Below are 102,456 nucleotides of genomic sequence, written 5' to 3' on the forward strand. Positions count from 1 at the left end.
TGGACGTTTTGACAGCGTAAAGCGCTTAACGCAGGCAAACAAAAAGGCCCCAGGCGGTTAAACCTGGGGCCTTTTCTATTTGGCGCATCCGGCGGGATTCGAACCCACGACCCCTGCCTTCGGAGGGCAGTACTCTATCCAGCTGAGCTACGGATGCGTTGCGGGTCGCCATAATACGCATCCCGGCGGCGTGCGTCCATGCCGAGTTAGCCGCGTTGTGGATATCGAACGAAAATACTGATGCTCGGAGTGAATAGCGCAAAAGGACTCAAATAAAGCACAAAAGCGTTAATTTTATCGAACAGGCTATTGCCCTTTTACCTCAGCGGGCCTAGGATTCGTTTGAGATTTCAAACGCTCGTGACTGCTCTGTTGAGCCCGGCGTCTTTACTAGCTGACCTCAGGGTCGAGCCCAAGAACAACAAGCGATTCGACGCCTCCGGCGACGTGAAGGAGACCCTCCATGCAACTCAAGAACCCGCAGCTGTTCCGTCAGCAAGCCTATATCGACGGTCAGTGGCTGGACGCCGACAGTGGCCAGACCATCGCCGTGAATAACCCGGCGACCGGCGAGATCATCGGTAACGTACCGAAGATGGGCCGTGCCGAGACTCGCCGTGCCATTGAGGCTGCTGAGAAGGCTATGCCGGCCTGGAGTGCGCTGACCGCCAAGGAGCGCGCCACCAAGCTGCGCCGTTGGTTCGAGCTGATGATGGAGAATCAGGACGACCTGGGCCGCCTGATGACCATCGAGCAGGGCAAGCCGCTGGCCGAAGCCAAGGGCGAAATTGCCTACGCAGCGTCCTTCCTCGAGTGGTTTGCCGAGGAAGCCAAGCGCGTTTATGGCGACACCATCCCGGGTCACCAGCCGGACAAGCGCATCATCGTGCTCAAGCAGCCGATTGGTGTGACCGCCGCGATTACCCCGTGGAACTTCCCTTCGGCAATGATCACCCGTAAAGCCGGTCCGGCTCTGGCCGCCGGTTGCACCATGGTACTCAAGCCCGCCTCGCAGACCCCGTATTCGGCTCTGGCACTGGCTGCACTTGCAGAGCAGGCCGGGATTCCGGCTGGCGTGTTCAGCGTGGTGACCGGCAGTGCCGGCGAAGTCGGCGGCGAGCTGACCAGCAACCCGATCGTGCGCAAGTTGACCTTCACTGGTTCCACCGAGATCGGTCGCCAACTGATGGCCGAGTGCGCTCAGGACATCAAGAAGGTGTCCCTGGAGCTGGGTGGCAACGCGCCGTTCATTGTTTTCGATGACGCCGATCTGGATGCCGCCGTGGAAGGCGCTCTGATTTCCAAGTACCGCAACAACGGCCAGACCTGTGTCTGCGCCAACCGCCTGTACATTCAGGATGGCGTGTACGACGCCTTTGTCGACAAGCTGAAGGCCGCCGTGGCCAAGCTGAAGATCGGCAACGGTCTGGAAGACGGCACCACCACCGGCCCGTTGATCGACAACAAGGCGGTGGCCAAGGTGCAGGAGCACATTGAAGACGCCATCAGCAAGGGCGCCAAGCTGGTCGCCGGTGGCAAGCCGCATGCGCTGGGTGGCAGCTTCTTCGAACCGACCATTCTGGTTGATGTACCGAACAACGCTGCCGTGGCCAAGGAAGAGACCTTCGGCCCGCTGGCGCCGCTGTTCCGCTTCAAGGACGAGGCAGAAGTGATCGCCATGTCCAACGACACCGAATTCGGTTTGGCCTCCTACTTCTATGCCCGTGACCTGGGCCGTGTGTTCCGCGTGGCGGAAAAGCTGGAGTACGGCATGGTCGGTATCAACACCGGCGTGATTTCCACTGAAGTGGCGCCGTTCGGCGGTGTGAAGGCTTCCGGCCTGGGCCGTGAAGGCTCCAAGTACGGTATCGAAGACTACCTTGAGCTGAAGTACCTCTGCCTCGGCGGTATCTGAGTTAACTGATTTTCCGTGGGTGTCGGGTGGCAGGCAGGAGTCGTAGCCACCCGGCGTCAGCGTTTCCGGTGGTGGCACCGGCGAACCCTGTCGACGGCCCGGCAGACTGAGTGCAGCTCGATCATCGTACGCTGCGCTCCGTCCTGACCCCCGTCATCATCCTTGGACCAAGTCGCTTGATAGTGCGACCGATGAGGACACCATGAGCAAGACCAACGAATCCATCCTGCAACGCCGTGCCGCCGCTGTTCCGCGTGGCGTAGGTCAGATCCACCCGATCGTCGCCGAGCGCGCCGAGAACGCCACCGTGTGGGACGTCGAGGGCCGTGAGTTCATCGACTTCGCCGGCGGTATCGCAGTACTGAACACCGGTCACCTGCACCCGAAAGTGATCGCTGCCGTTCAGGAGCAGCTGACCAAGCTGACCCATACCTGCTTCCAGGTACTGGCCTATGAGCCCTACATCGAGCTGTGCGAAGAAATCGCCAAGCGCGTACCGGGCAACTTCGCCAAGAAGACCCTGCTGGTGACCTCCGGCTCCGAAGCCGTCGAGAACGCTGTGAAGATCGCCCGTGCTGCCACTGGCCGTGCCGGCGTGATCGCCTTCACCGGCGCTTACCACGGCCGCACCATGATGACCCTGAGTCTGACCGGCAAGGTCGTCCCGTACTCCGCAGGCATGGGCCTGATGCCGGGCGGCGTATTCCGCGCACTGGCTCCGTGCGAACTGCATGGCATCAGCGAAGACGATTCGATCGCCAGCATCGAGCGCATCTTCAAGAACGATGCACAGCCGCGTGACATCGCCGCCATTATCATCGAGCCGGTACAGGGCGAAGGTGGTTTCTACGTCAACTCTCCGGCCTTCATGAAGCGTCTGCGCGCCCTGTGCGACGAGCACGGCATCCTGCTGATCGCTGACGAAGTACAGACCGGTGCCGGCCGTACCGGCACCTTCTTCGCCACCGAACAACTGGGCATCGTTCCGGACCTGACCACCTTCGCCAAATCCGTTGGTGGTGGCTTCCCGATCTCCGGCGTGTGCGGCAAGGCCGAAATCATGGATGCCATCGCTCCGGGTGGCCTGGGCGGCACCTATGCCGGCAGCCCCATTGCCTGCGCCGCGGCCCTGGCCGTGATGAAGGTGTTCGACGAAGAGAAACTGCTGGAGCGCAGCCAGGCTGTGGGCGAGAAGCTCAAGGCCGGCCTGCGTGAAATCGCAGCCAAGCACAAGGTTATCGGTGACGTGCGCGGTCTGGGTTCGATGGTCGCCATCGAGCTGTTCGAGAACGGTGACCACGACAAGCCGGCCGCCGAACTGGTTGGCAAGATTGTCGCCCGTGCGCGCGAGAAAGGCCTGATCCTGCTCTCCTGCGGCACCTACTACAACGTCATCCGCTTCCTCATGCCGGTCACCATTCCGGATGCCCAGCTGGAAAAAGGCATTGCCATCGTCGCCGAGTGCTTCGACGAGCTGGCGTAAGCATGCAGTAAATTCGCCTGTGGGCTCACCAGCCAGGCGTCTCCTCTAGGCCCGCGCAAGCGGGCCTTTTTTATGCCTGCAGAAAAGCAGTGGTGCCTTAGAGGCATAACCAGCGACGACAGCGGTTATGGTTTCCTCAAGGTCAGAGTTCCTGCCCGCAACTCCGGTACGCCGTTGAGAGAGGTCTGAAGAGCCATTCAGTCTGAGTGGTTGGCGAGCTCACTGAGCAACTGGTTGACCTGCATACTGCTCTGCTCCATGTCCTGTACTGCGCGCAGGACCTTGTTCCAGTCCTGGCTTTGGGCGGCATGCAGGGCCTCATGGGCGGCATCGTGTACCAGTCGGTGCGGTTGCTCCAGCTGTTGGTAGCTGCGTAGACGGCCATAGAGAGCCTGGGTATCGCTGTTTTTGTACCACTGCCCGAGTCGGCAAGTGTGGTGGTCACTCAGTTGAGTGTTGCTGTCCTGCTGGAACAGGCGCTGATAGACGGACAGCTTGAACAGTAGGTGGTCGAGTTTGACGGCTTCGCAGAAGGAGCCGAGGGCAATACCCTCAATCAGTTGGCTCATGTGCTCGCCGAGCACCACCATTTCATCAAGAGTCTGAGCTGAGCTGGAGACATCGCCGGCCAGGCGCGAGGCTTCCTCGGAGAGGGTGCCGATGGAGCGGCTGGCGGTTTCGGTTTCCTGATTGATCGAGCCGACAAGCTGGCTGATTTCCTGGGTGGCCTGTGAGGTGCGTTGGGCCAGGGCGCGCACCTCGTCGGCAACCACGGCGAAACCGCGACCTTGTTCACCGGCTCGGGCAGCCTCGATGGCAGCGTTAAGAGCCAGCAGGTTGGTCTGGTCGGAAATTGCTTTGATCAGCTCGACGATGCGGCTGATCTCGCTGACCCGCTGACGCAGAAGTTCTACGCTCTGCACGCTGCTGATCCCCTGCTCGGCCATGGTGCTGAGAGAGCTGGAGAAGCCGCCGAGCAGCGCCGAGGTTTGCTCGAAGACACCGCTGTGCTGGCGCAGCTTGTCAACTTCGCCGCGCAGCTGGTCGGCTTGAGTCACAACACCATCACGGGTTTGCGACAGCGAGTCCTCGAACTGATCCAGTTTACTGTGCAATTGACTTTGGTATCGACTCTGTACATTCAGGTCGGTCAATTCTTGTTGATTCGACTGCTGCAGGCTACGCAAGGCCTCAAGCTCTTGCTGCATTGCGCGCTTTTCCTGCTCAAGCTGACTGACTTGTTGTTGCAGTGCTTCACTGCGCAGGCGCCACTTGCGGTCGAACATGGTTTGACTCCGAGAATTCGATAGGCCGTTTCTACTTATCGTCCGTGACCTGTAGAACTGAAGTTTTAGTCTGCCACACGTGCCTGTTCACGGAGGCGCGGCAGATCAATGATTTCTATCCCGCCATAAGCTAGCCGCAGGATACCCTGGGCTTCCAGGTCCTTGAGAATTTGGTTGGTGGTTTGCCGTGAGATCGCCAGCATCAAGGCCAACTGCTCCTGAGCCAGTTGAATGACCCTGCGTGGCTCTGGTTGTTCGCCGTAACCTTCAGCGATCTGCAATAAACGCCTCGCCAGACGAGGGGCTGCAGGGAGCAGGCTCATCTCTTCCAGCGCGACGAAAGCCAGGCGCAGCTTCTGGCTCATCAGCAACGCCAGCTCACGCCAATACTGTGGTTGCTGTTGCAGCAGTGTGAGCAGTGCCGCCTGGGGTACCTGCAGCAGCAGACAGGGGCCTTCGGCATAGGCGTCGTGTGTGCGGGGCAGGCCATCGAACAGAGAGATCTCGCCGAACCAGTAGGGCGCCTCGACCAGGGTCAGCAACGCCTCCTTGCCCTGCCGGCTGACCGCGCCGACGCGCATGCTGCCACTCAGCACGGCATACAGCCCGCAGGGAGGATCGCCACGGCTGAACAGTCGCTGGCCCGCGCTCAGGCGTAAAAGACGGCCTTCGCGGAGGAGCTGTTCCTGCAGGGCGCTGGGTAGCAGGCGGAACCATTGGCCGTTTTCCAGCTGCGCGCGGTAAGGGCTAATCTCAGGGCTGATGGGCATGGCTGTTAAGCATTGTCGGCTAGCTGACAGATGGGTGGTGGGTTGCCCGGCATCATGCCAAGGTCTGCGTGCAAAGGAGACTCATAACTATGAAAACGCTTGTCGATCACCTGAGCCAGTATGCGGAGTATCACCGTGACCGGCGCAATATCGCCACCCACTTCGTGGGTATCCCTCTTATTGTTCTGGCCGTGGCTGAGTTGCTGTCACGGCCTGGCCTGGAAGTGGCGGGGCTATGGCTGTCACCTGCGGCGCTTGTGGCGGCTGCGGCGGCCATTTTCTACCTGCGTCTGGATCTGCGTTACGGCCTGTTGATGAGTGCATTGTTGCTGCTCAGCCTGTGGTTCGGCGCGGCGCTCGCCGTGCAGAGCACGGCAGTGTGGCTGGGTGCGGGTGTGGCGCTGTTCGTGATCGGCTGGATCATCCAGTTTGTCGGTCACTACTACGAGGGGCGCAAGCCGGCTTTTGTCGATGACCTGATGGGACTGGTTGTTGGGCCGCTGTTCGTGGTTGCCGAGCTGGGCTTTATGCTGGGCCTGCGCAAGGATGTCGAGCAGGCAGTCGAAGAGCGTGCCGGGCCGACCTGCATCCGCAACAAGAACGCCATGGCCTGACAGCCTAAATACCCTGACAACGGCGCAAGGCCTGTGGCTTATGCGCCGTTGTTGTTTATGGCTTCCGGCAATGTGGCATCGGACAGGCTGCTGAGTGGTTGCGGCCGATCGATGAAATAGCCCTGGGCGTAGTCGATACCCAGTTCGCGCAGGCAGTCGAGGGCAGCCTGACTCTCGACGAATTCCGCCACGGTGCGCAGGCCCAGTTGACGGGCGATCTGCACCATGGAGCCGACCATGGCCTGATTGATCGGATCGCGTTCGATGCCGCTGATAAAGCTGCCGTCGATCTTCAGCAGATCCAGTGGCAGGCGGCGCAGGTAGGCGTAAGAGGCAAATCCGCTGCCGAAGTCGTCGAGCGCGACCTTCAGCCCCTGGCTGCGCAACTGGCTGATCCAGGCTGCCGAGCTACCCAGCTCGCCCAGGGCGACCATCTCGGTGACTTCGAAGCACAGCTTGTCGGTGGGAAGCTGATGGCCACGCAGCAACTCGTCGATCAACTGGTGAAACTCGGCATCGATCAGCGAGTGGGCGCTGAGGTTGATGTTGATCAGGGTCAGCCGCGCCAGATGCCGAGGGTTGCCGGCCAGCCACTGGCAGACCTGGCGCAGCACCCAGCGGTCAATGGCGGCAAGAAAGCCGTAGCGTTCGGCGGCGCTGAGGAACTGGCCCGGGGCAATCCAGTCGCCGCTGTTTGGGTCGCGGTAGCGCAGCAGCACCTCGTAGTGCAGTCCCGCCTCTCCCTCTTGCAGTGGCAGCACCGTCTGGAAGAACAGCTCGAAATGGTTGTGTTCGATGGCTTCGCGCAGACGGGTGATCCACTGCAGCTGGCGCTGATGTTCTAGCAGCGCGCCGTCAGCCGGGTTGAAGCGGTGGATGCGATTGCGTCCTTGCTGCTTCGCTTGCTGACCGGCGCTATCCGCCCAGTTCAGGGCGGTCTGCCAGTCCTTCACGCCTTCGTCCAGACGCAACAGACCAATGCTCACACAAAGGCGGAACGGTTGCCCCTCCCAGCTGAAGACGAACTGTTCGACGCTCTGGCGGATCTGTTCGGCTACCGCCCAGGCGGCGCCATCGTCGGCCTCGCGCAGCAGGGTGATGAACTCGTCGCCGCCGACGCGGGCGAGGATTGCCTGACCGGGCAGGCGTTTCTGCAGATAGAGCGCGAGCTGGCGCAGTAGCTGGTCACCGGCGTTGTGCCCGCAGAGATCGTTGACTTGTTTGAACTGATCGAGGTCTAGATAGAGCAGGTGGCTGAAGCGCTGACCACGGCCGTTCAGGCAGTCCTCCAGCAGGCGTTCGACTTCGCGGCGGTTGAGCAGGCCAGTCAGTGCATCGTGTGCAGCCAGGCTTTCCAGGCGCTGTTCAAGCGCACGGCGCTCGCTGAGATCAACCAGAATGCCCTCAATGCAGCCCTCGCCAGGATGTTGGTGCAGGGACAGCAGCACCCAGTGTTGCAGACCATCCAGGCCACGCAGTGGGCACTCGCCGCTGGCAGTACCGCCGCTGTCCAGTTGCGCACGCAACTGCTGCCAGTGCTGGGCGCCGATCAGTTGGGGCAGGCCGCTGTTGGCCAGCAGACCGACCTGATATTCGGGCACGCCGCACAGGCGGCGGAAGCTCGGGTTGTTTTCCAGCAGGCGCCCCTCGCGTGTGCAGCGGAAGATGCCCTCGGCGGCACTGCCGAACAGGTTCTGATAGCGCTGCAGGTTCACAATGGCCTGTTCCTGGCTGGCGATCAGTGCCTGGCGCAACTGGTCGAGCTGCTTGCCGTTGAGCATGCCGAACAGCAGTACATTGATCAGCGGCAGGCTGGCGTGCAGCGTGTCGAGAAGCTCGCTGCGTTGGATCACCCCGGCACGGCTGAGTGGCAGGAGGATCATCAGCAGAATGGCGGCGGTCCAGAACAATGCAAACCACCCGGCGAACGGTCGCCCTAGGCGCAGGCCGAGTATGGTGAGGCCGACCTGATAAAGGCCGATACCGAGAAACAGCAGGTTGACCACTTGCGGTGGTCTTGAACTGTTGAGATCGCTGATCAGCCACGCCTGCACCACGAACATGGCCAGGAACAGAGCGTTGCGTAGCCAGCGCAGTGCACGCTGCTGCAGATTGAGGCTGCTAGCGATGAACAGGCAACTGAAGACCAGTGCCAGGCTGCCGCTGAGGTTGGTCTCAATGGGCGTAATCAGGGGTTGGCGTGACCAGAACAGCAGCGTGGTCAGGCCGCCGATCGAGGCCTGATACAGCGCCAGGCACAGCACCATGGCGCAGTAGTAGCCCAGCTGTGGCTGGCGCAGGGCGGCGTACTTGAACAGGTGAAACAACGCCATGATCAGCAGGCCGCCGACAATCAGCGCATTGAAGGCCCAGCGCTCGGCGAGGACTTGATCCTTGAGCGTTGAGGGGATCACCTGCAGTGGCAGGTTCACCGAGGAGCTGCTGCGCAGGCGCAGGATAATGTCCATGGGCTGCCGGCCGCTGGTGGGGAGGGCCAGCATGAATCCTGGAAATGGCGTTTCTCGCAGGACAAAGGGACGAAGGTCACCGGTGGCCCTGTGTAGTGTCAGCATATCCTGGACGTAAACCCAGACTTCCAGCTCGTCGATGAAGAGGTTGTCCAGTTGCAGGTAGTAGCGTGAGCCTGGGCTGCCGTACAGGCGAAAACCGACCCACCAGCTGCTGTCGCTGTAGCCAAGCGCGGCACCGCCGCTGAGTAACTGGCCTTGTTGTGTCAGTAACGGGCGGATGCTGCGGACGTTAAAGTTTGAGTGGCGATCTTCCAGAACCTGTAGCTGGCTGACCGGGTGGCTTTGCAGGTTATCGCTCAGGCGCAGGTCCAGGTTTGGCAAGTCTGCACGGGCAACGCTGACCAGCAGTAGGCCGAGTAGCAGGGTCAGTAGAATGTGTAAGCGCATCAGCATGCGGGCAGCCTGTGCGGGACAACGGAGCCGAATAGGCAATGTGAATCCAGTCTAGTTCGCTACGCTGGCTGTTGCCGTGCGCTGTCGCCGTCTATGCTGCAAACATCCATCATCAACGTTTCCCGACTGAGCAAAGGTTGCCTGCCGTATGCGTCCTGCGTATTCCCGCTATCCCTATGTCTGCCTGATGCATGCGCTGGGCCTGGGGCTGCTCATGGCGGTCTATCAGCACTGGCAGTTGCCGTGGTTTCTGAGTATTCCGGCCTATCTACTGCTGGCGCTGTGGCCTTGGCTGGGACCTTGGCGCCAGCATGAAGAGCAGGAGCCGGCGGTGTCGGTCGAGCCGGTTGGCGAGTCGGCTGATACATGGCGAACGGCCTGGCGTGAGGCGCAGGAGCACGCGCTGCAACCGCTGCATGACGGGATCGGACAGTTGCAGCATATTCAGGAGGCGCAGCAGCAACTGCTGCTGGCGGTGGTCCTGGAGCCATGCCCGGCCATGCCGTCGGTGACCCACGACGGGGACTTGTCGGAGCAACTGCAGAGTGCCCGTGCGCCGCTGACCGAGTTGCAGGCTGGGCAGGAGCAGCGTCAGGTGCTGGTCAGTGGCCTGCAGGCGCGCAGCGGTGAAATCCAGCAGGTGGCGCAGACCATCCAGAGTATTGCCAGCCAGACCAATTTGCTGGCGCTGAATGCCGCGATCGAGGCCGCACGTGCTGGCGATGCCGGCCGAGGTTTTGCTGTCGTCGCCGATGAAGTGCGTAATCTGGCTGCAAGAACTGCTACTGCGACCGAAGATATCAACCGTATGGCTGGAGAAATCCAGCAGCAGACAGCGGCCGCGGCAGCTGGTCTGGAAGGGCAGGCGACCCGTCTTGAGCAAGCACTACAGGGACTGGATGAGGTGGGCCAGCGCTGGCAGGAGTTGCAGCAGCAGGCGCAGAACGATGGGGCCGCTCAAGAAGTGTTCGAACGAGCCTGGAATGACAACCTATCCCGTCAGCAGGAGTTCTTGTTCGCCTTGCAGGAGCCCTGCAGCAACCTGCAGGAGTTGGCCGAGCAGCTGTCCGCCTGCGCACAGCATCTCAGCAGCCTGCCCGAGGGCGCTGCTCATTAGTCCGATGCTTGTTGCTCGGTGCGCAAGTGCATGCGCTGACGCCACTGCTGCAGCTCTCCGGAGGCCTTGAGCTCGCTGTAGGCATGTTCAAGTCGGGCTAGCAGCTCATCAGCGCGTGGGCTGTGACGTGACAGCAGCAAGCTGACTGGCAGGCTATGCAGGGTCAGACCCTGCAGGGCGGGTTGGCCACTGTGCGCCAACGCTTCCTCGACCGGTGGCTGATAGGCCAGCAGATAATCGCTGCGTTCCCGCTGCAGTAGTTCGATGGCTGCCAGGTGACCATGTGCCTTGCTCAGACGCAGCTGCAGACTGGGATCGTCGAGCAGTTGGCGCGCCTCGGGTGCCCAGTAGGTAAAACCATGGATCAGCAGCAGGCGCTTGCCGCGCAGATCTTGCGGTAACTGGGGGGCGGCTTGTCCGGTGCGGAAATAGAGGCGCAGATCAATCCAGCCGATAACTTCTTTACCGGTCAGTACATGGGCGCTGATTGCCGGATTGCCGGTGGCGCCAAGGGTCAGCTCGGTCGTTCCGGTTGCCAGGTTGTGATAGAGACGGGCTGGTGGGTAAGGAGTTAGCTCGACGCTGAGCCCGGCTTGTTCGGCCAGGCGTTTGGCAAATGCGAGCATGCTGCCTTGGGGCTGTTGCTGTGCGTCGAGGTAGGAGAACGGCGGGAATTCGAGAAAGCCGATACGAACTGGGGCTTCGCTACTGGCATGGGATGTGCCCGTTGCCAGCAGGGCTCCCAGGATCATGCTCAACACTATCCGACCGTTGTGCTGCATGGATTGCTCTCCCGTAGCCCGAGGTCAGATTGCTGCTGTGAGTAGCCCCGGGCTTGCCTGTCTGTGGTGTATTGTCAGCTTACGGATACCCCTTCAACTGGCCACTTGTACCTGGTTGCGCCCGCCGTGCTTGGCGGCGTACAGCGCTTGGTCGGCCCTGGTCAGCAACTCACTGGCCGTCAATTCACCATTGCTTTGCGCCACGCCGGCACTGAGCGTGCAACGAAAGTCCCGGGAGCCGTCCTGGAAGGTTAGTTGGGAAAAGTGCTGACGAATCTCGTCAATGATTCTCTGTGCTTGCTCACTGTTGCAGTCAGGCAGTACGGCAAGAAACTCTTCGCCGCCATAGCGTCCCAGGCTGTCGATCTTGCGCAGCCGCTGACGCAGCAGGTTGGCCAGGGCGCGTATGACATTATCGCCGGTAGGGTGGCCATACTTGTCGTTGACCTGCTTGAAGTGGTCGATATCGAGCATCACCAGGCTGGCCGGACGTCTACTGCGAATGGCGCGCGCCACTTCGTAGCTCACTTGCTCCTTGATATCGGCGTGCTTGAGCAGGCCCGTGAGGCTATCGCGGGCCAGGGCGTTGGACAGTTGCCGGGCTCGCTGGGCGCGGGAGAACACGCTGGTGATGAGGGCATTGTCGCTGATCGGCTTGGTTACGAAGTCGTCGCCGGCGCGCAACAACGCCCGCATCTGTCGGCTCAAATCGGTTTCTGCAGACAGGTAGATGATTGGTACACGCAGCCAGTCATCATTGAAGCGAATGATCTGGGCCAGCTCTGGTCCTTCGCAGTCAGGCATCTGCACATCGAGGAGGAGAACCTCAGGTGCGAAACGTGCCATGTATTCGAGAACAGTGCTGGGCTCATGGCAGACCTGTACATGCATGTGGTGCTGGCGCAGGACCAGCGCGTAGCGATTGGCCAGCTCCAGATCGTCGTCGACTATCAGTACCCGATAGGGTTGCCCCTGCTGCAGGCTGAATAGGCGCTGCAGGGCATTTTCCAGCGCGGGCAAATTGAGCGGCTTATGCAGGAAGCCGACGGCGCCGGCACGTACGGCGCGCAATTGGCTGGCGAAGTCGTTGTTGGAGCTGATGACCAGCAACGGCAAGTCATTCGGGCCGGTGCGGTCGGCGAACAGTTCAGTTGCTGCGCTGTGGTCACTGTCGATGATCAGTGCGTCGACATCCTGCAGCGCCAGACGCAGCTCAAGGTCTGCCCGGGCCGCATACCAACGTGCCTGGTAACCGAAGTTCTGTAGCGTCAGCTCAACTGACTGACCCTGGACCGGGTCTTCCGCGAGAATGACGATGCGTTGGTCGAGTGGGGTGCGGCGGTTCTCGTAGGCCAGGGCCAGTGGCTCGCTGTTACCAGCTTGGGCGGAGTCGCCTGCAAGGTGGGGCAGGTCGCACAGATCGGCGATGAAATCAGGCATAAGCGAGCTGTCGCAGCGCCCGGCCGCAAGCCAGTTGTTGCTCAGCTGTTCGAGGCGGCGAGCCTGTTCGCCGAGTTCGGCGAAGCCGAAGGTGCCGGCGCTGCCAGCCAGTTTGTGAAGCTGCTGCCGGATGGCCAGCAACAGTGGAAGTCGTGCTGACTCGTTGTCGGCTTTGTCCAGCGCGTTGGCCTGACGGCTCAGCTCGGGTAGCTCTCGTTGCAGACGTTGTCGGAACTGTTTGGCCAGCAGTTGCAACTGGCGTTGAAGTTCGGCAGCCGGGTCAGCCATGCACGCGGCTCCAGATACTGCGAACCTGGGCTGCCAGGGTCATCGGGTCGAATGGCTTTACGATCACTTCGCGGGCACCAAGCTGACGGTATTGTTCGATTTCCTGTGGTTGCACCTTGGCGGTCATGAAGGCCACGGGCACTTGTTCAATATCCACCAGCGCGCGCAGTTTGCTCAGGGTTGCCGGGCCATCCATGCCGGGCATCATGACGTCGAGCAGGATGAAGTCGGGATTAAAGCCCTGCACCTGATCCAGTGCTTCCTGGCCAGACAGGCAGCTGAGGACTTCGAAGCCGCCAAGCGTCTCCAGTGCCAGCTTGGCTACCGCCTGGATAGAGCGGTCATCCTCGACGTGCAGAATGCGTTTCAACTCGGCCATCACATACCTCAGTTGCTATCCGGCAGTTCCGGATGAATGGTTTCGGCCAGGGGCAGGCTGAACCAGAAGGTGCTGCCCTGGCTGGAGCTGGTAAATCCGATTGTACCGTCCATGCGCTCGATCAGCTCTTTGCTGATCGCCAGGCCCAGCCCTGTGCCTGGGGTGCGGCGGCTGTCACTGGCATCAGCCTGGGCGAACTTATGGAAGATACGTTCCTGAAACTCTGGCGCAATACCAGTCCCTTGATCGATTACGCTGACAACGACCTGGTCGGTGGATTGGGTGACGTCAATGATGACCGTGCTGCCCGGTGCCGTGAACTTGGCTGCATTGGAAAGCAAGTTAGCCAGCACCTGCTGTAACCGTAGCCGGTCTACTCTCACTTGTGCAGTGCAGTCACCTCGTAATTGCAGGGTTACGGCGAAGCGTTCGGCATAGGCCCGGTTACTATCGAGCGCCTCCTCCAGCAGCGGCTTTAGCGGCTGGCGGCGCAGTTCAAAGACCAGCTTGCCGGCATTGAGCTTTTCCATGTCGAGCAGGTCGTTGATCAGCAGTGTCAGACGCTGGCTGTTCTGTTCGGCGATACGCAGCATTTCTTGTAGTGGCTCAGGAACCTCTCCGAGCGCGCCGTTGATGACCAGACCCAGCGCGCCGGCAATGGCGGTCAGTGGTGTACGCAACTCATGGCTGACGGTAGAGACAAACTCTGCCTTGAGGTTCTCGACCCGCTTGCGCTCACTGATGTCGCTCATAAAACCATGCCATTCGACACCCCCGCCTCGCAGGGCCTTGGGCATGGAGCGGGCTTCGACCCACAGTTGACTCTCTGGGGTTGGGCGTACGCGAAACTCTTCGTGCCAGGGGCTCAATTCGTTAGCGGAGCGAGCAATGGATTCGCGTATCCGCGGCAGGTCATCGGGCAGTATTCGGGAGAACAGCAGGTGCGGCTGTTCAGCTGCCTGCTGCGGGCTGATACCGAAAATCGCCCGTATGCCCTCACTGGCGTAGGCAAAGTGGAAGTGTTCAGCATCCCGGCGCACAAACTGGTAAAGCATGCCTGGGAATTGTTCGGCGATGCGCTGCAGGCGTTGCTCCAGCTGCTGGTATTCGCGCATATCCTGCAAGATGGCCAGGTAGCCGATCAGGCGTTGATCGTTATGAATCGGCGAGAGATTCATCAGCACGGGGAACTCACCGCCATCGAGGCCCCGCAAATTCCACTCCTGGTGACTGGCGGTGGCTTTGCTGAGTACGGTGAACGCTGTGTCGGCATTATCCGGGACTGCCAAGTCCTGCCGCACCGCGTGTGCTTGCAGCTCGCGAAGGTCCAGCAAGCTGCATAGCGGCTTGCCCTTCAGGGCGCTGGCGCTTTGCCCGAGGAGCTGCTCAGCCGTGGGGTTGAGGAAGGTCAGTTGCCCTTCGGCATCGGTACATAGCAGTGCGCATCCGGCGCTGTTAAGCAACGCGCGCTGCAAAGCGGCCTCACGGGCATGCAGTATGGCTTGTCGGTGCAGGGCCAACTGGCGGCTGGCGAGGCAGCCGAGGCGCTGCAGGGCTTCGCGCTGAGCCGGGCTGAGCTGGCGCGGCTGGCGATCGATCACGCACAGCGTGCCGATGCGCTGGCCGTCCGGGCTGCTCACCGGCATGCCGGCATAAAACCGGATATGGGGGGCGCCTGTGACCAGTGGGTTGTCGCGAAAGCGCGGGTCATCCAGTGGGTCAGGCACCTCGAAAATCTCGGTGCCGAGTATCGCGTGGGTGCAAAAAGCCTGTTCGCGCGGGGTTTCGCGAGCGTCCAGGCCAACCCTGCTTTTGAACCATTGTCGTTGGTCGTCGACCAGCGACACGAGGGCAATCGGTGTTTCACAGATCAGTGCAGCCAGGCGGGTGAGGTCATCAAAGGCTTCCTCTTCTGGCGTGTCGAGGATCTGCAGATCAAGCAGCGCCTGTAGACGTGCATCCTCGTCTGGCGGTAGCGGATAGCGTCGATCATGCATGATGGATTGCCTCGGTCGCTGCCAGTGGCTGGTAGGTCAGTTCAAACCAGAAGGTGCTGCCCTGTCCGGGGCTGGAGTCGAAGCCGATCCGTCCGTTCATGTGCTCGATAAGCCTCCGGCAGATGGCCAGGCCCAGGCCTGTGCCGCCCTGTTGACGTGTGGTGGAGGCATCGGCTTGGGCGAATTTGCGGAATATCTGTGGTCGGAATGCCTCGCTGATACCTGGGCCCCGGTCTCGCACGCTAACCCTGACAAGCTCGTCCGTTATCTGCCAACTGAGGATCACCTGACTGCCCGCAGGTGAAAACTTGATGGCATTCGACAGCAGATTGGCCAGTACTTGTTGCAGACGCAAAGGATCGACCTTGACGCTGACATCTGTGCTGCTTTGCAGCTGCAGTTCTACCCCCATCGGGGCGGCGTATGACTGCAGGCTACTCAAGGCATCCTCGAGTTGTTTAGCCAGGCTGCAATAGCTCAGTTCAAAGGACATCTTGCCGGCTTCGAGCTTCTCCATGTCGAGCAGGTCGTTGATCAACAGTGTCAGGCGCTGGCTGTTCTGCTCGGCGATGCTGAGCATCTCTCGCATGCTGGCCGGTACTTCGCCAAGCGCACCATTGACTACCAGCCCAAGAGCGCCGGCAATGGCCGTGAGCGGCGTGCGCAGTTCGTGACTGACGGTGGCGACAAACTCTGACTTGAGTCGTTCGATCCGCTTGTGTTCGCGGATGTCCTGACACTGCAGAATCAGGCATGGCTGCTGGCCGTCGACCCAGGCGGCACTGAGCAGGCAGTCGATAGCCTGACCAAAGGCGTCTTTCAGGCGGCACTCCCATTGTTGTGGATGGGTGCGTGCTGCCTGCAGGTTGGCACTGGCCTGCACGCGGGCGTCCTCCACGACCAGAGTGAGCAGATCACCTTGCCGCAGATCGCCGGCGCTGCGTCCAAGCAGGTGGCAGAACTGCTGGTTGACGGCCAGCCAGTGCCCCAGCGGCGTGAGCAGTGCCATGCCCTGAGGCGCGGTGACGAAGGCCTGGGCAAAGCGCTGGCGCGATTCATCCAGGGCCTGACGCGCGCGCAGCTGCAGACGGGCCGAGCGCAGCATGAGCAGCAGCAGTCCCCCGATGAACAGGGTCAGGCTCCAGGCCAAGGCACGCAGCCAGTGCATGCTGAGCGTGTCGGTGGCGGTACTGCGGGCCAGCAGTAACCATCGGCCGCCAGGCACCGGCAACTGCAGTTGGCTCTGAGCTGTGGCACGCCAGGTTGCACTGCCGAGCATGGGGAGGGCACTTTCGTCGTCTGGGCGACTGAACAGGGCTATCTCCAGTTGCATGCCGGTGGCCGTAGTCGGTAGTTCACGCAACAGCGAGGGAATGTCGATCACTGTGCTGATCAGTCCCCAATAGCGCCCGTCGGGCATGAATACCGGCACCCGGTAGGCCAGGCCCTGGCCACCCTGGCGCAGCTGGATGGGGCCATCCAGTACCGGCAGCCCATCATGAATCGCGCGTTGTACCGAGGGCCACTGCTGAGGGTTGTCAGGGTAATACAGGCCCATGGCGCCTTCATTGCCGGCCAGCGGGTAGACGTAGCTGATGCGGTTGTCCGGAGCCAGGGCAATGTTGCGGATATGCCGGCTTTGCCTGATCAGCCCCTCTATCCAAGGCTGTAGTGCTGCCTCGTCGATCACGCCATTGCGACTTTGCAGGTACGCGGCCAGACCCGTCGCCAGATGCAGGGTGCCATTCAGTTCATTGAGCAGGCCCGCGCGCAGTTCGCCGGCCTGGCTGCTGACCTGTTGGCGCTGGGTGACTTCCCGACGCAGTTGCACCTGTTTCAAAACCAGCTCGCTCAGGCCCAGTAACAGCAGAACTAACAGGCTGATCAGGCAAATCGGTAGACGACCGCTGAGCCAGTGCCCGGTCGCGGGCGTAGCATCGTCGACCGGCAGGCTCATATGTCCCCCGATACAGGCAGCTCAATCCAGAAACAGGCGCCCTGGCCAGGGGGCGATACAAACCCGACCTGTCCATCCATGCGTTCCATCAGCTCTTTGGTGATGGCCAGGCCAAGCCCGGTGCCGCCTTGTTGGCGTGTGTCAGAGGCGTCGGCCTGGGAGAACTTGCTGAAAATACGGGCCTGGAATTCGGCTGGAATCCCCGGTCCCTGGTCAATAACGCTGACACGGACAGTCTGTCTGGCTCGGCTCATGCGCAACTCAATCTGACTACCCGCAGGGGAGAATTTGGCCGCATTGGATAGCAGGTTAGCCAGTACTTGCTGCAGTCGCTGACTGTCGGCGCGCACCTGGATCCCTGGCAGAGTTTGGCTGATGCGCCAGCCGACACCGAACTCGTCGGCATAGGGCTGGTTGTGTAGGAGGGCCTCTTCCAACTGCGCCAGCAGGTCCAGCTGGGCGAAGTAGAAAGTCATCTTGCCCGCGACCAATTTCTCCATGTCGAGCAGGTCGTTGATCAGCAGCCCCAGGCGTCGGCTGTTCTGGTGGGCGATCTGCAGCATGCCACTCATGGCCGCCGGCACCTCGCCCAGAGCACCGCCGACGACTAAGCCGAGTGCGCCGGAGATTGAGGTCAGGGGTGTGCGCAGCTCATGGCTGACGGTGGAGACGAATTCGTTCTTCATCTGCTCGATGCGCCGCTGTTCGGTGATGTCGCGTACCACGCCGATAAAGCGCCGGGCACCTTGGTACTGGATCGAGGAAACTGCCAGCTCCAGGTGGAACTTTGTGCCGTCGCGGCGCAGACCGAGCATTTCGCGGCCGCTGACGCCAAGGATGCGGGCGTGGCCAGTGTCGCGGTAGTTGCTGATGTAACCGTCGTGAGCACTGCCATCGGGCTCCGGCATCAGCAGGGAGACGTTGCGTCCGACTACCTCGCTGGCGCTATAGCCGAAGATGCGCTCAGCAGCCTGGTTGAAGGACTCGATGCGGCCGTATTCATCAATAGCAATGATGGCGTCGATGACGTTATCGAGCAGGGTACGCAGATAGGCCTCACGCTCGATGACCATCTGCTCGGCGCGGCGCTGCTCGCTGATATCCCAGATGAAACCGTCGATCCACTGTAGATGGCCATGTTCGTCGTATTCGCCGCGGCCTTTTTCGCTGACCCAGACGATATGCCCGTCGCGGTGGCGTAGGCGGTAGCTGAGCTCGAAGATCGCCTTGTTGGCCAAGTGCAGTTGGGTGCTGTAGGTGATCGCCAGGTCTTCGGGAACAACCACGCTGGCGTAACTGCGCACTCTATTGTCGATGAAATCGCTGGCTGGGTAGCCGGTGATGCGTTCGATCTCATCGCTGATATGGAACATGGTCCATGCCGCGTCGTTGCGACAGCGATAGGCCGCTCCGGGCAGGTTGCTGAGCATGCCGCGAAAGCGTTGCTCGCTGGCCTGCAGTGCCTGACTGAGGCTGACCAGCTCGCTGATGTCGGTGGCAATACCCAGATAGCCATTGAGCTTGGCTTCGGCGTCGTACAGCAGCGACACAGTCAGAAGCACCTGGCGTCGTCTGCCATCCTTGTGCAGGTAGGTCCACTGGCGGGTCTCCGCACCTTCCCGCCGGGCAACTTCAATGAACACGGCAAAGCCTTCGACCGGCTGGCCAAGCGTACTGCTGAGCTCTGCGCCGCGTGCGCGAACCTCGCTGTCCAGGTGGAACAGCGCTGGACTTTGCCGTCCCACCACCTCGTGGGCACGGTAGCCGAGCAAGTGCTCGGCACCGGAGTTGAACAGGGTGATGAGACCATCGGTGTCTGTGGCAATCACCGAGACCTCGGTGCTGCTGTCCAGTACCGTCTGCAGGAACAGCTGGGTCTGACGGTTGTGCTGGTCAGCGCTGACCCGGGCGCTGATGTCCAGATGGGTGCCGTACATCATGAGCGGATCGCCGGCCGCGGTACGGCTGAGCAGGCGGCCGCGTGCTTCGATCCACACCCAGTGACCATCTTTGTGGCGCATGCGAAATTCACAGAGATAGTGGCTGCTTTCACCCTCAAAGTGAGCCTGCAAGGCCTGGTTGGCGCTGGGCAGGTCATCTGGATGTGTCAGTTGTAGCCAGTGCTGGATGCTGTTTGGCTGCAGCTCGTTTGCCGCATATCCGATCAGTCCCAACCAGCGGGCATCGAAGTGGCAGTCACCCGTCTGAACGTTCCACTCCCAGGTGCCGCAGTTCGCACCCTCGAGGATGCTGCGCAGGCGCTGGCGCTCGCGGGTCAGATCGCTCTGTGCCTGCTTGCGAGCGCTGATATCGAGTAGCAGTACGTGCCATAGCAGGCTGCCATCTGGGAGGCGCTGTGGACTGGCTTGGCCTCCCAGCCAAAGCTCGCCGCGTTGCGGGTGTTGGATACGGAACTCGCCAATCCACGGTTTCAATTGTTGCGCGGCCTGGGCCAGGGATGACTCGAAAACCGCCTGATCCTGGCTGGCGATGCGTTGGAACAGGGGACTGGCGTCTTGCCTCAGCTCATCCGGGTCGATCCCTGTCAGGTTCAGTAGTGCATCGCTGGCATATGGCAGCGTGCGCCGACCATCGGTGTGCAACTGCAGCTGCAGGAGAATCCCCGGTACCTGCTCGGTCAGGCGTTGCAGGCGTTGCAGCAGTTCGTCGCGCTGTTGCTCCTGCTGCTCTCGCTCCAGGATGGCGCTGACCCAGCGCGCGAGCAGCCGCATAAACTCAAGATCGGCACTGTCGAAGGCTTGTGTTCGTGCCTCCCGCGCGGAAAAGCTCAGGGTGCCCCAGCGCAAACCCCTTACCCAGACCACGATGCCGATATAAGTCTCCAGGCCGAACTCGACATAGCCAGGGTGGTCAGCATGGGCGGAAGCCCCCATGTGTTCGATTGCCAGTACGTCATCACCTTGTTGGCGAGTTATCTGGCAGTAGGTCAGGTGCAATGGGAAGGATTGCCCGTCGATGCTGGGTTGCTGGTTGCTAAAGTGCTGTTCGACTTGGTAACGGTTGTCTTCGATGCGCGCGATAAGGCCGTTTTCCAGACCAAAGAATTCACTGCCCAGTTGCAGGCCGCGACGCAGCTGAATATCGCTGGCCAGAGTCGAGCGGGCGGCAATCTCGTTGAGCAGCGCCAGAGTATGCTGTTGTTTGAGCTGCAGTTCCTGCTCGCGGGCCAGTTGCTGTTCGCGGTGCAGGGCATCGAGTAGTTGGCCTAGGCAGGCCAGCAGGGGTTGTAGCTGTTCGATGTGCTCACCCTGGTAGCCACCGGACCTGTTGGCCAGGCCGAGCATGCCGGTCATTTTCTGGTCGACGAGCACGGGTAGCCCGAGGAACGCCAGCAAGGGCGGATGACCGGGCGGCGTGCCGCCACTGGCAGGATGCTGGGATGGGTTGTTGCTCAGCAGCGCCTCGCCACTGCGTAGCACCTGGCCGAAGAGGGTGTCGAGGTTGCGGAACTCCATGCCCTTGGGAGCCTGATTGGCATAAAAGTCGCGCGACTCATCGTCCCAGGCGATGTTGCTGATGGCGAAGGTTCGCAGATAGGGCGCACCGTGGTCATCGCTCAGCACTTCGCCGAAGAAGCCAAAACGACTGCCCGTGTAGTCGAGGATCTGTTGCAGCAACTGCTCGAATAGTGCGTGGTGATTCTGGGTGGTGATAAATGCCGACTGCGCCTGCTGTACCAGTTCAAGCAGGCGGCGGCTTTCCTGGCTCTGGCGGTGTTCTTCTCGCAACGCGCGTTGCTGGCGATCAAGGCGCTGCTGGAGTATCCGTAGCAGAGCCAGCAAGAGGAGCTGTACCCCCAGCCAGGCCAAGATCCAGTAAGCCAGACGTTCCTGCCGCTGCTGTTGGTGTTGGTCCAGAAGATCTTCAAGGGGATGAGCAATCGCCAAAACAGATAGGTTGCTGCTGCCATTTGGCTGAATTGGGAGCAGAACCAGATTGCTCTGTTCCCGTGGCAGATCGAGGCGTAAGCGTTGTGCTTGGTCAATCTGAGGTGGCAGCTGGACCTGTTGAAGACGTTCCTGCCAATGGTTGTTGGATGCCCCCAGGGCTTGCCATGGGTGACTCTCTTGCAGCTCAGGGTGTTGCTGGCGTTGTAGCAGCATGACGGGTGCCCCCAGAGCCTGCTCTAGCTCCGTCATGGGTGGGAGCGGTGATCCGGTCAGCTCCAGTACGGCCAGTGGTGGTTTGGTGCGGTCGCTGTTCGGAATGGGTACAAGGGTGTACAGCAAGAGCCCTTGCTCGCTTTGATGCAGGCCACTGCGCGTCTGATGCCGGTTGAATACGTCCATCAAAAGCGCGTTGCGGCTGTCGCCGAGATCTCCATGCGACTGGATTGATTCCTCGCGCAGCAGCGCCGGCCCCGTGCCCGGCAAATGCACCAGCAGCTGGTCAATGCCTAGCCCCTCAAGGAGCCTCACGGAGGGGGCCAGATAGTTATGCAAGTGTTTACGCAGTGCGACTTGCGTTGCGCTCTCGTTGACGGGCTGTTGGCTCAGCAATTGTTGCAAAGACGGTGTTTCTGCCAGTTGCTGCCCAAGCCTTTCTACTTGGTCCCGGCGACTGAGCATGCTGGCTTCGACAAGGCTTTGATCGCGACTCTGCTGCTCGTTAAGTCGTTGTTGCAGCGCCTGTTCATGGCGCTGCAAGGCGAATACGGCCATCAAGCCGAACATCAGAGCCAGCAGGAGGCTGCCCCAGATCAGCAAGGGGTAGGTGAACTGTCTGGGCGTTGCGCTCATATCACCTCGCATACTGCGGCCGCCGTCTAAGCATAGGTTGGCTTTGTCCAAGCTCAAGCCGACGAACTGCGGGCAAAAGGACAGCAAACCATAAGCCAGATCAACAAATCACCATTTTTGTCTAAGCCGGGCGCTGCTTTTGCAGCTCGCCTCCGCGATAATGTGCACACTTGTTCACGTTGTTTTCTCTCTTCCCGAGGTTTCTCCTGCATGTGGTACAACGGTTTGCTCGACCTCTCGGCCTGGCAGCTGGTAGCGGTCACTCTGGTGCTGACGCACATCACCATCGTGAGTGTCACTGTCTATCTGCATCGCTACTCGGCGCACCGCGCGCTGGAGCTGCACCCCGCACTCAAGCACTTCTTCCGTTTCTGGCTGTGGCTGACCACGGCGCAGAACACCAAGGAGTGGACCGCCATCCACCGCAAGCACCACGCCAAGTGCGAAACCGTTGATGATCCGCACAGCCCGGTGATCAAGGGACTGCGTACTGTGCTGCTGACTGGTGCCGAGCTGTACCGGGCCGAGGCGCAGAACGAGGACACCCTGCGTATCTACGGCAAGAACTGCCCGGAAGACTGGATCGAGCGCAACGTCTACTCGCGTTTCCCCGAGGGTGGTGTGGTGCTGATGGCGATCATCGACCTGGCCCTGTTCGGCGTGCTCGGCATGACCGTCTGGGCGGTGCAGATGATGTGGATTCCGGTGTGGGCCGCCGGCGTGATCAACGGGCTGGGCCATGCCGTCGGTTACCGCAACTTCGAGTGCCGTGATGCGGCCACCAACCTGGTGCCCTGGGGCATCCTGATCGGCGGCGAGGAGCTGCACAACAATCACCACACCTACCCCAACAGCGCCAAGCTGTCGGTGAAGAAGTGGGAATTCGACATGGGCTGGGCCTGGATCAAGCTGTTCAGTGCCCTCGGCCTGGCCAAGGTGCAGCGCGTGGCGCCGATTGCCCATCGCGTCGAGGGCAAGGGCAGCCTGGACATGGATACCGCCATGGCCATCCTCAACAACCGTTTCCAGATCATGGCGCAGTACCGCAAGCTGGTCATCGCGCCGCTGGTCAAGCAGGAAGTGGCTAAGGCCGACGCCTCCGTACGCCATCATTTCCGCCGCGCCAAGCGTCTGCTGTCGCGTGAAACCAGCCTGCTCGACGAGAGCCATCAGGCCCGTATCCAGCGCATGCTGGAAGACAGCCAGGCACTCAAGGTGATCTACGAGAAGCGTCTGGCCCTGCAGCAGATCTGGGTCAAGACCAGCAGCAACGGCCACGAAATGCTCGAAGCCATCAAGCAGTGGGTGGCCGAGGCCGAGGCCAGTGGCATCCAGTCGCTGCGTGACTTCGCCGAGCAGCTCAAGACCTACTCGTTGCGTCCGGCCAACGCCTGACACCGCCTGTAAGACAAGAACCCGCTCGCGTTCGCGCCGGCGGGTTTTTTGTTGCCGCTGGTCGGCTTGGCTGTACATATAGCGAATAAACAATATATTTAAATACATATTGTTTTTCGTGAGAGTGTTTGTCGTGACTGATCTTCCCACTGCGCCGGACATTGATCTACTGCGCGCCAATGCCAGTGCCGCCGGCCAGTTGCTCAAGGCGCTGGCCAATCCTGACCGCCTGCTGCTGCTCTGTCAGCTGTCCCAGGGCGAGCGCAATGTCAGCGAGCTGGAGGCGCTGCTCGGCATCCTGCAGCCCACGCTGTCCCAGCAACTGGCGGTGCTGCGCCGCGAGGGGCTGGTGGAAACCCGCCGCGAGGGCAAGCAGATTTTCTACCGTATCAGCAGCCCGGCGGCGCTGGCGGTGATCAACACCCTTTACCAGCAGTTCTGCGGAGGTGGGCAATGAACATCGACTGGTTGCACTTCACACCGTGGTCGGCCCTGGTCGGTGGCGCGCTGATCGGCCTGGCGGCCGGCATTTTCGTCCTGGCCAACGGCCGGGTGGCCGGTATCAGCGGCCTGCTCGGTAGTCTGTTTTCCCGCAGTCGCGAGGGGTTGGGCGAGAAGGCGCTGTTCCTGCTCGGCCTGCTGGTCGCGCCGCTGCTCTGGCAGCTGTTCACCGCGTTGCCGGTCATCGAGTTCCAGGGCGGCTGGTTGAGTATCGCCCTGGCCGGGCTGCTGGTCGGCCTCGGCACCCGATACGGCGCCGGCTGCACCAGCGGCCACGGTGTCTGCGGCCTGTCGCGGCTGTCGCCGCGCTCGCTGGCCGCGACCCTGGCGTTCATGGTCGCGGGTTTTGCCACCGTGTTCGTCATCCGTCATCTGCTGGGAGCCTGAGATGAGCAAGCTGACTGCCTTTCTCGCCGGGCTGATTTTCGGCCTCGGCCTGCTGCTGGCCGGCATGGCCAACCCGGCCAAGGTGCTGGGCTTTCTTGACCTCGCGGGCGCCTGGGACCCGTCGCTGGCGCTGGTGATGGCCGGGGCCATCGCCGTTGCCCTGCTGCCCTTCACCTTGGCCAAAAAGCGCCAGCAGTCGCTGCTGGGCGTGCCCATGCAGTTGCCGAACAAGCGCGAGATCGACCGCCGGCTGATCGGTGGCAGCCTGTTATTCGGTATTGGCTGGGGTATCGCCGGGATCTGCCCCGGGCCGGCAGTAGCCATTCTGCTGACTGGCCACTGGCAGGTGCTGCTATTCGTGATCACCATGCTGCTGGGCATGGCCTTGTTTGAGGCGCTGGAGCACCGGGAGCGTAGGTGATGATCCGACAGGTGAGCGCTTCAGAGGGTGCTCCCACTGCTTCACCAGGCAGTGTTTGATCCTTTAGTCCACTGCTGTGTGACGTTATTGCTCTAGGGTTGCGGTGAACTGGCTGATGGCTTGCACCACCTGGCGGGCGCCATCCTGAATTTCCAAGATGACCTGACCGGCTTCGTTAGCCAGAGTCACGCCTTGCTCTGCCTTTTCTTTGCTGGCTTCCATGCTGTTTACCGCGCCCTGGGCCAGCTCATGGTTGCGTCGAACTACCTCAACGATCTCAACAGTGGCCTGGCTGGTGCGGGCCGCCAGATTGCGTACCTCATCAGCGACCACGGCAAAACCGCGCCCCTGTTCGCCCGCTCGTGCTGCTTCGATAGCGGCATTGAGTGCCAGTAGGTTGGTTTGTTCGGCGATGCCGCGAATGGTCTGCACGATGCTGCTGATCATCTCCGACTGCTGGCTGACCGCGCTGATGCCATCAGCCGCGCGGTTCAGTTCACCAGCAATGCTCTGCATCACTTCGACCGTGCGCTGCACAACCTGAGCACCCTGCTGCGCGGTGCTATCGGTGTGCAAGGAAGTGTCATAGGCCAGTCGTGCAGCCTGGGTTTCCGCTTCCTGCTGGTGCACTTGATCGGTGATGTCGCTGGCGAATTTGACGACTTTGTATAGGCGGCCCTGATTATCGAAGACTGGGTTGTAGGTCGCGCGTAGCCACACCGTGGCGCCGTGCTGCTTTACCCGCTTGAAGCGCCCGGAAAAGAACTCTCCGCGATTCAGGCGCTCCCAGAACTGGCGGTAATCGGTCGACTCGCTTTCGCTACGTTCACAGAACAGACGGTGGTGTTTGCCTCGAATTTCGTCCAGGCGATAGCCCATGACGCTCAGGAAGTTGTCATTGGCGGTGAGCACTTCCCCTTGCAGATTGAACTCGATCACAGCCATGGAGCGATTGATCGCGGTGATCAGGCTATGGTCATCCTGCTCGCGCAGAACTTGCTGGGTGATGTTGGTGGCCATTTTCAGTACCCGCATCACCTTGCCGTTGGTGTCACGAACTGGGTTGTAGCTGGCTTCCAGCCAGACGTGCTGGCCGGCTTTGTTCAAGCGCAGAAAGCGCTCGCGGATAAATTCGCCAGAAGCCAGTCGTTGCCAGAAGCGCTGATAATCGGCGCTGGCAGCATATCCCGGCTCACAGAACAGGCGGTGATGCTGACCGCGGATTTCTTCCAGTCGGTAGCCCATCGTGGCAAGAAAGTTGTCATTGGCGGTGACGATGGTGCCATCAGGCTGAAACTCTATCACGGCCATCGAGCGATCTATTGCTTCACTACGAGCCAGAGCCTCGGCCAGCCGTTGCTGACAGGCGGCCAATTGCTGTTTGAGCTGGGTGTTGAACATGAGGGTCTCGGCGAATGCTGGCAGTTTTCATTTCAGCGTAGTCGTCGAGCTGTCGGCTTGTAGGCTATTTAGTTGAGCGGGCGCCGACGGGCGCCCGACTCATGGGGAACTCAGCGCTGTTGCGGCGCCGGCTGCTGCTGGGTGATGCAGTGAATGTTGCCGCCGCCCAGCAGAATCTCGCGACCGGGCACCATCATCACGCGATGCTCGGGGAAGATGCGCTGCAGAATGGCTTCGGCCTCGGCGTCCTTGGGGTCGCCGAATTTGGGGGCAATGATCCCACCGTTAACGATCAGGAAGTTGACGTAGGAGCCGGCCAGACGGATCGACGGGTCGCGTTCCTGGGTGCCTTCGGCGGCATCGACACCGGCGCACTCTTCCGCGGTGGCGTGGATCGGCCCCGGAATCGGGATCTTGTGTACGACCAGCTGACGACCTCTGGCGTCGCGCGCCGACTCCAGCACGCGCATGGCCGCCTGGCAGCGCGGGTAGTTGGGGTCGTTGACGTCATCGGTCCAGGCCAGCAGCACCTCGCCCGGGCGCACGTAGCAGCAGAAGTTGTCGACGTGACCGTCGGTTTCATCGTTGAACAGGCCGTCCGGCAGCCAGATCACGGTGTCGATGGCCAGGTGCGCGGCGAGAATCGCCTCGATTCCCTCGCGGCACAGATGCGGGTTGCGGTTCTTGTTCAGCAGGCACTCTTCGGTGGTGATCAGCGTGCCTTCGCCGTCGACGTGGATCGAGCCGCCTTCCAGCACGAAGCCTTCGGTGCGGTAACGGTCGCAGTGTTCGATTTCGAGGATCTTGCGGGCCACCTGGTCGTCGCGGTTCCACGGCCAGTACAGGCCGCCGTCGAAGCCGCCCCAGGCGTTGAAGGTCCAGTCTACGCCGCGCACTTCACCGCTGGCGTTGGTGACGAAGGTCGGGCCGGTATCGCGCACCCAGGCGTCGTCGGTGCTGATTTCCACCAGGCGGATATTGGCGACATCTAGACGCGCGCGGGCATTCTCGAACTGGCCGGCAGAAACGCACACGGTCACCGGCTCGAACTGAGCGATGGCGCGGGCCACGGCAGCGAAGGCTTCCTGGGCCGGCTTGCCGCCCAGACGCCAGTTGTCCGGGCGCTCGGGCCACACCATCCAGGTCTGGCTGTGCGGTTCCCATTCGGCGGGCATGCGGAAACCATCAGCGCGTGGGGTAGTGTTCAGGGTGGTCATAGGCTCACCAAAGCGTGGTTCAGGATGGATCGGGTGCGTCGTGTGCAACCCGGCAAGTTTGGGAGGCGGCGATGTTAGAGGCCACGAGTCATTTTGCTGGCTTGCGCTGCAGCGTTGGCATCGCCATCCGAGGAGCAAGTCATCTGGTTCGCGTCCACGGCGAGAGTGCGATACATGGAACACCTCTTCGGAGCTGAAACCGGAGCTGACTGAAGGTAGCAGACATAGCTTGGGCCTGTCGGTCTCCGGGCTGGTTGTCAGACGATGAGCAATTTATAGTCGATAAAAATCGGTATTGGAAGTCTTTTTGTCGATTTATATCGACAAAAATATCAGTATCCAATGGCTCTTGAGTGCTAGACGCAAATTAGGCCGATGTTTGTCGATTTTTTGTTGTCGGATGCTGCGCCTCAGCGAGGCTGCGGCGGCAGGTGCGGGGGGAGGTACAGTGACAGGTAGGCATCGAATACGCGCAGGCCTTCCTCGGCCAGGCGCGGGGTGATCAGGCCGAACTGTTGCACAGAGCGCGCATAGACACGGTCGCCCAGCTCCAGAGCCAAGGCAAATACGTCGATATCTTCCGGCAATGGGGGCAGTTGGAAGTAGTGGGCAAACAGCGCCTGCATCTGTCTGCCGAGTTGGTCGTCATGCTGTCGGTCTGCCTGGGTGACTTCCGCAAGGCCGTGGCTGGCGAGAATCAACTGGCGGGCAGCCGGGTCCTGCTCGTAAACGCGCAGCATGCGCTGTTCGATCAGGCGCGAAAGGTCGCGCCAGCTGCGCAGACTGTTGGCGTCTATGGGTTGCGCCAGGCAATCACGGAAGGCTGCGTGCACGGCGGCAGTGAGGCCCTGCAGTAAGGCCGGCACGCTGGGAAAGAAGTGGTACAGCGAAGAGGGTGGAATGCCAGCGCGCTCGGCCACGCTGTAGATCGACAGGCTGGCCACACCTTCTTCGGCCAGTTGGCTGCGTGCCGCCTCAAGAATCTGCTGAATGCGCGCTTGGCTGCTGGCGCGCGGCTTGCGGGCGATTGCGGGGCGCGACATGACGATCTCCGAGCTTCGAGGTGGCGCTATTGGACGTCATGCCGCTGCCCGCGGCAAGAGGGGGTCACGGTGTACCTTTGAACTCGTCCCACACTTGTTGCTTGACCACTTCCAGTTTGTCCGGCAAAGCCTCTGGGGCAAATAGTCGACGCTTGGTGGTATTCACCTGAGCCAGTTGTTGCTGAAGGTTGGCATCCATGAACTGGATGGCGTCCTTGTTCGGGTTGGGATAGAGAACCTCACCGGAGGTGAGGGCTGCGACCTTGGGTTGCAGCAGGTAGTTGATGAAACGGTGGGCCAGGTCTGCACGCTTGCTGCTGGTCGGGATTGTCATATTGTCGATGAACAGTGCCGACCCTTCGTCCGGAACAATAAAGCTCACAGGCTGGCCTGCGTCGGCGGCTGCCAGTGCGTCGCCTACCCAGGCGAATGCGACACATAGTTTGCCGTTAGCCAGATCGGCGATGTAGCGCTCGCTATCGATGTAACGCAGGTTGGGTCGCAGGCTGGCGAGAGTTTCTCCGGCACGCTTGAGCTGTTTGGGGGAGCTGTGGGCAAGGTTGCGTCCCTGATAGTTGAGCAGAACGGCCAAGGCCTCGTTGCTGGAGTCGATCATGGCGATACCGCAGCTGGCCAGTTTCCCGCTTATGGCCGGATCGAATAAGAGATTCCAGCTGGAGGGGACTGGGCCGCCAAGTGCCGCTTCTGCCTGTGGCACATTTACCGCCAGGCCGACGGTACCCCATAGATAGGGCACGGCATAACGGTTCTGTGGGTCGAAGGCTGCCAGTTTGCTGAGAATGGCTTTGTCCAGGTGCTGGCGGTTGGGGAGCAGGCTAAGGTCCAGGGGTTGCAGGCGACCTGCTCTGATCAGGCTGGGCAGGCTGTCGTGGGAAGGTACGGCGACGTCTATGACTGTTCCGTTTTGCAGCGCTTCTTCAAGTTCTTCAGCGGTGCTGAAGGTGCGGTACTCGACACGGATGCCGGTATCTTTCTCGAACTCCTTGAGTACTTGCGGAGCGATGTAGTCGTTCCAGTTCCAAACCTGTATGACATCTTCGGCGTGGCTCAGGGCCGGGCACAGCAGCAACAAGAGCGGGGCAAGCAAACGGCGCATTTCAGCCTCCAGTGATCGATACGCGGCCATGACGGTCTTACGCCAGGCGCAGCGCTGGACAAAAAGAATGGCAGGGTGGTCTGTCGCCCCCGGCTAACGGCCAGGTGGCTTTCTGAATAACGTGGCGCGACTCAGATTCCTCCGCGGCGAAGGTGCTGAGGCTGGTGCCGTAAGTGACGAGCGAGGCCGCCAGGCGAGTGGGGCATCGCGATCTCCTTGGTGCATGACCGATTTTCGGCCGGCCGTTCTCGCAACCCGCTGATCGGGCAGTGTCTTTATTACTCGGTTAAAGCAACGCCGGCGCGAGGCCGGCGTTGCAGTGACTTACACGGTGTGCAGGTACCAGTTGTATTCGAGGTCGGAGATGGTGGTCTCGAACTCTTGCAGCTCGGCTTCCTTACAGGCGACGAAGATGTCGATGTAGTCCGGGCTGATGTACTGGTTGAGCACTTCGCTTTCGTCCAGCTCGCGCAGGGCGTCGCGCAGGTTGTTCGGCAGGCTTTGCTCCAGCTGCTCGTAGGAGTTGCCTTCAATCGGCTCGCCTGGTTCGATCTTGCTGGTCAGGCCGTGGTGAATGCCGGCGAGGATGGACGACATCATCAGGTAGGGGTTGGCGTCGGCACCGGCTACGCGGTGTTCGATGCGCACGGCGTCAGGACTGCCGTTCGGTACGCGGACGGCAACGGTGCGGTTGTCCACGCCCCAGCTCGGCGCATTGGGCACGTAGAACTGCGCGCCAAAGCGGCGGTAGGAGTTGACGTTGGGGCAGAGGAAGGCCATCGAGGCCGGCATGGTTTCCAGTACGCCGCCGATGGCGTGGCGCAGGCTGGCGCTCTGCAGCGGGTCGTCAGTGGCGAAGATGTTCTTGCCGGTTTTCTTGTCCAGCAGCGAAATATGGACGTGCAGCCCGTTACCCGCTTGGTTGGGGTAGGGCTTGGCCATGAAGGTGGTGTCCATCTCATGGTCGTAGGCGACGTTCTTGATCAGGCGCTTGAGCAGCAGGGCGTAGTCACAGGCCTTGATCGCGTCGTTGACGTGATGCAGGTTGACCTCGAACTGCGCCGGGGCGCTTTCCTTGACGATGGCGTCGGCAGGAATGCCTTGCTCCTTGGCCGCTTCGAGGATGTCCTGCAGGCAGTCGGCGTATTCGTCGAGGTCGTCGATCAGGTAAACCTGAGTCGACTGCGGGCGCTTGCCGGACATCGGCGAACGCGGCGGCTGCGGACGGCCGTTCACGTTTTCCTGGTCGATCAGGTAGAACTCGATTTCGAAGGCGGCGCAGATGGTCAGGCCGAGGTCATCGAACTTCTGCACGATCTGCCGCAGCACTTCGCGCGGATCGGCAAAGAAGGGCTGGCCGTCGAGCTCGTGCATGGTCATCAGCAGCTGCGCGGTCGGGCGTTTCTGCCACGGCTCATTGCACAGAGTGCCAGCGATCGGGAAACAAATGCGGTCGGCGTCGCCGATGTCCAGGCCAAGACCTGTGCTCTCGACGGTAGAACCATTGATATCGAGGGCGAAGATGGATGCGGGTAGGTTGATGCCTTTGGCATAGACCTTGTGCAGGCTAGCGCGCTCAATGCGCTTGCCGCGAACGACGCCGTTCATGTCGGCAATAAGAAGGTCGACGAATTGGACCTCAGGATGTTCCTTAAGGAACTCATTCGCTTCGTTCAGCGTAACGGCACTGGAGGGTACCGACATGATGCAACACCTTTTTTGTTAAAAATTTCAATCATGCAAGCGCATGGGTGTGAGTCAATCTCAAACACTACGGCCTGTCAATAGCCGGTCATTTTGCCCTAAAACGGGGCGGTGGCGCCAGTTTTGGGGCATTTTTACCCTGTGGACAGTCTGCTGCAGGGAGCGTGCACTGGGGTGTTGCAGGAGGCGTGTTCAATTTTTTACAGGGTGGTTGTGTAAAAATTTGAACAGGGTTAATCTCGGGGCAACCCACCAACATCAATAAAACGGGTGTTCCATGGCTCGCCTGCCATTAATAGGTGTGACCGCCTGTACTAGGCAAATTGGTCTGCACCCTTACCATATCGCTGGTGACAAGTATGTCCGTGCCGTCGTTGTCGGCGCGGCTTGCCAGCCGCTGGTGATTCCGGCTCTGGGCGAGTTGCTTGATCAGGACACCCTGCTCGACAGTCTAGACGGCTTGCTCTGTACTGGCTCGCCGTCAAACATCGAACCCCATCATTATTCTGGTACCGCCAGTGACCCGGACTCTCACAGTGATCCGGCGCGCGACAGCACCACGCTGCCTCTGATCCGCAAGGCGATCAGTGCCGGTATTCCGCTGCTGGGCATATGTCGCGGTTTTCAGGAAATCAATGTGGCATTCGGCGGAACTCTGCATCAAAAGGTGCATGAGGTTGTCGGCATGCTTGATCATCGCGAGCCGGCAGAGCAACCGGTAGATGTGCAATACGCTCCCCGTCACGCGCTGCAGGTGCAGCCCGGTGGCGTTCTCGCTGGCCTCGGCTTGCCAGCGCAGATAGAAGTCAATTCGATTCATGGCCAGGGCGTTGCACGTCTGGCGCCGGGCCTTCGTGTGGAAGCTCTGGCGCCTGACGGGTTGGTGGAAGCCTTCTCTGTCGAGGGTGCACAGAGCTTCGCGCTTGGGGTGCAATGGCACCCGGAATGGCAAGTGCAGTCCAACCCGAATTATCTCGCCATCTTCCAGGCCTTTGGTGAGGCTTGCAGGAAGAGGGCGGGGCAACGCTGAGTAGGTGAGCACCCGGCAAGCGGCGAAACTTCCAAGTTTCGCTAGGCTTTAACCGGTCCGCAGTAGCCGCTCTATAAACCCTGAGGTCTTTATGACTACCAAGCTCGACCAGCTCACCAGCTGGCTGAAAGAACGCAAAATCACCGAAGTTGAATGCTTGATCAGCGATTTGACTGGTATCGCGCGCGGCAAGATTGCGCCGACCAACAAATTCCTGGACGAGAAGGGCATGCGCCTCCCCGAGAGTGTGCTGCTGCAAACCGTTACCGGCGACTATGTCGATGACGACATCTATTACGAGCTGCTGGACGAGGCGGACATCGACATGTTCTGCCGCCCCGACCAGAACGCCACCTTTGTGGTGCCCTGGGCGCTTGAGCCGACGGCGATGGTGATCCATGACACCTTCGACAAGCAGGGCAACCCGATCGAACTGTCGCCGCGCAACGTCCTCAAGAAAGTCCTGAAGATGTATGCCGACAAGGGCTGGCAGCCGATCGTGGCGCCGGAAATGGAGTTCTACCTGACCAAACGCTGCGCCGACCCGGACTTCCCGCTGGAAGCCCCGGTAGGCCGTTCCGGTCGGCCGGAAGTGGGTCGTCAGAGCTTCTCCATCGACGCGGCCAACGAGTTCGACCCGCTGTTCGAGGACGTCTACGACTGGTGCGAGGCGCAGAACCTCGACCTCGATACGCTGATTCACGAAGACGGCCCGGCGCAGATGGAAATCAACTTCCGTCACGGCGACGCGCTGCATCTGGCTGACCAGATCACCGTGTTCAAGCGCACCATGCGCGAGGCCGCGCTCAAGCACGACGTGGCGGTGACCTTCATGGCCAAGCCGATCACCGATCAGCCGGGCAGCGCCATGCACATCCACCAGAGCGTGGTGGACATCAAGACCGGCAAGAACCTGTTCTCCAACGCCGACGGCACCATGAGCGAACTGTTCCTGCACCACATCGGCGGCCTGCAGAAGTTCATTCCGGAGCTGCTGCCGCTGTTCGCGCCCAACGTCAACTCGTTCCGCCGCTTCCTGCCCGACACCTCGGCGCCGGTGAACGTCGAGTGGGGCGAGGAGAACCGCACCGTGGGTCTGCGCGTGCCGGAAGCCAGCCCGCAGAACCGTCGGGTGGAGAACCGTCTGGCCGGTGCCGATGCCAACCCCTATCTGGTACTGGCGGCATCCCTGCTGTGCGGCTTCATCGGCATGGTCGAAGGCATCAAGCCTGGCGCGCCGGTGAAGGGTCGTGGTTACGAGCGTCGCAACCTGCGCTTGCCGGTCACCATCGAAAGCGCTCTGGAGCGTATGGAGGCCTGCAAGGAAGGTGAGAAGTACCTTGGCGAGCGTTTCATGCGTGCCTACGTGGCGGTGAAGCGTGCCGAGCATGAAAACTTCAAGCGTGTCATCAGCTCCTGGGAGCGTGAGTTCCTGCTGCTGTCCGTTTGATCCGGTGGCCGGAGCGGGTGATCCCCACTCCGGCCAACCTCTCTTTTGGCGGTGCCGAACCCCCGGCTCGCACGACATAGGTAGTAGTTGAAATGAGTAACGCAGTGAACAACCCGAAAACCCTTGAATGGCAGGAGATGAGCCGCGCCCACCACTTGGCGCCGTTCACTGACTACAAGCAGCTGCATGAAGTTGGGCCGCGCATTATCACCAAGGCAGAAGGTGTTCACCTGTGGGACAGTGAAGGCAACAAGATCCTCGACGGCATGGCTGGTCTGTGGTGTGTGGCCGTTGGTTATGGCCGCGAGGAGCTGGTTGAGGCTGCCAGCAAGCAGATGCGTGAGCTGCCGTTCTACAACACCTTCTTCATGACTGCCCACCCGCCGGTGCTGGAACTGGCCAAGGCCATTTCCGACGTGGCTCCGGAAGGCATGAATCATGTGTTCTTCACTGGCTCCGGCTCCGAAGGCAACGACACCATGCTGCGCATGGTCCGCCACTACTGGGACCTCAAGGGCAAGCCGGAGAAAAAAGTCATTATCAGCCGGATCAACGGCTACCACGGCTCCACCGTTGCGGGCACCAGCCTGGGCGGCATGGCCGGCATGCACAAACAGGGCGACCTGCCGATCCCGGGCATTGTGCACATCCCGCAGCCTTACTGGTTTGGCGAGGGTGGCGATATGACTCCGGACGAGTTCGGCATCTGGGCCGCCGATCAGCTGGAAAACAAAATTCTCGAAGTCGGCGAAGACAAGGTCGCCGCCTTTATCGCCGAGCCGATTCAGGGCGCCGGTGGTGTGATTATTCCGCCGGATACCTACTGGCCGCGCATCCGCGAGATCCTCGCCAAGTACGACATTCTGTTTGTGGCTGACGAAGTGATCTGTGGCTTCGGTCGTACCGGCGAGTGGTTCGGTAGCGATTACTACGGCAACAAGCCGGATCTGATGACTATCGCCAAGGGCCTGACCTCCGGCTACGTGCCGATGGGCGGCCTGATTGTCAGCGACAAGGTGTTCCAGGTGATTAACGAAGGTGGTGACTTTAACCACGGCTTCACCTACTCCGGTCACCCGGTGGCAGCGGCAGTAGGTCTGGAAAACCTGCGTATTCTCAAAGAAGAAAAGATCATTGAACGGGTCAAGAGCGAAACGGCACCGTACTTGCAAGCACGACTGCGTGAACTGGCTGATCACCCGCTGGTGGGTGAAGTTCGTGGCGTGGGCATGCTCGGTGCGATCGAGCTGGTGAAGAACAAGGCAACTCGCGAACGTTACCCGAGCGATATGGCTGCCGGCATGGTTTGCCGTGGCTACTGCTTCAGTAACGGTCTGATCATGCGCGCCGTGGGCGACACCATGATCATTGCTCCGCCTCTGGTCATCACCAAGCAAGAAATCGATGAGTTGGTGGAGAAAGCGCGTATGTGCCTCGACCTGGCTTATCGTGATCTGCAGGGTTGAGCCCTAGGCTAGACCTTGCGAGACTCTGCGCCAGTGCGTTGGCCAGGCTCACCGGGAGGTGCCGCAGTTAGGCTGCGCGCCTTTCCGGATTAATTAAAAAACAATTGGAGCTCTACGCATGAAGAAGATGATTGGCAAGACCGCCCTCGCTCTTTCCGTCGCCGCCTCCCTGGTTGGTGCCGCTCAGGCGGAAGACAAGGTTGTACATGTGTACAACTGGTCGGACTACATCGCTGAGGACACCGTGGCCAACTTCGAGAAGGCCAGCGGTATCAAGGTGGTTTATGACGTCTTCGACTCCAATGAAACCCTCGAAGCCAAGATGCTCACCGGCCAGTCCGGCTATGACGTCGTGGTTCCGTCCAACCAGTTCCTCGCCAAGCAGATCAAGGCCGGCGTGTTTCAGAAGCTGGACAAGTCCAAGCTGCCGAACTGGAAGCACCTTGATCCGAATCTGATGAAGTCGCTGGAAACCGCCGATCCGGGCAATCAGTACGCTTTCCCCTACCTGTGGGGCACCACCGGTATCGGTTACAACCCGGATAAGGTCAAAGCTGCCCTTGGCGTAGACACCATCGACTCCTGGGAAACCGTGTTCAAACCGGAAAACATGGCCAAGCTGAAAGAGTGTGGCGTGTCCATGCTCGATGCGCCCCAGGAAATCATGGCCGCCGCTCTGCACTACCAAGGCCTGAATCCGAACCCGACTAATCCTGCGGATGTGGCCAAGGCTGAAGAAGCACTGATGAAAGTGCGTCCCTACATCACCTACTTCCACAGCTCCAAGTACATCTCCGACCTGGCTAACGGCAACATCTGCGTGGCCGTCGGCTGGTCCGGTGACGTGTTCCAGGCTCAGGCCCGTGCCGAGGAAGCCAAGAACGGCGTGAAAGTCGCCTACACCATTCCGAAAGAAGGCGCTGCCGCGTTCTTCGACATGATGGCGATTCCGGCGGATTCGAAGAACAGCGATGCCGCCCATGCCTTCCTGAACTACATCCTGACTCCGGAAGTGATCGCGCCGGTTTCCAACTACGTGGCCTACCCGAACGGCAACGCCACTGCCACACCGCTGGTGTCGGAAGAAATCCGTACCAACCCGGGTATCTACCCGACTGCCGAAGCCAGCAAGAAGCTTTACACCTTTGCCGAGCAGTCGCCGAAGGTGCAGCGCGCGATGACTCGCAGCTGGACCAAGATCAAGTCCGGCAAGTAACTGTGTGACCCGGTTGTCGGCCTGCTGCGCCGGTCGGCAACCTCCGAATGCATGACCGCGTGGGCTTTGAGCCGGCGTGGTTGGCCAGCAGCGCTGGCCAGGCGGGCATCACCTGCTGTGAGGGCGCAATGCGTCCGCCAGGAACCGCCAGATTTTGATGGAGCAAACCGGCGACACAAGCCTGTCGCCATCCCCGTGTGGGGGAGGGGGGATGTGTCTGGCAGTGTGCCGGACGATTTCCCGAAGGTATCGATGCGGCGGCCTTTCCGGATTGGGGGCCCTGCTGGACAAAACACCTAGGGTCGCGGGCGGCCCTCAACGACAAAAGGCGCGGCCTTTAGGCCTGTGCACAGTGGGAGTGTGGTAATGGCAATAGCCTCCGGTGCTTACAAAAAAGCCCTCACCGGCGACCAGCAGCCTAAAGAGGTGCTGGTAAAAATCGACCGGGTGACCAAGAAGTTCGACGAGACGGCGGCAGTGGATTCGGTATCCCTGACCATCAACAAGGGCGAGATCTTCGCTCTGCTCGGCGGTTCTGGTTCGGGTAAATCGACTCTGTTGCGCATGCTGGCCGGATTCGAGCGGCCAACCGACGGTCGTATCTACCTCGATGGTCAGGACATCACCGATCTCCCGCCCTACGAGCGGCCGATCAACATGATGTTCCAGTCCTACGCGCTGTTCCCGCACATGAGCGTGGAGCAGAACATCGCCTTCGGTCTCAAGCAGGATGGCCTGCCCAAGGACGAGATCGACAAGCGCGTGGCCGAGATGCTCAAGCTGGTGCACATGACCCAGTACGCCCGCCGCAAGCCGCACCAGCTCTCCGGTGGTCAGCGTCAGCGTGTGGCCCTGGCCCGTTCCCTGGCCAAGCGTCCCAAGCTGCTGCTGCTCGACGAGCCGATGGGTGCGCTGGACAAGAAACTGCGTTCGCAGATGCAGCTGGAACTGGTGGAAATCATCGAGCGCGTGGGCGTGACCTGCGTGATGGTGACTCACGACCAGGAAGAGGCCATGACCATGGCCGAGCGTATTGCCATCATGCACCTGGGCTGCATTGAGCAGATCGGCAGCCCGGTGGACATCTACGAAACCCCGATCAATCGCCTGGTCTGCGAGTTCATCGGCAGCGTCAACCTGTTCGAGGGCGAAGTGGTCCAGGACATGGAAGACCACGCGGTGATTGCCTGCCCTCAGCTGGAGCGTCCGATCTATGTCGGCCACGGTGTGAGCACCTCGGTGGAAGACAAGCGCGTAACCTACGCCCTGCGTCCGGAAAAGCTCTGGGTGACCACCGAGCAGCCAACCGACGAAAACAACTGGTCGGTAGGCAAGGTTCAGGACATTGCCTACCTCGGTGGCCATTCGGTGTTCTACATCGAGCTGCCCAGCGGCATGGTGGTACAAGCTGTGATGACCAACGCCGAGCGCCGTGGTACCCGCCCAACCTGGGGTGATCAGGTCTTCGTGCACTGGGAAAACGACAGCGGAGTGGTACTGCGGTCATGAGCAAAAGCACCCTGAAACGCTTCCTGCCGAGGGGGCGGCACTTCGTGATCGGAGTGCCATTCTTCTGGCTGTTCCTGTTCTTCATGCTGCCGTTCTTCATCGTACTGAAGATCAGCTTTGCCGAAGCGGACGTGGCCATCCCGCCCTACACCGAAATCTGGAGCTGGGTGGATAACCAGATCTCGCTGGTGCTCAACCTGGGCAACTATCTGCTGCTGACCGAGGACGACCTGTACGTTTCGGCCTACCTCGGTTCGCTGAAGATGGCGGCAATCAGCACCCTGCTGTGTTTGCTCATCGGCTATCCGATGGCCTATGCCATCGCCCGTGCCGACAAGGAAATGCAGACGGTGTATGTGCTGCTGATCATGATGCCGACCTGGACGGCGATCCTCATCCGCGTTTACGCCTGGATGGGTATCCTCAGTACCAACGGTCTGCTCAACGGCTTCCTGATGCATCTGGGGCTGATCAGCGAGCCGCTGCAGATCCTCAACACCAACGTCGCGGTGTACATCGGTATCGTCTACTCGTACCTGCCGTTCATGGTGCTGCCGCTGTTCGCCAACCTGGTCAAGCACGACCTGACCCTGCTGGAGGCTGCGGCCGACCTGGGTTGCCGCAATATCGCGGCGTTCTGGAAGATCACCGTGCCGCTGTCCAAGAACGGCATCATCGCCGGCAGTATGTTGGTGTTCATTCCGGCGGTGGGTGAGTTCGTGATTCCGGAACTGCTCGGCGGCCCGGAGACCCTGATGATCGGCAAGGTTCTGTGGCAGGAGTTCTTCAACAACCGCGACTGGCCGGTGGCGTCTGCCCTGGCGGTGATCATGCTGGCCATCCTCATGGTGCCGATCATCTGGTTCAACCGTAACCAAGCCAAGGAACTGGAGGGCAAGGTATGAAGCGCTACAGTTTCTCCAATATCATGCTCTGGGCAGGCTTGCTGTTCATCTACCTGCCGATGGTCATCCTGGTTATCTACTCGTTCAACGGCTCCAAGCTGGTGACCGTGTGGGGCGGCTGGTCGGTGAAGTGGTATGCCGGTCTGCTCGACAACAGCCAACTGATGGGCGCTGTGATGCGCTCCATCGAGATTGCTTTCTACACCGCCATCGCGGCAGTGGCGCTGGGCACACTGGCGGCCTTCGTGCTGACCCGTATCCCGCGCTTCAAGGGCCGCACCCTGTTCGGTGGTCTGGTCACCGCGCCGCTGGTAATGCCCGAGGTGATCACCGGTCTGTCGCTGTTGCTGCTGTTCGTGGCCATGGCGCAGATCATCGGCTGGCCAGCCGAGCGTGGTGTGCTGACCATCTGGATCGCCCACACCACTTTCTGCTCGGCCTATGTGGCGGTGGTGGTGAGTTCGCGCCTGCGTGAACTGGACCTGTCCATCGAGGAAGCGGCCATGGACCTCGGCGCCAAGCCGTGGAAGGTGTTCTTCCTGATCACCATCCCGATGATCGCTCCGTCTCTGGCGGCGGGCGGCATGATGTCCTTCGCCCTGTCGCTGGACGACCTGGTGCTGGCCAGCTTCGTTTCGGGCCCGGGTTCGACCACCCTGCCGATGGAAGTGTTCTCTGCCGTGCGTATGGGTGTGAAGCCGGAGATCAACGCGGTGGCCAGCCTGGTGCTGCTGTCGGTGTCGTTGTTCACCTTCTTCGCCTGGTACTTCAGTCGTCGTGCCGAGGAGCGCCGCAAGCGCGCCATCCAGCAGGCCATGGCCGAGGAAGCGGTGTCCTGGCAGCAGAAAGCCGCCTGATCCGCCTCCCGCTCCGATCAACAACCCCGCCTGCTGGCGGGGTTGTTGTTTGTGGGCATTGCATGAGCCCCTGCCTGGCGGCCTACACTGCAGCCAACCGACTCAAGGAATGCGTCTATGGCTGTGCAACCGTCGTCTGCTCCCTCCGCCAAGGGGCTTGGCCTGATCGCCTGTACCGCGCTGGTGGTGGGCAACATGATCGGCTCGGGAATTTTCCTGCTGCCGGCCTCGCTGGCCTCCTTCGGCCCCATTTCTCTGGGGGGCTGGTTGCTGACCTCCTGCGGTGCGCTGGTGCTGGCGATGCTGTTCGGGCGCCTGTCGCAGCTGGTGCACAAGACCGGCGGCCCCTATGCCTACACCGAGGCCGGTTACGGTGAGTTCGCCGGATTTCTGATCGCCTGGGGCTACTGGATTACCCTGTGGACCGGCAACGCGGCAGTGGCCGTGGCGCTGGCCGGTTATGTGGGGTTTCTGGTGCCGGCCATCGGCGAATCCTCCGGGTACAGCCTGCTCACCGCGCTGGCGGCCATCTGGCTGCTGACGCTGATCAATGTGCGCGGGGTGAAGGAGGCCGGTGCCGTGCAGGTGCTGACCACCGTGCTCAAGCTGGTGCCGCTGCTGCTGATCGGCGTGCTGGGCTGGTGGTGGGTGGAGCCGGGCAATTTCGCGGTGATCAACCGCAGCGGCCAGTCCGACCTGGCGGCGATCTCGGCGGCCGCAGCGATCACGCTGTGGGCCTTCCTCGGCCTGGAATCGGCCACCGTGCCGGCCGGTGAAGTGGTCGATCCGGCCCGCACCATTCCGCGGGCGACCCTCTTTGGCGTGCTGCTGGCGGCCAGCGTGTACATGGCGGTGTCGGCGGTGACCATGGGCGTGCTGCCGGCCGAACAACTGAGCGCTTCGAGTGCGCCGCTGGCCGATGTGGCTCGACTGATGTGGGGCGACGTCGGCGGTGTGCTGGTGGCGGTGGGGGCGGTGATCGCTACCTTCGGCACCCTCAACGGCTTCACTCTGCTGACCGGTCAGGTGCCTTACGGTGCAGCGCTGGACCGGGTATTCCCGCACAGTTTGGGCCATCTGTCGCGCTTCGGCACGCCGGCCAATGCACTGGTCTTTTCCAACCTGCTGGCGTCGATTCTGGTGGTGATGAATTTCGCCCACGGTCTGGTGGGCGCCTTCAACGCCATCATCCTGCTGGCGGTGATGGCCAGCCTGGTGCCCTACGCATTCTGCGCGCTGGCCGAGCTGATGATCCGCCTCAAGGGCGAGGACGGCCTGCAGGGCGCGGCGTTGCTCAAGGTCAGCCTGCTCGGCGGACTGGGCTTTCTCTACAGTGGCTGGGCCATCTACGGCGCCGGTGCCGAGACGGTGTATCTCGGCACCCTGCTACTGCTGGCCGGCATCCCGGTGCATGTATGGATCAAGTGGGGCAACGACCGCGCCGACCGCCGCGCTACTCGCCCGTGAGGCTGCCCAGCAGGCGGTAGTAGAAGCCGGCCGCGTTGGCCAGGGTGGTGATGGCCACCCGCTCGTTGTCGCCATGCATGCGCGCCAGATCGCCCGGCTCCATCAGCAGCGGGCTGAAGCGGAAGATGTTGTCCGACAGCCCTTCGTAGCTGCGCGAATCGGTGCCGCCGACCGTGAGGTTGGGCGCCACCAGGGTATTGCCGAAGCTTTGCCGGATGACCTCGGCGAACTGCCGGAAGGCCGCGCCCTGCGCATCCGAAACCTTTGACGCTTCGCGGCCGCCGGGCATTGCCTGCACGGTCACCAGCGGGTCGTTCACGGCCTCGCGCAGGTGGGCGAGAACGCTGTCGATGCTGTCACGCGGGTGCAGGCGCAGGTTGATAATGGCGCGCGCCTCGGACGGCAGCACGTTCTCCTTCACGCCGCTGCGCAGCAGCGTCGGCGCCAGGGTGGTCTGCAGCTGGGCCGCGCCGGCCGGGCTGGCGCTCATCTGCTGCTCCACCAGTGGCGCAAACAGCCACAGGTTGGCGAACACCATCCGATAGCCGAACGACTGGGCGGGGCTGACGCTGTCCAGCAACTGCCGCGTCGGACCCTCCAGGTCGCGGGAAAAGGGCTTGGCGGCGATGCGTTGCAGGGCCTGGCTCAGGCGCCCTACGGCGGTTTCGGCAAAGGGTTGCGGCTGCGAGCTGTGCCCGCCCTGCGCCTTGGCCTTGAGCAGCACGCTCAGATAGCCCTTTTCGGCGATACCGACGACGGCCACATCCTGGCTGACGCCGGGCACCTGGCCGCGCACGATAAAGCCGCCTTCGTCGTTGACCCAGGCCAGTCGCTGGCTTTGTGCCTTGAGCTGAGCCGCCAGGCGGCGGTTGCCCGAGCCGCCGATTTCTTCGTCATGGCCGAAGGCCAGGAGCACGTCGCGTGGCGGCGTGAAACCCTGAGCCAGCAGGGCCTCGCAGGCTTCCAGCATGGCCACCAGCGAGCCCTTGGTGTCGATGGCACCACGGCCCCAGACATAGCCCTCGGCGATGACCCCGGCGAAGGGCGGGTGCGTCCATTGCGCTTCGCTGCCCGGTACCACCGGCACCACGTCCTGGTGGGCCATCAGCAACACGGCCGGCAGCTGGCGGTTCTGCCCCGACCAACGCAGCAGCAGACTCTGGCTGCCGGTCTCTTCCATCTGCAGCTGCTGGCTGACGCGCGGGTAGCGCTCGGCCAGCCACTGACGCAGGCCGGCAAAGGCGGCCTGACTGGCTTCCAGCTGGGCTGCCGGCGCGCCGATCTGGTGGGAGATGGTCGGCAGGCGAATGGCGGCGGCCAGGCTCTCGGCGGCGCGCTGGGCATCGATCGCCGCAGGCAGCTGAACGCTGTCGCGGTTCAACCGGGCTTCCGGCAGCAGTAGGGTGCGGCCGACCAGCACGCAGATGAGGATCAGAAGGGCCGTCAGCAGCATCAGCAACAGGCGTTTCATGGCATTTCTCAGGCGCAGCAGGCGCCCGTGGGCGCCTGCGGTGTTTAACGGGCAGGTTGCAGGGTCAGTTCGCTGCGGCTGTGGCGGGCCACGTCGGCTTCGGCGTTGTGCATCGGCTGGTACTCGCCGCGGGCATAGGCTTCGGCCTGGTCGCGGTTGTGCGCATCGAAGAGCACGCCGCTTTGCCCTACCGGATTGATGCCCAGGCTGCGGCTGGCGTCCGCCAGGTCGATCAAGCGCCGGGTCGAGGGGCCGTAGACCACGCTCCAGGGCGCCGGGCCAACCTTGTGCGAGAGGTTGTTCGGCGTTTCATGGCCGCCCGGTACGGGCAGCGGGCCGACATTGAATACCTTGTCCAGCGGCGGCTGCAGGCCCAGCGGATGGCCGTGGGTGAGGCTGTGGGCCTTGCCCCACTGCCACTGGCTGCGGTCGGTACCCAGCACCGTATCCAGATGCGCGAGGCTGGCCTGCCAGGCGCGCTTGATGATGGCGGGGCGGTCTTCGCGGTCAGTGCTGTTGCGCTGATCCCACCAGGGCGACTGTGCGTCGGCGGCCAGGCGGGGCAGGGCGCTGTCGAGCACGCGGGTGTAGAGCAGGTTGTCGAAGAAGGCATCGCCCAGTTCGTCGAGCATGGCTTCGCGCGCCAGCTGGTAGACCAGCTGGTTGAACAGTGTCGCGGGGCGTGAGTCGAGGTGGTGATCGCCGTCCCAGGCGGCCAGTTCTTCGACCAGCGCCTGTTCGTCCGGCGTGCCGGCGGCAGCGCGCAGGTCGCCCAGCAGCGGCTCCAGCAGGCGTTTGGCATAGCCGCTGCCGTTATCCAGCTGCAGGGCCTGACTGTTGTTCAGGTCCCAACGGACGTTTGGTTTGGCCAACTGGTCGTCAAGCTGACGGGCGCGGTCGGCCAGGTTGTAGTAGCCGGGGATGGCGATACCGCTGGCCGGGGTCGGCTGATGATTGGCCGATACGATGTAGCCGCGTGGCGGATTGAGTTCCTGCGGGTTGGCGCTGAACGGGTAGTAACCCGGCTTGTCGGCCTCGCCGCTGGCGCCGTCGAGGATGAAGTTCGGGTTCACCCCGGCCGGTCGTTGCGGCAGCTTGGCGGCGGCCCACCAGGCGATGTCGCCCGCAGCATTGGCCCAGACCACATTGAGGCCGGGGGCCTCGATCTTCTCGGCGGCAGCGGCGCCTTGGCTGCGGTGTCGGCGCGGTTGAGCTGGTAGAAGGCGTCGAGAATCGGGTTCTCGGTTTCCAGGAAAGCCCACCACAGAGCGATCGGCGTCTGCCCCTTGGGCGTGGGCAGGGCGTCATTGATCAGCGGGCCGTGGGGCGAGCGGCGCAGGGCCAGTTTCACATCGGCCTCGCCCTTGACCTTGATGATCTCCTCGCTGTGTTCGAGGTTCACCCACTGGCCCTGGTACCAGACCTGATCGGGGTTGTCCGGGTTGACCTTCTCGGCAATCAGGTCGAGGTCGTCGTTCTGGAACATGGTGATGCTCCAGGCGAACTGTTCGTTGAAACCCAGTGAGGCCGTGGGGTTGAGGGCCTGGAAGTGGCCATAGAGTTTGAAGTCCGGCGCCTCCAGCTGGGCCTCGTACCACACCGCCGGGTTGGCGAAGCGGATATGCGGGTCACCCGCCAGCAGTGGTTTGCCGCTGGTCGTGCGGCTGCCGGCCACGGCCCAGGCATTGCTGCCCTCGAACTGCGGCAGGCCGGCGGCGCTCAGGGCCTGGTGGCTGAGCTGAGCCAGGCTGTTCAGGTCACGCCAGTCGGCGGTAGCCAGCGGCTGGCTGAGCACGCCCTCGGGGTGCCAGTCGAGGTCGAAGACCTTCAGGTAGTCGGCGCCCAACTGATCGCGGATCTGCGTCAGCACCGGCTCGGTGCGGAAGGCGGCGGCGAAACTGTAGGCCATGTAACCGGCCACGGCCATGGTGTCTTCGGCGGTGAAGGGACGTTTGGGAATGCCGAGGATGTCGAACTCCAGCGGCGCCGGGTGGCTGGCCTGGTACTGGTTGATGCCGTCCAGGTAGGCCTGCAGGGCCTGAACCGGCGGGCTGTTGGGGTCGACCTTGGCCACATAGCGGCGGGCATGCTCACGCAGGCGCAGGGTGCGGAACAGGCGGTCGGTGTCGACCAGCTTGCTGCCCAGTACCTCGGCCAGTTCGCCATTGGCCAGACGGCGGATCATCTCCATCTGGAACAGGCGGTCCTGGGCATGCACGTAACCCAGTGCGCGGTACATGTCGGCCTGATTCTGCGCGCGGATATGCGGCACGCCGCGCTCGTCGTAGCGCACGCTGACCGGCGCCTGCAGCTGGCTGAGCGTTTGCTCGCCCTCGCGTTGGGGTTGCTTGCTCTGCAGATACCAGGCGCCACCGGCGGTGGCGGCGGCAATGGCGATGGCCAGGACGGACAGCGTGCGTTTCATCGGGATGCGCCTTGTCAGTTTTTATTGTGCCGCGATTGTGCGGGTTGGTTGTGGTGCTGGCATTGACATTAAAAACGCAAAAGCAAGATATTTGGTCAATTCACAAGGAAGCCGCCATGCTCGACGACGTTGCCGGCCTGACTCATTCCGGCGTGCTGCGCCGGCTGCTTTACGAGGGGCTGGAAAGCCTCGGTCTGGACCCGGTGCAGATCTACCGGCAGGCCTACCCGCACCTGCCCCTGTCGCCGCCGAACAGTCAGGAGCGGCGTCCGCACGACATGGCGCCGTACTTCTGGCAGGCCCTGCCGGCGCTGAGCGGCGACGCCGATATCGGCCTGCACCTCGGCGAGGTGATGCGCCCGCGCCCGCTGGATGTGGTCAGCTACCTGCAGCAGGCCAGCCGCGACCTGCAGGAAGCGCTGGAGGTGTTCGTGCGTTACCAGCACATCATTTCCGGAGGCTTTGCCGCCGGCCTGCGCGTGGAAGGCGACAGCGCGGTGCTGATCCTCGATCTGGACTACCTCGGTCATGGCTCCCTGCGTCAGCAGATGGAGTGTCTGGCGCTGCTGTTCTGCAAGCACCTGCAGCAGTTGTGCGAGGGGCAGTTCCAGCTCACGGCGGTGACCTTCCGTCATGCCGCGCCGGCCCGCACGGCCGAGCACCGCCGGCTGTTCGGCCTGCTGCCGCAGTTTGCGGCCAGCCACGATGCCCTGTGGTTTCCCGCGGCATTGCTCAGCCGGCCGTCGCGCAATGCCGCGCCGGCAATCTTCGCGGTGCTGCGCGCCCATGCCGATGCGCAGCTGGCCGAGCTGCAGGGCAATACCCTGCGCAACCGCGTGCTGTACTGGCTGGCCTGTCAGCTGGGACAGGGTGAATGCAGCCTGGCCGCCTGTGCTGCGGCGCTGGGGCAGGAGCGCGTGGCCCTGCAGCGCAGCCTGGCGGCTCAGGGGCAGGGTTTCCGTCCGCTGCTCGATGAGGTGCGCCGGCAGCGCGCCCAGCAACTGTTGCTGCAGGGGCTGAGCATTCGCGAGGTGGCGCGCGGCTGCGGCTTCGTCGAGCTGTCGCCGTTCTACCGGGCTTTCCGCCGCTGGTGGGGCTGCACTCCGCAACAGCTAAAGCGCCAGCATGCGGCCGGCTGACGCGTGCCGGCCAATCTGTGGCACCCTGTCGCAGAGCTGTCCTGTCTAAGATCGGTGCGCGCCTTCATCTATTGTTCATAATGTCGCGTTATACCTGCCACGCTGCGCCCATATCGTCTGGGCTCTGGAGTTCGCCGTGAGTTTCACCCCCGCCAACCGCCTGTTTCCTGCCACCCGCCTGCGCCGCAACCGGCGTGATGATTTCTCCCGCCGTCTGGTGCGCGAGAACCGCCTGAGCGTGGATGACCTGATCCTGCCGGTATTCGTTCTCGACGGTGAAAACCGCCGCGAAGCCGTGCCGTCGATGCCGGGCGTGGAGCGTCTGTCCATCGACCTGCTGCTGCAGGAGGCCGAGGAGCTGGTGGCGCTGGGCATTCCGGCGCTGGCGCTGTTTCCGGTGACGCCGCTGGAGAAGAAGTCGCTGGACGCCAGCGAGGCGTGGAATCCGGACGGCATTGCCCAGCGCGCGACCCGTGCGCTGCGTGCCCGTTTCCCCGAGCTGGGCATCATCACCGACGTGGCGCTGGACCCGTTCACCACCCACGGGCAGGACGGCATCATCGACGAGAACGGCTATGTGCTGAATGACGTCACCGTCGATGCGCTGGTCAAGCAGGCGCTGTCCCATGCCGATGCCGGCGCCCAGGTGGTGGCACCCTCGGACATGATGGACGGCCGCGTACAGGCGATCCGCGAGGCGCTGGAGCTGGCCGATCACGTCAACGTGCGCATCATGGCCTACTCGGCCAAGTACGCCAGCGCCTACTACGGCCCGTTCCGCGATGCGGTCGGCTCGGCCGGCAACCTCGGCAAGGGCAACAAGCTCGGTTACCAGATGGACCCGGCCAACGGCAACGAGGCGCTGCACGAAGTGGCCGCCGACCTCTCCGAAGGTGCCGACATGGTCATGGTCAAACCGGGCATGCCCTACCTGGACATTCTCTGGCGGGTCAAAGAGGAATTCCGCGTGCCGACCATGGTCTATCAGGTCAGCGGCGAGTACGCGATGCACATGGCGGCCATCCAGAATGGCTGGCTCAGCGAAGCGGTGATCCTCGAATCGCTGCTGTCTTTCAAGCGCGCGGGTGCCGATGGCATCCTTACCTATTTCGCCAAGCGCGCGGCGCAATTACTGAAAAACGGGTGAGCATCACCCCACGGGAACACCGATGAATACCGAAGGACTCAAGGAAGTGGAACTGTCGACCGCCGAGGTGCAGGAGCCTGTGGCTCTGCCGGAAGCGCCCGTCGTGGAGGCCGTGCCGGAGCCGGTGGCGGCGCCGCTGGTGACCAATCTGGACGACAGCAGCCTGTACATCCACCGCGAGATTTCCCAGCTAAAGTTCAACATCCGCGTGCTGGAGCAGGCGCTGGATGAGTCGCACCCGCTGCTGGAGCGCCTGAAGTTTCTGCTGATCTTCTCCAGCAACCTGGATGAGTTCTTCGAGATTCGCGTGGCCGGGCTGAAGAAGCAGATCACCTTCGCCCGCGAGCAGGCCGGCGCCGATGGCCTGCAGCCGCACCAGGCGCTGGCGCGCATCAGCGAGCTGGTGCATGTGCAGGTAGAGCGCCAGTACGCCATTCTCAACGATGTGCTGCTGCCGGCACTGGCCAAGCACAACGTCAACTTCGTGCGCCGGCGTAACTGGTCGACCAAGATCAAGGCCTGGGTGCGTCGTTACTTCCGTGACGAGATCGCGCCGATCATGACGCCGATCGGCCTCGACCCGACCCACCCGTTCCCGCTGCTGGTGAACAAGAGCCTGAACTTCATCGTCGAGCTGGAGGGCGTGGATGCCTTCGGCCGCGATTCCGGTCTGGCGATTCTCCCGGCGCCGCGTCTTCTGCCGCGGGTGATCCGCATCCCGGAAGAGGTCGGCGGCCCCGGCGACAACTTCGTGTTCCTCTCCTCGATGATCCATGCCCATGCCGATGACCTGTTCCAGGGCATGAAGGTCAAGGGTTGCTACCAGTTCCGCCTGACCCGCAACGCCGACCTGTCGGTTGATGCCGAGGACGTGGAAGACCTGGCGCGCGCGCTGCGCGGCGAGCTGTTCAGCCGTCGTTACGGCGATGCGGTGCGCCTGGAGGTGGTCGACACCTGCCCGAAACACCTGTCGGACTACCTGCTCAAGCAGTTCAACCTGTCTGAGAGCGAACTGTATCAAGTCAACGGGCCGGTCAACCTGACCCGTCTGTTCAGTGTCACCGGCCTGGACAGTCACCCGGAGCTGCAGTTCAAGCCGCTGACACCGGTGATCCCCAAGCTGCTGCAGAACAGCGAGAACATCTTCAGCGTGGTGAGCAAGCAGGACGTGCTCCTGCTGCACCCGTTCGAGTCGTTCACCCCGGTGGTCGACCTGTTGCGCCAGGCGGCCAAAGACCCGCATGTGCTGGCGATCAAGCAGACCCTGTACCGCTCCGGGGCCAACTCGGAAATCGTCGATGCCTTGGTCGAGGCGGCCCGCAACGGCAAGGAAGTCACCGCGGTGATCGAGCTGCGCGCGCGCTTCGACGAGGAGTCCAACCTGGCGCTGGCCAGCCGTCTGCAGGCCGCGGGTGCAGTGGTGATCTATGGCGTGGTTGGCTTCAAGACCCACGCCAAGATGATGCTGATCCTGCGCCGTGAGAACGGCGAGATCACCCGCTATGCGCACCTGGGCACCGGCAACTACCACGCCGGCAACGCCCGCCTGTACACCGACTACAGCCTGCTGACCTCCGATGACGCCCTGTGCGAGGACGTCGCCAAGCTGTTCAGCCAACTGATCGGCATGGGCAAGACCCTGCGCATGAAGAAGCTGCTGCATGCGCCCTTCACCCTGAAGAAGACCCTGCTCGACCTGATTGCCAAGGAAACCGCTGTGGCGGCCGAGGGCCGGCCTGCGCACATCATCGCCAAGTTCAATTCGCTGACTGATCCCAAGATTATCCGCGCACTGTACAAGGCCAGCCAGGCCGGGGTGCGCATCGATCTGGTGGTGCGCGGCATGTGCTGCCTGCGCCCGGGCGTACCGGGGGTGTCGCATAACATCCATGTGCGCTCGATCATCGGCCGCTTCTTGGAGCACACGCGAGTGTTCTACTTCCTCAATGAGGGCGAGGAAAAGATCTACCTGTCGAGTGCCGACTGGATGGAACGCAACCTCGACAAGCGCGTGGAGACCTGCTTCCCGGTGGAAGGCAAGAAACTGCTGACGCGGGTGAAGAAGGAGCTGGAGTCGTACCTGACCGACAACACCCAGGCCTGGGTGTTGCAGAGTGATGGCACCTACCAGCGCTTGCACCCTACCGGCAACCAGCATGCGCGCAGCGCCCAGGGACAACTGCTGGAGCGCCTGACCACGCCATTGCCGGTGCGCTGAGTCGGTATTCGCCGGGGACCGGCAGATGCAAAAAGGGCGAACCCATTGGGTTCGCCCTTTTTCATTGCGTCGCTGTCACATCAGTGGATGTGCAGCTGGTACCCGGTGCGCTGTAGCCACACGGCCTCGGCCTCGAAGTCGGCCTGGGTCAGCGGGTTAGCCTCCAGCCAGCCGGCCGGGAAGCGTACCTGCAGACTGCGGGGTTCAGCCAGAAGCTGCACCTGGGGCATTTCCTGGGTGCCGCGGATGTGGTGGAAGAGGATAGCGAAGCGCAGCAGGATGCACAGGCGCACCAGCTTGTCGCCTTCGTGGCCGAAGTCGCCCAGCTTGTCCGCCGGGATATTACGCCGGTGGCCGCGCACCAGCAGGGCCAGCATCTGCTGATCCTGACGGGAGAAGCCCGGCAGGTCGGAGTGCTCGATCAGGTAGGCGCCGTGCTTGTGGTAGTGGTAGTGGGCGATATCCAGGCCGATTTCGTGCACGCGGGCGGCCCATACCAGCAGATCGCGGTGCCATTCATCGTCCAGGCCCCAGGCGGGAGCCACCTGTGCCAGTGCCGAGAGTGCCTTGGCCTCGACCCGAGCGGCCTGCTCCAGATCGACGTGGTAGCGCTCCTGCAGGGCGCTGAGGGTGCGCTCGCGCACGTCCTCGTGGTGATGGCGGCCGAGCAGATCGTAGAGCACGCCTTCGCGCAGGGCGCCTTCGGAATGGCTCATGCTCTGCAGTTCGCAGGCGTCGAAGATGGCTTCGAGAATGGCCAGGCCCGCCGGGAAGATGCTGCGGCGGTCCGGCTTGACCCCGTCGAGTTCGATCTTGTCGACCTCGCCGAGTTTGAACAGCTTGCGTTTGAGCAGGGCCAGGCCGTCGGCGGTGACTTCGCCGTTGCTCAGGCCCAGGCCCTTGATCGCCTGGCCGACAGCCTTGATGGTGCCGGAGGCGCCGACCGCGTCCTGCCAGCCATGGCGGCGCAGGGCATGCTCGATGCTCATCAGTTCCAGGCGCGCGGCGGTATAGGCCTGGGCATAGCGTGCCGGGGTGATCTTGCCGTCCTTGAAATGCCGCTGGGTATAGCTGACACAGCCCATCTGCAGGCTTTCACGCAGCAGCGGTTCGAAGCGCAGGCCGATGACGAACTCGGTGCTGCCGCCGCCGATATCGCAGACCAGGCGATTGCCCGGGGTGTCGGCAATGCTGTGGGAGACGCCGAGGTAGATCAGGCGGGCCTCTTCGCGGCCGGAGATGACCTCCACCGGGTGGCCTAGCACGGCTTCGGCACGGCGGATGAATTCGCTGCGGTTGCGGGCTTCGCGCAGGGCATTGGTGCCGACGATGCGCACCGAGCCCTGCGGCATGCCCATGATCAGCTGGGCAAAGCGGCGCAGGCAGTCGAGGCCGCGCTGCATGGCCTCTTCGCTGAGCTGGCGCTGCTCATCCAGCCCGGCGGCCAGCTGAACCTTTTCGCCCAGACGTTCAAGAATGCGGATTTCGCCGTGGTCGACCTTGGCCAGGACCATATGGAAACTGTTCGAGCCGAGGTCGATGGCGGCGACCAGGGAGAACGCTTCGGCAGGGGTGTGTGGCATGCGACGGCTCTCGTGGAAAAACCCCGTCATCCTGCCACGAAGCGGGGGGCAGGCCAATGCGACAAGCTGTACTTGATCGGCAAAACCTTGCGTGCCGATAGTGAGACTCAATAGTCAGTGCCTTTCGAGATGGCGCAAGGCCGGCTATGATGGCCGCTGTTTTTTACTCGCGTATGCGCAACCGGAGATTTCCTATGAGCGAGCATATCGTCAACGTGTCCGACGCCAGCTTCGAGCAAGACGTGCTCAAGTCCGAGAGTCCGGTACTGGTCGACTACTGGGCTGAGTGGTGCGGTCCGTGCAAGATGATCGCCCCGGTGCTGGACGAGATCGCCAAGGACTATCAGGGCAAGCTGAAAGTCTGCAAGCTGAACATCGACGAGAACCAGGACACCCCGCCGAAGTTCGGCGTCCGTGGTATCCCGACCCTGATGCTGTTCAAGAACGGCAATGTCGAGGCCACCAAGGTTGGTGCCCTGTCGAAGTCGCAGCTGGCGGCCTTCATCGACGCCAATCTGTAAGACTCCAGGAAAAAGCCCCGCACTCTGCGGGGCTTTTTCTTGATCAAGGCTGGACGCACCGGCAGACGCGGTGCTACATTCGGCCCGCAGCGCGTGAAAAACCGTTGCCTCTCCTGCCGTCGCCGACGATACCAATTCGAATACGTACCGCGAACCTGTCGCCTTCCACGCGGCACGGCACCCAAAGCTCAGTGCTTTCTTCCCTCTCTTCTTATCTACGTCATTCCTATGAATCTGACCGAACTCAAGCAAAAGCCGATTCCCGAACTGCTGGAAATGGCCGAACAAATGGGCCTGGAAAACATGGCCCGTTCGCGCAAGCAGGACATCATCTTTGCGCTGCTGAAAAAGCACGCCAAAGGCGGTGAAGAGATTGGCGGGGACGGCGTGCTGGAGATTCTCCAGGACGGTTTCGGTTTTCTGCGCAGCGCCGACTCTTCCTACCTGGCCGGCCCGGACGACATCTATGTCTCGCCCAGCCAGATCCGTCGCTTCAACCTGCGTACCGGTGACACCATCGTCGGCAAGATCCGTCCGCCGAAGGAAGGCGAGCGCTACTTCGCCCTGCTCAAGGTCGATTCGATCAACTTCGACCGTCCGGAAAACGCCAAGAGCAAGATTCTCTTCGAGAACCTGACGCCGCTGTTCCCCACTCAGCGTCTGAAGATGGAAGCCGGCAACGGCTCCAAGGAAGACCTGACGGCGCGCGTGATCGACCTCTGCTCCCCGATCGGCAAGGGCCAGCGCGGTCTGATCGTTGCTCCGCCGAAGGCGGGCAAGACCATCATGCTGCAGAACATCGCGTCCAACATCACGCGCAACAACCCCGAGTGCCACCTGATCGTTCTGCTGATCGACGAGCGCCCGGAAGAAGTGACCGAGATGCAGCGCACCGTGCGCGGCGAAGTGGTGGCTTCCACCTTCGACGAGCCGCCGACCCGTCACGTGCAGGTCGCCGAGATGGTGATCGAGAAGGCCAAGCGCCTGGTCGAGCACAAGAAGGACGTGGTCATCCTGCTCGACTCCATCACCCGTCTGGCGCGTGCCTACAACACCGTGATCCCGAGCTCCGGCAAGGTACTGACCGGTGGTGTCGACGCCCATGCCCTGGAGAAGCCCAAGCGTTTCTTCGGTGCCGCGCGCAACATTGAGGAAGGCGGTTCGCTGACCATCCTCGCCACCGCGCTGGTGGAAACCGGTTCGAAGATGGACGAAGTGATCTACGAGGAATTCAAGGGCACCGGCAACATGGAGCTGATCCTCGATCGCCGTGTTTCCGAGAAGCGTGTGTTCCCGGCCATCAACATCAACCGTTCGGGCACCCGTCGCGAAGAGCTGCTGACTGGTGAGGAAGAGCTGTCGCGCATGTGGATTCTGCGCAAGCTGCTGCACCCGATGGACGAAATCGCGGCCATCGAGTTCCTCCTCGACAAGCTGAAAGACAGCAAGACCAACGATGAGTTCTTCCTGTCGATGAAGCGCAAGTAACCCCAGCGGTTGCGCGTTTCACCCAACAAGGCCGGGGCAACCCGGCCTTGTCGTGTCTGCCTTCTTCTGAATAGCTGACTTCAGCGCTAAACTTTAGGCCTTTGGCGCTAAAAGCCGGCCTTTGGTCTAAGTTCAGGCCTTTTCTGCGCGCCCCCTGTGAGGCTCAAGCATGCAGTATCGCGACCTTCGCGACTTTATCCGCGGTCTGGAACAGCGCGGTGAACTCAAGCGCATCGCCACGCCGGTTTCCCCGGTGCTGGAAATGACCGAAATCTGCGACCGCACCCTGCGCAAGGGCGGCCCGGCGCTGCTGTTCGAAAACCCCACCGGGTTCTCCACTCCGGTGCTGGGCAACCTGTTCGGCACGCCCAAGCGCGTGGCGCTGGGGATGGGCGCCGAGGATGTTTCCGAGCTGCGCGAGATCGGCAAGCTGCTGGCGTTTCTCAAGGAGCCCGAGCCGCCCAAGGGTCTGAAGGATGCCTGGAGCAAGCTGCCGATCTTCAAGAAGGTCCTGGCCATGGGCCCGAAGGTGCTCAAGGATGCGCCCTGCCATGAAGAGATCATCGAAGGCGACGATGTCGACCTGAGCCAGCTGCCGATCCAGCACTGCTGGCCGGGCGATGTGGCGCCGTTGATCACCTGGGGTCTGACCATCACCAGGGGGCCGAACAAGGAGCGGCAGAACCTCGGCATCTACCGCCAGCAGGTCATCGGCCGCAACAAGGTGATCATGCGCTGGCTCAGCCACCGCGGCGGTGCTCTGGACTTCCGCGAGTGGTGCGAGAAGTTTCCCGGCAAGCCCTACCCGGTGTGTGTGGCCCTCGGTGCCGATCCCGCCACCATTCTCGGCGCCGTGACACCGGTGCCGGATACCCTCTCCGAATATGCCTTTGCCGGCCTCTTGCGTGGCCACAAGACCGAGCTGGTCAAGGCCATCGGTTCCGACCTGCAGGTGCCGGCCAGTGCCGAGATCGTGCTGGAAGGGCATATCTATCCGGGCGAGACCGCGCCGGAAGGCCCCTATGGCGATCACACCGGTTACTACAACGAGGTCGATACCTTCCCGGTGTTCACCGTCGAGCGCATCACCCAGCGGCGCAAACCGATCTACCACAGCACCTACACCGGCCGGCCGCCGGATGAGCCGGCGATTCTCGGCGTGGCGCTTAACGAAGTGTTCGTGCCGATCCTGCAGAAGCAGTTCCCGGAGATTACCGACTTCTACCTGCCGCCCGAAGGTTGCTCCTACCGCATGGCGGTGGTGACCATGAAGAAGCAGTACCCCGGCCATGCCAAGCGGGTGATGCTCGGCGTCTGGTCGTTCCTGCGTCAGTTCATGTACACCAAGTTCGTCATCGTCACCGACGACGACATCAACGCCCGCGACTGGAATGACGTGATCTGGGCCATCACCACGCGCATGGACCCCAAGCGTGACACGGTGATGATCGACAATACGCCGATCGACTACCTCGACTTCGCCTCGCCGATCTCGGGTCTGGGCAGCAAGATGGGGCTGGATGCCACCCACAAGTGGCCGGGCGAAACCAGCCGCGAATGGGGCCGGGTGATCGAGCGCGACGAGGCGGTGGTCCGGCGCGTCGATGAGCTGTGGGCGCAGCTCGGGATCGATGGATGAAAATCACTCTCCAGCCGGCCGGGGCGCAGATCGAAACGGCGCCGGGCGAACGCATTCTCGATGGTGCCCGGCGTCTCGGCTATGACTGCCCGCAGAGCTGCCGCAACGGCAACTGCCATATCTGTGCGGCTCTGCTGGTCGAGGGCCGTGTGCGTCAGGCCGGCGCCGAGCTGGATCACGGCGAACTGCTGGCCTGCATGGCCGAACCGCTGGAAGACTGCGTGCTGCACTGGGACGGCGTGCGCGAGCGTGGCGTGCTGCCGGTGCGCAGTCTGGCCTGCCAGCTGACCGAGTGCGTGGCCGTGGGGGGCGACGTGTTCCGCGTGCGTCTGCGCGCCCCGGCGGGCAAGCCGCCACGCTATCACGCCGGGCAGTACCTGCTGATCGAGCGGCCCGGCGACGAGCCGGCAGCCTTCTCCATTGCCTCGGCGCCCCACTGTGGCCGCGAGCTGGAGCTGCACATCCTCGCCCGCGAGGAGTCGGCCCAGCGCCTGCTGGCCCGGCTGCAGGCCGAGGGTCTGGCCCGCGTACAGCTGCCGTTTGGCGATACCCATCTGGCCGAGTTGCCGCCCGGGCCGCTGGTGCTGATTGCCGCCGGCACCGGCATGGCGCAGATGCACAGCCTGATCGAGCATTGCCGCGCGGCCGGCTTCGCCCAGCCGGTGCACCTGTACTGGGGCGCGCGCACAGCGGCGGATTTCTATGAGCTGCCGCACTGGGCCGAGTGGCAGGGGCTGGCCAACCTGACGCTGCACCGCGTGGTCAGCGACGAGCCGGGCTGGGCGGGGCGTCAGGGCCTGCTGCACCAGGCGGTGCGCGAGGACTTTGCCGACCTCAAGGCGCTGCACGTGTATGCCAGCGGTTCGCCACAGATGGTCTATGGCACCCTCGATGCGCTGGTCGAGGCCGGCATGGATGCTCATCAGATGCGCGCCGACGTGTTCGCCTACGCGCCGCGCGACTGACACGGCATGCACAAATGAAAAGGCCGCCCGAGAGGCGGCCTTTTTGCTGAACGAGCGACGTCTCAGCGCGTGGTCACCACCACCTTGCCCACGGCCTTGCGCTTGGCCAGGGTATCGATCGCGTCGCCGGCCTTTTCCAGCGGGAAGGTCTGCGAGACCAGCGGCTTGAGCTTGCCTTCGCCATACCAGGCAAACAGCTGCTGGAAGTTGGCCACGTTGTCCTGCGGCTGGCGCTGGGCGAAGGCGCCCCAGAACACACCGATCAGCGCAGCGCCCTTGAGCAGCGGCAGGTTGGCCGGCAGGGCCGGGATTTCGCCGCTGGCAAAGCCGATCACCAGCATGCGGCCGTTCCAGGCGATGCTGCGGAAGGCTTCCTCGAACAGTGGGCCGCCAACCGGGTCGTAGATCACGTCGACGCCCTGGCCCTTGGTCAGGGTCTTCAGCTCGTCCTTCAGGCACTGCTCGCTGTAGTTGATCAGGTGATCGGCGCCGGCGGCTTTGGCTACTGCGAGCTTCTCCGCGCTGCTGGCGGCAGCGATGACGGTAGCGCCCATGGCCTTGCCGATTTCCACGGCGGCCAGGCCGACACCGCCGGAGGCGCCGAGCACCAGCAGGGTTTCACCGGCCTGCAGGTTGCCGCGCTGCTTGAGCGCGTGCATCGAGGTGCCGTAGGTCATGCTGAAGGCGGCGGCGGTGGTGAAGTCCATGCCTGCGGGCATGGGCAGCACGTTGTAGGCCGGCACGGCGACCTGCTCGGCGAAGCTGCCCCAGCCGGTGAGGGCCATGACCCGGTCGCCGACCTTGAACTGGCTGACCTTCTCGCCGACGGCGCTGATCACGCCGGCCGCTTCACCACCCGGAGAGAAGGGAAATGGCGGCTTGAACTGGTACTTGCCCTCGATGATCAGGCTGTCGGGAAAGTTCACCCCGGCGGCATGCACGTCCAGCACCACCTCGGTTTTCTTCGGTTCCAGGTTGGCGACTTCTTCCAGCACCAGGGTTTCGGCGGGGCCGAAGGCTTTGCACAGCACTGCTTTCATCGGGGCTTCCTTGATAAGGCTCTGACATGAAGTTGTTATGAGGTTATCGGGCCAGTGTAGGGGGCACCGGGCGCGGGTCAATCAGCATGGCTGTACCTGATGACGGCGCATAACCGCCGGGCTTGGGCCTGCGTCTGACAATGGCTATGCTAGGCGTATTCGTCTTGGAGAATGCCCGCCGTGAAAACCCCGATTGCGTTGCTGTTGGCCCTGCTGATCCCGTTCACCGCCCTGGCCAGTAGCGGTGGCGAGGAAGAAGAGGGCAAGGAAGGCGAGAAGAAAAAGCCGGAGATTCTTTACGTCGGCCTCACCCCGGCGCTGGTCGGCAACTACGGCCCGGGCCCGAAACTGAAGTACTACAAGGCCGATATCGCCTTGCGTGTGACCGGCAAGAAGACCGAAGAGCAGGTGACCTACCACGAGCCGCTGATCCGCAATCAGCTGGTGCAGCTGTTCAGCCAGCAGACGGATGAGAGCATGGGTAGCGTAGAGGCCAAGGAGGCGCTGCGTCAGGAAGCGCTCAAGCAGGTGCAGCAGGTGCTGCAGCAGGAAACCGGCAAGCCGCTGGTGGACGACCTGCTGTTCAACAACCTGATCGTTCAGCCCTGAAAACCTACTGCGCACCCCTGATCCGGGGTCGCGCAGTGCTCGGCGTCCTCATGTATCGCCACATACACTCCGGCGCCTGCGCGCTGGGCTCCCCCGGCTGAGGGGCGCTCGCTATGGTTTTCGTCTTTCCCGCTCAGGCCGCCAGGGTACGGCGGAAACGCGCCAGGGCAATCAGGAAGAAGGCGAGGCCGATGCCGGTCAGGGCCGCGATGTCCGGCCAGATCACACTGACGCCGGCGTCGCGGAACAGGATCGAGGTCGACAGCGTGACGAAGTGGGTCGAGGGCGAGAACTGCATCAGGTTCTGCAGCCAGACCGGCATGCTGTCCAGTGGCGTGGTGCCGCCGGAGAGCATCAGCATCGGAATGATCACCGGGATCGCCAGCAGGCCGAACTGCGGAATCGAGCGCGCCAGCGTGGCGAGGAAGATACCGATAGCCGTGCAGGCAAACAGATAAAGCGCGGTGACGCCGAGGAACAGCGGCAGCGAACCGGTCAGGGGCACGCCCAGCGCCCAGCCAACCACCAGCTCCAGCGACAGCCAGGTGCAGCACACCACCACCAGCGCGTTGCTCCACACCTTGGCTAGCATGATTTCCAGCGCCGTCAGTGGCAGCACCAGCAGATGGTCGAGGGTGCCGTGCTCGCGTTCGCGCAGCAGCGCGGTGCCGGTGAGGATGATCGCCAGGATGGTGACGTTGTTGACGATCTGGATCACCCCGAGGAACCAGCCACTTTCCAGGTTGCTGTTGAACAGCGCACGGCTGGCCAGACTGGTGATCTGGTCCGGGCTCTGCTGGGCGGCGTCGTACAGTTCGCGCTGGAAAATCCGGCGGATGTAGCCGGCGCCCATGAAGGCCTGACTCATGGCCGTGGCATCGACATTCACCTGCAGCGCAGGCTGGCGCCCGGCCAGCAGATCGGCCTGGAAGTTGGCCGGCACATTGATCACGAAGGTGTAGCGCCCGCTGTCCAGTGCCGGGTCCATGTCTGCATAGCTGATCAGCGCCGGCGGCTGGAACTGGGGCTGCTGCAGGGCTTCGGCCAGACGGCGGGACAGGCTGCTGTGGTCTTCGTCGACAAAGGCCACGCTGGCATTGTGCACTCCGATCACCGAGCCGGCGGCCGGCATGTAGATGGCCACGCTGAAGGCATACAGAAGGAACAGCAGCAGTACGCTGTCGTGCCGCAGGCTGGTCAGCTCCTTCAGGCCCAGCCGGTAGATGTGCGCCAGCTGCTTCATCTCAGGTCTCCTGCTTCTTCAGCAGCGCCACCGACAGCAGCGAAAACGTCAGAAAGAAGCCCAGCAGCGCCAGACACTGCGGCCACAGCTCCGCCAGCCCGAGGGCCTTGGTGAAGGTGCCCACGGCGATGTCGAGGAAGTAGCCGGCGGGGAACAGGTTACCCATCAGCGCGGCGCCGCCGTCCAGCGAGGAACGCGGCACGATCAGCCCGGAGAACTGGATGGTCGGCAGGGTGGTGATGATCATGGTGCCGAGGATGGCGGCGATTTGGGTGCGGGTGAAGGATGAAATCAGCAGGCCCAGACTGGTGCACGCCAGCACATAGAGCAGGCCGCCCAGAGCCAGAGTGCCCGCGCTGCCCTTGAACGGCACGCCGAACAGCCAGCGGTTGAGGGCGACCAGCAGGGCCAGGTTGAGCAGGCTCAGCGCCACGTAGGGCAGCTGCTTGCCGAGGAGAAATTCCAGGCGGCTGAGCGGTGTGGCGTAGAAGTTGGTGATCGAGCCCAGCTCCTTCTCGCGCACCACCCCCAGAGCGGTCAGCATGGCTGGGATCATGGCCAGCACCAGTGCCATCACCCCGGGGCCGATGGCGTTTACGCTGATCACGTCCTGGTTGTAGCGGAAGCGGGTTTCCAGCCGCAGCGGTGCCGGCGCCGGTGCCGGCGCGTTGGATTCCATGGCCAGGCGCTGCAGATTGGCCTGGTGCACGGCCTCGACATAGTTGCGGCTGGTTTCGGCACGGAACGGCATGCCGCCATCCAGCCAGACGCCGACCTGCGGCTGCCGGCCGGCCTGCAGGTCGCGGCCGAAACCGGGGGGAATCTCCAGAGCCAGCTTGATCTCCGAGCGCTGCAGACGCCGGTGCAGCTCCTGCGGCGAGGATATCGGTTCATGCTCGGCGAAGTAGCGCGAGCCGCGGAAGGCTTCGAGGTAGGCGCGGCTTTCTGCGGAGTTGTCCTGATCGAAGACGGCAAAGGCCAAGTCCTCGACATCCAGCGAAATGCCGTAGCCGAAGATCACCATCATGAACAGCGCGCCGGCCAGGGCGAAGGCCAGGCGCACCGGGTCGCGGCGCAGCTCCTTGCCTTCGCGCGAGGCGACGGCCCGCAGGCGGCGCAGGCTGAAGCCGCGCTGCGCCGGTAGCACGGGTGCGCTGGCAGCGGGCTGAGACTCCGGCTGCTCCCTTGTGGCGCTGTCACCCTGGGCCTGCTCCAGGCAGTGGACGAAGGCTTCTTCCAGGCTGTCGCCGCCCAGTTGCGCCTGCAAGGCCGCTGGGGTGTCACAGGCCAGCACTTCGCCTGCGTGCATCAGCGAGATGCGGTCGCAACGCTCGGCCTCGTTCATGAAGTGGGTGGACAGGAAGATGGTCACGCCCTGTTCACGTGACAGTTCCACCAGCAGGCGCCAGAAGTCGTCGCGCGCGGCCGGGTCGACCCCGGAGGTCGGCTCGTCGAGGATCAGCACTTCCGGGCGGTGGATCACCGCCACCGCCAGCGACAGGCGCTGGCGCAGGCCCAGCGGCAGTTCGCCGGCCTGATCGTCGGCATGGGCGACGAGGTCGAAGCGTTCGATCAGGGCCTGGCTGCGCGCCTGTCCCTCGGCCTTGGGCAGGTCGAACAGGCGGGCGTGCAGTTCCAGGTTCTGCCGCACGCTCAGCTCGCCGTACAGGGAGAAACTCTGCGACATGAAGCCGACGCGCTTGCGCGTGGCCAGGTCGCCGGCGTCCACCGCCTGGCCGAGCAGCCGGGCGCTGCCCTCGCTGGCCGGTAGCAGGCCGGTGAGCACCTTCATGGTGGTGGTCTTGCCGCAGCCGTTGGAGCCGAGGAAACCGAAGATTTCGCCGCGGCGTATGGCGAAGTTGACCTGCTTGACCGCCGTGAAGTCGCCGAAGCGCAGGGTCAGGTCATGCGCCTCGATGGCGATCTCGCGTTCGCCACCCGTCTCCGGGGAAATGGGCAGCGGCGGGATTTCCAGTGGCACATGCTGGCGTGCGCTGCCGCCCTGAAAGTGGGTGAAGGCATCATCCAGCTTGCCGCTGGCGGTGCTGGCTGCCAGATCCGCGGTCAGACCGGCGGCCAGCAGGCGGCCCTGGTCGAGCATCAGGCAGTGTTCGAACTGTGCGGCTTCCTCCATGTAGGCGGTGGCCACCAGCAGGGTCAGCTGCGGGCGCTCACCGCGCACCCGCTCGACCAGCTCCCAGAAGCGCCGGCGCGACAACGGGTCGACCCCGGTGGTCGGTTCGTCGAGGATCAGCAGGTCCGGTTCGTGGATCAGCGCGCAGCACAGGCCGAGCTTCTGCTTCATGCCGCCGGAGAGCTTGCCGGCCGGGCGTTCGGCGAAACGGTCCAGGTCGGTGGCGGCCAGCAGGCGTGCCATCTGCTCGTCACACTGCTGGCGCGACAGGCCGAACAGGGTGGCGAAGAAACGGATGTTTTCGCGGATCGACAGCTCGGGGTAGAGGTTGTGGCCCAGGCCCTGAGGCATGAAAGCGATGCGCGGGTACAGGCTGGCGCGGTGACGACGCTGGTCGATCGGGCCGCCGAGTACTTCCAGCGTGCCCTGTTGCAGGGTTTTTACCCCGGCGATCAGACCGAGCAGGCTGGATTTTCCGGCACCGTCCGGGCCGATCAGGCCGCAGCGGCTGCCGGCCGGCAGGCTGAAGCCGATGTCGCTGAGCGCCGTCTGCCGCCCGTAGGCGTGGCCGATGCCGCTGGCCCGCAGTGCCAGCTCAGTCATGCGCGGGACTCGGCGTGTTCACGGCCGTTCACTGCAGGTTGGCCGGCCAGGCCACGTCGGCACTGCGCACATAACCGGCGCCGGGCATGCCCGGTTTGGCCTGGGGCACGGCGGCCGGGTCGGTCAGGCGCAGCTTGACGCGGAACACCAGCTTCTGCCGCTCGTCGCGGGTCTCGACTTCCTTGGGGGTGAACTGCGCCTTGCTGGCGACATAACTGACTTTGGCCGGCAGCACCTGCTCGGGCAGGGCGTCGAGGACGATGCGTGCCTCGTCGCCCTGGGCCAGGCGACCGGCGAGGGCGGCGGGCAGGTACAGGTTCATGTACTGGTCGGCTGGGTTGATCAGCAGCAGCACGCGGCCGCCGGCGCCCAGCACCTCGCCGGGCTCGGCCAGGCGCAGCTGGACGATGCCCGGCATCGGCGCGAGCAGGCTGCTGTCGTCGATCTCGCTGGTCAGCTGCGCCACCTGCGCCTCGGCCGCGCCAATGGCGGCGCGCGCGGCGCTGACCTGAGCATTGGCGGCGTTCAGGGCGGCGCTGGCCGTGTCGTGGCGGTTCTGCTGCTGATCGAGCATCTGCCGGCTGGTGTGGCCGCGCTGGAACAGCTCGCGGAAACGCTTGAGCTCCTGTTCGGCCAGGCGCATCTCGCTGGCGCGCAGGTCCACGGTGGCCAGGGCGGCGGAGAGGTTCTCCCGGGCCCGCAGCACTTCTGCGCTGGCCTGATCGCGCTGGGCCTCCAGTGTGCGGGTATCCAGGCGGGCTAGGAGCTGGCCTTTCTCCACCCGGTCGCCCTCGTCGACCCGCACCTCGGCCAGGCGGCCCGGATATTTGCTGGCGATCTGTACTTCGGTGGCTTCCAGGCGGCCGTTGCCCTGGCTGATGCCTTCGGGCAGACGGTCATGGATGGACTTCCAGTAGCCGAAAGCCCCCACGCCAAGCAGGGCGGCGACCAGAGGGATGGCAAGCAGGCGGGCTGGGCGGTGCGACATGGGGCAACTCCGGACGAGGCTGCGCTGATTATCCCGGACCTGAGCGGCGCAGCGTCATGATAAAGGTCAATGCCAGGCGGCTAACTTGCCCGCCCGGACAGCTTCAGCGCAAGTCGAGAATGGCCTGCCACTGCCCGGCCGTGACCGGCATCACCGACAGCCGCGTGCCCTTCTGCACCAGCGGCAGTTCGGCCAGTGCCGCGCAGGCTTTCAGGCGGGGCAGGCGGATGACCTCGGCAAAGGTTTCCACGAAGGCCACATCGCGGGCGCTCCAGGGGTTTTTCTCGGCGCTGGCCTTGGCATCGAAATAGTGGCTGGCGGGTTCCAGTGCGGTGGGGTCGGGGTAGGGCTCGCCGACAATCCGGCCGATACCGGCAATGCCCGGCTGCGGGCAGCTGGAGTGGTAGAAGAAGAACAGATCGCCGGGCTGCATGGCGCGCACGAAGTTGCGCGCCTGATAGTTGCGCACGCCATCCCAGCGCGCCTGCCCGAGGCGCTGCAGGTCGCGGATGGACAGTTCGTCAGGCTCGGATTTCATCAGCCAGTACTGGGGCATGGGGTTTTCCTGTACGGATCCTTGGGGCATTTCCGGCAGATCTTGCCTGTTCTGCGGCGATCGTGGCGAAAAATTGCACATCGCTTCACGTTGTCAGACAATGCGGGGGATTAAGCTTGGCACTGCCGTGCGACCTAACAATAAAAACAATGCTGTCGACCATCGTGGTCAGTTTGCCTTTTAAGGGGGAGGCAATCGATGAAGCGCAAGCCAGATCTTCTGTGGGTATTGGCCATCGTGTTTGGCCTTGGGGTGGTGACCACCGGTTACACCCAGAGTCTGTGGGATCGTCAGGACGCTCCGCAGACCGTCCAGCGGCCCTGACCGCTGCTGACTGGCGCAGGGATGCGCAGCAACTTCTCTTCTCTCTGGCGATGATTCGCCGGTACCTCTAGCTCGGCTCGGTGCCCGGGCGATACCACTGTCTGTCGCTGACCGTCGCCGCCAGTGGCACATCCCAGCTGGCCAGTGCCAGCCGATCCACCTTCTGACATTCGTGGGCCAGGCCGATCAGCCTTGGCTGGCGCCAGTGCGTGCGGCGTTTCAGGTAGGCCAGGCTGCGGTCGTAGAAGCCGCCCCCCATGCCCAGGCGGCCACCATGCTCATCGAAACCCACCAGCGGCAACAGCATCAGGTCGAGGCTCCACACGGGAATCTGGCGCTTCGGGTTGGATCTGGGCTCGGCGATACCAAAACGATTGCGTTGCAGGCGTTCACCCGGCAGCAGGCGTTGCAGGCTCATCTGCGTGCGTGGCCAGGCTTTGAGCACCGGCAGGTAGACCTGTTTGCCGCGGCGCAGGGCTTCGGCCAGAAGCGGCGCAGGGTCGATCTCGCCGTCATTGGCCAGGTACAGGCTGATACGACGGGCGCGAAGGAACTCGGGATGCTGGGCCAGCTGGCGGTAGAGATTGCGGGCGGCCAGGCGTTGCTGCAGGGGTGAGAGGTTGCGGCGGGTGTTGCGCAGCAGGCGGCGCAGTTGCGGGCGGCTGAGGGTGCCGGCTTCGATCATGGTAGGTAGCGACTCCCCGGTCGTGCCGCTGTCGGTTTAGCCCTTGAACCCGAAAGTTCAAGGTGGAGGTTGCAGGAGGCGTTAAGGCTTTCCGTCAGGCGGACATGCGCACCGGCCCCAACATGCAACCCCCGTGGTTGTGCGTATCGGCTCAGGGACATCACCGACTGGCAAACACACCAGGGAGCTGTGGCGAGTATACCGCAATCGCCACGCTTGCCATCAGGCTTCGTGGCTGTTCGGATCGGCGGCCAGGGCATGCTCGACCCGTTCGAACAGATCGCGCACCTGATGCCGGTGGGCGGCAGCTTCGCTGGTCAGTTGCTGCTGCTTGTGCAACAGCTCATGGGTGATGTTCAGCGCCGCCATCACGGCGATGCGGTCGGCACCGATGACTTTGCCGCTGGAGCGGATCTCGCGCATCTTGTCATTCAGGTAGCGGGCGGCGCTTTCCAGGTTGTCGCGCTCTTCCGCCGGACAGGCGATGCGGTATTCCTTGTCGAGAATCTGCAGGGTAACGGTGTTGGCTTGGCTCATGAGTCCTGCTCCAGGGCCTTAAGGCGGGTGATCATCGCTTCGACCTTGTGCCGGGCCATTTCGTTCTTTTCGATCAGTTGGGAGCGCTCTTCGCGCCAGGCCCGTTCGCCGGCCAGCAGCAGGCGGTTCTGGGCCTTGAGGGTAGCGAGCTGCTGAATCAGCAGTTCGACTTTCGCCGTCAGTGCGTGCAGGTCGGCGTCTTCCATGGGCTCTCGCTAGGCGTGGGGGGCTATGTCGATTAGGATACTGCCATCATTCTAGCCATGCCGTCTGATGGTGCCTACGGGCTGATTGGCATTTGCCGCCATTGGCGCGTCTGGCTGGTTACCGATTCTTTCCGACGCCGCCGGGCGCCTCGTCTGCGCTGCCTGTTCCGCGCGTCATCTGCCAAGAGTTCTGTCATGTCCGCCACTACCCCTTATGCCGCCTTCGCCGCCTTGCTGGCCAGTCAGGGCCAGGCCGTTTCTCCCGCCGAACTGCACGGCCTGCTGCTCGGCCGCAGCTGTGCCGGCGCCGGCTTCGAGCCCGAGCCCTGGCTGGTGGATGCCGCCGAACTGCTCGGCAGCGCCCCGCAGGACAACGTGCGCGCGGCGCTGATCGGTCTGCAGGAAATGGTCAAGGCCGAGTTGACTGGCGGCGAGATGGCCGTGGTGTTGCTGCTGCCGTCCGACGACGCGCCGCTGGCCGAACGTGCCGTGGCCATGGGCCAGTGGTGCCAGGGCTTCCTCGGCGGTTTCGGCCTGACCGCCGGCGACGCCGCGCTGTCGGCCGAGGCCATGGAAGTGCTGCAGGACCTGGCCTCCATCGCGCAGGTGCAGAACGATCTGGATGAGAGCGAAGACGGTGAGAACGACTACATGGAGGTCATGGAGTACCTGCGCGTGGCGCCGTTGCTGCTGTTCACCGAGTGCGCCAAGCCGGCGCCGGCGGCCAGCGAAAAACCTTCCCTGCACTAAGCGAGCACCTGTCCATGCAGCGCATTCCCAAGGCTGAATATGCCCGTCGGCGCAAGGCGCTGATGGCGCAGATGGAGCCCAACAGCATCGCCATCCTGCCGGCCGCGCCGGTGTATATCCGCAACCGCGATGTCGAGCACATCTACCGTCAGGACAGCGATTTCCAGTACCTCACCGGCTTTCCCGAGCCGGAAGCGGTGCTGGCGCTGATTCCCGGGCGCGAGCATGGCGAGTACGTGCTGTTCTGCCGCGAGCGTGATCCCGAGCGCGAGCTGTGGGACGGTCTGCGCGCCGGGCAGGATGGCGCCATCGCCCAGTTCGGTGCCGACGATGCCTTCCCGATCAACGATATCGACGACATCCTCCCCGGCCTGATCGAGGGGCGCGAACGGGTGTATTACGCCATCGGCTGCAATCAGGAGTTCGATCACCGCCTGATGGAGTGGATCAACGTGATCCGCTCCAAGGCCCGTCAGGGTGCGCAGCCGCCGAACGAATTCGTCGCCCTCGACCACCTGCTGCACGACATGCGCCTGTACAAGAGTGCGGCCGAAGTGAAGGTGATGAAGGAGGCCGCCGAGATTTCCGCCGCGGCCCATGTGCGTGCCATGCAGACGGCCCGCCCGGGCCTGAGCGAATACCATCTGGAAGCCGAGCTGGAGTACATCTTCCGCAAGAACGGCTCGAAGATGCCGGCCTATGGCTCGATCGTCGCCAGTGGCCGCAATGCCTGCATCCTGCACTACCGGGAGAACGATGCGCCGCTCAAGGATGGCGATCTGATCCTGATCGACGCCGGCTGCGAGATCGACTGCTACGCCAGCGACATCACCCGCACCTTCCCGGTCAACGGCACCTTCTCGCCGGAGCAGAAGGCCATCTACGAGCTGGTGCTCAGGGCCCAGGAAGCCGCTTTCGCCGCCATTGGCCCGGACAAGCACTGGAACGAGGCCCACGAGGCTACCGTGCGGGTCATTGCCGAGGGGCTGCTGGAGCTGGGCCTGCTCACCGGCACGCTGGACGAGGTGATCGAAACCGAAAGCTACAAGGCCTACTACATGCACCGCGCCGGTCACTGGCTGGGCATGGACGTGCACGACGTCGGCGACTACAAGGTCGGCGGCGAGTGGCGCGTGCTGGAGCCGGGCATGGCCCTGACCGTCGAACCGGGCATCTATATCCCCGCCGACGATGAGCGCGTGGCGAAGAAGTGGCGCGGTATCGGTGTGCGTATCGAGGACGATGTGGTGGTCACCAAGACCGGCTGCGAGATTCTTACCGGCGGCGTGCCCAAGACCGTGGCCGAGATCGAGGCGCTGATGGCCGCCGCGCGCGAGCAGGCGGCCTGATATGAGCCGCGTGCAGCTGGCGATTATCGGTGGCGGTCTGGTCGGAGCCTCGCTGGCTCTGGCCCTGCAGGAGGGCGCCCGTCAGCGTGGCTGGCGCATCGTGCTGATCGAACCCTTCGCCCCCGGCAACAGTTACCAGCCCAGCTATGACGCGCGCTCCAGTGCGCTGTCCTATGGCACCCGGCAGATCTACGAGCGCCTTGGCCTGTGGCCGGCGCTGAGTGCCCGTGCCGAGCCGATCCGCCAGATCCATGTTTCCGACCGCGGCCGTTTCGGCGCCACCCGCCTCAGCGCCGAGAGCGAGGGCGTGCCGGCGCTGGGCTATGTGGTGGAGAACGCCTGGCTCGGCCAGTGCCTGTGGCAGGCGCTGGATGCCGAGGTGGTCGAGTGGCGCTGCCCGGCGGAAGTCACGGCCCTGCAGGCCTTGGGCGACGGTTATCGCCTGACCCTGAATGACGGCAGCCAGCTCGACTGCGACCTGGCCGTGCTGGCCGATGGCGGCCGCTCCGGCCTGCGCGAACAGCTGGGCATTGCGGTGAAAACCACGCCTTACGGGCAGAGCGCCCTGATCGCCAACATCAGCACGGCCGAGGCGCATCAGGGCCAGGCTTTCGAGCGTTTCACCGACGATGGCCCGATGGCCCTGCTGCCGCTGTCGGAGAACCGCAGCGCGCTGGTCTGGACGCGTCAGGGCGGTGACGCTCAGCGTCTGGCGGCGTTGCCCGATCGCGAATTTCTCGCCGAGCTGCAGCAGGTATTCGGCTACCGCCTGGGTGCCCTGACTCAGGTCGGCGCCCGGCATATCTACCCGCTCAGTCTGATCGAGGCCAGCGAGCAGGTGCGGCCGCATCTGGTGGTGCTGGGGAATGCCGCGCACAGCCTGCATCCCATCGCCGGGCAGGGGTACAACCTGTCGCTGCGCGATACTCTGGCGCTGGCCGAAGCCCTGCTGGACAGCCCGGCGACTCCCGGCGATTTCACGGTGCTGCAGGACTACCTGCGGCGTCAGCGCCTCGACCAACAGCTGACCGTGGGCTTTTCCGATCAGGTGACCCGGCTGTTTTCCACTGCCCAGCCGCTGCTGGTGGCGGGGCGCAATCTGGGCCTGCTCGGCCTCGATCTGCTGCCGCCGGCCAAACACTGGTTTGCCCGCCAGGCCATGGGCCTGGGCACGCGGCCGCTGTAAAAATTCTGCTGTCGGGTGCCGTGCTGGCGCCCCGTGAAGAGACGTGATGAGACAAGCCAAACTGGCCCGCAAGGCGCGATTCCTGCGCTGGGCAATGAACTTCTACCCGCCCTACCTGGGGGCGGGCGTACGCATTCAGCACATCGCCGGCGATTTCCGCGAGGTGCGGGTGAAAATGGGGCTGGGCTGGTACAACCGCAACTATGTGGGCACCCAGTTCGGCGGCTCGCTGTATTCGATGACCGACCCGTTCTTCATGCTGATGGTCATGGAAAACCTGGGCAGCGATTACATCGTGTGGGACAAGGCGGCCAGCATCGACTTCATCGCGCCGGGCAAGGGGCCGGTATACGCGGATTTCCGCATCGAGGAAGCGCTGCTCGACGAGATTCGCCAGCGCACCGCCGGCGGCGACAAATACCTGCCACAACTGCACGTCGACGTGCATGATGGCGACGGCACCCTGGTAGCACGGGTGCACAAGACTCTCTACGTGCGGCTCAAGCCGCGCGTGCGGCAAGCGGCCTAAGGAACAGCAATGCGTGCGGATCTGATCATCGTTGGCGCCGGCATGGTGGGCAGCGCCCTGGCCCTGGCGCTCAAGGACAGTGGCTTGAGCATCCTGCTGCTGGATGGCGGCCCGCTCAGCCTGAAACCCTTCGATGCCAGCGCGCCCTTCGAGCCGCGCGTCAGTGCCTTGTCTGAAGCCAGCCGGCGTGTGCTGCTGCGTCTTGGCGCATGGCCGGGTATCGTCGCCCGGCGCACCTCGCCCTACCGCGAGATGCAGGTGTGGGATGGTTCTGGCACCGGCTCGGTGCACTTTGCCGCGGCCAGCGTGCATGCCGAGGTGCTCGGTCATATCGTCGAGAACCGGGTGGTGCAGGATGCTCTGCTCGAAGCGCTGTTCGACAGCGATATCGGCCTGTTGCCCAATGCCCGTCTGGAGCAGCTGCGCCGCAGCGGCGATGACTGGCTGCTGACCCTCAGCGATGGCCGCGAACTGCGCGCGCCACTGCTGGTGGCCGCCGATGGCGCCAACTCGGCGGTACGCCGTCTGGCTGGTTGTGCCACTCGTGAGTGGGATTACCTGCACCACGCCATCGTCACCAGTGTGCGCTGTGCCCAGCCACACCAGCGTACGGCCTGGCAGCGTTTCACCGATGACGGCCCGCTGGCCTTCCTGCCGCTCAACCGCGAGGGCGACGAGCGCTGGTGCTCGATCGTCTGGTCGACCGTGCCGGCCGAAGCCGAGCGTCTGATGGCGCTGGACGAAGCCGCTTTCTGCCGCGAACTGGGCAAGGCCTTCGAATGGCGTCTGGGCGAAGTGCAGCAAGCCGACCCGCGGGTCTGCGTGCCGCTGCGTCAGCGACATGCCAAGCGCTATGTCGAGCCGGGCCTGGCCCTGATCGGCGATGCCGCACACACCATTCACCCGCTGGCCGGGCAGGGCGTCAACCTCGGTTTCCTCGATGCCGCCGTGCTGGCCGAGGTGCTGCTGCATGCGCTGGAGCGTGGCGAGTCGCTGACCAGCGAGAAGACCCTGAGCCGCTTCGAGCGCCGGCGCATGCCGCACAACCTGGCCATGATGGCCGCGATGGAAGGCTTCGAGCGTCTGTTCCAGGCCGATCCGCTGCCGCTGCGCTGGGCGCGCAATGCGGGCCTGAACTGGGTCGATGGCCTGCCCGAGGCCAAGAGCCTGTTCGTCCGTCAGGCGCTGGGGTTGTCGGGGGATCTGCCGGATCTGGCGCGCGCTTAGCAGGCTGTTGAAAAACTACCTCGGCTTTGGCTTCCTGCGTCGCGCTACCTCCTGCATCCATGCCGTCGTGCGTTGCCTCGCGGTGTTAAAAACAGGCTCAAAATGCTCATTTACCATTCGTAAACTCGGCTCTGGCTTCCTGCTTCGCTCTACCGCCTACATCCATGTAGGCGTGCGCTTTTTCGCCTGTTTTGACCAACCTACGGTTGTTACTGCGTTGCGCCTTGCGCTGGCGGCCTCGCCAACGTTTTTCAACAGCCTGTTAAGTCCCCCTGCTTCGCTTGTTCTGCGCATGCCGCGATCTTGATTTCGCGCAACACCTGGTAACGTCTGAACAGGTAAGATGATTGAGAAGGCGAATGGGAGTAACTATCATTCGCCAACTTTTCCAACTGCCGAGGCTGTTGCCATGTCGATCCGCCAGTCGCTGTTTGCTGCCCTGAGTCTTTCTGCCCTTGCCGCTCCGGCCCTTGCCGCCGATGAACTGGTGGTTTATTCCGCGCGGATCGACGAGCTGATCAAGCCGGTATTCGATGCCTATACCGCCAAGACCGGTACGCCGATCAAGTTCATCACCGACAAGGAAGCGCCGCTGCTGGCGCGCCTGAAGGCCGAGGGGGAGAACACTCCGGCTGACCTGCTGATCACCGTCGATGCAGGCAACCTCTGGCAGGCCGAGCAGGAAGGTGTGCTCAAGCCGCTCAAGTCTCCGGTGATCGAGGCCAATATCCCGGCTCAGTACCGTTCCAGCACCGGCGCCTGGACCGGTCTGTCGCTGCGCGCGCGGACCATCTTCTACTCCACCGAGCGCGTGAAGCCGGAAGAACTGTCGACCTACGAAGCCCTGGCCGACAGCAACTGGGAAGGCCGTCTGTGCCTGCGCACCAGCAAGAAGGTCTATAACCAGTCGCTGACCGCCACCCTGATCGAGGCCCACGGCGCGGCCAAGACCGAAACCATCATCAAGGGCTGGATGAACAACCTGGCCACCGATGTGTTTGCCGACGACACCGCCCTGCTGCAGGCCATCGATGCCGGTCAGTGCGATGTGGGCATCACCAACACCTACTACTACGGGCGCCTGCACAAGGAAAACCCGCAGCTCAAGGTCAAGCCCTTCTGGCCGAACCAGGCTGACCGTGGCGTACACGTGAACCTCTCGGGTGCCGGTGTTACCGCCCATGCTCCACATGCGGCCGAGGCGCAGAAGCTGCTGGAGTGGATGACCAGTGCCGAGGCGCAGAGCCTGTTCGCCGATGTGAATCAGGAGTATCCGGCCAACCCGGCGATAAAGCCGTCTGCCGAAGTCGCTGCCTGGGGCAGCTTCAAGGCCGACAGCGTGCCGATGGAAGTGGCCGGCAAGCGTCAGGCCGAGGCGACCATGCTGATGGACCGCGCCGGCTGGAACTAAAGCCATCGGCTAGCCCGCTCACTCTTAGAGCATCCCCGTTATACTCGGCGCCCCGGCTCAAGCTGGGGCGTCGTGTTTTCTAGCTGAGGATCTTGCGTGGCCCATCCCGCCCAGCGCCGCTGGTACCCCATCGCTGCCGCCATTGCCTTGCTGGTGCTGCTGCCGCTGTCGGTCATGCTGCTGGCCTGGCACGAGGTGGATACGGCGATCTGGGCGCACCTGTGGGACACCCAGCTGCCGCGCCTGCTGGGCAACACCCTGACCCTGGTGCTGGGGGTGGCCATCGGCGTGGTCGGCCTTGGGGTGAGCCTGGCCTGGCTCACGGCGCTGTGCGAATTTCCGGGGCGGCGCTGGCTGGACTGGGCGCTGATGCTGCCCTTTGCCATCCCGGCCTATGTGCTGGCGTTCGTCTTTATCGGTCTCCTGGACTTCGCCGGCCCGGTGCAGACGCTGCTGCGCGAGTGGTTTGGCAGCGGGCTCAGATTGCCGCGGGTGCGCTCCACCGGTGGCGTGATCGTGGTGCTGGTGCTGGTGTTCTACCCCTACGTCTATCTGCTCGCCCGTGGCGCCTTTCTGGCTCAGGGCCGCGGTCTGATGGAGGCGGCGAGGGTGCTGGGGCTGTCTCCCTGGCAGGCCTTCTGGCGGGTGGCTCTGCCGATGGCGCGACCGGCTATCGGTGCCGGTCTGGCGCTGGCGATCATGGAAACCCTGGCTGACTTTGGCGCGGTGGCGGCCTTCAACTTCGATACCTTCACCACCGCCATCTACAAGACCTGGTACAGCTTCTACAGCCTGCAGAGCGCGACTCAGCTGGCCAGCCTACTGCTGTTGGCGGTGATGCTGGTGCTTTATGGCGAGCGTCGTGCCCGTGGCGCGACCCGTCCGGTGCAGGAGCGTGCGCGCAGTCAGGCGCTGTACCGTCTGCGCGGCTGGAAGGCGCTGGCCGCGAGCAGCTGGTGTGCGCTGGTGTTCCTCTGCGCCTTCGTGGTGCCGCTGCTGCAACTGCTGGTGTGGTTCTGGCAACGCGGGCGTTTCGATATCGACGAGCGCTATCTGGGGCTGATCGGCCACACCCTCTACCTCGGTGCCCTGGCCGCCCTGTTCACCGTGACGCTGGCGCTGCTGCTGGCCTTTGCCCGGCGGCAGACGCCGACCCGCCCGATGCGCAGCCTGGTGGGGCTGGCCAACCTGGGCTATGCGCTGCCCGGCTCGATGCTGGCGGTGTCGATCATGCTGGCCTTCAGTTATCTGGACAATCAGCTGGTGATTCCGCTGTCCCAGGCCCTGGGCGGCGCCGGCAAACCCTTGCTGCTGGGCAGCCTGGCGGCGCTGCTGCTGGCCTATGTGATCCGCTTCATGGCGGTGGCTTACGGTCCTCTCGAAGGCAGCCTGGCGCGGATTCGTCCGTCCCTGCCGGAGGCCTCGCGCAGCCTCGGCGCCGGCGGCCTGCGTCTGTTTGGCCGCGTCTATTTGCCGCTGCTGTTGCCGGGCGTCCTGAGCGCCGCGCTGCTGGTGTTCGTCGATGTGCTCAAGGAAATGCCCGCCACCCTGCTGATGCGCCCCTTCGGCTGGGACACCCTGGCCGTGCGGGTGTTCGAGATGACCAGCGAGGGTGAATGGGCGCGGGCCTCGCTGCCGGCGCTGAGCCTGGTGCTGGTCGGTCTCCTGCCGGTGATCCTGCTGATCCGCCGTTCGGCGCGGCGTCCCGGACACTGAGTCTGCAGCAGGACGCCCGTCGCCTGGGGTGACCGAACCCCCCGCCAGCGGCTACAATGCGCGCCGCTTCTCGCCGGCCCGCCGGCGAGCGTCATCCGATCGATATTCCGGAGCTTTGCATGGGACAGCGTACCCCCCTGTATGACCTGCACGTCGCCCTTGGCGCCAAGATCGTCGACTTCGGCGGCTGGGACATGCCGCTGCATTACGGCTCGCAGGTTGAGGAGCACCATCAGGTGCGTCGCGACTGCGGCGTGTTCGACGTGTCCCACATGACCGTGGTCGACGTGAGCGGCAGCCAGGCCAAGGCCTACCTGCAGCATCTGCTGGCCAACGATGTCGATCGCCTGCAGGTGCTGGGCAAGGCACTCTACAGCGGCATGCTCAATGAGCAGGGCGGGGTGATCGACGACCTGATCGTCTACCTCACCGCCGAGGGTTACCGCGTGGTGGTCAACGCTTCCACCCGCGACAAGGACCTGGCCTGGATGCAGCAGCAGAGCGCCGGTTTCGACGTCGCCCTGCAGCATCAGGCCGGCCTGGCCATGCTCGCCGTGCAGGGGCCGCAGGCCCGCGCCAAGACTGCCGAGCTGGTCTCGGCCGCGCGCGCTGCCCTGATTCAGGAATTGAAACCGTTCCAGGGTCTGCCGGAAGGCGACTGGTTCATCGCCCGCACCGGCTACACCGGTGAGGACGGTCTGGAAATCATGCTGCCGGCCGAACAGGCGCCGGGCTTCCTCAACGAGCTGGTGGGTGCGGGCATCGCGCCGGCCGGTCTCGGTGCGCGCGACACCCTGCGCCTGGAAGCCGGGATGAACCTCTACGGCCAGGACATGACCGAAGAAGTCTCGCCGCTGGCGGCCAACATGGGCTGGACCATCGCCTGGGAACCGGCCGAGCGCCAGTTCGTCGGCCGTGCTGTGCTCGAAGCTCAGCGTGCCGCCGGCAACCAGCCCAAGCTGGTCGGTCTGGTGCTGGAAGAGCGCGGCGTGCTGCGTGCCCACCAGGTGGTGCGCGTCGAAGGCGTCGGCGAAGGCGAGATCACCAGTGGCAGCTTCTCCCCGACCCTCGGTAAATCCATCGCCCTGGCCCGCGTGCCGGCGGGTACCGGCGACCGCGCCGAGGTGGAAATCCGTGGCAAGTGGTTCCCCGTGCGCGTGGTGCAGGCCAACTTCGTCCGCCACGGCAAAGCGCTGATTTGACCTATTCTTGACGGCTATGCGCCGTTGGACACTTTTTGAGGATGATCCCATGAGCAATATCCCCGCCGATCTGCGTTATGCCGCCAGCCACGAATGGGCCCGCCTGGAAGCCGATGGCACCGTGACCGTTGGTATTTCCGACCATGCCCAGGAAGCCCTGGGTGACGTAGTGTTCGTCGAGCTGCCGGAAGTCGGCGCCGAGCTTACCGCCGGTCAGGAAGCCGGTGTGGTTGAGTCGGTCAAGGCCGCCTCGGACATCTACAGCCCGATCGCCGGTGAAGTCGTGGCGGTCAACGAGGCGCTGGTCGACAGCCCCGAGCTGGTCAATGCCGACCCTTACGCCAACTGGTTCTTCAAGGTGAAGCCGGCCGACGCCGCCGAGCTGGACAAGCTGCTGGACGCCGACGGTTACGCCGCCGCCTGCAACGCCTGATCACCGTTATTTCCGCAAAGCCCTGACTCGTCGGGGCTTTGTCTTTTTCAGAGGTTTGCCCGATGACCACTCCCTCGCTCACCCAGCTGCACCAGCCGGATGCCTTCCTGCAGCGTCACCTCGGCCCGGATGCCAACGAACAGCAGGCGATGCTCGCCACCCTCGGTGTGGCCACCCGCGCCGAGCTGATCGCCCAGACCGTGCCGCCGGCCATTCGCCTGGGCGGCCCGCTGGCGCTGCCGGCAGCGCTGGATGAGCAGGGCGCGCTGGCCAAGCTCAAGGGCTATGCCGCGCAGAACCAGGTGTGGACCAGCCTGATCGGCATGGGCTACCACGGCACCCTGACCCCGACCGTGATCCTGCGCAACGTGCTGGAAAACCCGGGCTGGTACACCGCCTACACCCCCTACCAGCCGGAAATCGCCCAGGGTCGTCTGGAAGCCCTGCTGAACTTCCAGCAGCTGACCATCGACCTCACCGGCCTGGATCTGGCCAGCGCCTCGCTGCTGGACGAAGCCACCGCCGCCGCCGAAGCCATGGCCATGGCCAAGCGCGTGGCCAAGAGCAAGAGCAACCTGTTCTTCGTCGACCAGAACTGCCATCCGCAGACCATCTCCGTGGTGCAGACCCGCGCTGAAGCCTTCGGCTTCGACGTGGTGGTCGATGCGGTGGAGAACCTCGGCAATTACCAGGTATTCGGCGGCCTGCTGCAGTACCCGGATACCTATGGCGAGATCCGCGACCTCAAGCCTGTGATCGACCAGCTGCACGCCCAGCAGGCGCTGGCCTGTGTGTCGGCCGACATCCTCAGCCTGATCCTGCTGACCCCGCCGGGCGAGCTGGGCGCCGACGTGGTATTCGGTTCGGCGCAGCGCTTCGGCGTACCGATGGGCTACGGTGGCCCGCATGCCGCCTTCTTCGCCTGCCGCGACGACTACAAGCGCGCCATGCCGGGCCGCATCATCGGCGTGTCCAAGGACGCCCGTGGCAACAGCGCCCTGCGTCTGGCCCTGCAGACCCGCGAGCAGCACATCCGCCGCGAGAAGGCCAATTCCAACATCTGTACCGCTCAGGTGCTGCTGGCCAACATCGCCAGCTTCTACGCCGTGTACCACGGCCCGCTGGGTCTCAAGCGCATCGCCCAGCGCGTGCAGCGCCTGACCGCTCTGCTGGCCGCCGGTCTGGAGCAGAAGGGTCTGAAGCGCGTCAACACCCAGTTCTTCGACACTCTGACCCTGACCATCGGTTCGCAGCGCTTCGACGTGCTGGAACGCGCCCGCGCCCGTCAGATCAACCTGCGTGCGGTGGACACCGACAAGGTCGGCGTCAGCCTCGACGAGACCTGCAGCGCCGCAACCGTGCAGGCCCTGTTCGACGTGTTCCTCGGTGAAGGTCATGGTCTGGACGTCGCCGCGCTGGACGCCGCCGGCGTGACCAGCGGCATTCCGGCCGCGCTGGAGCGTACGTCTGCCTACCTGACCCACCCGGTGTTCAACGCTCACCACAGCGAAACCGAGATGCTGCGTTACCTCAAGCAGCTGGAGAGCAAGGACCTGGCACTCAACGCCGCCATGATCCCGCTCGGTTCCTGCACCATGAAGCTCAACGCCACCAGCGAGATGATCCCCATCACCTGGCCGGAGTTCGCCAACCTGCACCCCTTCGTGCCGCGCGAGCAGGCCGAGGGCTACCGCCTGATGATCGAGGAGCTGGAAGCCTGGCTCTGCACCATCACCGGCTTCGACGCCATCTGCATGCAGCCGAACTCCGGCGCCCAGGGCGAGTACGCGGGCCTGCTGGCGATCCGCAAGTACCACGAGAGCCGTGGCGATGCGCACCGCAACATCTGCCTGATTCCGGCTTCGGCCCACGGCACCAACCCGGCGTCGGCACAGATGGCCAGCATGCGCGTGGTCATCGTCGCCTGTGACGATCAGGGCAACGTCGATCTGGAAGACCTGAAGAAGAAGGCCGCCGAAGCCGGCGACCAGCTGTCCTGCCTGATGGCCACCTACCCGTCGACCCACGGCGTGTACGAGGAAGGCATCCGCGAAATCTGCGAGGTCATCCACGCCCACGGCGGCCAGGTCTACATGGACGGCGCCAACCTCAACGCCCAGGTCGGCCTGACCCGTCCGGCCGATATCGGCGCCGACGTCTCGCACATGAACCTGCACAAGACCTTCTGCATCCCGCACGGCGGTGGCGGCCCGGGCATGGGCCCGATCGGGGTGAAAGCCCATCTGGCGCCGTTCGTCGCCAACCACCCGGTGGTACCGCTCAAGGGCCCGAACCCGGGCAACGGCGCGGTCAGCGCCGCGCCCTGGGGCAGCGCCAGCATCCTGCCGATCAGCTGGATGTACATCGCCATGATGGGCCCGCAGCTGGCCGACGCCACTGAGGTTGCCATCCTCAACGCCAACTACCTGGCCAAGGCCCTGGGCGAAGCCTTCCCGGTGCTCTACTCCGGGCGCAACGGCCGCGTGGCTCACGAGTGCATCCTCGACCTGCGTCCGCTCAAGGCGGAAACCGGCATCAGCGAGGAAGACGTGGCCAAGCGCCTGATGGACTATGGCTTCCACGCCCCGACCATGAGCTTCCCGGTGCCGGGCACGCTGATGATCGAGCCGACCGAGAGCGAGTCCAAGCACGAGCTCGACCGTTTCATCGAAGCGATGCTGAACATCCGCAACGAGATCGCCAAGGTTCAGGGCGGCGAGTGGCCGGCCGAGGACAATCCGCTCAAGCGTGCACCGCACACCCTGGCCGACGTGATCGGCGTGTGGGAGCGTCCGTACAGCATCGAGCAGGCCGTCAGCCCGACCGCCCACACCCGTCTGCACAAGTACTGGCCGACGGCGAACCGGATCGACAACGTCTACGGTGACCGCAACCTGTTCTGCGCCTGCGTACCGGTATCCGATTACCAGTAAGCCTGCCGCAGCAATGACAAGGCCGCCCTCGGGCGGCCTTGTCGTTTCCGGCTCCTGCTCCGGCTCAGGCCTCGGGTTTGAGTGCCAGCTTGCCCAGCAGCCCGAGCAGCAGGACGTAGAGCACCAGATCCAGCGCGTTGCTGGCCAGGCGCAGGGCGCTCCAGGCGGCATCGGGAATCAGCTCGTAAAGCGGCAGGTCGAACAGGCTGCCGAGCAGATCGCTGGCCAGCCAGAACACCTGGAAGGCGATCAGCAGAATTAGCACCCAGCGCAGCGGATAGAGGGAAGAGGGCATGCAACGCTCCTTGTTGATGTAATGGAGCGCGCAGCCTAGCAGTGGATGGCGTGTCGTAGTGGGTACGGCTGCGCATTCGTGGCACTTACCAGCGGTTGCGTACTTCCTCGGCGAAGCCGGGCAGGTGGCTGAGCTGCAGCACCTGACCATTGTCCAGAGTCACTCGCCCTCGATAGTGGCCGAACACCTGATGCTGCTCGGAGGCGATGATCAGTGTGTTGAAGTGGCTACTGCGGTCGACCCGTGGAATGAACTCCAGTTCGACTCGGCCGTCATCACTGCTGATGCGCCAGGGCTTGAGCCAGTGGTGGCGGTCGAAATGGAAGCGGACCTCACCAAGCTTGTGAGCTCGGCCGCGATAGAGCAGTAGGTTTTCACTCGCCGGTGTGCGGTCGCTAAAGCCGTAGCCGAAATTCAGGCCGAATGCTTCGCCGTTCACGAAACCGGAAGCCGAGGCCCAGTACCAGGTATTGCGGTAGGTCCATACGCCGCGGCCCCAGTCGAGTACACCGAGGTCGCGCACCGGGCTCAATTGGTAATGCTTGCCGGCGTGGCGGAACTCGCCACTCACGGTCATACAGTTGAGCTTGGTGTTGTAGTAGAAGGCCTTGCTGTTGGGCCAGGCGGTCGCGATGTTAAGCGATTCCTGCGGCGGCTGGCGGAAATACAGCTCGCCGTCGATGCCCTTGCCGTGCGGGCCGGCCATGCGCTGGCTGGTGAAGCGCAAGCGATGCTCGCCGTCGATGCGCTGGATGTGCAGATCGAGTTTGCTGTTGCGAAAGTGGATGCTGCCGCTGTTGGCGTCTTGCGGGAAGGCGTGGCGCGCCAGTGGCAGAGCCTGCAAGGCATCGATCTGCCAGAAGCGCCCCAGGTTCAAATCGACCACGCAGAGGGCATAGAGGCCGGCATAGCCCAGATTGCTGGCCGTCAGGCTGAAGGCAAATCCTGCAGGCGAGACCACGGCGTAGTAATCCCACTCCTTGATGCGCCAACTGCTGGCCGGTATCGCGCTGCGTTGATACTGCCAGTAAGCGTGGCGCGCCCAGCCCGGCTCAGTCAGCCGGCCATCACTGCGGAGCAGGGGCAGAGGCTCGTGGATTTCATGCTGCATGGTCGGTTCTCTTGTTCTTATTGGTTGTCGCAGCGACATCCTGCACGGGCTGGAATCTGGGGCTAGGTAATGGCTTCCACCTTGAGCAACACGCCTTCCTGACCTATCACCCGCACCGGGCTACCCGCCGGCAGGTCGGGGCCGATGACCAGCCACAGGGTGTCACCGGCCTTGATCTTGCCGCGCCCGGCGATGATCGGCTCGTGCAGACTGAACTGGCGCCCGAGCAGCTCGCTGCCGCGCTGGTTCAGCCCCGGCTGGTCGCTGGTCTTGAGGCTGTCGCGCTGGCGACGCCACCAGAGCACGGCGCTGAGCACCGAGAACAGACCGAACAGGAGGAACTGCCAGGTCCAGTCCAGACCGGGGAAGATGAAGGTCAGCACACCGACGCTGGCGGCGGCGATGCCGACCCACAGCAGGTAGCCGCCGGCGCCGAACACTTCGAGGATCAGCAGCAGGGTGCCCAGGCCCAGCCAGTCCCAGTACGACAGGTGCTGCAGGTAGTCGAGCATGGGGTCAGCCCTTCTTCTGGCTGTCGAAGGTGGCTTTGACGATCTCGCCGATGCCGCTCACGGCGCCGATGACCTGACTGGCCTCCAGCGGCATCAGGATCACCTTGCTGTTGTCGGCCGAGGCCAGCTGGCCGAGGGCTTCGATGTACTTCTGGGCGACGAAGTAATTGACCGCCTGGACGTTACCGCTGGCGATCGCCTCGGACACCATGCGCGTGGCTTCCGCTTCGGCCTGGGCCGCGCGCTCGCGGGCCTCGGCTTCGAGAAAGGCCGCCTGACGCTGGCCTTCGGCCTTGAGGATGTCACCCTGCTTCTGCCCTTCGGCGGTGAGGATGGCGGCAGCACGCAGGCCCTCGGCTTCGAGAATCTGCGCGCGCTTGATGCGCTCGGCTTTCATCTGCCCGGACATGGCGGCCATCAGGTCGGCGGGCGGGCTGATGTCCTTGATCTCGATGCGGGTGATCTTGATGCCCCAGGGCGCGGTGGCTTCGTCCACGGTCTTGAGCAGGCGCTCGTTGATGGCGTCACGCTGGCCGAGCATGGCATCGAGCTCCATGGAGCCGAGCACGGTGCGGATATTGGTCATCACCAGGTTGCGGATGGCGTGTTCGAGGTTGTTTACCTCGTATGCTGCCTGCGCCGAATTGATGATCTGGAAGAAGCAGATGGCATCGATCTGCACGGTGGCGTTGTCGGCGGTAATGACTTCCTGCGGCGGGATATCCAGCACGCTTTCCATCACGTTGAGCTTGCGGCCGATCTTGTCCATCACCGGGACGATGATGTTCAGCCCCGGCTTGAGCGTGTTGGTGTAACGGCCGAAGCGCTCCACCGTCCACTCGCTGCCCTGCGGCACCACCTTGAAGCCCATGAAGACGATGGCCACGGCCAGGCCAACGAAGAGAAACAGCACGCCACCGATTTCCATCAATCACCACTCCTGTTGTCTTGCTTTTGGTTGTGTTGCGCTTGTCTGTAGCGGGTCATCTAAACACAGCTGTGTACTGCCGTGCAGCCCGGGGCGGGTCAGGGCGCCGCGCGGTCCAGGGCCAAGGCCAGGGCATCGTCACGCTGGTAGATGTCGGGCAGGTAGCGCGGCTGGCCTTCAGCATCGACCTCGACAGTCCAGTAGGCCATGAGCAGCGGCACCGGCTGGCGCAGGCGGTAGTCGCGGGTCTTGCCGCTGGCCAGAAGCGTTTCGACCGGGGCCAGCTCGTCCGGTGCCAGCAGCAGGCTGGCCAGCTCGCTGATGGCCTCGACCCGCACGCAGCCGGAACTGAAGGCCCGTGGCGCCTTGGCGAACAGCGCCTGACTGGGGGTGTCGTGCATGTACACCGAATAGGGGTTGGCAAAACGCAGGGCCATGCGCCCCAGCGGATTGTTCGGTCCGGCGTCCTGACGCAGCTGAATGTTGCCGGGGTTGTCCCAGTCGATCTGCTGCGGATCGAGGCTGTTGCCGTCCTGGTCGAGCACGCGCATGTCATGTTTGGCGAGGAAGCCGAGATCGCGCCGAATCTCCGGCAGCTTGTCCTCACGCAGGATGGTCGGCGGCACGCTCCAGGTCGGGTTGAGGGTGATGCGCGAGACCTGAGACAGCAGCTGCGGCGAGCGCCGCTCGGGGCGGCCGACCTGGGTGCGGGTCTGCCACACCAGCTCGCCGGCCTTGTACAGACGCAGTTCGGCAGCGGCGATATTGACCAGCAAACCGTCGCTGGGCATGTCGCGGTGCAGCCAGCGTAGGCGCTCCAGATTGACCCGCAGTTGGCTGCGTTGTTGCAGCGGGCTGACGTTCAGGGCCGTCAGGGTGGCCGGGCCGATGATGCCGTCGGCCTGCAGGCCATGATCACTCTGGAAACGTTCGACGGCGGCCAGGAGCGTGCTGTCGTAGCGTTCGCCAACCGGGTCTGGCAAGGCCTGCAGATAGCCGGCCTCATGCAGGCGCTGATACAGCTGCGGTACCCGCGGATCGCTGCGCTCGGGCTTGAGGAGCGGGCCGGCGGCGATCGGTTCCCAGCTGGGCAGGTCTTCCAGGCGCAGCCTGGCGTAGGCCTGGCGCAGGCGCTGATAGGCCGGCAGGGCCGGGCGGGCCAGGTCGAAGGCATTGGCCGGGTCGTCCACGGCAAAGGGGGCGATGGACAGCAGGGCCAGCTGCGGGTCGATGCCGGGCTGGTCCGCGGGGCGCCACAGAGCCTCCCGCTGGGCCGGGGGCAGGCGGCCGAAATGCAGGTGCTGCAGGGCGCGCAGGAAGCTGTGGCTGATCAGCAGCTCGCGGCAGGCGGGCGAGCCCTGGGTGGGCAGCGGGTAGTCGCCGGGGTCGAGGCCGTCATCGGCGAGCTGTTGCAATTGCCCGCGCAGGGCCTGCAGGCGGGTTTCGTCATGCCACAGGGTCGGCTCGCCCAACTGCCGGTAGAACTGCACAAGAAGGCTCTGGGCAGGGGCATCTAGGCTGCTTGGCAGGCTGGCGCAGACTGTGCTCAACTCGCCCTGCAGGCTGTTGTCGAGATCGCTTGCGCTGCCTGTCGTGGTCTCGCTGCGTGCGACCAGTGGCAGGGCCAGCAGGCCGATGCTCAGGTAAGATGCCCACTTTTTGTACAACTGTGCTGCTCCAGTCCATGGCCACAGAAGGTTCTGTTGCTCAATCTGACCGCCTTTCCAGAAAAAGTATAGGTTGGCCTAGGGACTCAGACAGGAAGTCGGGAGTGCGTTACCAGAGGTTTTCTGCGCATGTCCGGATTGATTCGCCAGCTCTGCCTGTGCGCGGCAGGGCTTTGGCTGTTTTCCTCGCCGGTGTTGGCGAGTGGCAGTCCCGCTTACCAGCCTTTGCTCGACAGTCTGTCGCGAGCGGCTCCAGGTCTTAACAAAGAGGCGCTGCGGCATGCCGTGGCGGCCATGCAGTGTGCCGTCAACAACGGCGCCCAGCCGGCGCAGCGTCTGGCTGTCATCGATTACTCGCTGCCGTCCACGGCACGGCGTCTGTGGATTTTCGACCTCAAGCGCCAGCGCGTGCTGCTGCGTGACTTCGTCGCCCATGGCCGGCAGTCCGGGGAGAACCACGCCACCCGTTTCTCCAACCGCGAGGGCAGTCACCAGTCCAGCCTCGGCCTGTTCCGCACCGCCGAGAGCTATCAGGGCAAGCATGGCTATTCGCTGCGCATGGATGGCCTGGAACCCGGGATCAACGACCGCGCCCGCGAGCGGGCCATCGTCATCCATTCGGCGGCCTACGTCGATCCGGCGCTGGCCCGCAGCCAGGGCCGCATCGGCCGCAGCCTGGGTTGCCCGGCGGTGCGCCCGGAGGTCGGGCGCATGGTGGTCGACCAGCTCAAGGGCGGCCAGTTCATGTTTTCCTGGTACCCGGATCGGCGCTGGTTGCAGAACTCGGCCTACCTCAACTGCAAGCCGCAGCGGGTAGCCGCTCTGCTGCGTCCCTCCAGCCGTCAGGACGGCTGAAGGGCGTAGGGCTCAGCTTTGCAGCAGCGCCCGGTAGCCTTGGCGATAGCTGGGGTACTGCGGCACCCAGCCCAGTGCTCGGGCGCGGCTGTTGCGACAGCGCTTGCTGCCGGCACGACGCACTTGGGCGGTGTCGCTCCACTCGGTGACGCCCAGCTCGCCACGCAGCCAGTCGACCACTTCGTGTAGCGGAGCGGGCTCGTCGTCGACGCCGATGTAGCAGTCGTCCAGTGCAATTCCCCGCCAGTCGGCCTCCAGCAGGAAGGCCAGTAGCCCCGCAGCATCGTCGGCATGAATGCGATTGCCATATAGCGGTGGCTCGGTGGCGACGCGGTAGCCCTGGCGCACCTGATTGAGCAGCCACTGTCGGCCGGGGCCGTAGATGCCGCTCAGGCGCACCACGCTGGCCGGGATGCCGCTGCTCAGCGCCAGCTGCTCGGCCTCACGCAGAATGCGCCCGGAGAACCCCTCGGCCAGTGCCAGCGATGTTTCATCGACCCATTCGCCCTGTTGTTGGCCGTAGACGCTGGTGCTGGAGACGAACAGCAGTCGGCGAGGGCGCTGTCCGCTCTGCGCCAGCCAGCCGAGCACACGCTGCAGGCCATCGACATAGGCCGTGCGGTAACCGGCTTCATCGCTCTGTCCGGCCGCCACGCAGTACACCAGATAGTCGATGGCGCCGCTTGGCCAGGCGGCCGGCCGCGCGCTCTGCTGGAGGTCGGCCGGCACCGGGAGGGCTGCGACAGAAAGTCGCGAGGCATCTCGCCGCAAGCCGTAGCGCGTCCAGTCAGCCAAAATGCAAGACTCGGCCAGACGATTGCCGATATCGCCGCAGCCAGCAATTAACAAGGTCGGGGACATTGGAGCTCCAGAGTGACAGGCTACGACAGGCTATCCTGCGATTGATGTCTGGTATAGAGGCTGCGAATAAAACACTTCTGTTAATGAGAAGGATTTGCAATAATATCCGGCAATACACATGTGTCGCCATTTACCCAACGCAGGGCCGCCCCATGACTATCGCCATTGCCCGTCGCTTTACCTTGTCCGTCCTGCTCGGCGGTCTGCTGCTCGGTATTTCGCCAGTCCACGCCGAGACTGCCCCGGCAACTGCCCCTGCAGCGGTCGCGCCGGTGACTGGCGAGGGCGCTGCGGATGCGCTGGCCGGCACTCCGGACGCGTTGGCCGCAGGCGCTGAGGAAGGCGTCAGCGAAGGCGAGGTGCTGGCCCATGACCTGTCGCCCTGGGGCATGTACCAGAACGCCGACGTGGTGGTGAAAGGCGTGATGATCGGTCTGGCGCTGGCTTCGGTGATTACCTGGACCATTTGGCTGGCCAAGGGCCTGGAAATCCTCCTGGCGCGCCGTCGTCTGCGTGGCGAGCTGGCGGCTCTCAAGGGCCTGCGCAGTCTGGCCCAGGCCGCCGCTCTCGGTCTCGGCGAGCGCAGCCTGAGCCAGACGCTGATCGCGGATGCTCAGGAAGAACTGCGCCTGTCGGCCGGCACCCAGTCCAAGGACGGCATCAAGGAGCGTGTCGCCTTCCGTCTGGAACGTCTGGTGGCCGCCAGCGGCCGGCAGATGAATCAGGGCACCGGCGTGCTGGCCACCATCGGTTCTACGGCGCCCTTCGTCGGTCTGTTCGGCACTGTCTGGGGCATCATGAACAGCTTCGTCGGCATCGCCAAATCACAGACCACCAACCTCGCGGTGGTGGCTCCGGGGATCGCCGAAGCCCTCCTGGCCACGGCCATCGGCCTGGTGGCGGCGATTCCGGCCGTGGTCATCTACAACGTGTTTGCCCGCTCGATCAGCGCCTACAAGGCGCAGGTCGCCGATGCTTCGGCGCAGGTGCTGCTGCTGGTCAGCCGCGACCTCGATCAGCCACAGCAGCCTGAGCGCGTGCAGCCGCACATGGTCAAGGTAGGCTGAGCTGCGCATGGCCCTGCACCTCAGCGAAGGCGATGACCTTCAGGAAAACCACGAGATCAACGTCACGCCGTTCATCGACGTGATGCTGGTGCTGCTGATCATCTTCATGGTCGCCGCGCCTCTGGCCACCGTGGACGTGAAGATCGACCTGCCGGCTTCCACCGCCAAGCCGCAACCACGCCCGGACAAGCCGATCTACCTGAGCATCAAGGACAACGGCGAGCTGTTCCTCGGCGAGGATGCGGTGGAGCAGGCGCAACTCGGTGCCCTGCTTGACCAGCGCACCGCGCAGGACAAGGAAAAGACCATCTTTGTGCGCGGCGACAAGGGCGTCGATTACTCCCGCCTGATGGAAGTGATGGATACCCTGCGCGGCGCCGGCTACCTGAAGATCGGCCTGGTTGGCCTGGAAACGGCAGGCCGGCCGTGAGCCTTGCGTGGCGCCAGGTGCCCACCTGGGCATTCAGTCTGCTGCTGATACTCGCCCTGCATCTGGGGCTGGGATACTGGGCCTGGTTCTGGCGCGCCCCGTTGCCGCCGATGGAGATGCCGCCCGCCGCCATCATGGTGGAGCTGGCGCCGCAGCCGGTGGTGGCACCGCCGCCCCCGCCGCAACCGGTGGTCAGGGCGCCCGAGCCCAAACTGGTGGAAGCGCCCAAGCCGAAGCTGGCGATCTACAAGCCCAAACCGAAACCGCAGCCGCCCAGGGTGCAGCCCAAACCGCAGCCGCCGGTCGTCACTCCGCCGGTGGCTCAGCAGCGTCCGGCGAGTGCGCCCAAGGCGGCCCAGGCCGCGCCACCCAGCCCGCCGAGCAAGGCGGTGCCTACCTGGCAGAGTGAGCTGTTCAGTCATCTCAGCCGCTACAAGCGCTACCCGGAAGCGGCCAAGCGCCGTGAGCGCGAGGGTGTGCGTATCTGCAAGCTGCGTTTTACCGTCGATGCCCAGGGTCGCGTGCTGGAGTACGCCGTGGTCGGCCCGTCGGGCAACCGCCTGCTTGATCGTGCCACCCAGGAGCTGATTCGCCGTGCTCAGCCGTTGCCACCGCCACCGAGTGAGCTGCTGAGCAATGGCCAGCTGGAGATCGTGGCGCCGATTGTCTATGAGCTTAAACGCAGCTGAGAACCTGCCTACGATCTGCTGCGCGTCGGCGATACGGTGTTGAAAACAGCCTCAGAATGCTCATTTACAACTCGTAAACTCCGCTTCTTCGGCTGATTTCGTCTTGTCTCGCTCTAGCTCGCGAGATCGTAGACAGGTTCTTGGCCCGCTTGCCGGGTTGGTTCCATTGACGACCGAGGCTATGCTTAGCCTCAAATCAATGGAATTTGACTATGACCCTCACCGAGCTGCGCTACATCGTCACCCTGGCCCAGGAACAGCACTTTGGCCGTGCCGCCGAGCGCTGCCACGTCAGCCAGCCCACCTTGTCGGTCGGGGTGAAGAAGCTGGAAGACGAGCTCGGTGTTCTGATCTTCGAGCGCAGCAAGACCGCAGTGCGTCTGACGCCCACCGGCGAGGGCATTGTCGCCCAGGCGCAGAAGGTGCTGGAGCAGGCACAGGGCATCCGCGAGCTGGCCCAGGTCGGCAAGAACCAGCTGGCCGCGCCGCTCAAGGTTGGCGCCATCTACACCATCGGCCCCTACCTGTTCCCGCACCTGATTCCGCAGCTGCACAAGGTCGCTCCCGACATGCCGCTGTATATCGAGGAAAATTTCACCCACGTGCTGCGCGACAAGCTGCGCACCGGTGAGCTGGACGCGGTGATCATCGCCCTGCCGTTCCAGGAAGCCGACGTGCTGACCCTGCCGCTGTACGACGAACCCTTCTACGTGCTGATGCCGGCCAACCATCCGTGGACGGCCAAGAAGGCCATCGAGAACGAGCTGCTCAACGACAAGAGCCTGCTTCTGCTTGGAGAGGGGCACTGCTTCCGCGATCAGGTGCTGGAGGCCTGCCCGACCAGCCGTGGCAAGGACGAAGCCAGACACATCACGGTGGAATCCAGCTCGCTGGAAACCATCCGCCACATGGTCGCCTCCGGCCTTGGTGTGTCGGTGCTGCCGTTCTCCGCCGTGGACAGCCACCACTACGCGCCCGGCGTGATCGAGGTGCGTCCCTTCGCCGGGCCGGTGCCTTTGCGTACCGTGGCCATTGCCTGGCGTGCCAGTTTCCCGCGGCCGAAGGCGATCGAGATTCTCGCCGACTCCATCCGCCTGTGCTCGGTGGCGCGCGCGCCCTCCGCATGACCGAACTGGCACAGGTGCCGGTGACGGCACTCAAGGGCGTGGGTGAGGCGCTGGCCGAGAAGCTGGCCCGCGTGGGCCTGGAAAACCTGCAGGACGTGCTGTTCCATCTGCCGCTGCGCTATCAGGACCGCACCCGCATTACGCCCATCGGTGCTTTGCGTCCCGGCCAGGATGCCGTGGTCGAAGGCGTCGTGGCCGGCGCCGATGTGGTCATGGGACGCCGCCGCAGTCTGCTGGTACGTCTGCAGGATGGCAGCGGCACCCTCAGCCTGCGCTTCTTCCATTTCAGCCAGGCACAGAAGGACGGTCTCAAGCGCGGCACGGCGCTACGCTGCTATGGCGAAGTGCGTCCCGGTGCGACGGGCCTGGAAATCTATCACCCCGAGTACCGCGCCCAGCAGGGTGACGAGTCGGCGCCGGTTGAGCAGACCCTGACGCCGATCTATCCGACCACCGAGGGCCTGACCCAGCAGCGCCTGCGCCAGCTCAGCGAGCAGGCCCTGGGGCGTCTCGGGCCGCACAGTCTGCCGGACTGGCTGCCGGCGGAGATGATTGCGCAGTACCAGCTCGGCCCGCTGGCCGAAGCCCTGCGTACCCTGCACCGGCCACCGCCGAATACCGATCTCGACGCCCTCGCCGAAGGCCAGCACTGGGCCCAGCAGCGCCTGGTGTTCGAGGAGCTGCTGACCCATCAGCTGTCGCTGCAGCGCCTGCGGGAAACCCTGCGCGCCCAGCGTGCGCCGGTTCTGCCGCCGGCACAGACGCTGCCGGCGCGCTTCATTGCCAATCTGGGCTTCCAGCCGACCGGGGCGCAGCGCCGGGTCGGGCAGGAGATTGCCTACGATCTCAGCCAGCCCGAGCCGATGCTGCGTCTGGTGCAGGGCGATGTCGGTGCCGGCAAGACCGTGGTCGCCGCGCTTGCTGCCTTGCAGGCGCTGGAGGCCGGCTATCAGGTGGCGCTGATGGCGCCGACCGAGATTCTCGCCGAGCAGCATTTCCTCAATTTCAGCCGCTGGCTGGCGCCGCTGGGCATCGAGGTCGCCTGGCTGGCCGGCAAGCTCAAGGGCAAGGCCCGCGCGGCGGCGCTGGAACAGATCGCCGGCGGCACGCCGATGGTGGTGGGCACCCACGCGTTGTTCCAGGATGAGGTGCAGTTCAAGCGCCTGGCGCTGGTGATCATCGACGAGCAGCACCGTTTCGGCGTGCAGCAGCGTCTGGCCCTGCGCAACAAGGGCATCGACGGCCGTCTCAGCCCGCACCAGCTGATCATGACCGCCACGCCCATCCCCAGAACGCTGGCGATGAGTGCCTACGCCGATCTGGATACCTCGATACTCGACGAGCTGCCGCCCGGGCGGACTCCGGTGAACACCCTGGTCATCGCCGACAGCCGCCGTCTGGAAGTCGTCGAGCGGGTGCGTATTGCCTGCCGCGAAGGGCGCCAGGCCTACTGGGTGTGCACGCTGATCGAGGAGTCCGAGGAGCTTACCTGTCAGGCCGCCGAGACCAGCTACGAGGAGCTCTCGGCGGCGCTGGGCGAGCTGCGCGTCGGCCTGATCCACGGGCGCATGAAACCGGCCGAGAAGGCCGCGGTGATGGACGAGTTCAAGCAGGGCAATCTGCAGCTGCTGGTCGCCACCACGGTGATCGAGGTCGGTGTCGACGTGCCCAATGCCAGCCTGATGATTATCGAGAACCCCGAGCGACTGGGTCTGGCCCAGCTGCATCAGCTGCGTGGCCGGGTTGGTCGCGGCAGCGCCGCCAGCCACTGCGTGCTGCTCTACCACGCGCCGCTGTCGCAGCTGGGGCGTGAGCGTCTGGCGATCATGCGCGAGACCTGCGACGGCTTCGTGATTGCCGAGAAGGATCTGGAGCTGCGCGGCCCCGGCGAGATGCTCGGCACCCGCCAGACCGGCCTGCTGCAGTTCAAGGTCGCCGATCTGATGCGCGACGCCGAGCTGCTGCCGGCGGTGCGCGATGCGGCTCAGGAGCTGCTGGCGCGCTGGCCGGAACGGGTCAGCCCGCTGCTGCAACGCTGGCTGCGGCATGGCCAGCAATATGGCCAAGTGTGAAGCAGTCGACGACCGCCGTCCCCTCAATCCACGTGGCTGGTTATACTGCGGCAAATGATCGCTGCTGAGCTGCTCACATGACCGAAGTTGCCCTCGCCCCCGATGCCACGCCGCAGGTTCCGATGATGATCCAGCAACTGCTGGCCAAGGTCGGCATTGGCTACCGTGCCATTGCCGAGTGTGCCGAGCAGGACCCAGCAAGACGTGTCCAGGCGGTGCTGCTGGATGATGCTGTGGGTGCTCTGCTGGCTCTGTTCCCACGCGATCAGTTGCTTGATCTGGCCCGCCTTGCCGAGCTCACCGGGCGTAAGCTGGTGGCGGTCAAACCAGAACGCCTGGAGCGCATGCTGGGCAAGCACGACTTGCGTAACTTGCCGGCTCTGCCGCCGTTGACAAGCTCGCCCTGCCTGTATGACGAGCGCCTGCTGCAGCAAGAGACACTGCTGCTCGACTCCGGCACACCGGGGCTGCTGCTCGAGGTGAGCTGCGCCGATTTCAGGCCGCTGCTGGCCAAGGCCAGTGCCGCGCGCTTTGGCGAGCCGCTGGCCAATATCCGCCCCAACCTCGACCGTCCGGACGACGACCGCGCCGAAATTACCCAGGCGGTGCAGAACTTCACGGCTCGCCGTATCCAGCAGCGTCTGGAGGAAACCATCGAGATTCCGCCGCTGCCGGAAACCGCGCAGAAGATCGTCAAGCTGCGCGTCGATCCTGATGCCACGGTGGATGACATCACTGGTGTGGTCGAGACCGACCCGGCGCTGGCTGCGCAGGTGGTCAGCTGGGCCGCTTCGCCGTACTACGCCGCGCCCGGCAAGATCCGCTCGGTGGAGGACGCCATCGTCCGTGTGCTGGGTTTCGATCTGGTGATCAACCTGGCCCTGGGGCTGGCGCTGGGCAAGACCCTCAGCCTGCCCAAGGACCATCCGCAACAGGACACGCCTTACTGGCAGCAGGCAATCTACACCGCCGCGGTGATCGAGGGCCTGACCCGGGCCATGCCCCGTAGCGAGCGTCCGGAGGCCGGGCTGACCTACCTCGGCGGCCTGCTGCACAACTTCGGCTATCTGGTGCTGGCGCATGTATTTCCGCCGCATTTCTCGCTGATCTGCCGTCATCTGGAGGTCAATCCGCACCTCGCGGCGCCTTATGTCGAGCAGCATCTGCTGGGTATCACGCGTGAGCAGATCGGCAGTTGGCTGATGCGTTTCTGGGATATGCCGGAGGAGCTGGCGACTGCGCTGCGTTTCCAGAACGATCCGCACTACAGCGGCAGTCACAGCGCCTACGCCAATCTGATCTACCTGTCGGTCAATCTGCTGCGTCAGCGTGGTATCGGCAGCGGTCTGGCTGGGGGCATTCCCGACAGCCTGCTGCAGCGTCTGGAGATTTCCCGCGAAAAGGCCGAGGAAGCTGTGAGCAAGGTGCTGGAGGCCGAGACCGCGCTGCGCGAGCTAGCCTCGCAATTCCACCCGGCGCACTGAGAGCCTGTTCAAAGTCTGCTGCGCGTCGGAAAAACTGCGTTGAAAGTGCCTTCGGAATGCTCATTTACCACTCGTAAACTCCGCTTCCTCAGCCACTTTCGCCTTGTTTTTCTCTAGCTCGCGAGACTTTGAACAGGTTCTGATATCCGGGTGTGAGAAAACAGGGGGCCTCGGCCCCCTGTTTCATTTGAGCTGCTGGCGCTGGGCGGCGAACACTTCGGGCAAGGCCTTGAGGGTGGCGTTCAGCAGCTTTTTCACCGCAGGCTGCTGATACAGGGCCACGTATTCGCCCAGTTCCGGGCTGGGCATGCCGCGATAGGCATACAGCATGAACGCTTCGACGCCTTTCTGGCTGGACTGCTGCAGGCTCTCGCGCTGCTTGGTCGTCTGCGTGGTCAGGGTCTGTTCGTCGATTTTCTGTCCGCGCTGGATGACGCTGAGCCAGGCCTGGGTCTTGCCGGCCTCGTAGCGCAGCAGGGTCGCCAGCTCGCTGGTGTGTGCCTGTCGGTCCAGTTCGCGCACCAGCTCCACACGCTCGGCACGTGGCGGGCGGCTGGCCAGTTGCTCGGTATAGGCTTTCAACCCGCCAGGCTCTTCGCCCACTGCCCGTTCAGCGGCGGTAAAGCGCTGCGCCAGGGGGCTGTCGAGCAGGGCTTGCGCCTGCTCCACTTCGGCCTGCTGCAGCTGCGGTGCAACCCGTCGGGCCAAGTCGTCACACAGGGTATCGGCGCCGAACAGCTTCTCGACCTTTTTCTGCTGCGCCGCAGCCAGGCCGCGCTGGATCAGTGGCGCGCTCTGCTCGCACAGCAGGCGGATGCCGGCCATGGCAAACACGGGTTCGAGGGTGGCGGGTTGCGCAGGTGCGGCCAGCACGGGGGTGGCCAGGAGGGTGCAGCAAAGGACCAGGGAGCGCATGGTGGAGGCTCTACGACGAGAAGTTCAGCGCAGAGCCTAGCGAATCGGGCGGACGCCTGCCAGCGCCGCCCGGGCATAATCAGGCGGCCTTCTGCTCAGGCTTTTTCTTCTTCGGCATCAGGTGCTTCATCAGGCCCTGGAACCACATGACCAGCATGGGGTTGCCCTGAATCTGGATCTCTTTGTTCTGAATGCCCTGCATGAAGGCCAACTGCTTGTTCTTCGCGGTCATGGTGGCGAAGCCGTAGGCGGCATCCTTGAAGCCGAGGGCAAACGCCGGGTTTTCGGCCTTGCCGCGCTTACTGACCACGCGCTGATCCTTGACGATGTAGTGACGCGCCAGCTTGCCGTCCAGCGTGTGCAGCTGGAAAACCAGGTCCTTGCCGGCCAGTTGTTCCTGGAACGCGGGATTCTGGCGGCTGGCCTTGGCCATCAGGCGACCCAGCATCCAGAGAAGAAAGCGGAATTTCATGCACGCAGCCTCAGTGAAGCGTCTTGGGGCGCGCATTGTAGCGGTTTGTCGAGGCCACTACAGCCGGTCTTTCGAGGGGAAATGCACAGAGCGTGCGGGGAGAACGCCGGGAGGGGAGAGGCCCGCAGCCGTCTGGCTGCGGGCAGGCAACTCAGTTGACCGCGTCTTTCAGGGCTTTGCCCGGCTTGAAGGCGACGGTGTTGCTGGCCTTGATCTTCACGGCGGCGCCGGTCTGCGGGTTCTTGCCGGTACGGGCACCGCGGTGACGCTGCAGGAAGGTGCCGAAGCCCACCAGAGTCACGCTGTCCTTGCGGTTCAGTGCATTGGTGATTTCTTCCAGCACGGCGTTGAGAACGCGGTTGGCTTGGTCTTTGGTGAGGTCGGCCTTTTCCGCGATAGCGGCGGCGAGTTCCGGTTTACGCATAATTGCCTCGTTGACGGTTTGTTGTTGTTGTCTGTCGAGCGTCTCTTCCCAGGGACGCTGAAGCGGCGCGGGCTCTAGCCTGCGGCGAGCAGGTTCGAGGATGGCATGCCGCTACAGGCTTGGCCAGTCTTGTCCGACAATTAATTCGGGGTTTTGCCGGGCAAATCGGACAGAAGGCAAGGCGATCACGCCAGCAGTGGGGGCAATTCACGGTTCAGGGTCAGCTTTTCCTGAACGGTCGTGCCGGTGAGCGCATAGCCGAGCAGGGCGCCGTCGTTATCACGGCAGAGCACCTTGAGGTCGGCGCCACTGCCTTCCACGCTCCAGCTGCCCTCGCGGCCGCGCGGTGGTGGCGACACCACCAGCGGACACACCGGCGTCTTAACGGTAACCGGCATGGGGCCGTAGCTCACGGCCGTCGGCGTGCCGGCCAGGGTCTGTGCCAGAGCGCGGGCGCAGGTCATCAGCGGCATCACATAAAGGAGGTTGAGGCCATCGACCTCGGCGCAATCACCCAGGGCATAGATGTTGGCGTGGGAAGTCCGCAGCTGGCGGTCGACCTGTACGCCGCGACCACAGGCCAGGCCCGCTTGCTCGGCCAGCGCTGTGCGTGGACGCAGGCCGACGGCGGACAGCACCAGATCGCACTGAATCCGGGTGCCGTCGGACAGCTCCGCGCACAGGGAATCGCCTTCATGATTCAGCGAAGCCAGCACCGGGCCGAGGTGGAATCGCGCTCCGAGACCTTCCAGGCCGGCCTGCACGGCGGCAGCGGCCGCCGGATGGAGCAGGCCGGGCATGACCTGTTCGCACGGCGCTACCAGCTCGACCTGCAGACCGCCGAGCAGCAGGTCATTGGCGAACTCGCAGCCGATCAGCCCGGCGCCGAGGATCAGCACGCGCTGCTTGCCGGCGGCGGCGCTGCGAAAGCGCGCGTAGTCTTCCAGGTCGTTGACCGGCAGGATCAGTGCCAGAGCATCGCCCTCGACCGGCACGCGAATGGGCTCGGCGCCCCAGGCCAGTACCAGGTCGCGGTAGGGTACGGCTTCCTCGCCGATCCACAGCTGGCGGTGGCCAGGGTCGATGCCGCTGATGCGGGTGTGGGTACGGATCTCAGCCTTGAGCTGTTCGGCCATGGCGCCGGGCTCGGCCATGGCCAGGCCGTCGGCGTCCTTGTTCTTGCCGAAGCCGGTGGACAGCATCGGCTTGGAGTAGGAGCGCCCGTCATCGGCGGTGATCAGCAGCAGCGGGGTTTCGCTGTCGAGCTTGCGAAACTCCTTGGCCAGGTTATAGCCGGCCAGGCCGGTACCGACGATCACCACGGGTGCGCTCATGACGACTCCTTGCAATTTGAGGGATTCAGAGATTCAGGGATGGGCGTCGCGGGACGCCGGTGAGGCGGAGAACAGCACCGCCACGCAGATGCCCGGCGCGCCGAACGGGCGCCGGGTTGTCAGCAGTCGCGGATCAGGCGATTTCGATCATCTCGAAGTCGGCCTTGCCGACGCCGCAATCCGGGCACAGCCAGTCGGCCGGCACATCTTCCCAGCGGGTACCGGCGGCGATGCCGTCATCCGGCCAGCCCTTGGCTTCGTCATACACCAGACCACACACCACACACTGCCACTTCTTCATCAACTACTACCTCGGTTCAGGCTTGCTTACGCCGGCACTGGATTGTCGGACTACCGCGCACTGCGCGTTGTACTGATGCGCCACGGCGGACGCAAGTGCTCGCCGAACCGCCATCCCTAAGTCGGGGGTGGCAGGGGCCGGCAGGCAAACATGATAAGCTGCCCGCCCCGTTTTTTCTCGACTGGCGTGATTCGTGCCCAACGCTGACCTTGCCTATTCCCCGTGCTGGCTGAATGCCGAGCAATTGCAGGTGCTGCCCAGCGCGCTGCAGCATGACTGGCTGTTCGATCAGGGGTCGCTGACCCGCCGTCTGACGACGCTGGCTGTGGGGGAGTTTGCCGTGCAGCCGCTGCAGCAGGGCTGGCAGGTTCTGCGTGACGATGAGTGCGAGGCCCTTGGCGTCCCTGCGGGCACCGAAGGCTGGGTGCGCGAGGTGTATCTGCAGGGTGGCGGTCAGCCCTGGGTGTTTGCCCGCAGCGTGGCCGCGCGCCCGGCGCTGGAAGCATCCGGCTTTGATCTGCGCACCCTCGGCAGTCGTTCGCTCGGCGAGTTGCTGTTCAGCGACAGCGCCTTTACCCGTGGTCAGCTGCAGGTCTGCCACTACCCGGCCGGGTGGCTGCCGGAGGCCGTGCGGGCTGAGGCGCTGTGGGCGCGGCGTTCCTGCTTCCGCCGAGAGCAGTTGGGCCTGCTGGTGGCGGAGGTCTTTCTGCCTGCCCTGTGGCAACGTCAAGCCGGCCTGACTCTATAATCGGCGCAACCCCGACGGAGCCCCGCATGTACCAGAAAGCCCTGGCCAGTGTCGCGCGCCTGCACCCCCGCGCCGAAGCCTTTATCCACCTGATGCGCCTGGACCGGCCGATCGGCATCTACCTGTTGCTGTGGCCGACCCTGTGGGCGCTGTGGGTCGCGGCGGAGGGTGTGCCGTCACTGGGCAATCTGCTGATCTTCACGCTGGGGGTGATCCTCATGCGTTCGGCGGGCTGCGCCATCAACGACTTTGCCGATCGCCATTTCGATGGCCACGTCAGCCGCACCCAGCACCGCCCGCTGGTGAGTGGCCGGGTCAGGCCGTGCGAGGCGCTGGTGCTGTTTGCCGTACTGGTCGGCCTGAGCTTCGTGCTGGTGCTGTTCACCAATGCCAATACCGTCTGGCTGTCCTTCGGCGGCGCGGCGCTGGCGGCCTGCTACCCGTTCATGAAGCGGCACACCTACTACCCGCAGGTGGTGCTGGGTGCTGCCTATTCCTGGGGCATGCCGATGGCCTTTATGGCGGAAACCGGCTCGGTGCCGCCCGAGGCCTGGCTGCTGTATGTGGCGAATCTGCTGTGGACGGTGGCCTACGACACCTACTACGCCATGGCCGACCGCGAGGACGACCTGAAGATCGGGGTCAAATCCACCGCTATCCTGTTTGGTGACGCCGACCGCGTCATCATCCTCACCCTGCAGGGCCTGGCGCTGGTCTGTCTGCTGCTGGCCGGCAGCAAGTTCGGCCTGGGTCTGTGCTTCTATCTGGGCCTGGCGGGCGCTGCGGCCTGCTTCCTCTGGGAGTTTGTCAGCACCCGTCAGCGTGACGCGGCCAGTTGCTTCGCGGCGTTCCTGCACAACCACTGGGCCGGCCTGCTGATCCTGCTGGGGCTGATTGCCGACTACGCCCTGCGCTGAGTAACGGTTCAAAGTCTGCTGCGCGTCGGCCATGCTGCGTTGAAATCGGGCTCAGAATGCTCATTTACAACTCGTAAACTGCGCTTCTTCGCCCAATTTCGCCTTGCCTGGCTCTAGCTCGCACACTTTGAGCAGGTTCTGAGGCGCCGGGCGGGGCGTACAGGCTGTCACAACCCTGCAATAATTCCGTTATCTAATGCGGCGCAGTAACCGACAGTTCCCTGAGGTCCCGCCATGGTTGGTAAGTCCATCCTGATCGTTGATGACGAAGCACCGATTCGTGAAATGATTGCCGTCGCCCTGGAAATGGCCGGCTATGACTGCCTGGAGGCGGACAACGCCCAGCAGGCTCACGCGCTGATCGTCGACCGCCAGCCCGACCTGATCCTCCTCGACTGGATGCTGCCCGGTACTTCTGGCATCGAACTGGCCCGCCGCCTCAAGCGCGACGAGCTGACCGCCGACACGCCGATCATCATGCTCACCGCCAAGGGTGAAGAGGACAACAAGATCCAGGGCCTGGAAGTCGGTGCCGACGACTACATCACCAAGCCGTTTTCGCCGCGTGAGCTGGTGGCCCGCCTCAAGGCCGTGCTGCGCCGCGCCGGTGCCAGCGACAATGAAACGCCGATCGAAGTCGGTGGCCTGCTGCTTGATCCGATCAGCCACCGCGTCACCATCGACGGCAAGCCCGCCGACATGGGGCCCACCGAATACCGCCTGCTGCAGTTTTTCATGACCCACCAGGAGCGCGCCTATACCCGAGGTCAGCTGCTCGATCAGGTGTGGGGCGGCAACGTCTATGTTGAGGAGCGCACGGTCGACGTGCATATCCGCCGGCTGCGCAAGGCCCTCGGCGAGGCCTACGAGAATCTGGTGCAGACGGTGCGCGGCACCGGCTATCGTTTCTCCACCAAGGCCTGAGGCTCCGCCACGGGGCGCACTTGGGTCTCAGGTGGTTACTGCTGACGCCGGGCGAGGATGATCAGCACCCTGTAAACTGCGTTCTTCAGCCGTTCCGTTCCTGCGCTTCGTGCTTTGATGCCAGGCGCCAGGACCGGTGGTGGACTGCAACAAGGATTCAGCGTGAAACAACAATGGCGTGGCGGCCTGGTGCGTCGCCTGCTTCTTTTGCTCGGTGTGTGTCTGCTGGCCGGTGTGCTCAGCGGCCAGTACGCCTGGGCGCTGGTCGTCGGTCTGGCCGGTTATCTGGGCTGGACTCTCTGGCAATTGTTGCGCCTGCAGGAATGGCTGCAGCGCAAGCAGGCCGATGAGCCGCCGCCCGATGGTCATGGCCTATGGGGCGAGGTGTTCGACAGTATCTATCACCTGCAGCGCCGCGATCAGCGTGCCCGTGGGCGCCTGCAGGCGGTGATCGACCGTGTGCAGGAGTCCACCGCGGCCCTGCGCGACGCCATCATCATGCTCGACAGCGATGGCAACCTGGAATGGTGGAACATCGCCGCCGAGCAGCTCTTGGGTCTGAAGACACCCCAGGACAGTGGTCAGCCCATCAGCAACCTCGTGCGTCATCCGCGCTTCAAGGAATACTTTGCCGAAGAGAACTACAGCGAGCCGCTGGAGCTGCCTTCGCCGATCAACGAGCGCATGCGCCTGCAGATCCAGATCACCCTGTATGGCAACCGCGAGCACCTGATGCTGGTGCGTGACGTGACCCGCGTGCATCAGCTGGAACAGATGCGCAAGGACTTCGTCGCCAACGTGTCCCACGAGCTGCGCACCCCCCTGACGGTGATCACCGGTTATCTGGAAACCCTCGCCGACAACGCCGAAGGGGTGAATCCGCGCTGGCTGCGTCCGCTGCAACAGATGCAACAGCAGGCCGTGCGCATGCAGAACCTGCTCAATGACCTGCTGCTGCTGGCCAAGCTGGAGGCCACCGACTATCCCTCGGACAGCCTGCCCATTGCGCTTGAGCCTTTGCTGACGAGTATCCGCAACGACGCCATTGCCCTCTCGGCCAGTCGTCAGCATCAGATCAGTCTGGAGGTCGAGCCGGGCCTGAGCCTGCGTGGCAGCGAGTCGGAGCTGCGCAGTGCCTTCTCCAATCTGGCGTTCAATGCGGTGAAATACAGCCCGGATGGCAGCAGTGTGTGCATCCGCGCCTGGCAGGATGCTCAGGGTGTCCATGTGGCGGTGCAGGACAGCGGCATTGGTATCGAGGCGCGGCATATTCCGCGTCTGACCGAGCGCTTCTACCGGGTTGATGCCAGTCGTGCCTCCTCCACCGGAGGCACGGGTCTCGGCCTGGCGATCGTCAAGCATGTGCTGCTGCGCCATCGCGGTACCCTGGAGATCAGCAGCAGCCTCGGTCATGGCAGCCTGTTCAGTTGCCATTTCCTCCCGGCAGCCACCACCGAACTGCGCTGAGTGCTGTAGTCACAGGGCCTGCAACCTTGCAAAGCACGGCCCTAACCCTCACCCTTAGCCGGTCTTTCACAAACGCAAAGCCTTATGGATCCTTCCCCCACGCTCGAAACATCCACGCTGTTCGCCGATCTTGGCCTGGTTTTCTTCGCACTGTTCCTGGTGTTGCTCAACGGCTTTTTCGTCGCCGCCGAGTTCGCCATGGTCAAGTTGCGCGCCACCAAAGTGGCGGAAATTGCCGGCCAGCATGGCTGGCGCGGTCATATCCTGCGCACCGTTCACCGTCAGCTGGATGCCTACCTTTCGGCCTGCCAGCTGGGCATCACCCTGGCTTCGCTCGGCCTGGGCTGGGTGGGTGAGCCGGCCTTCGCCGAACTGCTGACGCCGCTGCTCGGCTACCTGGGCATCGAGTCGCCCAAGCTGGTGCATGGCATCTCCTTCTTCACCGCGTTCTTCATCATTTCCTATCTGCATATCGTGGTCGGCGAGCTGGCGCCCAAGTCGTGGGCGATCCGCAAACCCGAGTTGCTGTCGCTGTGGACCGCCGCGCCGCTGTACCTGTTCTACTGGCTGATGTATCCGGCCATCTACCTGCTCAACGCCAGCGCCAACGCCATCCTGCGCATGGCCGGTCAGGGTGAGCCGGGCGGGCATCACGAGCACAGCTATAGCCGCGACGAGTTGAAGCTGATCCTTCACTCCAGCCGCGCTCAGGAAAATGACGACAGCCAGGGCCTGCGCGTGGTCGCCTCGGCGGTGGAGCTGGGCGAGCTGGAAGTGGTCGACTGGGCCAACTCCCGCGAGGACCTCGTCAGCCTCGAGCACGATCTGCCGCTGGCCGACATCCTCGCCGTGATCCGCCGGCACAAGTACAGCCGTTACCCGGTGTACGACAGCCGCAAGGAAGAGTTCGTCGGCCTGCTGCACATCAAGGACCTGCTGCTGGCGCTGTCGGCGCTGGAGAGCATGCCAGAGTCGTTCGACCTGTCCGAACTGACCTATCCGCTGGAGCGGGTGTCGAAGAACTTGCCGCTGGCCCAGCTGCTTGAGCAGTTCCGTCAGGGTGGCTCGCACTTCGCGCTGGTCGAGGAGGCCGACCACAAGGTCATCGGCTACCTGACCATGGAAGACGTGCTTGAGGTGCTGGTCGGCGACATTCAGGACGAGCACCGCAAGGCCGAGCGCGGCGTACTGGCCTACCAGCCGGGCCGCCTGCTGGTGCGTGGCGATACACCGCTGTTCAAGATCGAGCGACTGCTCGGCATCGACCTCGACCACATCGAGGCCGAGACCCTCGCCGGACTGGTCTACGACAGCCTTAACCGCCTGCCGGAAGAGGAAGAGGTGCTGGAGGCCGAGGGCCTGCGCATTATCGTCAAGAAGATGAAAGGGCCGAAGATCATTCTGGCCAAGGTGCTCAAGCTCGACTGAGCCCGCCCCGCGTGGCGGCCCTCACGGCCGCCGCCTGCTCTGCCTTCTGCCGTTAAAAATATTGGACTGCCTCTGCGGCCTGCCTGCTCCGCTCAAGCGCCATGAAACGGGCGTTTGAACGGTTTTTTGGCCCTTTCCGGCGCAGGCTGGTGGTCGGATTTTCCGACATTAAGCCTTGGCTTGTTTGACATTTTTTACGGCCAAAGCCACACTGCCTCCACGGTTCCGACTGCCAGAGAGCCGTCGCGGGCAGGCTTTCGCGCCGCCCAATCCCGCGTGTGGTCCGGCTGAATGCCGTTGCAGACCACCCGGCAGCGACTCTCTTCACACTTCAGGCTCCAGACTCCAGGTCTGCCGCCTGGACAGGCGGAACCCGCAATAAACAGGAAGCAGTGCCACGCCGATGGCCCTTCCTGCCAAGCAACGGCAGGTCAGACCTGCCTCAAGGTGACGTATGTCCAACAACAAGACTGGCAATACCCCGAACACTCCGCGTAAACCCGTTGTGCTCATGTCCATGGGACATCAGGAGCGCAAAGGTCACGACTATCAGGTCATGACCCACAAATACATCGTGCCCCTGGTGGAGCTCTCCGGCTGCGTACCGCTGCTGGCGCCCACCTGCTGCGGCCCGGACGATGTCGACCAGTACCTCGACATGGTCGATGGCATCTACCTCACCGGTGCCGGCAGCAACATCGATCCGGCCCTCTACGGTCAGGAAAACCTCACTCCGGACAAGGGCCAGGACAAGAACCGTGATCTCTTTGACCTGCCGCTGATCCGCAAGGCCATCGAGCGCGGTCTGCCGATCTTCGCCATCTGCCGTGGCATGCAGGAAATCAACGTGGCCCTCGGCGGCACCATCCACCAGAAGGTCTACAGCCTCGACGGCTACAACGATCATCGCGAAGACAGCGATGATCCGGTCGACGTGCAGTACGCCCAGGTGCATGGCGTGCGTCCGGTCGATGGCAGCTGGCTGCAGCAGCTGGTGGGCGACGAGATTCAGGTCAACTCGCTGCATGGCCAGGGTCTGGACAAGCTAGGCGAAGGCGTTGAGCCGCTGGCCTATGCCGAAGACGGCCTGATCGAAGCCATTCACATGCCGGCGCTGCCGCAGTTCACCCTGGCAGTGCAGTGGCACCCGGAGTGGCAGGCGGCGGAGAACCCCGACTCGGTGAAGATCTTCCAGGCCTTCGGCCAGGCCTGTCGCGAGCAGGCCGCCAAGCGCGCCTAAGCCGACTGTGCTGTACCGGAAAGCCCGCCTTGTGCGGGCTTTCTGCTGTCTGGGCAATCGCCTACTGGACGAACTGCTCGAGCAGCTTCTGGTAGCGGCCACTGCTGTGCAGTGAAGCCAGACCCCGGTTGAACTCATTCAGCAGCACATGAGCCTGGGGGTGGCGGCGGGGGATCAGCAGATGCAGGGCATTGCTGGGGAAAATACCTTCAGAGCGATGAAACTGGTCGCGGGCAGCGCCGCTCAGTTGCAATGAGGTTTCACCCAGGCGGGCATCGGCGACGAAGAAGTCATCCCGTCGCAGTAGCAACAGGCGTGCGCACTCATCCAGCCCGCTGGGTTCATGGCGGGTCAGCTCGCCGCGCTCGACCATTTCCTGCAGGGCTTTCGGCGGCTGCCAGCCGAGGGGGTAGCAGAAGCGCTTGCCGCGCAGGGCAGACAACTGCTCAGGCTCGTAGGTTTCGTCACTACGACTGAAGATATGCTGCTGCACCCGGTAGAGCGGCTCCGAGTAGAGAAAATCGGCTTCCCGTTCCGGTGTCCGGATGTAGGGAAAGGTGCCGTCGTACTCGGCAGCCTGGGCCATCCTGTAGCCCCTCATCCAGGGCCGCCAGTCCAGCCTGGCCGTTTGCTGCTCCTCGGCCAAGGCTGCCACGACCACCTGAGTCAGCAGCCCGCCGCCGGGTAAGTGGCGGCCGGTAAAAGGGGCGTAGTCGTCGCCGGTCACCAGGTGTAAATCGCCGGCCTGAATCTCTAGCGCGCAGACCAAAAGCAGGCACAGCAGTATCTGACGTTGCAGCATGTGGCTCTCGTGGCAGTGTTTCTGCCTCCAGCATAGTTGCCGGTTTGGCAGAGCACCTGATCAGTCAAACAAACCCAACTGTCCCGCCTTGTCGATTTCGACTGATGGTGATTGGGCCGCTGGGAGTACATCTGATCTGGCCAGTCGCTCGGCCAGACCGGCGGCGCGCTCGGCGCGGGTGTTGACCGCTTCCAGCAGACGGGCGGGCAGGCCCCAGATTTCCACCTGCTGCTTGGCGCGGGTGATGCCGGTGTAGAACAGGCTGCGGGTCAGCAGCGGGCTGGGTGTTTCCGGCAAAACCAGCAGTACTTGAGCGAACTCTGAGCCCTGGCTCTTGTGCACGGTCATGGCAAAGGCGCTGTCGTGGCTGGGCAGACGAGCCGGGGCGAAGGGGCGGAAGCCCGTCTCGGCCTCGAAGAACACACGCAGGCCACTGGGCGTATTCAGGCACAGGCCGATATCGCCATTGAACAGGCCGAGGGCGTAGTCGTTCTGCCGCACCATCACCGCGCGGCCGGCATACCAGCGCTCGCCCGGCTGACGGCGAAAGCGTGCTTCCAGCGCCTCGTTGAGCCCGGCCACACCCCAGGTGCCCTCGCGCTGAGCGGTCAGCACGCGGAAGGCGTTGAAGGCGGCAAAGGCGAGGGCCGGATCGCCCGTGCCGGCGGCGGCGAGGTAGGGCGCGTAGCCGTCCAGTAGCCGGCGCTGCAGATCGTTTGGCTGCGGCTCGGCGTGCCAGATCAGGTCGGCGCGCGCTTCCTGCAGCAGGGCCAGAGTACCCGCTGCATCGCCCGCGTTGATGCGCCGGGCCAGTTCGCCGATGCCGCTGTCGCCGGCAAAACGGTGGCTGTGAGTCAGCAGTACCACGGCATCGCCCAGCTGCGAGGTCGGTGTGCCGGTTGGCACCGGTTGGCCAGTCAGTTGTTCGATCTCGGCGGCGGCCTGGGCATCGAAGCCGCGCCCCTCGCACAGCTCGGCGAACACCGCGCCGGCCTCCACCGCGCAGAGCTGGTCCTTATCCCCCAGCAGGATCAGCCGGGCTGAGGGCGGCAGCGCGTCGAGCAGCTTGGCCATCAGCGCCAGGTCGACCATCGAGGCTTCGTCCACCACCAGCACGTCCAGCGGCAGCGGGTTGGCCGCGTGGTGACGCACCGCCGGCGAGTCGCCGCGACTGCCGAGCAGACGGTGCAGGGTGCGCGCCTCCTCGGGCAGCAGCGCCTTGAGTTCATCGGCTGCGCCAGCAACTCCTGCAGGCTGGCGAACGCCTGACTGGGCAATACGGCCTGGCGCACGGGCTGCCACTGGCTGCCCTGAGCTTCGGCCAGTAACAG

Annotated in this window: 85 protein-coding genes, 1 tRNA gene, 1 other RNA gene and 4 pseudogenes; 49 read left to right on the forward strand and 42 right to left on the reverse strand. The window is 63.6% G+C overall.

Annotated features, from left to right (window positions below; genetic code table 11):
* Positions 1 to 80: 80 nt before the first annotated feature.
* Positions 81 to 157: transfer RNA gene (locus tag CK486_RS15070), tRNA-Arg, on the reverse strand.
* 306 nt (positions 158 to 463) lie between these two features.
* Between CK486_RS15070 and gabD the strand changes: the two genes are divergently transcribed.
* On the forward strand, positions 464 to 1,915 hold the full coding sequence (gabD, locus tag CK486_RS15075) for an NADP-dependent succinate-semialdehyde dehydrogenase (RefSeq protein ID WP_095941136.1): 1,452 nt from the start codon (positions 464 to 466) through the stop codon (positions 1,913 to 1,915).
* Positions 1,916 to 2,117: 202 nt separating this feature from the next.
* On the forward strand, positions 2,118 to 3,398 hold the full coding sequence (gabT, locus tag CK486_RS15080; protein WP_095941137.1) for a 4-aminobutyrate--2-oxoglutarate transaminase: 1,281 nt from the start codon (positions 2,118 to 2,120) through the stop codon (positions 3,396 to 3,398).
* 197 nt (positions 3,399 to 3,595) lie between these two features.
* On the opposite strand, the gene CK486_RS18535 is transcribed toward gabT, so the two are convergent.
* From CK486_RS18535 to CK486_RS15090, 3 genes and pseudogenes are all read right to left on the reverse strand, one after another.
* Positions 3,596 to 3,988 (reverse strand): CZB domain-containing protein, encoded by a 393-nt coding sequence (locus CK486_RS18535; protein ID WP_371915507.1) that lies wholly within the window; start codon positions 3,986 to 3,988, stop codon positions 3,596 to 3,598.
* A 6-nt stretch (positions 3,989 to 3,994) separates the two neighbouring features.
* Positions 3,995 to 4,267: pseudogene (locus CK486_RS18540) on the reverse strand (methyl-accepting chemotaxis protein); the annotation flags it as partial.
* Between the two features lie 482 nt (positions 4,268 to 4,749).
* On the reverse strand, positions 4,750 to 5,454 hold the full coding sequence (locus tag CK486_RS15090; protein ID WP_095941139.1) for a Crp/Fnr family transcriptional regulator: 705 nt from the start codon (positions 5,452 to 5,454) through the stop codon (positions 4,750 to 4,752).
* 89 nt (positions 5,455 to 5,543) lie between these two features.
* Between CK486_RS15090 and CK486_RS15095 the strand changes: the two genes are divergently transcribed.
* The gene (locus CK486_RS15095; protein ID WP_095941140.1) at positions 5,544 to 6,068 is read left to right on the forward strand and encodes a DUF962 domain-containing protein; all 525 of its coding nucleotides are present in this window, start codon (positions 5,544 to 5,546) and stop codon (positions 6,066 to 6,068) included.
* Positions 6,069 to 6,106: 38 nt separating this feature from the next.
* On the opposite strand, the gene CK486_RS15100 is transcribed toward CK486_RS15095, so the two are convergent.
* The gene (locus CK486_RS15100) at positions 6,107 to 8,992 is read right to left on the reverse strand and encodes an EAL domain-containing protein (protein WP_095941141.1); all 2,886 of its coding nucleotides are present in this window, start codon (positions 8,990 to 8,992) and stop codon (positions 6,107 to 6,109) included.
* Between the two features lie 652 nt (positions 8,993 to 9,644).
* Between CK486_RS15100 and CK486_RS18545 the strand changes: the two are divergent.
* Positions 9,645 to 10,109: pseudogene (locus CK486_RS18545) on the forward strand (methyl-accepting chemotaxis protein); the annotation flags it as partial.
* Here CK486_RS18545 and CK486_RS15110 read toward each other — a convergent pair.
* The 6 genes from CK486_RS15110 to CK486_RS15135 all read right to left on the reverse strand — a co-directional run bounded on the left by CK486_RS15110 (position 10,106) and on the right by CK486_RS15135 (position 21,712).
* Positions 10,106 to 10,861 carry an ABC transporter substrate-binding protein gene (locus CK486_RS15110; protein ID WP_176481725.1) on the reverse strand — a complete coding sequence of 252 codons (756 nt, stop codon included), beginning with the start codon at positions 10,859 to 10,861 and terminating at the stop codon, positions 10,106 to 10,108. The pseudogene CK486_RS18545 and the gene CK486_RS15110 sit on opposite strands and share 4 nt — an antisense overlap.
* A 123-nt stretch (positions 10,862 to 10,984) precedes the next feature.
* Positions 10,985 to 12,619 carry a diguanylate cyclase gene (locus CK486_RS15115; protein ID WP_095941144.1) on the reverse strand — a complete coding sequence of 545 codons (1,635 nt, stop codon included), beginning with the start codon at positions 12,617 to 12,619 and terminating at the stop codon, positions 10,985 to 10,987.
* Positions 12,612 to 12,998: a response regulator gene (locus CK486_RS15120; RefSeq protein WP_095941145.1), complete on the reverse strand. Its 387-nt coding sequence runs from the start codon at positions 12,996 to 12,998 to the stop codon at positions 12,612 to 12,614. Before CK486_RS15120 ends, CK486_RS15115 begins: the two co-directional genes overlap by 8 nt.
* An 8-nt stretch (positions 12,999 to 13,006) precedes the next feature.
* Positions 13,007 to 14,995, reverse strand: coding sequence for an ATP-binding protein (locus tag CK486_RS15125; RefSeq protein WP_095941146.1), 1,989 nt, complete (start codon positions 14,993 to 14,995; stop codon positions 13,007 to 13,009).
* Positions 14,988 to 16,952 carry an ATP-binding protein gene (locus tag CK486_RS15130; protein WP_141248916.1) on the reverse strand — a complete coding sequence of 655 codons (1,965 nt, stop codon included), beginning with the start codon at positions 16,950 to 16,952 and terminating at the stop codon, positions 14,988 to 14,990. Before CK486_RS15130 ends, CK486_RS15125 begins: the two co-directional genes overlap by 8 nt.
* Entirely contained in the window at positions 16,949 to 21,712 is a 4,764-nt protein-coding gene (locus tag CK486_RS15135) for a PAS domain S-box protein (protein WP_176481726.1), read from the reverse strand. Before CK486_RS15135 ends, CK486_RS15130 begins: the two co-directional genes overlap by 4 nt.
* A 210-nt stretch (positions 21,713 to 21,922) precedes the next feature.
* Here CK486_RS15135 and desA point away from each other — a divergent pair, with 210 nt between their 5' ends.
* From desA to CK486_RS15155, 4 genes are all read left to right on the forward strand, one after another.
* Positions 21,923 to 23,107, forward strand: a complete 1,185-nt coding sequence (desA, locus tag CK486_RS15140) for a delta-9 fatty acid desaturase DesA (RefSeq protein ID WP_095941148.1) — start codon at positions 21,923 to 21,925, stop codon at positions 23,105 to 23,107.
* Positions 23,108 to 23,240: 133 nt separating this feature from the next.
* A complete protein-coding gene (locus CK486_RS15145) occupies positions 23,241 to 23,564 on the forward strand; it encodes a metalloregulator ArsR/SmtB family transcription factor (protein WP_095941149.1) in 324 nt (107 codons plus the stop codon).
* Positions 23,561 to 23,995, forward strand: coding sequence for a YeeE/YedE family protein (locus tag CK486_RS15150; protein ID WP_095941150.1), 435 nt, complete (start codon positions 23,561 to 23,563; stop codon positions 23,993 to 23,995). The genes CK486_RS15145 and CK486_RS15150 overlap by 4 nt, the downstream gene beginning before the upstream one ends.
* 1 nt (position 23,996) lies before the next feature.
* Positions 23,997 to 24,416: a DUF6691 family protein gene (locus CK486_RS15155; RefSeq protein WP_095941151.1), complete on the forward strand. Its 420-nt coding sequence runs from the start codon at positions 23,997 to 23,999 to the stop codon at positions 24,414 to 24,416.
* Positions 24,417 to 24,500: 84 nt separating this feature from the next.
* Here CK486_RS15155 and CK486_RS18550 read toward each other — a convergent pair whose 3' ends face one another.
* The 6 genes and pseudogenes from CK486_RS18550 to CK486_RS15180 all read right to left on the reverse strand — a co-directional run bounded on the left by CK486_RS18550 (position 24,501) and on the right by CK486_RS15180 (position 30,898).
* Positions 24,501 to 25,046 carry a methyl-accepting chemotaxis protein gene (locus CK486_RS18550; RefSeq protein ID WP_371915508.1) on the reverse strand — a complete coding sequence of 182 codons (546 nt, stop codon included), beginning with the start codon at positions 25,044 to 25,046 and terminating at the stop codon, positions 24,501 to 24,503.
* Positions 25,041 to 25,817: pseudogene (locus CK486_RS18555) on the reverse strand (PAS domain-containing protein); the annotation flags it as partial. The gene CK486_RS18550 and the pseudogene CK486_RS18555, both read right to left, overlap by 6 nt.
* 110 nt (positions 25,818 to 25,927) lie before the next feature.
* Positions 25,928 to 27,034 carry an agmatine deiminase gene (gene aguA, locus CK486_RS15165; RefSeq protein ID WP_095941153.1) on the reverse strand — a complete coding sequence of 369 codons (1,107 nt, stop codon included), beginning with the start codon at positions 27,032 to 27,034 and terminating at the stop codon, positions 25,928 to 25,930.
* Positions 27,035 to 27,444: 410 nt separating this feature from the next.
* Positions 27,445 to 28,077 (reverse strand): TetR/AcrR family transcriptional regulator, encoded by a 633-nt coding sequence (locus CK486_RS15170; RefSeq protein WP_095941154.1) that lies wholly within the window; start codon positions 28,075 to 28,077, stop codon positions 27,445 to 27,447.
* A gap of 64 nt (positions 28,078 to 28,141) precedes the next feature.
* Entirely contained in the window at positions 28,142 to 29,194 is a 1,053-nt protein-coding gene (locus tag CK486_RS15175) for an extracellular solute-binding protein (RefSeq protein WP_095941155.1), read from the reverse strand.
* Positions 29,195 to 29,518: 324 nt separating this feature from the next.
* A complete protein-coding gene (locus tag CK486_RS15180) occupies positions 29,519 to 30,898 on the reverse strand; it encodes a glutamine synthetase family protein (RefSeq protein WP_095941156.1) in 1,380 nt (459 codons plus the stop codon).
* Positions 30,899 to 31,175: 277 nt separating this feature from the next.
* Between CK486_RS15180 and CK486_RS15185 the strand changes: the two genes are divergently transcribed.
* The 8 genes from CK486_RS15185 to CK486_RS15220 all read left to right on the forward strand — a co-directional run bounded on the left by CK486_RS15185 (position 31,176) and on the right by CK486_RS15220 (position 40,798).
* The gene (locus tag CK486_RS15185; RefSeq protein WP_095941157.1) at positions 31,176 to 31,928 is read left to right on the forward strand and encodes a gamma-glutamyl-gamma-aminobutyrate hydrolase family protein; all 753 of its coding nucleotides are present in this window, start codon (positions 31,176 to 31,178) and stop codon (positions 31,926 to 31,928) included.
* Between the two features lie 91 nt (positions 31,929 to 32,019).
* Positions 32,020 to 33,378: a glutamine synthetase family protein gene (locus tag CK486_RS15190; protein WP_095941158.1), complete on the forward strand. Its 1,359-nt coding sequence runs from the start codon at positions 32,020 to 32,022 to the stop codon at positions 33,376 to 33,378.
* 92 nt (positions 33,379 to 33,470) lie between these two features.
* Positions 33,471 to 34,844 (forward strand): aspartate aminotransferase family protein, encoded by a 1,374-nt coding sequence (locus tag CK486_RS15195; protein WP_095941159.1) that lies wholly within the window; start codon positions 33,471 to 33,473, stop codon positions 34,842 to 34,844.
* 118 nt (positions 34,845 to 34,962) lie between these two features.
* The gene (locus tag CK486_RS15200) at positions 34,963 to 36,060 is read left to right on the forward strand and encodes an extracellular solute-binding protein (protein WP_095941160.1); all 1,098 of its coding nucleotides are present in this window, start codon (positions 34,963 to 34,965) and stop codon (positions 36,058 to 36,060) included.
* A gap of 366 nt (positions 36,061 to 36,426) precedes the next feature.
* The gene (potA, locus tag CK486_RS15205) at positions 36,427 to 37,569 is read left to right on the forward strand and encodes a polyamine ABC transporter ATP-binding protein (RefSeq protein WP_095941161.1); all 1,143 of its coding nucleotides are present in this window, start codon (positions 36,427 to 36,429) and stop codon (positions 37,567 to 37,569) included.
* A gap of 23 nt (positions 37,570 to 37,592) precedes the next feature.
* The gene (locus CK486_RS15210) at positions 37,593 to 38,474 is read left to right on the forward strand and encodes an ABC transporter permease subunit (protein WP_176481727.1); all 882 of its coding nucleotides are present in this window, start codon (positions 37,593 to 37,595) and stop codon (positions 38,472 to 38,474) included.
* Positions 38,471 to 39,331 (forward strand): ABC transporter permease subunit, encoded by an 861-nt coding sequence (locus CK486_RS15215; RefSeq protein ID WP_095941163.1) that lies wholly within the window; start codon positions 38,471 to 38,473, stop codon positions 39,329 to 39,331. The genes CK486_RS15210 and CK486_RS15215 overlap by 4 nt, the downstream gene beginning before the upstream one ends.
* 117 nt (positions 39,332 to 39,448) lie before the next feature.
* Complete coding sequence (locus CK486_RS15220; protein ID WP_095941164.1) at positions 39,449 to 40,798, forward strand: amino acid permease; 1,350 nt, start codon at positions 39,449 to 39,451, stop codon at positions 40,796 to 40,798.
* Here CK486_RS15220 and CK486_RS15225 read toward each other — a convergent pair.
* Both CK486_RS15225 and CK486_RS15230 read right to left on the reverse strand, forming a co-directional pair.
* Positions 40,785 to 42,269, reverse strand: coding sequence for a M20 family peptidase (locus CK486_RS15225; RefSeq protein ID WP_095941165.1), 1,485 nt, complete (start codon positions 42,267 to 42,269; stop codon positions 40,785 to 40,787). The genes CK486_RS15220 and CK486_RS15225 overlap by 14 nt on opposite strands.
* A gap of 44 nt (positions 42,270 to 42,313) precedes the next feature.
* A pseudogene (locus CK486_RS15230) lies at positions 42,314 to 44,694 on the reverse strand (penicillin acylase family protein).
* Between the two features lie 116 nt (positions 44,695 to 44,810).
* On the opposite strand from CK486_RS15230, the gene CK486_RS15235 reads away from it, so the two are divergent.
* The 3 genes from CK486_RS15235 to ppk1 all read left to right on the forward strand — a co-directional run bounded on the left by CK486_RS15235 (position 44,811) and on the right by ppk1 (position 49,198).
* Complete coding sequence (locus tag CK486_RS15235; protein WP_095941166.1) at positions 44,811 to 45,833, forward strand: AraC family transcriptional regulator; 1,023 nt, start codon at positions 44,811 to 44,813, stop codon at positions 45,831 to 45,833.
* A gap of 136 nt (positions 45,834 to 45,969) precedes the next feature.
* Positions 45,970 to 46,980, forward strand: coding sequence for a porphobilinogen synthase (hemB, locus tag CK486_RS15240; protein WP_095941167.1), 1,011 nt, complete (start codon positions 45,970 to 45,972; stop codon positions 46,978 to 46,980).
* A gap of 22 nt (positions 46,981 to 47,002) precedes the next feature.
* Positions 47,003 to 49,198, forward strand: a complete 2,196-nt coding sequence (gene ppk1 / locus CK486_RS15245) for a polyphosphate kinase 1 (RefSeq protein WP_095941168.1) — start codon at positions 47,003 to 47,005, stop codon at positions 49,196 to 49,198.
* Positions 49,199 to 49,278: 80 nt separating this feature from the next.
* Here the strand turns inward: ppk1 and ppx are convergent, their stop codons facing one another.
* A complete protein-coding gene (gene ppx / locus CK486_RS15250) occupies positions 49,279 to 50,781 on the reverse strand; it encodes an exopolyphosphatase (protein WP_095941169.1) in 1,503 nt (500 codons plus the stop codon).
* A 194-nt stretch (positions 50,782 to 50,975) separates the two neighbouring features.
* Here ppx and trxA point away from each other — a divergent pair, with 194 nt between their 5' ends.
* The 4 genes from trxA to CK486_RS15270 all read left to right on the forward strand — a co-directional run bounded on the left by trxA (position 50,976) and on the right by CK486_RS15270 (position 55,394).
* Positions 50,976 to 51,302, forward strand: coding sequence for a thioredoxin TrxA (gene trxA, locus CK486_RS15255; protein WP_095941170.1), 327 nt, complete (start codon positions 50,976 to 50,978; stop codon positions 51,300 to 51,302).
* 228 nt (positions 51,303 to 51,530) lie between these two features.
* The gene (gene rho, locus CK486_RS15260; protein WP_095941171.1) at positions 51,531 to 52,790 is read left to right on the forward strand and encodes a transcription termination factor Rho; all 1,260 of its coding nucleotides are present in this window, start codon (positions 51,531 to 51,533) and stop codon (positions 52,788 to 52,790) included.
* Between the two features lie 169 nt (positions 52,791 to 52,959).
* Complete coding sequence (ubiD, locus tag CK486_RS15265; protein WP_095941172.1) at positions 52,960 to 54,429, forward strand: 4-hydroxy-3-polyprenylbenzoate decarboxylase; 1,470 nt, start codon at positions 52,960 to 52,962, stop codon at positions 54,427 to 54,429.
* Positions 54,426 to 55,394, forward strand: a complete 969-nt coding sequence (locus CK486_RS15270; RefSeq protein WP_095941173.1) for a CDP-6-deoxy-delta-3,4-glucoseen reductase — start codon at positions 54,426 to 54,428, stop codon at positions 55,392 to 55,394. The genes ubiD and CK486_RS15270 overlap by 4 nt, the downstream gene beginning before the upstream one ends.
* Before the next feature lie 62 nt (positions 55,395 to 55,456).
* Here CK486_RS15270 and CK486_RS15275 read toward each other — a convergent pair whose 3' ends face one another.
* The gene (locus CK486_RS15275) at positions 55,457 to 56,434 is read right to left on the reverse strand and encodes an NADPH:quinone oxidoreductase family protein (protein WP_095941174.1); all 978 of its coding nucleotides are present in this window, start codon (positions 56,432 to 56,434) and stop codon (positions 55,457 to 55,459) included.
* A gap of 180 nt (positions 56,435 to 56,614) precedes the next feature.
* On the opposite strand from CK486_RS15275, the gene CK486_RS15280 reads away from it, so the two are divergent.
* Positions 56,615 to 57,043 carry a flagellar basal body-associated FliL family protein gene (locus CK486_RS15280; protein WP_095941217.1) on the forward strand — a complete coding sequence of 143 codons (429 nt, stop codon included), beginning with the start codon at positions 56,615 to 56,617 and terminating at the stop codon, positions 57,041 to 57,043.
* A 133-nt stretch (positions 57,044 to 57,176) separates the two neighbouring features.
* Here the strand turns inward: CK486_RS15280 and CK486_RS15285 are convergent, their stop codons facing one another.
* The 4 genes from CK486_RS15285 to CK486_RS15300 all read right to left on the reverse strand — a co-directional run bounded on the left by CK486_RS15285 (position 57,177) and on the right by CK486_RS15300 (position 62,567).
* The gene (locus tag CK486_RS15285; protein WP_095941175.1) at positions 57,177 to 58,286 is read right to left on the reverse strand and encodes an ABC transporter permease; all 1,110 of its coding nucleotides are present in this window, start codon (positions 58,284 to 58,286) and stop codon (positions 57,177 to 57,179) included.
* 1 nt (position 58,287) lies between these two features.
* Positions 58,288 to 61,023: a ribosome-associated ATPase/putative transporter RbbA gene (gene rbbA / locus CK486_RS15290; protein ID WP_095941176.1), complete on the reverse strand. Its 2,736-nt coding sequence runs from the start codon at positions 61,021 to 61,023 to the stop codon at positions 58,288 to 58,290.
* A 28-nt stretch (positions 61,024 to 61,051) separates the two neighbouring features.
* Positions 61,052 to 62,011, reverse strand: a complete 960-nt coding sequence (locus CK486_RS15295) for an HlyD family secretion protein (RefSeq protein ID WP_095941177.1) — start codon at positions 62,009 to 62,011, stop codon at positions 61,052 to 61,054.
* Positions 62,012 to 62,114: 103 nt separating this feature from the next.
* Positions 62,115 to 62,567, reverse strand: a complete 453-nt coding sequence (locus tag CK486_RS15300; RefSeq protein ID WP_095941178.1) for an EVE domain-containing protein — start codon at positions 62,565 to 62,567, stop codon at positions 62,115 to 62,117.
* A gap of 198 nt (positions 62,568 to 62,765) precedes the next feature.
* Between CK486_RS15300 and CK486_RS18340 the strand changes: the two genes are divergently transcribed.
* Positions 62,766 to 62,891, forward strand: a complete 126-nt coding sequence (locus CK486_RS18340) for a hypothetical protein (RefSeq protein WP_256574436.1) — start codon at positions 62,766 to 62,768, stop codon at positions 62,889 to 62,891.
* A gap of 67 nt (positions 62,892 to 62,958) precedes the next feature.
* Here CK486_RS18340 and CK486_RS15305 read toward each other — a convergent pair whose 3' ends face one another.
* From CK486_RS15305 to CK486_RS15320, 4 genes are all read right to left on the reverse strand, one after another.
* On the reverse strand, positions 62,959 to 63,576 hold the full coding sequence (locus CK486_RS15305) for a 5-formyltetrahydrofolate cyclo-ligase (RefSeq protein WP_095941179.1): 618 nt from the start codon (positions 63,574 to 63,576) through the stop codon (positions 62,959 to 62,961).
* Positions 63,577 to 63,585: 9 nt separating this feature from the next.
* Positions 63,586 to 63,765: non-coding RNA, 6S RNA (ssrS, locus tag CK486_RS15310), on the reverse strand.
* Between the two features lie 33 nt (positions 63,766 to 63,798).
* Positions 63,799 to 64,113 (reverse strand): cell division protein ZapA, encoded by a 315-nt coding sequence (locus CK486_RS15315; protein ID WP_095941180.1) that lies wholly within the window; start codon positions 64,111 to 64,113, stop codon positions 63,799 to 63,801.
* Positions 64,110 to 64,319: a TIGR02449 family protein gene (locus CK486_RS15320; RefSeq protein ID WP_095941181.1), complete on the reverse strand. Its 210-nt coding sequence runs from the start codon at positions 64,317 to 64,319 to the stop codon at positions 64,110 to 64,112. The genes CK486_RS15315 and CK486_RS15320 overlap by 4 nt, the downstream gene beginning before the upstream one ends.
* Positions 64,320 to 64,514: 195 nt before the next feature.
* On the opposite strand from CK486_RS15320, the gene CK486_RS15325 reads away from it, so the two are divergent.
* From CK486_RS15325 to gcvP, 11 genes are all read left to right on the forward strand, one after another.
* Entirely contained in the window at positions 64,515 to 65,069 is a 555-nt protein-coding gene (locus tag CK486_RS15325; protein WP_095941182.1) for a YecA family protein, read from the forward strand.
* A 14-nt stretch (positions 65,070 to 65,083) separates the two neighbouring features.
* Positions 65,084 to 66,418: a Xaa-Pro aminopeptidase gene (pepP, locus tag CK486_RS15330; RefSeq protein WP_095941183.1), complete on the forward strand. Its 1,335-nt coding sequence runs from the start codon at positions 65,084 to 65,086 to the stop codon at positions 66,416 to 66,418.
* 1 nt (position 66,419) lies between these two features.
* A complete protein-coding gene (gene ubiH / locus CK486_RS15335; protein ID WP_095941184.1) occupies positions 66,420 to 67,604 on the forward strand; it encodes a 2-octaprenyl-6-methoxyphenyl hydroxylase in 1,185 nt (394 codons plus the stop codon).
* Positions 67,605 to 67,650: 46 nt separating this feature from the next.
* Positions 67,651 to 68,133, forward strand: a complete 483-nt coding sequence (locus tag CK486_RS15340) for a DUF4442 domain-containing protein (RefSeq protein WP_095941185.1) — start codon at positions 67,651 to 67,653, stop codon at positions 68,131 to 68,133.
* Between the two features lie 9 nt (positions 68,134 to 68,142).
* Positions 68,143 to 69,360 (forward strand): 2-octaprenyl-3-methyl-6-methoxy-1,4-benzoquinol hydroxylase, encoded by a 1,218-nt coding sequence (locus CK486_RS15345; protein ID WP_095941186.1) that lies wholly within the window; start codon positions 68,143 to 68,145, stop codon positions 69,358 to 69,360.
* A 7-nt stretch (positions 69,361 to 69,367) separates the two neighbouring features.
* Entirely contained in the window at positions 69,368 to 69,667 is a 300-nt protein-coding gene (locus CK486_RS17980) for a hypothetical protein (RefSeq protein WP_141248917.1), read from the forward strand.
* Positions 69,668 to 69,769: 102 nt separating this feature from the next.
* Complete coding sequence (locus tag CK486_RS15350; RefSeq protein WP_095941187.1) at positions 69,770 to 70,771, forward strand: extracellular solute-binding protein; 1,002 nt, start codon at positions 69,770 to 69,772, stop codon at positions 70,769 to 70,771.
* Positions 70,772 to 70,867: 96 nt separating this feature from the next.
* Positions 70,868 to 72,487, forward strand: a complete 1,620-nt coding sequence (locus CK486_RS15355) for an iron ABC transporter permease (protein ID WP_095941188.1) — start codon at positions 70,868 to 70,870, stop codon at positions 72,485 to 72,487.
* A 119-nt stretch (positions 72,488 to 72,606) separates the two neighbouring features.
* Complete coding sequence (gcvT, locus tag CK486_RS15360; RefSeq protein ID WP_095941189.1) at positions 72,607 to 73,689, forward strand: glycine cleavage system aminomethyltransferase GcvT; 1,083 nt, start codon at positions 72,607 to 72,609, stop codon at positions 73,687 to 73,689.
* 49 nt (positions 73,690 to 73,738) lie between these two features.
* Positions 73,739 to 74,122 carry a glycine cleavage system protein GcvH gene (gcvH, locus tag CK486_RS15365; RefSeq protein WP_095941190.1) on the forward strand — a complete coding sequence of 128 codons (384 nt, stop codon included), beginning with the start codon at positions 73,739 to 73,741 and terminating at the stop codon, positions 74,120 to 74,122.
* Between the two features lie 62 nt (positions 74,123 to 74,184).
* The gene (gene gcvP / locus CK486_RS15370) at positions 74,185 to 77,055 is read left to right on the forward strand and encodes an aminomethyl-transferring glycine dehydrogenase (RefSeq protein ID WP_095941191.1); all 2,871 of its coding nucleotides are present in this window, start codon (positions 74,185 to 74,187) and stop codon (positions 77,053 to 77,055) included.
* A 64-nt stretch (positions 77,056 to 77,119) separates the two neighbouring features.
* On the opposite strand, the gene CK486_RS15375 is transcribed toward gcvP, so the two are convergent.
* The 5 genes from CK486_RS15375 to CK486_RS15395 form a co-directional block, all read right to left on the reverse strand.
* On the reverse strand, positions 77,120 to 77,350 hold the full coding sequence (locus CK486_RS15375) for a hypothetical protein (RefSeq protein WP_095941192.1): 231 nt from the start codon (positions 77,348 to 77,350) through the stop codon (positions 77,120 to 77,122).
* A gap of 85 nt (positions 77,351 to 77,435) precedes the next feature.
* The gene (locus CK486_RS15380) at positions 77,436 to 78,461 is read right to left on the reverse strand and encodes a DUF2804 domain-containing protein (RefSeq protein ID WP_095941193.1); all 1,026 of its coding nucleotides are present in this window, start codon (positions 78,459 to 78,461) and stop codon (positions 77,436 to 77,438) included.
* Positions 78,462 to 78,523: 62 nt separating this feature from the next.
* A complete protein-coding gene (locus tag CK486_RS15385; RefSeq protein WP_095941194.1) occupies positions 78,524 to 78,973 on the reverse strand; it encodes an NfeD family protein in 450 nt (149 codons plus the stop codon).
* 4 nt (positions 78,974 to 78,977) lie between these two features.
* On the reverse strand, positions 78,978 to 79,901 hold the full coding sequence (locus CK486_RS15390) for an SPFH domain-containing protein (protein WP_095941195.1): 924 nt from the start codon (positions 79,899 to 79,901) through the stop codon (positions 78,978 to 78,980).
* 98 nt (positions 79,902 to 79,999) lie between these two features.
* The gene (locus tag CK486_RS15395; protein WP_095941196.1) at positions 80,000 to 81,568 is read right to left on the reverse strand and encodes a murein L,D-transpeptidase; all 1,569 of its coding nucleotides are present in this window, start codon (positions 81,566 to 81,568) and stop codon (positions 80,000 to 80,002) included.
* Between the two features lie 129 nt (positions 81,569 to 81,697).
* Here CK486_RS15395 and CK486_RS15400 point away from each other — a divergent pair, with 129 nt between their 5' ends.
* Positions 81,698 to 82,423, forward strand: coding sequence for a murein L,D-transpeptidase catalytic domain family protein (locus CK486_RS15400; protein WP_095941197.1), 726 nt, complete (start codon positions 81,698 to 81,700; stop codon positions 82,421 to 82,423).
* A gap of 12 nt (positions 82,424 to 82,435) precedes the next feature.
* Here the strand turns inward: CK486_RS15400 and CK486_RS15405 are convergent, their stop codons facing one another.
* Positions 82,436 to 83,284 carry an NAD-dependent epimerase/dehydratase family protein gene (locus CK486_RS15405; protein WP_095941198.1) on the reverse strand — a complete coding sequence of 283 codons (849 nt, stop codon included), beginning with the start codon at positions 83,282 to 83,284 and terminating at the stop codon, positions 82,436 to 82,438.
* 152 nt (positions 83,285 to 83,436) lie between these two features.
* Between CK486_RS15405 and exbB the strand changes: the two genes are divergently transcribed.
* From exbB to CK486_RS15435, 6 genes are all read left to right on the forward strand, one after another.
* Positions 83,437 to 84,351 (forward strand): tonB-system energizer ExbB, encoded by a 915-nt coding sequence (gene exbB, locus CK486_RS15410; protein ID WP_095941199.1) that lies wholly within the window; start codon positions 83,437 to 83,439, stop codon positions 84,349 to 84,351.
* Between the two features lie 7 nt (positions 84,352 to 84,358).
* Positions 84,359 to 84,781: a TonB system transport protein ExbD gene (gene exbD, locus CK486_RS15415; protein ID WP_095941200.1), complete on the forward strand. Its 423-nt coding sequence runs from the start codon at positions 84,359 to 84,361 to the stop codon at positions 84,779 to 84,781.
* On the forward strand, positions 84,778 to 85,470 hold the full coding sequence (locus CK486_RS15420) for an energy transducer TonB (RefSeq protein WP_095941201.1): 693 nt from the start codon (positions 84,778 to 84,780) through the stop codon (positions 85,468 to 85,470). Before exbD ends, CK486_RS15420 begins: the two co-directional genes overlap by 4 nt.
* Positions 85,471 to 85,682: 212 nt before the next feature.
* A complete protein-coding gene (locus CK486_RS15425; RefSeq protein WP_095941202.1) occupies positions 85,683 to 86,597 on the forward strand; it encodes a hydrogen peroxide-inducible genes activator in 915 nt (304 codons plus the stop codon).
* Positions 86,594 to 88,669: an ATP-dependent DNA helicase RecG gene (recG, locus tag CK486_RS15430; RefSeq protein ID WP_095941218.1), complete on the forward strand. Its 2,076-nt coding sequence runs from the start codon at positions 86,594 to 86,596 to the stop codon at positions 88,667 to 88,669. The genes CK486_RS15425 and recG overlap by 4 nt, the downstream gene beginning before the upstream one ends.
* Positions 88,670 to 88,746: 77 nt before the next feature.
* Positions 88,747 to 90,153: an aminoacyl-tRNA deacylase and HDOD domain-containing protein gene (locus CK486_RS15435; RefSeq protein ID WP_095941203.1), complete on the forward strand. Its 1,407-nt coding sequence runs from the start codon at positions 88,747 to 88,749 to the stop codon at positions 90,151 to 90,153.
* 183 nt (positions 90,154 to 90,336) lie between these two features.
* On the opposite strand, the gene CK486_RS15440 is transcribed toward CK486_RS15435, so the two are convergent.
* The 5 genes from CK486_RS15440 to CK486_RS15460 form a co-directional block, all read right to left on the reverse strand.
* Positions 90,337 to 91,068, reverse strand: a complete 732-nt coding sequence (locus CK486_RS15440) for a hypothetical protein (RefSeq protein WP_095941204.1) — start codon at positions 91,066 to 91,068, stop codon at positions 90,337 to 90,339.
* A 79-nt stretch (positions 91,069 to 91,147) separates the two neighbouring features.
* The gene (locus tag CK486_RS15445; protein WP_095941205.1) at positions 91,148 to 91,540 is read right to left on the reverse strand and encodes an SCP2 sterol-binding domain-containing protein; all 393 of its coding nucleotides are present in this window, start codon (positions 91,538 to 91,540) and stop codon (positions 91,148 to 91,150) included.
* 151 nt (positions 91,541 to 91,691) lie between these two features.
* A complete protein-coding gene (locus CK486_RS15450; protein ID WP_095941206.1) occupies positions 91,692 to 91,964 on the reverse strand; it encodes an HU family DNA-binding protein in 273 nt (90 codons plus the stop codon).
* 185 nt (positions 91,965 to 92,149) lie between these two features.
* Positions 92,150 to 93,298, reverse strand: coding sequence for an NAD(P)/FAD-dependent oxidoreductase (locus CK486_RS15455; RefSeq protein ID WP_095941207.1), 1,149 nt, complete (start codon positions 93,296 to 93,298; stop codon positions 92,150 to 92,152).
* A 133-nt stretch (positions 93,299 to 93,431) separates the two neighbouring features.
* On the reverse strand, positions 93,432 to 93,599 hold the full coding sequence (locus CK486_RS15460) for a rubredoxin (RefSeq protein WP_095941208.1): 168 nt from the start codon (positions 93,597 to 93,599) through the stop codon (positions 93,432 to 93,434).
* A 193-nt stretch (positions 93,600 to 93,792) separates the two neighbouring features.
* Here CK486_RS15460 and CK486_RS15465 point away from each other — a divergent pair, with 193 nt between their 5' ends.
* The 6 genes from CK486_RS15465 (at position 93,793) to CK486_RS15490 (ending at position 100,323) form a co-directional block, all read left to right on the forward strand.
* Positions 93,793 to 94,347 (forward strand): chorismate lyase, encoded by a 555-nt coding sequence (locus CK486_RS15465; RefSeq protein WP_095941209.1) that lies wholly within the window; start codon positions 93,793 to 93,795, stop codon positions 94,345 to 94,347.
* A gap of 26 nt (positions 94,348 to 94,373) precedes the next feature.
* Positions 94,374 to 95,264 (forward strand): 4-hydroxybenzoate octaprenyltransferase, encoded by an 891-nt coding sequence (ubiA, locus tag CK486_RS15470; RefSeq protein WP_095941210.1) that lies wholly within the window; start codon positions 94,374 to 94,376, stop codon positions 95,262 to 95,264.
* A gap of 234 nt (positions 95,265 to 95,498) precedes the next feature.
* Positions 95,499 to 96,188 (forward strand): phosphate regulon transcriptional regulator PhoB, encoded by a 690-nt coding sequence (gene phoB, locus CK486_RS15475; protein ID WP_095941211.1) that lies wholly within the window; start codon positions 95,499 to 95,501, stop codon positions 96,186 to 96,188.
* 162 nt (positions 96,189 to 96,350) lie between these two features.
* Entirely contained in the window at positions 96,351 to 97,655 is a 1,305-nt protein-coding gene (gene phoR / locus CK486_RS15480) for a phosphate regulon sensor histidine kinase PhoR (protein WP_256574437.1), read from the forward strand.
* Positions 97,656 to 97,739: 84 nt separating this feature from the next.
* Positions 97,740 to 99,083, forward strand: coding sequence for a hemolysin family protein (locus CK486_RS15485; protein ID WP_095941213.1), 1,344 nt, complete (start codon positions 97,740 to 97,742; stop codon positions 99,081 to 99,083).
* 454 nt (positions 99,084 to 99,537) lie between these two features.
* Positions 99,538 to 100,323, forward strand: a complete 786-nt coding sequence (locus CK486_RS15490; protein WP_095941214.1) for a gamma-glutamyl-gamma-aminobutyrate hydrolase family protein — start codon at positions 99,538 to 99,540, stop codon at positions 100,321 to 100,323.
* 61 nt (positions 100,324 to 100,384) lie between these two features.
* Here the strand turns inward: CK486_RS15490 and CK486_RS15495 are convergent, their stop codons facing one another.
* Positions 100,385 to 101,125 carry an ABC transporter substrate-binding protein gene (locus CK486_RS15495; protein WP_095941215.1) on the reverse strand — a complete coding sequence of 247 codons (741 nt, stop codon included), beginning with the start codon at positions 101,123 to 101,125 and terminating at the stop codon, positions 100,385 to 100,387.
* A gap of 60 nt (positions 101,126 to 101,185) precedes the next feature.
* Positions 101,186 to 102,456, reverse strand: a 1,271-nt coding sequence (gene recD / locus CK486_RS15500; RefSeq protein WP_095941219.1) for an exodeoxyribonuclease V subunit alpha, incomplete at its 5' end; no start/stop codon positions are given.

This window comes from Pseudomonas sp. HAR-UPW-AIA-41 (assembly GCF_002304225.1).
In the GTDB taxonomy this organism is placed as follows: Bacteria; Pseudomonadota; Gammaproteobacteria; order Pseudomonadales; family Pseudomonadaceae; genus Aquipseudomonas.

Coding starts and splice junctions, on each gene's coding strand:
- gabD (WP_095941136.1), top strand. CDS start 464: ATGCAACTCAAGAACCCGCAGCTGTTCCGTCAGCAAGCCTATATCGAC.
- gabT (WP_095941137.1), top strand. CDS start 2,118: ATGAGCAAGACCAACGAATCCATCCTGCAACGCCGTGCCGCCGCTGTT.
- CK486_RS18535 (WP_371915507.1), bottom strand. CDS start 3,988: ATGGTGGTGCTCGGCGAGCACATGAGCCAACTGATTGAGGGTATTGCC.
- CK486_RS15090 (WP_095941139.1), bottom strand. CDS start 5,454: ATGCCCATCAGCCCTGAGATTAGCCCTTACCGCGCGCAGCTGGAAAAC.
- CK486_RS15095 (WP_095941140.1), top strand. CDS start 5,544: ATGAAAACGCTTGTCGATCACCTGAGCCAGTATGCGGAGTATCACCGT.
- CK486_RS15100 (WP_095941141.1), bottom strand. CDS start 8,992: ATGCTGATGCGCTTACACATTCTACTGACCCTGCTACTCGGCCTACTG.
- CK486_RS15110 (WP_176481725.1), bottom strand. CDS start 10,861: ATGATCCTGGGAGCCCTGCTGGCAACGGGCACATCCCATGCCAGTAGC.
- CK486_RS15115 (WP_095941144.1), bottom strand. CDS start 12,619: ATGGCTGACCCGGCTGCCGAACTTCAACGCCAGTTGCAACTGCTGGCC.
- CK486_RS15120 (WP_095941145.1), bottom strand. CDS start 12,998: ATGGCCGAGTTGAAACGCATTCTGCACGTCGAGGATGACCGCTCTATC.
- CK486_RS15125 (WP_095941146.1), bottom strand. CDS start 14,995: ATGCATGATCGACGCTATCCGCTACCGCCAGACGAGGATGCACGTCTA.
- CK486_RS15130 (WP_141248916.1), bottom strand. CDS start 16,952: ATGAGCCTGCCGGTCGACGATGCTACGCCCGCGACCGGGCACTGGCTC.
- CK486_RS15135 (WP_176481726.1), bottom strand. CDS start 21,712: ATGAGCGCAACGCCCAGACAGTTCACCTACCCCTTGCTGATCTGGGGC.
- desA (WP_095941148.1), top strand. CDS start 21,923: ATGTGGTACAACGGTTTGCTCGACCTCTCGGCCTGGCAGCTGGTAGCG.
- CK486_RS15150 (WP_095941150.1), top strand. CDS start 23,561: ATGAACATCGACTGGTTGCACTTCACACCGTGGTCGGCCCTGGTCGGT.
- CK486_RS15155 (WP_095941151.1), top strand. CDS start 23,997: ATGAGCAAGCTGACTGCCTTTCTCGCCGGGCTGATTTTCGGCCTCGGC.
- aguA (WP_095941153.1), bottom strand. CDS start 27,034: ATGACCACCCTGAACACTACCCCACGCGCTGATGGTTTCCGCATGCCC.
- CK486_RS15170 (WP_095941154.1), bottom strand. CDS start 28,077: ATGTCGCGCCCCGCAATCGCCCGCAAGCCGCGCGCCAGCAGCCAAGCG.
- CK486_RS15175 (WP_095941155.1), bottom strand. CDS start 29,194: ATGCGCCGTTTGCTTGCCCCGCTCTTGTTGCTGCTGTGCCCGGCCCTG.
- CK486_RS15180 (WP_095941156.1), bottom strand. CDS start 30,898: ATGTCGGTACCCTCCAGTGCCGTTACGCTGAACGAAGCGAATGAGTTC.
- CK486_RS15185 (WP_095941157.1), top strand. CDS start 31,176: ATGGCTCGCCTGCCATTAATAGGTGTGACCGCCTGTACTAGGCAAATT.
- CK486_RS15190 (WP_095941158.1), top strand. CDS start 32,020: ATGACTACCAAGCTCGACCAGCTCACCAGCTGGCTGAAAGAACGCAAA.
- CK486_RS15195 (WP_095941159.1), top strand. CDS start 33,471: ATGAGTAACGCAGTGAACAACCCGAAAACCCTTGAATGGCAGGAGATG.
- CK486_RS15200 (WP_095941160.1), top strand. CDS start 34,963: ATGAAGAAGATGATTGGCAAGACCGCCCTCGCTCTTTCCGTCGCCGCC.
- potA (WP_095941161.1), top strand. CDS start 36,427: ATGGCAATAGCCTCCGGTGCTTACAAAAAAGCCCTCACCGGCGACCAG.
- CK486_RS15215 (WP_095941163.1), top strand. CDS start 38,471: ATGAAGCGCTACAGTTTCTCCAATATCATGCTCTGGGCAGGCTTGCTG.
- CK486_RS15220 (WP_095941164.1), top strand. CDS start 39,449: ATGGCTGTGCAACCGTCGTCTGCTCCCTCCGCCAAGGGGCTTGGCCTG.
- CK486_RS15225 (WP_095941165.1), bottom strand. CDS start 42,269: ATGAAACGCCTGTTGCTGATGCTGCTGACGGCCCTTCTGATCCTCATC.
- CK486_RS15235 (WP_095941166.1), top strand. CDS start 44,811: ATGCTCGACGACGTTGCCGGCCTGACTCATTCCGGCGTGCTGCGCCGG.
- ppk1 (WP_095941168.1), top strand. CDS start 47,003: ATGAATACCGAAGGACTCAAGGAAGTGGAACTGTCGACCGCCGAGGTG.
- ppx (WP_095941169.1), bottom strand. CDS start 50,781: ATGCCACACACCCCTGCCGAAGCGTTCTCCCTGGTCGCCGCCATCGAC.
- trxA (WP_095941170.1), top strand. CDS start 50,976: ATGAGCGAGCATATCGTCAACGTGTCCGACGCCAGCTTCGAGCAAGAC.
- rho (WP_095941171.1), top strand. CDS start 51,531: ATGAATCTGACCGAACTCAAGCAAAAGCCGATTCCCGAACTGCTGGAA.
- ubiD (WP_095941172.1), top strand. CDS start 52,960: ATGCAGTATCGCGACCTTCGCGACTTTATCCGCGGTCTGGAACAGCGC.
- CK486_RS15270 (WP_095941173.1), top strand. CDS start 54,426: ATGAAAATCACTCTCCAGCCGGCCGGGGCGCAGATCGAAACGGCGCCG.
- CK486_RS15275 (WP_095941174.1), bottom strand. CDS start 56,434: ATGAAAGCAGTGCTGTGCAAAGCCTTCGGCCCCGCCGAAACCCTGGTG.
- CK486_RS15285 (WP_095941175.1), bottom strand. CDS start 58,286: ATGAAGCAGCTGGCGCACATCTACCGGCTGGGCCTGAAGGAGCTGACC.
- rbbA (WP_095941176.1), bottom strand. CDS start 61,023: ATGACTGAGCTGGCACTGCGGGCCAGCGGCATCGGCCACGCCTACGGG.
- CK486_RS15295 (WP_095941177.1), bottom strand. CDS start 62,011: ATGTCGCACCGCCCAGCCCGCCTGCTTGCCATCCCTCTGGTCGCCGCC.
- CK486_RS15300 (WP_095941178.1), bottom strand. CDS start 62,567: ATGCCCCAGTACTGGCTGATGAAATCCGAGCCTGACGAACTGTCCATC.
- CK486_RS18340 (WP_256574436.1), top strand. CDS start 62,766: ATGAAGCGCAAGCCAGATCTTCTGTGGGTATTGGCCATCGTGTTTGGC.
- CK486_RS15305 (WP_095941179.1), bottom strand. CDS start 63,576: ATGATCGAAGCCGGCACCCTCAGCCGCCCGCAACTGCGCCGCCTGCTG.
- CK486_RS15315 (WP_095941180.1), bottom strand. CDS start 64,113: ATGAGCCAAGCCAACACCGTTACCCTGCAGATTCTCGACAAGGAATAC.
- CK486_RS15320 (WP_095941181.1), bottom strand. CDS start 64,319: ATGGAAGACGCCGACCTGCACGCACTGACGGCGAAAGTCGAACTGCTG.
- CK486_RS15325 (WP_095941182.1), top strand. CDS start 64,515: ATGTCCGCCACTACCCCTTATGCCGCCTTCGCCGCCTTGCTGGCCAGT.
- pepP (WP_095941183.1), top strand. CDS start 65,084: ATGCAGCGCATTCCCAAGGCTGAATATGCCCGTCGGCGCAAGGCGCTG.
- ubiH (WP_095941184.1), top strand. CDS start 66,420: ATGAGCCGCGTGCAGCTGGCGATTATCGGTGGCGGTCTGGTCGGAGCC.
- CK486_RS15340 (WP_095941185.1), top strand. CDS start 67,651: ATGAGACAAGCCAAACTGGCCCGCAAGGCGCGATTCCTGCGCTGGGCA.
- CK486_RS15345 (WP_095941186.1), top strand. CDS start 68,143: ATGCGTGCGGATCTGATCATCGTTGGCGCCGGCATGGTGGGCAGCGCC.
- CK486_RS15350 (WP_095941187.1), top strand. CDS start 69,770: ATGTCGATCCGCCAGTCGCTGTTTGCTGCCCTGAGTCTTTCTGCCCTT.
- gcvT (WP_095941189.1), top strand. CDS start 72,607: ATGGGACAGCGTACCCCCCTGTATGACCTGCACGTCGCCCTTGGCGCC.
- gcvH (WP_095941190.1), top strand. CDS start 73,739: ATGAGCAATATCCCCGCCGATCTGCGTTATGCCGCCAGCCACGAATGG.
- gcvP (WP_095941191.1), top strand. CDS start 74,185: ATGACCACTCCCTCGCTCACCCAGCTGCACCAGCCGGATGCCTTCCTG.
- CK486_RS15375 (WP_095941192.1), bottom strand. CDS start 77,350: ATGCCCTCTTCCCTCTATCCGCTGCGCTGGGTGCTAATTCTGCTGATC.
- CK486_RS15380 (WP_095941193.1), bottom strand. CDS start 78,461: ATGCAGCATGAAATCCACGAGCCTCTGCCCCTGCTCCGCAGTGATGGC.
- CK486_RS15385 (WP_095941194.1), bottom strand. CDS start 78,973: ATGCTCGACTACCTGCAGCACCTGTCGTACTGGGACTGGCTGGGCCTG.
- CK486_RS15390 (WP_095941195.1), bottom strand. CDS start 79,901: ATGGAAATCGGTGGCGTGCTGTTTCTCTTCGTTGGCCTGGCCGTGGCC.
- CK486_RS15400 (WP_095941197.1), top strand. CDS start 81,698: ATGTCCGGATTGATTCGCCAGCTCTGCCTGTGCGCGGCAGGGCTTTGG.
- CK486_RS15405 (WP_095941198.1), bottom strand. CDS start 83,284: ATGTCCCCGACCTTGTTAATTGCTGGCTGCGGCGATATCGGCAATCGT.
- exbB (WP_095941199.1), top strand. CDS start 83,437: ATGACTATCGCCATTGCCCGTCGCTTTACCTTGTCCGTCCTGCTCGGC.
- exbD (WP_095941200.1), top strand. CDS start 84,359: ATGGCCCTGCACCTCAGCGAAGGCGATGACCTTCAGGAAAACCACGAG.
- CK486_RS15425 (WP_095941202.1), top strand. CDS start 85,683: ATGACCCTCACCGAGCTGCGCTACATCGTCACCCTGGCCCAGGAACAG.
- recG (WP_095941218.1), top strand. CDS start 86,594: ATGACCGAACTGGCACAGGTGCCGGTGACGGCACTCAAGGGCGTGGGT.
- CK486_RS15435 (WP_095941203.1), top strand. CDS start 88,747: ATGACCGAAGTTGCCCTCGCCCCCGATGCCACGCCGCAGGTTCCGATG.
- CK486_RS15440 (WP_095941204.1), bottom strand. CDS start 91,068: ATGCGCTCCCTGGTCCTTTGCTGCACCCTCCTGGCCACCCCCGTGCTG.
- CK486_RS15445 (WP_095941205.1), bottom strand. CDS start 91,540: ATGAAATTCCGCTTTCTTCTCTGGATGCTGGGTCGCCTGATGGCCAAG.
- CK486_RS15450 (WP_095941206.1), bottom strand. CDS start 91,964: ATGCGTAAACCGGAACTCGCCGCCGCTATCGCGGAAAAGGCCGACCTC.
- CK486_RS15455 (WP_095941207.1), bottom strand. CDS start 93,298: ATGAGCGCACCCGTGGTGATCGTCGGTACCGGCCTGGCCGGCTATAAC.
- CK486_RS15460 (WP_095941208.1), bottom strand. CDS start 93,599: ATGAAGAAGTGGCAGTGTGTGGTGTGTGGTCTGGTGTATGACGAAGCC.
- ubiA (WP_095941210.1), top strand. CDS start 94,374: ATGTACCAGAAAGCCCTGGCCAGTGTCGCGCGCCTGCACCCCCGCGCC.
- phoB (WP_095941211.1), top strand. CDS start 95,499: ATGGTTGGTAAGTCCATCCTGATCGTTGATGACGAAGCACCGATTCGT.
- CK486_RS15485 (WP_095941213.1), top strand. CDS start 97,740: ATGGATCCTTCCCCCACGCTCGAAACATCCACGCTGTTCGCCGATCTT.
- CK486_RS15490 (WP_095941214.1), top strand. CDS start 99,538: ATGTCCAACAACAAGACTGGCAATACCCCGAACACTCCGCGTAAACCC.
- CK486_RS15495 (WP_095941215.1), bottom strand. CDS start 101,125: ATGCTGCAACGTCAGATACTGCTGTGCCTGCTTTTGGTCTGCGCGCTA.